The following is a 110,187-nucleotide window of genomic DNA, read 5'->3' on the forward strand; positions in this document are numbered from 1 at the left end:
GACCGCTCATAGCTTCCCGCCCGCGTGTCCTTGCGCCCTTCGCTCCGCTCGTACCGGCCCGCGCCGCACAGCCGATCAGCTTCAGCGTCCAGCATCGCGTTCAGGGCCTCCTCGACCGTGCCGCGCACCATCTCTCCAAGGTGATCGCGGATCCGGGCCTCGTCGATCTGGATCACCTGTCCCATCGGCCTTGATGTCTCGTTCTCGTCCATTCTCAGCTCCTCTCAGCCAGTCTGAAAGGCGCCGCCCGCGTGGTCAAATGTGCGAAAGACTTTGTACGTTATCGGCGGAAGAAGTTCAGCGGCATGGAGGCGAGTGACGCCAAGCGGCTGCGGGCGCTCGAGGCGGAGAATGCGAAGCTCAAGCGCATCGTCGCGGACCAGATGCTCGACATGTCGGCGATGAAGGAGCTGCTGGAAAAGCGCTGGTAAGCCCGCGGCGAAGAGGCGCGCCGTGGGCTTTCTGATGAACGAGTTTGGCCTCAGCGAACGACGAGCCTGCCGGATCGTCGGCCTGGCGCGATCGGTGCAGCAGTACCGGCCGGTGCCGAAGGACGACGCGGCCATGGTCGAGCGCATGAAGACGCTGGCCGCGGAGAACCGTCGGTACGGTTATCTCCGCCTGCACGCGCTGCTGCGCCGCGAAGGGCTCGTGGTGAACCATAAGCGCACCTACCGGCTCTACACCGAGCAGGGCCTGCAGGTGCGGACGAAGAGGCGCCGCAAGCTGCCCAGGCGCGACCGCGTCGCCCCGCAGGTGCCGGAGCGGCCGATGCAGCGCTGGTCGCTGGACTTCATGAGCGATCAGCTCGCCGACCACCGGCGGTTCCGCGTGCTGAACGTCGTCGACGACCACAGCCGGCTCTGCCCCGGCCAGATCGTCGACGTGTCGATTTCCGGCGCGAGGGTGGCCCGCCACCTCGACGACCTTGCGCTGCGCTTCGGTCTTCCCGAGGAGATCGTCCTCGACAACGGCCCCGAGGGCACAAGCAAGGCGATGTTCGACTGGTCCGAGCGCACCGGCGTCCGCCTGCGTTTCATCGAGCCCGGCAAGCCGGTGCAGAACGCCTTCGTCGAGAGTTTCAACGGCAAGCTCCGGGACGAATGCCTCAACCTGCACTGGTTCCGGTCGCTGCCCCATGCCCGCGAGGAGATCGGCCGCTGGCGCCGCCACTACAACACCGAACGCCCGCATTCGGCGCTCGGCTACCTGTCACCAACGGAGTTCCTGACCACCACCGCCGCGCCAGCGCTTGAGACTCTTGCGGTCTCCGCGCTGCCGCTCGACACTCACACCCAGCCGGGAGATTCTGGATCAACGCGGCCCTGATCCAGGGGGAAGGTCAGTTCAACCCCATATCGGCGGCCACCATTCCCCGATCCTCTTCACCGAAATCAATCCGCCGGATTAATTTGGCATCAATGGGACGAAGCTCGGTAAGCAGCCTGCTCGGGCAAGTGCATGGCCGCGCCATCTGCACCGGCGCATCGGCGACCAACTCTTGCGGTTCTCGTGCTACAGCCACGGCCAGCCGGCTGTGCCGTGTGGCCTTGCGATAATGATCGTTCATGGTGGACCGCAGGATCGCGTACAACCAGGCATTCATCCGTTCGACGTCGCGGAGCTGATCCTTGCGCGTCAGCACACGGATGGAGAAGTCTTGCAGGACAAGCCCACAGAATACCTCATACCAGAGAAATTGGTCGCGCTGGTCGAGCAAGCCAAGCCATCCTTGGGTCTATTGCGCTTGTTTCACGCCTGCTATGCCTATGTCGATCGAAATCCCCTTCTTCCGGTCGGCTTAGTGGCAATGACCGGAAAGCCAGCTTGTAGAGCACGGTGTTCTGATCTCTCAGCCATTACAGGCTCGCCCGGCGCCAAAAGTAACGCTTGGATCAATGACGTGGTCGAAGACGACCAATGGAGGGCGCTTTTCGCGACGCTTGAAATTGACCCCAACGGCGTGGAGTTATCATTCAAGTTCACACCAAAGGTCGGCACCGCCTCTCATAGGGGATCTGATAAGATCGCTTTCGCCATGATCGACAGCGAAGAGATCAGAACCATCAGCTCCGAAAATGAAGCACTATTTTACATAAGGGCCGTTATGGTGGATCAAGCCGATCAGCCGGCTTTCGACATTCCTGGGATTTACCCTGACAGCACCCCTTGGACTGAAAACCGAAAGAAGGCATGGCTTCGGGTTGCGGCTCGGGTCAGCGAGAGGACAGGTCAGCATTACGTGATCATACCCCAGCACCATGCCTTAACGCGGAAGATTGTCCGGGTGCGCGTGAAAGTCGTCACCGGCCGGTCCCGATGGTCCCCAGGCTACCTTTTCCCCCGCCTGCCGTGCCCGCCTGTGGCCGTAGTCAAGAATGGCTCATATGTTTCATTGAGGAAGGCCGACCTACGGGAAAGGGCCGGGTGGACCAGGGTGGAAGGACCTTAGGGGAATACTTCGAACCGCATAGCGACAGATGGGAATATCATGTCGAGCGGCAGGGTCGCCAAAGATTGATGATTTGGGTTTTGCCGACGTGTCGGTCGATCCGATCTCCCTGTCGGGCCCGAGTTTGCCGCCGAACAGGCGGCTGAGAAAACATGAGGGACGAAGGCGCTTGTGTTCCTCATGCCGAGTCTTCGACACGCTGGCCGCCGAACAGGTGGAGGCACGATGGGAATTCAGCACTGGCGGCGCGCACGTGGAATCTCGAGCGCTGAACGAGCTGGATTCGGGCCGAATTGGGCTTCCCTCATACCAGGGGCGTGACGCTCTGACTATGAAAGCAGCCAACTCCGGCCAAGGTTTCGCAGGACATCGGACGCTCAGGCTGCGTCCCAATGGTCGTGGAGGTGCCGGCGGGAAGCGGAGGTTTGCTGCATAGCTGACATTTGCGGGAGGCGGAGCCCAAACCAGACATTGGAGATTTCACGGGCGGTAACGCTATGGCAGCGTTGAACAAATTTTTGATTGCGTCTACTTCTGGGTGAGCGTTGCGTTATTGGCATCTTGGGGAAGTGGATGGCTTGGTTTGATGGACTAACGCCGGGGACACCGGCACACAGTATTGCTTCGACCACGAACACGCGCGTTCGCGTAGTTGCTGGGCCGGGCACTGGCAAATCGTTTGCGATGAAACGCCGGGTCGCCCGCCTACTCGAAGCCGGTGTTGCGCCCGATCTCATTCTTCCAGTCACGTTCACCCGAGTTGCAGCGCAGGACCTTCATCGCGAGTTAGTCAACATGGGCGTCCCCGGATGCAATGCACTGCACGCACACACCCTTCATAGCCTCGCCCTTCGAATGCTCACGCGGAATCATGTTCTCGCGGCCACTGGGCGTATTCCGCGCCCGCTGAACGACTTCGAGACGGAAGCATTGGTTTGCGACCTCATGGCGGCGCACGGCGGCAAGAAGGCGGTAGACGGCCTGAAACAAGCCTACGAAGCGGCGTGGGCGCGCCTCAATCATCAGACGCCGGGATACGCCCCCTCCGCAGCGGAGGCCGCGTTCCAGCACGACCTGCTCGAATGGCTGCGTTTTCACGAGGCAATGTTGATCGGCGAAGTGATCCCGGAAATCTATCGTTACCTCTCGGCCAATCCTGCCGCGCCTGAACGCGCAGAGTTCACCCATATCTTGGTCGATGAGTATCAGGACCTGAACAGGGCGGAGCAAGCGATCATACAACTGCTTTCTGGGGTGGCGGAAGTTTGCATAGTCGGCGACGACGACCAGTCGATATATGGTTTCAAGCACGCCCACCCTGACGGCATTCGCGATTGGCTGCTGACCAACGCAGGCGCCGACGACTTGAGCCTTATAGACTGCCATCGCTGCCCGACGGGTGTTGTTGACATGGCGAACGCCCTCATAGCCCACAACGTCCACCGTCCAGTGCCCCGCGCGCTGATGCCTATCGCGGCGAAGGGACCGGGTGCCGTGAGTATTCTTCAATACCCGAATTTGAACCGTGAGGTCGCGGGCATCGTGGCAACGATCCAACAGATGATCGCCTCGGGCACCCCCGCGGGCGACATTTTGGTCCTCGCCCAAAGCCGCGCCGTCGGAACGCCAATCTACGAGGCGCTTCTGGCAGGTGGCGTCCCTGCCCGATCCGAATACACAGAATCTGAGCTCGAGCGTGAGGCGGCACAGTATTCATTCGCGCTATTGAAACTGTTCGCCAACCAAGACGACCGCGTCGCTCTGCGCTGGCTGGTGGGACGCAACGGGAACAATTTCCATGCTGCGGGCTACAAGCGCGTTCGCGACCATTGTGAAGCGACCGGATTGTCGCCGTGGCAGGCCCTCAGTCAGTTGAGCGCAGGCACGTTGAGCATACCACACACAGGACGCATTGTGGCTGATTTCAATGCGCTCGTGGCCGAACGGAATGCTCTGGACGCGTTGCCCGATCTCGCTGCGGTGGTCGACGCATTGTTTCCCGCTGGTCAGGCCGACACCCGCGAACTGCGCGACATCGCCATCGGATTGATCGCGGCTGATCCGACCATAGACGCACAGACTCTGGTCGGCGAACTGATCACCGCAATCACGCAGCCGGAAATACCGACGGACATCCAAGAAGTCCGCATAATGAGCCTGCACAAGAGCAAGGGACTGAGTTCGCCTGTAACTGTCATCGCGGGGTGCGTGAATGGCCTACTCCCGAGAGCACCAAAGAATCCGCTTACCCCGCTCGAAAGACAGCACCACGACGAAGAACAGCGCCGGTTATTTTTTGTCGGCATCACGCGAGTGAAAGCAGACCCCGCGAACGGGAAACCCGGCACGCTGATACTGACGTATTCTCAAGAAATGCCGCTGGCAGACGCGATGAGAGCGGGCATAACACCGGCTTACGTCAACTACGGAACAGCCATCCTGCAAGCGAGTCCGTTCATTGCCAACATGGCACCGTCGGCCCCTGCCGCTGTCGCCGTGCCGTAGACGAGGAGGCTGGCTCGGATCTCCTGGATAGCTTTTTATGCGCGCCGTGCGCGATCGCCAATGTCTGCGATGCGCAAGCCGCGGCGCAGCGCGGGGAAGAAGCGCGAACGTCGGCAATGGGCCGGAAGTGGATGCGAGTATTCGCCAGAGCCATGCCCCAGAAGAGTTGCGTGTCGGTTGCGGCAATGTATCTTGTGTGCCCATGGAACTTACATACCCTATCAATCTTGTTGGATTCGAGGATGGTGTCGAGCGTGGTGACGTTCTGACGCGTGATGGCGAATATCTTGGCATTTGGACGTTCATCAAGGACGATAACAACGAAACTGGTGTGTTTCACTTCGTCGCCGACGGCGAACATGAGCCGAAGTTCTCCGAATGTGTCCCAGTTCTGAGTAGTGGAATGCGGACCGGGATGGCCATGAGCGAGTTATGCCGCTCAATCCGAGACTGGCACGAAGTGTAGACCGGAGCGATCACTGGCCGCGACAGCGGTGATGCGAGTGCAGCGAAGATCTGGTTCTGAAGGAGCACTACGTCGTCTGAATTATTGGTCAAGAGGCAGCTTTGGGCCGGCAGCGTGAGACTGTGGGTATCTGGCGATGGCATTCGACAGCCAACACTCGGCGATAGGTTTTTGCAGGCTCCTGTGTCGCAGGACGATCTGATACCAGTCCTACCGACGTGCAGTAATGCATGAGCATCAACATCGCGCTCACCGGCGTTTTCTCGACAGATGAGACCGACGAATTACGACTTTACAAAGGGTTAGCTCGTGGGGTCTGTGGCCAGAACGCTCCTCCGCTACCACACATCTCCTTCAGAACATGTCGAGCCTGCGACGGGACAGGCTTGCGTGGCGCAACGCCTTCGATTGGCAGGAGTGGCGCTTCATCGATGTTGGGGCGGTCACGCTCTGCGCCGCCCGGAGTCGCGCAGTCTCAGGCGCCTTTACAAAGCCGATCGGAACCTGCGGACCGTCTGTCCCGGCCTCTCGGACCGAACACCGCACCGTCCCACGATGAAACCTGTCGAAGCCGAGCGCCTCCGTCGCGAACGGCCGGTATTGCACGCGGCAGGCGCGTCCACGTACATCAAGAGATCCCGAAGCGCCCTGTCCCTCATTCCTCCAGCCAGCGGCGCAGCGCGGCGTTCGTGCGGGCGGGTTGCTCCAGCACCGGCAGATGTCCGGCACCGTCGATGATTTCCAGCCGCGATCCGGGCACCAGCCCGTGCATCAGCTCGTGCCGCTCGATCGGGCAGAGCCGGTCCTCGCGTCCGCACAGCACGAGCGTCGGCACCGTCACGCCGCGCAACACCTGCTGCCGGTCGGTGCGGTCGCGCAGGGCAAGCGACTGCCGGACGAAGACCTCCGGGCCGAGATCCATCGCCATGTCCATGCAGAGATCCAGGATCGCACCCTTGCCGGGGCCGTCGACCAGGTAGTTCGGCTTCATCTCGTCGCGCATCACCGCGCGCAGGGCGCCCTGCCTGGCCTGCTCGATCTGCGGGCCGCGACGGGCGCGCACCTCGGGCAGTTCCGCGCGCGGGTTGGTGTCGAGCAGCGCCAGCCGCTCGACCCGCCCGGGGGCCTGCGCCAGCACCTCCATCGCCACGACCCCGCCCATCGACAGCCCCGCCAGCGCGAAGCGCGGCGGCGCGTGAGCCAGCACCTCGTCGGCCAGTGATGCCATCGTGGCGTGAGCCGAGATCGGCGCCAGATGCACCGCGCGGCCCGCCCCGAACGCCGCGATCTGCGGCCCCCAGAGACGCCCGTCGCACATCATGCCGGGCAGCAGGACAAGCGGCGTCACCGGACCAGCGCCGCCCCCTCGGCCAGCGCCTTCAGCTTGGCATAGGCGATGTCCGGATCGACCGCGCCGAAGCCCGCGAAGGTGCCGAAGCCGCAGTCCGAGCCGGCAATCACCCGTTCGGCCCCGACGATATCGACGAAGCGCGCGATCCGCTGGGCGACCAGCTCGGGATGTTCGACGAAATTGGTGGTCGTGTCGACCACGCCCGGCACCAGCACCTTGTCCTCGGGGATGCCGGCCTTGCGGTCGCGGAACACGGTCCATTCATGCCCGTGGCGCGGGTTCGAGGTTTCGAACAGCAGGTACCGCGCCTTGGCGGCCATCAGCGTGTCGAACATCTTCGCCATCGGGATGTCGCACACATGCGGGCCTTCGTAGTTGCCCCAGCAGATGTGGACGCGCACCCTGTCGGCGGGAATGTCGGACAGCGCGTGGTTCAGCGCCTCGACATGCGAGTCCGCAACCCTCACGAACTCCTCGTCGCTGAGATCGGTAAACAGCATGTGCCGGGACAGCGCCAGGTCGGGGCAGTCCAGCTGCAGGTCCAGCCCCGCGGCGACGATGGTCTCATATTCCGCCTTCATCGCGTCGGCCAGCGCCGCCAGATAGGCCTCGCGGGTCTTGTAATAGCCGTTCTGCAGGAACAGCGAGATCACGCCGGGACTGGCCGCGTTCATGAAGCCGCGTTGCGCGCCATGCTGTGCCATCGCCGCCTTGAGGTTGGCGATGTCCTTCTCCAGCTCGCCCTGCCCCTTTGACTTCACCTCGCCCACGCACATCGGCCGGGCGTATTTCGGCGTGCCGCCGTCATTGGCCAGCCGTTCGAGGAATTTCGGGAACAGCTTCAGGTCTGCAGGCGCGTTCCTGGGGCTGTCCCCGTCGAAGCCGGTGTAGCGGTCCTTGACGTAGGTCGCATAGCTGATCTTCGAGGTCTCGCCGTCCGAGACGATGTCGATCCCCGCCTCCACCTGCTTTCGCACGGTGTCGGAAACGGCCCTCGTCATGCAGGCGTCAAAGGCGGCGGGGTCGAAATCCTCGCCCCGCTCGCGGGCGAAGATGAAGTCCACAACCTGCTGCGTCCGAGGCAGGCTGCCGACATGGGTGGTGAGGATCGACATGTCTTTTCTCCTTGCCGGCGTTCAGCCCTTCCAGGTCTGCCCGGCGGGATCATCCGTGCCGACAACCCGGTAGAGCGCCGCCTCGCCGCTCATCGAGGGCGTCGCGGTGTAGGCCAGGGCCTCGGGCACGCTCATCGTGTCGCCCGGCGCCAGCGTCGCCGCGCCGCCGTCCCACCCGATCCGCCAGTGGCCGCGCACCGGCATCAGCACGGCGGGGCGGTCGTGGCTTGCCGCTTCGGTCCGGGCCGAGGGGCGGGTCAGGAAATCGACATCGAAGCCCGGCTTGTCGCGGATGATCGCTGTCTCGCCGATGACCCTGGCCGGCGCCTTGTCCGAGATCGCCACCAAGTCCCAGTAGCGCCGGACATAGCCGCCGACGACCTGCATCGTGGTCGGCTCGGGGAAGGTCTTCAGCTCCGCCTCGCTCAGCACCGGCATCGGCCTTTCGCCTTCGGGCAGCGACCGGCCGGCTTTGGTGTCGTAGAGCTTGCCCTTCTCGGAAAGGACCAGCCCGTGGTCGGCCGCGTCCTCGATCACCTGCGGGGCCCAGATCACGCCGCCGCCGGCATCGTCGCCGCCCAGGATCGCCATGATCATCCCGTAGTCGTCGCCGATGTTCTCGAAGCCCCGGAAGATGCCCGTGGGAATGTCGAAGATGTCGCCCTGTTCCAGCACCACCTCGCCGGCGTCGCCCCGGCGGCCCCAGAAGAATCGCCAGCGGCCCTTGAGCACGAAGAAGACTTCCGCCGTGCGGTGGCTGTGCAGCGAGTTGCGGCATTTCGGCGGCTGCCCCGCTGCGCCGATGTTGAAGCCGTGCGGGATGGTGATGTGCACGTGCTGGTCGGCACTTTCGCTGACGCCGCCGCCGATGATGGTGAAATTCTCCTTCTGGTCCGAGCCCGGCGTGTGGGCGTCGATGAAGGCGGTGCGGCAGGGCCGCAGGTCGCCGTAGCGGACGATGCGGGCTTCCATGTCTTGCGGTGTCATTCGTTTCTCCGTTTCGTCCGGCACCCGGGCCGGACACTGCTTGCGCGGCTCACAGCGCGCCGGTGGCCAGCAGGATCTGCTTCCAGACCGCGGTCTCGTCGAGGATCGCGTATTCGCGGCGCAGGCCCCGGGGGCCGAATTCGGCATGGCTCAGACCCAGCACGTAGACCTCGGCGCCGGTCGGCGTGCCGAAGGCGCCCCAGCCGGAATGCTTGCCGTGCAGGCTCCAGCGGATCGCGGCGCGGGGCGGCATCATCGGGTCGTCGCGGCCGATGACGTGATGAATGGCAAAGGCGGCATCGGGAAAGGCCGCGCGCAGGCTGATCCAGAACCGGTCCGCCTCCTCGCGCCCGTGGCCGGTCACGCCGCCGGGGTATTCCAGCTGGCAGGCGCGGTCGTATTCCGTGCCGATCACGGTGAAATCCGCGCCCATGATCCGGGTCAGGATGTCGGCGTACTTCGCGCCCCACGCATTGTCGTTGCCGCGCCCCTTGTAGGGCCCCTCGATGTCGGTGGCGGGGGTCAGCGGCTTCGTGCAGGCCTCGGGCCCACCCTCGCGCGCGATCTGGTCGCGGGCGAATTCGACCGGGTCCCAACCCATCTGGCGCACGATCGCGCCCTGGTCACGGATCAGCCATTCGTCGTTGATCTGGTTGTCGATGGCATGGCAGTCGGCGATGATCCGGTAGGTCAGCCGCTTTCCGGTCGCCTTGCCGTACACCCCGTCGCCCGCATGGGTCGCCTGCGACAGGATCCGGTGCGAGGACAGCAATCCTTCCTCGGGCGTGCCGGACCAGATCACGTCCTCGGCCAGCAAGGTGCGGTCGGGAAACTCGGCCAGCGTCGCCATGGTCGCGCCGATCACGCCCTGGTTGCCCTCAACCACCGACGACGGCGAGCGCACCACGATATCCGGCGCGTAGTACCGGTGAAGCGTGGCGATGCCGCGATCCTCCCAGATCTCCCTGGTGATCCCGGTGATGTAGTCCGGGAAGTCCTTGAACCTGGAATCGAAACCTTTCACGGGGTCCATCCTTCGGGTTTTCGGGCCGAGCTGCGCTGGATCAGCGGGCCGGGAATGCGGATCTTGTGGGGTTCGTCGTCGTCGCCCTCGATGAACGCGGCGAGCGCATCGACGGTGGCCTCGACCATGCGGTTCACCGGCTGGCGCACGGTGGTCAGATCGTAAGCCAGCCAGCTGGCGATCGGCACGTCGTCATAGCCGACAACCGAGACGTCGCCCGGGACCGACAGCCCCAGTTCGTGCCGCAGCACGTCCATCACGGCGAAGGCCATGTGATCGTTGCCGACGAACACCGCGTCGGGCCTGCCGGGGGCGGAGAACAGGTCCCGCGCCACGGCAACGGCGGTATCGCGGTTGTACATGCCGTCAACCACGGCAGCCGGCTTCATGCCATGCGCCGCCAGCCCGGCGATGAAACCGCGGGCGCGGTCGCGCCCGGTCGAGGCGCCCTGCCAGCCGGCGACATGTGCGATGCGCGAATGCCCCCCCGCGACGAGATACTCGGCCACCTGCCGCCCGCCGCCGTAATTGTCCGAGGTCACCTCGGACAGGCGCGGATCGTCCTGACCGCGGTTGAACATCACCACCGGGATTCCGGCGGCATCGCAGCGCGCGGTCAGATCATAGGACATGGCGACCGAGGCGGTCACGATCCCCTCGACCTGGTAGTCCAGCAGCTCCTGCACCACCTGCGCGACGTTGGCGGTGTCGTTCCCGGCCATGAAGACCAGGATGTGATAACCCCTGGCCTGCAGCGCCCGGCTCAGCCTTTCGACAGCCTCGGGGTAGAACTGGTTGTCGAGATAGGCGACCACCAGCCCGATCATTCGCGTGCGCCCGGTGATCAACCCGCGCGCCAGCGCGTTCGGGCGATAGCCCAACTGCTCGGCCGCGGCGCGCACCTTCGCGACGGTCTTCTTCGACGCGCTGGCGCCGGGAGTGAACACCCGGCTGACCGCCGACTGGCTGACGCCGGCAAGCCGGGCGACGTCGTTGGATGTGACCTTCTCGCTCATCAGTCCGCCGTCCAGCCGCCGTCGACCAGCAGCGAAGTGCCCGTCACCAGCGACGAGGCGTCCGAGGCCAGGTAGACCACCGCGCCCATGATGTCCTCGACCTCGCCGACGCGGCCCAGCTTGATCTTCTCCTCGATCCAGCGCACCCGCTCGGGATTGGCGAAGGTGGCCTCGGTCAGCGGCGTGCGGACGAAGGTCGGGCAGATCGTGTTGACGCGGATGCGCTTCGGCCCCCATTCGATGGCCATCGACTTGGTGAAGCCTTCGACCGCGTGCTTGGTCGCGCAATAGACCGCCCGGTCGATGCCGCCGACATGGGCCATCTGGCTGGAAATGTTGATCAGGCTGCCGGGTTTCCCCGCCTGCGCCAGCCCGCGCGCTACCGCGCGGGTGAGGAAAAAGGCGCCCTTCAGGTTCAGGTCCGAGACCGCGTCGAAGTCCGTCTCGGTCGTCTCCAGCGCCGGGGAATGCCGCGCCAGCCCGGCCGAGTTCACCAGCACGTCGAACGGCCCTTCCGCCGACACCGACGCCTCGACCGAGGCGACGTCGGCCACGTCCAGCGGCAGGACATGCGCGGTCAGACCCTCGGCGGCGAACTCCTCGGCCAGCGCGTCAAGCTTGTCGCGGCTGCGCGCCGCCAGCCAGACCTCGGCTCCGGCCTGCCCCAGTGCGGCGGCACAGGCGCGACCGATACCGGACGACGCCCCCGCGACAAGCGCGCGGCGGCCATCCAGACGGAACGAAGGTGCGCGCGGCAGGCTCATGCTACGGCCCTTCCGGTTTCGGGGTCATACCCCAGGCGGGCCTTGTTGAACTCGCGCATCCGCGCAAGCACGTCGACGCCGATCTGCGCGTACATGTCCAGCAGGTCGACCATGACCCAGTTCTCGCGGATCCGGCCGCCTTCCAGCCGCCAGAAATCGAGGCTGCGCATGGTGATCCGCCTGTTCACCGGCGGGATGCCCAGCCAGCCATCGTCGGTGATGGTCTGGATCATGTCCGGCCAGCCGGTGACGGCGGCGTAGTTGCGGTCGCCGAAAAAATGGTACTCGATCTGATCGACATACGCGCCGCGATCCGGCATCCCCTTCAGGAAGGGGATCTGGTGCCAGTTCCGGAAGCCCCGGATGCCGCGACCGGTGCCGATGCCCGACGGGCCGTACCACGTCATCCGTTCGTGCCAGAAACGCGGCATCTCCATGACCTCGGGGCCGCCCCGGGCGGGGTGCCGTTTCATGTGTTCCAGCATGTCGATGATGTGGCGGCAGCTCGCCATGCCTTCGGCCTCGTCCCACGGCCCCGGCACCAGGCCGTCCTGCGTTGCCGGGCCGGGCACATGCCATTCGCGGCCAAGGCTGGGCTGCATCGGCCAGGCGCCGGCCTGCATCATCACCTCGGGCAGGTCCCACAGCGCCTGGAACGCCACCACGCGCCCGTCCTCGAACCGGAAGAACTCGTGAAAGCGCAGGTGAACCATGTGCCCGGTCGGCGGAATGTCCATCCACGGTGCGCGGAACGTGCCGGTATAGTAGCCACCGCAGCCGACCCAGTCCGCGCCCTCGGGTGTCGGGCCGGCCATGACGATGGTGTCCCGTCGCTCCAGATCCGGGATCGCGGCCAGCAGCGGCGCGTAGGCGCGGTCATAGAACGCCTCGGGCCCGTGCATCTCGCCGAAGGGATGCGCCAGCCGCGCCACGGCATCGGGGGCGAACACCGCCCGCATCGCGGCGCGGACGGTGCCTTCCTCGAAGTCGTACATCGCCCGGCGCAGCGGCGCGATCAGCGCCTTGTACCGGCTATGCCTGTCGGTGGTCATTCCGCCGCGGCCCCGTAGGCGATGTTCTTGCCGCCATAGCGGCGGACACGCAGGTTGCACTGTTCGGCATGTCCGACGAAGCCTTCCAGCATGCACAGACGCGAGCCGTATTCGCCGATCAGAGTCGCGGCCTCGTCCGTCGTCACCCTTTGGTAACTGTGGGTCTTCAGGAACTTGCCGACCCACAGACCGCCGGTATAGCGCCCGGCCTTTCTGGTCGGCAGCGTGTGGTTGGTGCCGATCACCTTGTCGCCGTTGGCCACGTTGGTCCGCGGCCCCAGGAACAGCGCGCCATAGCTGTGCATGTTCTGAAGGTACCAGTCGTCGCGGTCGGTCATCACCTGCACATGCTCGCTGGCGATGTCGTTCGCGACTTCCAGCATCTCGTCATGGCTGGCGCAGAGGATCACCTCGCCAAAGTCGTTCCAGCTGGTGCGCGCGGTTTCGGCGGTCGGCAGAATCTGAAGGATCCGGTCGATTTCGGACAGCGTCTCCTCGGCCAGCTTGCGCGAGTTCGTCACCAGAACCGCGGGCGAGTCGTAGCCATGCTCGGCCTGCCCCAGCAGGTCGGTGGCGCACATCTCGGCATCGACGGTCTCGTCGGCGATCACCATGGTCTCGGTCGGCCCGGCGAACAGGTCGATGCCGACGCGGCCGAAAAGCTGCCGCTTGGCCTCGGCCACGAAGGCGTTGCCGGGGCCGACCAGCATGTGCACCGGCTCGATGGTCGCGGTGCCGATGGCCATCGCGCCGACGGCCTGGATGCCGCCCAGGACATAGATCTCGTGCGCGCCGCCCAGGTGCATGGCGGCGATCACGCCCGGGTTCGGCTTGCCCCCGAAGGGCGGCGTGCAGGCGATGATGCGCGGCACGCCGGCGACCTTGGCGGTCGCGACCGACATGTGCGCGCTGGCGACCATCGGGAACTTGCCGCCGGGCACATAGCACCCCACAGACTGCACCGGGATGTTCCTGTGGCCGAGGATCACGCCCGGCAACGTCTCGACCTCGATATCCAGCATCGAACCCCGCTGCGCCTGGGCGAACTTGGTCACCTGCTCCTGCGCGAACCTGATGTCGGCCAGTTCCCGCTCGGAAAGCTGGCCGATCAGGGCGTCGATCTCGCCCCGGGTCAGGCGGAAACTGGCGGGGGTGTACTTGTCGAACGTTTCGCTCAGCTCGCGCACGGCGGCGTCGCCGCGCGCCTCGATGTCTGCCAGCGTGGTCTCGACCACGGCCCGGACCCTGGCGTCATCCTCGGCCCGGTCGGCCTCGGGTTTGCCGCGTTTCAAATGCTCGATCGTCATGTTCCGGATTCCTCTTCAGACCGCGCCGATTTCGGGACGCGGAGGTTCTTTCTCGCCGCGATCGAAGGCCTCCCAGCCCTCGCCGTTGAAGACATCGACGCCCAGCTGGGCCAGCACATGGGGGAAGTCGACCATCACCCAGTTGTCGGTGATGCGGCCATCCTCGACCTTCCAGAAATCCATGTAGCGGATCTCGACCCGCCTGCCGGTCGGCGCGACACCCATGAACTCGCCCGCGTGGGTGGCTTCCTGGCGACCGAAGGCGGCGGCCCATTCGCCCATGAACAGCCGTGCTTCGTCGATGCAGGTCTTGTCCCTGAAAGCGGCCTGGAACGGGCGCTGCCAGTTATCCTGAAACTCGCGCAGGCCATTCTTGGTGCCGCAGCCCCGGTTGCCCATCCAGCGGAAGCTTGCCGCGAAGAACTGGCCGATGTCGTCGATGCGGTGGTCGTTCAGACCGTCCACCATGCCCTCGATCACGGCGCGGGTTTCCCCGGTCTTGCTCATGTCGGTGCCACGGCTCAGCGCGGCCTGTTCGGGTCTGGAGCCCTTCATCGTCCTGTCCTTTCACCTGAATGCCGTCGGAAACGGACAGGCCGCAGGATGAAGTCGCGGGGCAGCCGGTTCAGCGCCGGGTGCCGCGACATGCCCGAGGTGCGGAAATGCCGGCTCATCCCTTCACCGCCCCCGCGGTCAGGCCGCTGACGATCTGGCGCTGGAACACCATCACCAGCAGGAACAGCGGCGCGGTGATCGAGACGGCGGCGGCGACGGCCTCGACCTGGTCGGTGGTCGTGGTTTCGCGATTGAAGTAGCCGGCGATGGCCGGGACCATGGTCATGTTCGACTGGTCCAGCAGCAGCGAGGTCACGAGAAAGTCGTTGTAGCCCAGCAGGAAGCTGAACAGCCCGGTGGTGATCACCCCCGGCCACATCACCGGCATGATCACCCAGCGGAACGCCTGGAAATGGGTGCAGCCGTCGACACGGGCGGCCTCGTCCAGCTCGGCCGGGATGTTCTGGAAGAAGCTGCGCAGCATCCAGATCGTGAACGGCTGGTTGATCGCCACCAGCACCGCGATCACCGACAGCGGCTGGCCATAGAGCGTGGGCGCATTCTCGCCCAGGATCGGGCGCAGGATCTCGGCCGAGTTGATGAACACCGGCAGGTAGCCCGCGACCAGCACCGAGTGCGGCAGCGCCCGGAAGATCAGCGCGACGACCAGGATCCAGAATGCCAGGTTCGACCCCGCCCGGGCCAGCGCATAGCCCGCCAGCGTGCCCACGGTCAGCGAAACCAGCACCACGCCCAGCGTCACCTGCAGCGAATTGACGAAGTTGCGCCAGAAGGCGTTCTCGACCCAGACCGCCTGATAATTTTCGGTGGTCACGCCCAGCAGCGGCTCCAGCCCCAGCGCGGCGTTCAGCGCGTCGGTGATCGGCGGCAGGAGCACGAAACCGACAAGCACGAACCCCAGCCCCAGCGCCGCCGCCGCGACGATCCAGCCCAGCACCGGCGGGATCACCGCGGCCATCCCGGCGACCATCGCCGGCAGCCCGCGCACCGCGGCGCGGTAGGTCAGCCACAGGAGCCCGCCAAGGGCCAGCATATCCAGCGCCGTCAGCCCCTTTCCCTGCGCCCGCGTTGCGGGTCCGAAGACCACGGCCAGCGGGTTGGCGGCAAAGGCGTCGATGGGAACCTTGAAGCTCATCACCGCGATCCAGAAGATCGGGAAGGCGGCCAGCAGGCACCAGAAGGCCAGGAACGCGGCCGACGACAGGCGCAGCGACAGCGGCTGGCGCAGGGCTTTCGGCATGTCTGACATCAGTGCGCCCCCCTATGGTCGCGCCAGGTCCGGCGCAGCAGCGGGATCAGCAGGATCACGATCCCGACCATCGTCAGCATCGCCGAGGCCGAGGCCCGGCTGACCGAGCGGTTGCCCGCGTCGTCCGGCGTCAGCAGGTCATAGGTCAGGTACTGCAGCGAGATGACGTGCGCCTCGGAGCGGAAGCCGATGATCTCTTCGAAGACGCGGTAGGCGTCCATCAGGTGGATCAGCGCGATGAACACGATCAGCGGCATCAGGTGCGGGATCACGACATAGCGCAGCCGCTCGAACCGCGAGGCGCCGTCGATGATCGCCGCCTCGACCGCGTCCCGGTTCACGCCCTGTAGCCCGGCGTAGAACACCACGAAGGCGAACGGCGCGACGTGCCAGACGCGGTAGAACAGCATCAGCAGCTCGATGCTCCAGCCCTGCGCGAAGACGGCGATGTCCTCGCCGGTCCAGCCCTCGATCATCCGCGTCAGGATGCCGTCGCCGACGAACAGCCAGCGGATCGACAGCGCGCCGATGACCGGGGTGATGATGAAGGGCAGCAACGAGATGAAGATCACCTGGCCCCGGAACGCCTTGGCGGTGTTGTTGACCGCCAGCGCGATCGCCAGACCGGCCAGGATCACCAGCGGCAGGGTGATGAAGGTGAAGGTCAGCGTGAAGCGCAGCGCCCGCCAGAAATCGATCCCCATGAGCGCGCCGTAGTCGAAGCCGGAGATGGCATCCCAGGCGCGGGCTGGCTCCAGCACGTTGCGATAGCTTTGCAGGCCGACGAATGTCGTCGTGGTCTGGACCTTGCCGTTCTCGTCCAGCACCGGCCGGGTGCGCAACGCGGTTGCGCAGGTCTGTTCCAGGAAACCGGGGGTGCAGGTCTCGACCTCGACGGTCTCGATCACCGGCTGCGTGAGGTAGAAGCTCTGCAGGAACACGCTGACCAGTGGCGCGGCAATGAACAGCAGCATCATCACGACCGAGGGCGCGACGAAAGCGGCGAAGGTCTTGAACTTCATGGGCCTGCCCTGCGGTGGACGGTGAAATCAGCGCGGGCCCGCCCCGAACGCGCCGGGGCGGGCTTGCGGCGTCACTTCAGGACGCCGGCTTCCTTGGCGGCGGTGACATACTCGGCCTCGACGGCGGCCAGCGCCTCCTCGGCCGAACGCTCGCCGGTGAAAAATCCGGGCAGCTGGTTCCCGAGCGCCGAGTGCATCAGCCCCATCTGCGTGGTCGAGGGATAGGCTGGCGGCGGCGGGTTGTGGATCGCGGTCGCGATTGCGCCCTGCGCCAGACGCGTCGGCTGATAGCCGTCCACCAGCCAGATCGCGTCGTCGTTGTGTTCGGCGACCATCTCGGTGTCCATGCCCTCCATCGCCAGGCGGAAGGCGGCTTCGGCCTCTTCGTCGGTGATGTTCCTGGCGATCACGATTCCGTCCCACCACAGGGTGGTCGCGGGCGGGTTGCCCTCGGCGGCCAGCGGAGCAGCGGCGCCCTCGACCTTTCCGACCACGGTGCTTTCGGAGGCGTCGTCCATCGCCCCGCCCCGGCTGGCCCACAGGTTCGCCATCGCGATCTTGCCCTGCTGGAACTGCTGCTGGACATAGGTGGAATCCGAGGACAGGTACTCGGGGTCCATGTAGGCCGTCAGCGCCTTCATCATCTCCAGCGTCCTGATGCCAGCCTCGTTGTTGACGGACGGATTGCCCGCATCGTCGTACCAGGTGCCGCCGTACCCGACGAACATGTTGTTGAAGTCCTGCGCCAGGTTCCAGCCGGACTGCATTGTTGCGCCCAGCGGATAGTCGACGGCGCCGGCCTCCTGGATCGCGGCGGCGACCTCGAGCAACTCGTCGTATGTGCCGGGAACTTCCAGCCCCAGCTCGTCGAAGATGTCCGCGCGGTACATCAGGTGCTGGGTGTTCACCATCATCGCCACGGCCATGATCTTTCCGTCGATGCGAATCAGCTGGTTCGGCTTCAGATGAGCGCCGTATTTCTCGACCAGATCGTCCAGCGGCCGGATGGTGCCCTCGTTGATCAGCGGCGTGATGGTGCCGTTCGAGACGCCGCCCAGATGGTACAACGACGGGCTTGCCGCGAAGGCCGCCGGCTGCTTGGTGCGAAACTCCTGGTCCAGTTCGGCCTCGAAGTTGCCGCACTCGGCCATGGCGTCGGTAACCGACTTCCACGCCTCGAAACCCGCGCTCAGCGACTTGATCGGGATCTCGTTCTGATATCCGCAGCCCGCCCAGGCGGTGCCGGATGCCAGCACCATCGCGCCGGCCAGCATCAATGCCTTGATCTTCATGTTGCAGTCTCCCTGTTGTGGGGCGGGCGTTGCCGCCGAATGCAAGGCGTCAGGCCGTTTCCAGCCGCGCCCCGGTTTGCGCATCGAACAGATGGCAGATCCCCGCCGGGATCGAGATCGCGACCTCGTCGCCGATCTCGGCCCGGAAATCCTTGGGCGCCTTGACCGACACCAGCGCGCCGCCCGCCTTGACGGTGACCATAGTGGCGTCGCCCAGCAGCTCCAGCGTGTAGACCGGGGCGGTGATCTCGGCGCCGCCGCCGACGGCGGCATCCTCGGCCCGGAAGCCCAGCGTCACCGGGCCGTCGGGGCCGGTCAGCCCCGCGATGCGGACATTCGCGCCCTCGAAGACGCCGCCGGTACCCGTGCCCTGCATCAGGTTCATCGCCGGGCTGCCGATGAAGCTGGCGACAAAGGTATTGGCGGGATGGTCGTAGATCTCGGTCGGGGTGCCGACCTGCTGCACCAGCCCCCTTTCCATCACCACCACCCGGTCGGCGAGGGTCATCGCCTCGATCTGGTCGTGGGTGACGTAGATCGTCGTCACCTTCAACTCGTGGCTCAGGTTCTTGATCTGCGCCCGGGTCGAGACCCGCAGCTTGGCGTCGAGGTTCGACAGCGGCTCGTCCATCAGGAACACGTTCGGCTCGCGGACGATGGCGCGGGCCAGGGCGACGCGCTGGCGCTGGCCGCCCGACAGCTCCGACGGCTTGCGGTGCATGAACTCGCCCAGTTCGACCATGTCGGCGGCGCGCTTTACGCGCTCGTCATGCTCGGCCCCGGGGATCTTCCGCACCTTCAGCGGAAATCGGATGTTCTCGTAGACGTTCATGTTCGGGTAGAGCGCATAGCTCTGGAACACCATCGCGATGTCGCGGTCTTTCGGGTCCAGATCGTTGACCCGCTGACCGCCGATCATGATGTCGCCGTCGGTGGCGTCCTCCAGCCCCGCGATCATCCGCATCGTCGTCGTCTTGCCGCATCCCGAAGGACCCAGCAGCACGAGGAACTCGCGATCCGCGATGGTCAGGTTCAGATCCTTGACCCCGAAGAAACTGCCCCACCGCTTGGTGATGTCGCGAAGCTGGATTTCAGCCAAGTGTGCGCTCCCTGTCATGGGTGCCGGTGGAACCGATGCGTTTTTGCATTCGTATTCAAAGCAACTTTACGCAACGTCCGATTCGTGGCAAGCATTTTTGCAGACGAATGCAAAATTCATCCGAAAGATACGTCGTGACCGATTTCCGCAGCATTGCCCACGGACTGCTCAACACGCTGATATCGGCCCCCGAGGCAGACCTTCCGACCCTGCTGGCCAGGGCCCTGACCCCGGAGTGCAGCTGGGATGTCTCGGCCCCGGTCGAGCGCCTGACCGGCCCGCAGGCAGTGCTGGAAGGGTTCCTGCTGCCCCTGCGCGCGGCGCTGTCCCACGCCCGCCGCCGGGACGAGATCTTCATCGGCAGCCCCAACCGCCGGGCCGAGGGCGGCGACTGGGTTGCCAGCGTCACGCATTACCTTGGAAACTTCACCGCACCGCTGTTCGGCGTCCGTCCCTCGGGTCACCTGGCCTTCCTGCGCGCGGGGGAGTTCTACCGCGTCGAGGGCGGCCGCATCGCGCAGGCCCGGGTCATCCTCGACCTGCCCGACCTCATGCGCCAGGCGGGCCGTTTCCCGCTGCCCTTCTCCTACGGGCTGGAAACCCTGTTCCCGGGCCCGGCGACCCACGACGGCGTGCTGCCCGCCGCCGGCGACGGCGCGGCCAGCCTTGATACCGTCGAGCGGATGCTGGGCGCGCTGCATGTGTTCGACCCCGAGACCTTCGGCTCGGACGCGCAGACCGGCCGGGGCGGCACCTGGCACGAGGACATGATGTGGTACGGGCCGGCCGGGATCGGATCGAACTACCGCTGGGAGGGGTTCGTGAAGGACCACCGCGAGTCGTTCCTGCGCGCCTTTCCGGACCGCAGGGGCGGCAACCACTACTGCCGGATCGGCGACGGCAACTATGCCGCGGTGTCGGGCTGGCCCTCGATGACGATGACCTTCCAGGACGACTACCTGGGCCAGAAGGCCGACGGCCGGGCGCTGACGCTGCGGGTGATGGACTTTTACCGCTGCGCCGAAGGCCGGATCATGGAGAACTGGGTGCTGCTCGACTATACCCAGCTGATGGCGCAGATGGGGGTGGACCTCATCGCCCGCTCGAACGCTCTGGATCCCCCTGCCGACGCCGCGCGCTGATCCGTCGGAGCGGCGGCCCCAGGCGCCAGCCCGCGCGAGACCGGGACCATTCACGGCCCGGTTTCGCCGCCCGTCATCCTGACGGCGCGCTGGTTCGCCGCCTCTCGGGCCAGGGCGGCCAGCCGGTAGAAGCCGTGCGCCATCTTGGTGAACGGCGTCAGCAGGAAGAACGCCAGCACCGCGCCGAGGTGCGCGACAAGCAGTGCCGGCATCAGCCCCGTTTGCCCGAGGACATACAGCAACAGACCGCTGAGTGCGACAAAGCCCAGCAGCAGGACGAAGCCGATCTCGCCGCCCCAGGCCGATGGCGCACCGAGGTTGCGGTCCGCCCTCAGCTTCAGCGCCACCATGCCGGCGCAGCCAAGCGTCAGCAGCACCCCGCCCGAGACCCCGAGCAGCTTGGGCAGCGACCAGAAGCCGTAGGGCGCGGGCATGTCGAGCGCGTAGTGCATCAGCGTCGCGACCGAGGTCGCGGCGAAGCACAGCAGGAAACCGTACATCACCGCCTGGTGCATGTGCCGCCGCGCATGGCTGAACCGGTCCCTGTCCTCGAAATTGCAGCCGTCGCCGTGCCCGCCGGTCAGGTTGCGCAGCTTTGCGGCCGATCCGAAGGCGGCGGCGACGTCGGAAAGCCGGATGTCGCCGCCTCCGGTGGCGCGCCAGTACCGGCGCAACCCGATCGCAAGGCTGGCGAGCGGCAACAGGAAGGCCGGCAGGAAGATCGCGATCATCGTACCGTGCGCCATCACGGCATAGAACCCGTCGCCGCCCGCCGGAAGAAAGGTGCGCGCGGCCCAGAACAGGACCGCGAACCCGATCGCCGCCGCCAGTGCGATCATCAACCCGTTGCGCTGGAACGCCCGGGCAAGCGGTGCTGGCCAGGCGAAGTCCTCCCAGCTGGCCTGCCGCACCTCGGCCAGCGCGCGCGGCAGGTTCAGATCGAACTCGTGCGGCGCGGTGTACTGGCAGGCGTAGTAGCAGCCGCGGCAGTTGTGACAGAGGTTCGCCAGCTGCGTCAGATCGCCGTCGGCGAAGGCGCGCTCGCGGTGCAGCGCCGGAAAGACGGCGCAGTACCCCTCGCAATAGCGGCAGGCGTTGCAGATCTCGGCCTGACGACGCGCTTCGTGAAGGAGCTCAGCTTGCATGGGCGGCGGCCTCCCGGCCAGCGATGCGTCCGAAGACGGTTCCGATGGTCATGCCGAACCCGGCGAGATACCCCTGCCCCAGGATCGAGCCGGCCATGGTTTCGCCCGCGGCCCAGAGGTTGCGGATCGGGCCGTCGGCGGTGGAGCATTGCGCGGTCTCGTCCACCTTCAGGCCCAGGTAGGTGAAGGTGACGCCGGTGCGCAGCGAATAGCCGTAGTAGGGCGGCGTGTCGATCGGACGCGCCCAGTTCGTCTTTGGCGGCTCCAGCCCCTTTGTCGTGACGCCATCCAGTTCGGTCGGGTGGAAACCGGATGTGTCGCCGCAGGCCGCGTTGAACTCGTCCACCGTCTCGCGCAGGGCGGCCGGTGGCAGGTCCATCTTCTGCGCCAGATCCTCAAGCGTGTCGGCCTTGATCGGCGGAAACACCGAGGGCATGAACAGCTCCAGCGACTTGGCGTCGATGATGACGTAGCCCACCTGCTGGGGCTGCGCGGCGACCAGCCGGCCCCAGATCGCATAGCGCTTGGGCCAGACGTCCTCGCCCTCGTCGTAGAAGCGCTGCGCGTCCCTGTTCACCACGATCGAGAACGGCACGCAGTCCAGCCGCGTGACGATGCCGCCGTCGTACTTCGGCGCGCGCCCGTCGATGGCGACGGCATGGCACTGGGTCGGATCGCCGACGCTCTCGACGCCCTGGTCCAGCAGGTCGGCCAGCACGACGCCGCGATTGTAGGGCGTGCCGCGGATCAGGAAGTTCTTCGCCGCCGCCCCCCACGCACGGGTCAGCCATTCGAGATCCGCCTGGAACCCGCCCGAAGCGACGACAACCGACATTGGTGAAACGCTGTGGCTCTGACCCCGGCAGGTGTAGTCCACACGGGCGATGCGGTCGCCATCCAGATTCAGATGCGTCACTGCCGCCTCGTAAAGCACCTCGACCCCCAGACCGGCCGCGGTGCGGTAATAGGCGTTCACCAGGCTCTTGCCACCGCCGAGGAAGAAGGCGTTGGTGCGGGCCAGCGACAACGTGCCCGAGAGCGAGGGCTGGAATCGCACCCCGCGCGCTTCCATCCACGGCAGGCATTCCTCGGAAGTGCGGATCGCCAGCCGTGCGAGCGTGTCGTCGGTCCTGCCATCGGTGACCTTCATCAGGTCGGCCAGATACTCGTCCTCGGAGTAGCTGTCGGTCAGCGGGCCCAGCGGGCCGCGGTGCATGCACCGGAAGTTGCGCGTGTGCCGCGAATTGCCGCCGCGGTACGGCTCCGGCGCGGTTTCGAGGATCAGCACCCGGGCGCCGGCCTCGGCCGCCGTGATCGCGGCGCAAAGCGCGGCGTTGCCGCCGCCGATCACCACCACGTCCGGCGATGCTTGCATTCCGTCCATGCCGCTCACTCCGTTTCGGCGTTGCCTGCGGTGGCGCGCAGCGACCGGATCCGCACCCGCTGCGACGCCTCGATATGCGCCCGCATCCGCTGTTCGGCCGCCTGCCCGTCGCGCGCCTTCAGCGCGTCAAGCAGAGCCTGATGCTCCTGCACCGCCGCCGCCCGTCGGTCGGTCTCGGACAGGGTGGTGGGCCCGATGATCATCAGCGCCTTCGACAGACCGACCATGGACTTGTGCAGGAACCTGTTCTTCGCGGCGTCCAGCAGCGCGGCGTGGAAAATGCGGTTCAGCCGGAACGCCTCGCCCGCGGTCGGGGCGTCGGCCAGCGCCCCGTTCAGCGACTCCAGCTCCTCGATCTCGATGTCCAGCGCCGCGTGCGCCGCCAGCCGCGCGGCGGTGCCCTCCAGCACCGCGCGCATCTCGTAAAGCTCCATCACCTCGGCGTAATCCAGCATGCGTACCGTCGCCCCCTGGCGCGGCGCGTGCGCGACCAGCCCGTCGGCCTCGAGCTGGCGGATCGCCTCGCGGATCGGTGTGCGGCTGACGCCGAGACGCGCGGCCAGTTCGGTCTCTCGCAGCCGCTCGCCGGGACGCAGGCGGCCTGTGCGGATCTCCTCGAGCAGCGCGCGGTATGCCTGGTTTCCCTGCGGCCCGTCAACGGGCGCCTCGGTTCCTTCGGTGCGGGGCATGGTTCATCCTTGCAATTTGTATCCGGATGTATACAAGAGGACACAATCCGTCAACCCGCACCTTTCCCGAGTCCCGATTGTCCAGACCCAGCCTTGCCCGCCTGATCACCCTGGCCGCCGCCGTCGCGGGCGTTGCCGCCTTCGCGGCCGCGGGGCTGCCGCTGCCGTTTCTGTTCGGGCCGATGACGGGCTGCCTGATCGCGGCGCTGGCCGGGGCGCGGCTGCAGGGGTTCGGTCAGGTCTCGGTGGCCGCGCGCACGATCCTGGGGGTCGCGGTCGGGGCGTCGATCACCCCGGCGGTGGTGGGACAGCTGCCGCAGATGGCGGCATCGGTGGCGCTGGTGCCGGTCTACATCGCGATCATCGGGCTGATCGGCGTGCCGTTCTTCCGGCGCGTGTGCGGCTTCGAGGCGGTCACCGCCTACTACTGCGCGATGCCGGGCGGCTCGCAGGACATGATCATCTTCGGCACCGAGGCGGGGGGCAACCCGCGCATCCTGTCGCTGATCCACGCGACGCGCGTGCTGATCATCGTCACCGTCGCGCCGATCCTGCTGGTGCAGGTCTACGGCCAGACGCTGGGCAACCCGATCGGCGCCCCGGCCCTCGATCTGCCGCCGGGCGAACTTGCGGTGATGGCCGCCGCCGCCCTGATCGGCTGGAAGGGCGGCGAGCGGCTGGGGCTGTTCGGCGCGTCGATCCTCGGCCCGATGATCGTCGCCACCGCCCTGTCGCTGGGCGGGCTGCTGCATGCCCGCCCCCCGGCGGAGGCGATCCTGGCCGCACAGTTCTTCATCGGCACCGGAATCGGCGTGCACTATGTCGGCATCACCTTCGCAGAACTGCGCAGGGTGATCGCCGCCGGCGCCGCCTTCGTGTTGATACTGGCGGCCATCGCCGCGGTCTTTGCATGGGTGGCGACGGGCCTGGGCCTCGCACCCGCGGTCGAGGCGTTCCTGGCCTTCGCCCCCGGCGGTCAGGCCGAGATGACCGTGCTGGCGATTGTCGCGGGGGCCGATCTGGGTTTTGTCGTGGCCCATCACCTGACGCGGATCGTGCTTGTGATCGCGGGCGCGCCGGTGATGGCGCGCCTGTTCAGGACGAAGGCATCCACGCCTCGGGGTTGATCATGTGGATCGGATGGCCGCGGGCGAAGGCGTTCACCTGGTCGAAGATGTCGGCGAACTGCAGGTCGAATTCATCCTCGGTAACGAAACCGATGTGCGGCGTTGCGATCAGCGCCGGATGCGACAGCAGCGGATCGGCCGGGTCGGTCAGCGGCTCGTTGTCGAAGACGTCGATCGCCGCGGTGCCGGGGCGTCCCGCGTTCAGTGCCGCAAGCAGCGCGCCCGGAGCGATCAGCCCGGCGCGCGCGGTATTCACCAGTAGCGAGTCGGGCCGCATCTGCAGCAGATCCTCTTGGGTCACGGTGCCCCTGGTCGCCGGCTTGAGCCGCTGATGCAGCGAGATCACATCGCAATCGGCGAAGAATTCCGCCCGGCTTCCGGCCACCTCCTCGCCGTCCGCGACGGCGCGGGCGCGCCCGTCCTCCGAGGCCCACCACAGCACCGGCATGCCGAAGGCGCGGGCATAGCCGGCCACCGCCTTTCCGATCCGGCCGTAACCGTAAAGGCCGAGCCTGCGCCCGCGCAGCGTGCGCCCCACCCCGGCCTGCCATCGCCCGGCCTTGACCGACTCCATCTGCGCCGGCAGCTGCCGCATCGCCGCAAGGATCAGGGCGAAGGTCAGCTCGGCGGCCGCGTAGGACGGCGTGCCGGCATGCATGTTCGAGCACAGCAGCACGCCGTTGTCGGTGCAGGCCGGCACATCGACATGTGGATAGACGCTGCGCTGGCTGATCAGGCGCAGCTGCGGCAGCCGCTGCAGCAGCGGCCGCGTGATTTGCGTGCGCTCGCGGAACAGCACCAGCGCCTCGGCCGCGGCCAGCCTGTCCGCCAGCACGTCCACATCCCCGGCATGGTCGGTCCAGACGGTGACGTCGTGCCCGTCCAGCCTGCCGAAACAGGGCAGCCCGCGCAGCGTGTCGAACCAGTCGTCAAGAATGTGGACCTTCATCGCTCCTCCTCCCGCGACGCGCATCGCCGCCGCGGCACGGCTCAACTGGACAACAGCTCGCGCGGCACCTGGGCAGTCACGCCGCCGGGCAATCCTTCCGGCAATGCTCCAGCAGCGCATGCGCCACGCCGTCCGAACCGTTCGCCATCGCTCAGCCCTGCGCTCCGGTCCAGACCGCACGCGGCACGTAGACATGCCCGTCGGCCAGCTTCCGCGCTGTCCGCACCAAGCCGGCGGTGCGCAGCACGAAACCGTTGTCGGCAGCGAAGTCCACCAGCACGTCGATGGCGCCCGATGCATGTTCCAGCACCACGTTCGCCGGGCTTGCGTCTGGTCGCTCGAGCAGCCCGTCCGCTACCGTCCCGGGCGTCAACGCGCAGGACGCCAGGCACTGCGCGCCGGTGACCGCCATCGACGGGTGCGTGTTCCACGGCATGAAGTACCGCGCCGCAATGCTGCCGCCGCGCGCCGCCGGCGCCAGCAGGCCGAATTTGGGGGTGACCGACTTAGCCACCTCGCCCATGCCCATCAGCACGCCCGCCTTCCGCCGCACCGCCTCCATCCTGGCGAAGAAATCCCGGTCGGCGTCCAGTTCGGCCACGCCTTCGTGCCCGCTCAGCCCGAAATCGGCCGCGCGCGCGATCACCAGAGGCATCGCGACGTCCATGCAGGTCACCTCGATCCCGTCGATGGTGTCGCGCAGGTTGCCGGTGGGCAGGAACGCGCCGGTCGACGAGCCGACGACGCCCTGGAAATTCAGCGCCACCGGCGCGGCGGTTCCGGGCACGCCGGCAATGGCGGTGTCGCCGTCGTAGCTCAGCTTGCCGCCGGGCGTCTGCACCTTGGCCAGAACCCGCGCGCCAGTATTCACAGCGTGGATGCGGACCTCGGTCTCGTCGCCGACGGGCGCGATCAGGCCCATTTCGATCGCGGCGGGACCGACGCCGGACAGGATGTTGCCGCAGGTCGGCTTGAAGTCCACCAGCCGGTCCTCCACCGAGACCTGGGCGAAGAAGTAGTCGATGTCGGCATCGGGCTCGGCCGACGGCGACAGCATCGCCACCTTGGTCGTCACCGCGGCGCCGCCGCCGATGCCGTCGATGTTCAGCGGGTGGCCGGACCCGAGCGCCGAAAGCAGCACCTGCGCCAGCGTGTCAAGGTCCGCCGGCAGATCCGCCCGCCGGAAGTACGGCCCGCGCGAGGTGCCGCCGCGCATGAAGATGAACGGTATCGCAGTCTGGGTCATTTCAGCGGCCACGGCAGATCCACCGCCTCCTGCAACAGGCCCGGCGGGAAGTCGCGATTCAGTGCCCCGGCCATCAGGCACATGAAGGCGATGCCGGCGGCGGTCAGCAGGACCGTCCGTCCCCAGCCTGCGCCGGCGCGCACCCGCAGGAACGCCACCAGGAAACCGGCCAGCGCAAGGATGAAGCCCACCACCCAGGTCGCGGCGATCAGCCCGGCGAACCATGCCAGCGTCAACCACAACCCGTGCGGCGCGTCGGCGTCCTCGCCGGCGACCTCCTTGTCGGCGAAGATCGGGTCGCCCTCGGGGCGGCGGATCATCTGCGCCAGCAGGATCAGGCAGCACAGCAGCGAGAAGCCGCCCACGACCAGCGGGATGATCTTGTCGGTCATGTTGAAATCCGGGATCGCGTTGGCGTTGATCAACGCGAACAGCAGGTAGCCGGCGATCACCAGCAGGAACACCATCGGCGCCCGCTTCGAGCCGGACCGCACCTCGCCCTCGGCCATGATCGCCTTGGACTGCCGGATGCCCAGCACCACCGAGACCACCGTGATCACCAGCAGCACGATGACGATCGGGCTGAAGATGTACTCGATGCCCTCCTCGAAACTCTTGCGGAACCGGAAGCTGGCGATCTGGAAGGCCTGGTTGGTGAACTTCTCGACCGGGTTCGACAGCACGAAGCCGATCAGGAACGCCGGCCGCGACCAGTCGAAGCGACGCAGGAAGATGCCGATCAGGCCGATCACGAACAGCGCCAGCAGGTCCTCGAAGTTCTGGCCCGACTGGAACGCGGCAAAGCTGATCAGCATGAACAGGAACGGCGCCAGATAGGTGAAGCGGATCGTGGTCAGGCGGGCGATCCCGCCCGAGGCGGCGATGCACAGCACCGTGCCCAGCACGTTGGCCAGCGCCAGCAGCCAGACGATCGAATAGGTGATGTCGAGATTGTCCTTGAGCATGTTCGGACCGACCTCGATGTCGCCCGAGCCCAGCAGCGCCACCGCGCCGATGAAGATCGCCATCGAGCCCGAGCCGGGGATGCCGAACAGCAGCGTCGGCACCAGCCCGCCGCCTTCCTTGGCGTTGTTCGAGCTTTCCGGCCCGATCACGCCGCGCACCTCGCCCTTGCCGAACCCCGACTTGTCTTTGGTGGTCTGCACGGCATGGCCATAGGCGATCCAGTCCACCACCGAGCCGCCGAGGCCCGGGATGACCCCGACGACGACGCCGATCAGCGAGCAGCGCACCGACAGCCACAGGTTGGCGAACCAGTCGCGCACCCCGTCCATCCAGCCGCCGCCAAGCTTCGCGCCCTCGGCTATCGACCGGTCCTGCCGCAGCAGCGACACGATCTCGGGCACCGCGAAGATGCCGAGGCCGACGATCACCAGCTGCAGGCCGTCGGTCAGATAGGGAATGTCATAGGTCGCCATCCGCAGGCTTCCGCCGGCGTCGGCTTCGCCGATGGTGCCGATCATCAGGCCCAGGCCGGCCGCCGCAAGACCCTTGAGCGCGATGCGCCCCGCAAGGACCGCGACCATCGACAGGCCCAGGATGGTGATCATCAGCATCTCGGGCAGCCCGAACGCCAGCACGATCGGCCGCGCGACCAGGATGAAGACGGTCAGGAAGCCGGCGCCGACCAGCCCGCCGAACAGCGACGAGGCGAAGGCCGCGGACAGCGCCCGCGCCGCCTGCCCCTTCTTGGCCATCGGAAATCCGTCCAGCACCGTCGCCTGGCTGGCCGAGCTGCCCGGAATGCCCATCAGCACGCTGGCGAAGGTGTCCGAGGTGGGCACCACGGCGACCATGCCGATCATCAGCGCAAGGCCCAGGACCGGATCCATGCCGAACATGAACGGAAGCAGCAGCGACAGCCCGGCGATGCCGCCCAGACCGGGGAACACGCCGACCGCCAGGCCCATCACGACGCCCAGCACCAGATAGCCCAGGACGACCGGCTGCAGGATCAGCGCCCATGCGTCGCCGAGCGCAGGCACGGCCGTCGCGAAAATCTCCATGATACCGCTTTCGCTGGAAGGTGGTTTTCAGGCGCCCCGCCGGTATGGGGGTAAGGCGGGGCGCTATGGCGTGGATCGTTACTTGAGAACCACGCCGTAGGAGTCCTCGAGCCACTTCAGCACAAAGGCCTTGGCACTGTCGGGGACCGTGGTTGCGGACTTGACCGCCTTTTGCGCACCTTGGCCGACGAACATCGGGTATTCGCCAACCTGTTTGGCCGCAAGTTCGTCGAAATCTTCGCGCGCGCGGACGGCCTCGAAAGCCGCAACATACGCGTCGATCACCTCCTGGGGGGTGCCTTGCGGCAGGAAGGCGATCTTCTGCGATGGGAAGCCGGCGACGAAGAACGCCTTCCACGCGTCCCATGCATCGCCCGAGGTCTCGCAGCCGTCGGTGGCTTCGCAGACCTCCTTGAAGGTCGGAATGTCGGGGAAGGTCGGATCGCGGACGATGTTGCCGTCCTCGTCCAGCGCGCCCCAGGTCATCATCGGCACCGCCGTGCCCGCCTCGACCAGCGCGGTCGAGCCGCCCAGATAGCCCGACGAGGTCTGGTAGTCGATCGTCGCCTCGCCGCGCTCGAACATCAGCCGGCCGTCGCCGCGGCCCTTGATGCCGAACACCGGCTCGACGTTCATGCCCAGCATCTCCCAGGCCAGCAGCGGGACCAGGTCCAGCCGCGTCGCGCCCTGGCTGCCGTAGATGAAGTCGATATCCTTCAGCGCGTTGGCCGAGCCGTCGAACCTGGCGCCATCCTCGGCGTTCAGGTAGGCCACGCCGCCGGTGCCGGTGGCCATCACCGGGTTCCAGTCGGAATATTCGTAGCGCACCCGCGGATCGTTCAGCAGATACGGGAACTGGGTGGACCCGGACGAGCCGAACAGCAGCGTGCCGTCGTCGTACTCCTGCTCCTGGAACCAGTTCGCGCCCTTGGTCGAGCCGGCGCCCGGCATGAACTTGACGACGACCGTGGGCTGACCCGGCAGTTCCTCGGACAGCAGCGGGGCGAAGAAGTTGGCCCACTTGGCCGAGCCGCCGGTCTCCGAGAACGGGATCACCCACTCGATCGTCTTGCCGCCAAACTCGACCTCGGCCGCGGCGGGCGCGGCGGCGGTCAGACTGGCGGCAACGCCCAGCGCGACGGCGCGGGCGGCGTTGAATTCGGTCATGGTTTCCTCCCTTATGACCAGAAGACCACGGCCGGCGCGCTGGCGCCGCCATGGTGACAATTCCCGGCGGAGATTGATTCCCCGCTCGCCGGACCGATCATGAGGGCGCAAGCTTGCGTGAAGCTTGCAAGGAGCAAGAATGCGGATTGCCGTGATCGAGGACAACGTGGCCCTGGCCAAGGCGATCGCCTATCGGCTGCGCGACCGGGGCCATGCCGCCGACGTGATCCACGACGGGCAGGAGGCCGACGCCTTCCTTGCCGGCGAAGGCGCGGACATGGTCGTGCTGGACATCAATCTGCCGGGCCTTAGCGGGCTCGACGTGCTGCGCAAGCTGCGTGCCCGGGGCAACGGTGCGCCGGTGATCCTGCTGACCGCCCGCAGCGAGACCAGCGACCGCGTCACCGGCCTGGACGCGGGCGCGGACGACTACCTGGTCAAGCCGTTCGACATGGACGAGCTCGAGGCCCGGATCCGGGCGCTCTCGCGGCGCAAGAACCTCGACTACGGCGCACGCGAACGGCTGGGCCCGCTGGAGTTCGACCGCACAAGCCGCCAGGTCACGGTGCACGGGGTGCCGCTGGACCTGCCCCGGCGCGAGCTGTCGACGTTGGAATGCCTGCTGGAACGGCGCGGTCGCATCGTGTCCAAGGCCCAGCTGACCGACCACGTCTACGGCGTCGGCGCCGACGTGGACGACACCGCGATCGAGCCGCACGTCTCGCGCCTGCGGCGCCGTCTGGCGGCGCACGGCATCGCCATCCGCACGGCGCGCGGCCTTGGCTACATGCTCGAGACGAAGGGCTGATGCCGCGCACGCCTTCCTTGCGGGTACGGCTGTTCGGTCTGATCCTCGGGCCGCTGCTGCTGATGGCGCTGGTGCTGGGCTACTGGCGCTACCAGGTCGCCCACGACACGGCCGAGGAACTGTTCGACCGCTCGCTGCTGTCCGCCGCGCTGGCAATCTCGCGCGATGTCGCGGTGTCGGGGGGCGACGCGCTGCAGCCTTCCACCCGCGAGTTGATCGGCGACGCGGCGGGAGGCGAGGTGTTCTATCATGCCACCGGGCCCGGCGGCATCTACGTCACCGGCTACGCCTACCCGCCGGTGAACGGCGGCCCGACGGTCGAGGACCGGTATGCGCCGCGCATTTTCACAAGCCTCTACCGAGGAGAGCCGGTACACGTCCTGCAAGTGACGGAGCGGGTGACGATCGACAACCTGACCGGCGACGCGACGGCGACCGTCTGGCAGCGCACTGAAGACCGGAATGCCTTTGCCAACCAGCTCGCCGTGCGTGCGGCCGGGCTGATCGGCGCGCTGCTGACGACCCTTGCGGTGGTGGTCTGGTTCGGGGTGCAGGTCGGCCTGCGCCCGTTGCTGGACCTGCAGGACGCGATCGCCACCCGCTCGCCGGACGATCTGAGCGTGATCCGACGCCCGGTCCCGGTCGAGGTGCGCGGCATCGTCCGGACGCTGAACCGGCTGTTTGGCCAGGTGCAGGGCAGCCTCGACGCGCATCAGGAGTTCATCTCGAACGCAGCGCATCAGCTGCGCAACCCCGCGGCCGCGGTCCAGTCGATGGCCGAGGCCCTGCGCGATGCCGACTCACCGGACGAACGGTCCCGCCGCCTGCGCGAACTGGTCGAGGCCGCCCGCGCCTCGGCGCGCATCGCCAATCAGTTGCTGTCGCTCGAGCGCCTGCGGCACGGATCTGCCGACGGGCACGGCGAGCCGATCGACCTGTGCGAGCTGGTGCGCGAGGCCTGCGCCGCCGCCGGCCCGGCCGTGCTCGAGGCCGGCGTGGAGTTCGAGCTGATGACGCCGCCGCAGGACTGCACGGTGCGCGGCGAACCGGTCTTTCTGGCCGAGGCGATCAAGAACCTGATCGACAACGCGCTGCGCCACGGCGGCACCGCGCTGACCCGGATCACCGTGAAGATCGGATGCACCGACGGGTCGACCACCGTCACCGTTGCCGATGACGGCGTCGGGCTGACGCCGACGGACAGTAACGCGGCGTTCAGCCGGTTCTCGCAGCTTTCGCCCGCCTCCGGCAGCGGTCTGGGTCTGGCGATTGCCCAGTCGGTGGCGCGTCATCACGGCGGGTCGTTGCGGATCGACCCCGTTGCACGGGGCGCCAGTCTGACGCTTGCGCTGCCAGCATGCGCGGACGCGCCGGCAGCCCGGGACGCATGACCGCCGGCCGCGCGCCAGCCGGACCCGGATCCAGGCTGGGGGCTTCTTCCCCGGCGCCTCAGCGCGGCAAATCGTCCGGGTGCCGGCCCGGAAGGGACTTGTACACCGGCAGCTGCCAGTCGAAGGCAAGCGCGCAGCTGCGCAGTCCGAACGCCGCGGCAAAGCCGCCGGCCGCCGAGACGGGCGGACCCACGCCCAGCGCCTCGGCGGCGACGTAGACCAGCGCGCCCGCCAGCGCCGCGGTGACATAGATCTCGCGGCGCAGCAGCACCGACTGCTCGTTCACCAGCACGTCGCGAAGGATGCCGCCCAGCGTACCGGTCAGCGTCCCCATGACCACCGCGACAATCGGGGACCCGGATACCAGCAGTCCCTTGTAGGCGCCGAACACGCCGTAGGCCGCCAGCGCCGCCGCGTCGAGCCACAGCAGCCAGCGATAGCGCGACTCGGCCAGCGGCGCGGCGAAGAACAGGCAGATCGCCGCCGCGGCGCAGACCAGGACGTAGAACGGCTGCGCCACCCAGAACACCGGCACGTCCAACACCAGATCGCGGACCGTGCCGCCGCCGGTGCCGGTCACCGCGGCGAGGAACACGAACCCGAGGATGTCGAGCTGCTTGCGCGACGCGGCAAGCGCACCGGTCGCGGCGAACAGCGCCACGCCGGAGTAGTCCAGGATCTCGACGGCAGTCATGGGCACCTCGCATCGCCGGTGGGCAGCTGTCGCCAGCCCTTAGGCGAAACGGGGCGCAAAGGCCACGGGGGGGGGGGGGCGGGATCGGCCTTTAGCGCCGGTGCGATCCGTCCGCAGGGAAGCGCATGAGGGCGCTGCCGTGATAGCGCGCGCGGATCACGGGCCGTAGAACACCCCCACCAGCCACAGCGGCACTGCCGGGACATAGGTGACCAGCAGCAGCACCAGCACCAGGACGGCGATGAACGGCAGGTTGGTCTTGGTCGTGCTCCACACGTCGGTGCGGGCGATCGAGCAGGCGGTGATCAGCACGCTGGCCACCGGCGGGGTCTGCTGGCCGAGGGCGATGTTCAGCGTGATCAGGATGCCGAACTGGATCGGGTCGATGCCGATCTCGTGCACCAGCGGCATGAAGATCGGCACCGTCAGGATGATCGCGGCGGCGCCGTGCAGCACCATGCCCACGAACAGCAGGAACACGTTGATGATCATCAGCACCAGGAACTTGTTGGTGGTGATGTCGGTGATCCCCGCGGCCAGCCGTTGCGGCAGCTCGGTCTCGGTCAGGTACAGCCCCAGCACCGCCGAGGCCGCGACCAGCAGCATGACCACCGCGGTCTGGTTCACCCCGTCGAGCAGCGCGTGATAGAGGCGGCCGAAGTTCAGTTCGCGATAGATGAACAGGCCGATGATCAGCGCGGACAGCACCGCCAGACCCGCGCCTTCGGTCGCGGTGACGATGCCGCCGAAGATGCCGCCCAGGATGATGACCGGCAGGATCAGCGCCCAGGACGCCTCCCTGGTGGCCTGCCAGAGCCGGCACAGGCTGAAACCCTCTTCGCGGGGCAGGTCATAGCGGACGGCGAAATAGTACGAAAGCGCCATCAGCAGGAAAGCCCCGATCAGCCCCGGCACGATGCCGGCGACGAACAGGCGGACGATCGAGGTGTCCGACAGCGCGCCATAAAGGATCATCGGGATCGACGGCGGGATGATGATCGCCAGCGACGCCGACGACGAGGTCAGCGCGGCGGCGAACCGGGGCGAGTACCCCTTCTTCTTCATTGCCGGGATCAGCACCGAGCCGGTGGCGGCCACGTCGGCGACGGCCGAGCCCGAGATCTCGGCGAAGAACAGCGACACGCCGACGTTGACCATCGCCAGCCCGCCGCGGACGAAGCCGATCAGCGCCGAGACGAAGCCGATCAGCCGGGTCGAGATGCCGCCGGTGTTCATCAGTGCGCCGGCCAGGATGAACAGCGGGATCGCGATCAGCGGAAAGCTGGTGGCGCCGTCATAGAGAGACAGCGCCGCGTTCAGAAAGCCGAGGTGCCCGTTCAGCAGCCAGACGCCGACCAGCGCGCTGGCCAGGATCGAGACCGCGATCGGCACGCCGATGGCGATCATCAGGAACATTCCCAGCAGGATCAGGGCCTCGGTCATCAGGAATTCCCTGCATTGGCGCGTGCAAGTTCGGATTCCGCGCGGGCGATCTCGTATTCGATCTCGGCCGCCTCGGGGTCGTGCCCGGCGCGGACCTCGACCCGGCGCTCGGGCAGGGTCAGAAGGCGGCCGAGGATCAGCAGCGCGGCGCTGACCGGCAGGATGCCCTGGACGAAGCTGCGCGGCACGAAGCGCAGCGTGGTCATGGTCTCGTTGCCGAAGATGTCCAGGATCGCCCAGCCCGCCCAGGCAGTGACGGCGAAAGTGGTCAGAAAGATCGCCTCGCCCAGCCAGAAGCAGACCATGCGCCCGGTCATCGGCAGGCCGAACAGCAGCCCGTTGAAGCCGAGGTGCGCGTTGCGCAGCCCGGCCAGGGCCGCGCCGGTGAAGGTGATCCAGGCCAGCAGCACGGCGGCGACCTCGTCGTACCAGATCAGCGAATTGCCGGAGTAGCGGAACGCGACGCCCAGAAGCACGATGCAGGCCAGCGCGACGATCATCAGGATCGTCGCGGCCTGAAGGGCGGCGTCGAGCAGGCGCGATAGGCGGGCCATCATCTTTGAGCGCAATCCCTGCAAGAGAATACGGGGCGCGGACGCGCCGCGCCCCGGTTCCGTGTCACGAGCCGTCGGCCAGCGACAGCACCTGGTCGATCATCGCCTGCCCGTTCTCGACTTCGCTGGCGAATTTCTCGTAGAGCGGCGCGGACGCCGCGACGAAGGCGGCCCGGTCGGTCTCGTTGACCGCCATTCCGCCGGCCTTCAGCTTCTCCAGCAGCTCGCCGTCCTGTGCGGCCCCCTGCTCGCGCGCCCACAGCGCCACCTCCTGCGCGGTCTCGGTCAGCACCTGCTGGATCTCGGGGTCCAGCTTCTCGAAAGCGGCGACGCCCACGGTCGGATAGGCGGGCGAGTAGATGTGCCCGGACAGCGACAGATACTCCTGCACCTCGTCCAGCTTGCCGCCGGCGATGTTGGTCAGCGGGTTCTCCTGCCCGTCGATGACGCCGGTCTGCAGCGCGACGAATACCTCCGAGAACGCCATCGGCGTGGGATTCGCGCCGTATTCCTTGAACATCGCCACCCGCCAGGACGAATTCGGCGTGCGGATCTTCAGCCCCTGCAGGTCGGCCGGCGTGGTAATCGGACGCTCGTTGTTGGTGATCTGGCGGAACCCGTTTTCCCACACTGCCAGCGGGCGGTATCCCTGCGCCTCGGCGGCCGGCACCAGCACATCCTTGAACAGGGTCTCGTCGATGCGGGCCAGATGATCGCGGTTTGCGACCAGGAAGGGCAGGTCGAAGATCGCATATTCCGAGGCAATTTCGGGCATGATCGACGAGGGCAGCGTCAGGTGCATCGTGCCCAGCTTGATCTTCTGCAGCATGTCCTTGTCCTTGCCCAGCTGCGAGCTGTCGAAGACCTTGACCACCGCGGTATCGCCCAGTTTCTCGTTCGCGCGCCGCGCGAACTCGCTGGCCGACTGCTCCTGCAGCGAGCCGGTGGCGGCGCTGATGCCGAAGATGATCTCTTCCTGCGCGGTGGCGCCTCCGCCCAACAGCGCCAGCGCCGCCGCGCCGAAGATCGCGTGTCCGAGTCTCATTGCTGTCTCCTCCCTTGGTGTATGGCGGGCACGCCGCCGGTTCTGGTTGCTGATCTCACCCGGCGACCGGCGCGAATTCGACCTTTCCGTCGAACAGGCCCGGCAGATCCGCGGCCGATACGGTCTGCGTCCGCGGCGCGCCGCGGCTGGCCAGGCGCCGGCCCAGCGCCACGGCATTGAAGGTCGCGCCGGTGTCGGCGATGCCCTGCCCCGCGATGTCGTAGGCGGTGCCGTGCGCGGGCGTGACGATCGGGAACGGGTAGCCCGCGATCAGCGTCACGCCGCGATCGAATCCCAGCAGCTTCATCGCGATCTGACCCTGGTCATGGTACATCGTCATCACCGCGTCGAATTCGCCCTTCACCGCGCGCACGAACACCGTGTCCGAGGGGATCGGCCCGGTCACGGCCATCTGCCGGGCGCGAGCGCGCTCGACCGCCGGACGCAATATATCCTCGTCCTCGTCGCCGAAGTTGCGCCCGTCGCCGGCGTGCGGATTCAGCGCCGCGACGCCGATCCGCGGCCGCTCGAAGCCGGCACCCTCCATGGTCTCGACGGTCAGGCGCAAGGCATCGAAGATGCGATCCTCGGTCAGCGCATCCGCCACGTCGCGCAGCGGGATGTGCGAGGTGACGCGAGCATTCCAGACCTCGTCCAGCACGTTGAACTCCCGCCCGGAACGGGTCGCGCCGATGGTCTGGTTGATGAACCCGATCTCGTCGACGTAGTCGGCCTTGGCCAACCGCATCCCGTGCTTGTTGAACGGTGTGAAGAACACCGTGCCAGCGACGCCGACCGCCGCCAGCCGTAGCGCCGCGGCGAAATTCTGCAATGCGGCGCGGCCGGTCGTCTCGCTGGCGGCGCCCGGGGTCACCGCGCCGGGGTCGCAATTGGCCATGTCGACGATGAAACTGCCGTTCGGCAGCCCCTCGACCAGCCCGCCGGGCGCCAGCACCGGCAGATCCAGCGTCACCCCGGCCTGACGGGCGCCCATTGCCAGCACGCGGGCGTCGCCGATCACGATCATGTCGCCACGATTCGCCTCGTCGTCGGCCAGCACGCGCGCGCTGAGCTCGGGGCTGATTCCGCCTGCGTCTCCGATGGCGAAGGCGACTCGGGGGGCATGAATCATGTATATTCTCTCCTTGTATACAAAATACATTGATCAAACTCGCCGCGCAATGCAAGAGGTTCTATACTGGCGAAAACGACGCGAGGCGGAGACAGCATGGCAGATCTGGGCATGACGGCGGGCGGGCCGGTCGCGATCCGCAAGCAGACCCTGCACGATCAGGTGGCCAACCGGATCCGCGACCTGATCATCGAGGGCTATCTGGAGCCGGGCAGCCGAATCGACGAAACCCGGCTGATCGAGCAGCTGGAAGTCTCGCGCACCCCGTTCCGCGAGGCGCTGCGCACGCTGGCGGCCGAGGGGCTGGTCATCATCCGCCCGTCCCGCGGCGCGGTGGTCCGGAAGCTGACGCCGCAGGACGTCCACTCGATGCTGGAGGTTCTGGCGCATCTGGAAAGGCTCGCCGGACAGCTGGCGTGCGAACGGGCCAGCGACGCCCAGGTCGCGGCGCTGATCGCGCTGCACGAAGAGATGATGCGGCACTACGAAAAGCGCGAGCGGATGCCCTATTACAAGCTGAACCAGGAGTTCCACTCGCGCCTGGCCGAGATGACCGGCAACGAGACCCTGCAGGAGATGCAGCGCAACATCCAGGCGCGGCTGAAGCGGATCCGCTTTCTCGGCAACCGCTCGCCGGAGTACTGGGCCGCGGCGGTCGGCGAGCACGAGAGGATGGCGGACGCGCTGTCGCGCCGCGACGGGCAGGCGCTGGGCGAAGTCATGGCGCAACACCTGTCGAATACCTGGGACCGGGTGAAAAGCATCGTCTGAGACGCTTGCCAGCGCGACTGTCGCAAAAAAATGCGGACCGGAGGGCAGGACCGGTCCGCCAGATAGGCGCGTCTCGACAGGCAACGTGACTGCGCCGAAAACGATGTTCTCAGGATGCGACTGACGGCTGACGCATCTGCTGCACGATCCGCAAGGCCGCGTCGTGGCTTGCCTGATTGACCCGAAGAAGCCGCTCGTGGCGTGTCAGAACCCAGTCGTCCTGTCTTGCGTCGGCTGGCAGCGCCGCGAACCGCGCCTGCTGCCGGGCCTGCAACGCGCAAAGGTGCTCCGCCAAGGCGCGCTGGCGGTCCGGCCGCTTCAGCGCGTACGCAACGAAATCCATGACGGTACCGCAATCCGGCACGAAGCCGTGGACGGTGGTTTCCGGCCCGCATTCACTGTTGCGATCCGCGCTCCGCGCGTTGCCGGCCGTGCGGTGGTGCGGCGTGAACAGTGCCGCGTCGGGCGAAGCCTCGTCCTGAGCATAGGTCATTTCGCGACCTCCTGGTCTGTTGTCGGTACGGGCAATCTAGGTCACGTCGCGGCCGGGCATTCGCAGCGGTTTTGTCGAACTGTGACAAGCTGTGTCACGCTCTCGGAGCAGCAACCGCGTCGCAAAATCTGCTGCGGCGAATCTTCCGTTTCTGCTATGAGATCGGATCGCGCGGCACGGCGCCGCGGGACGTGGCAGACTCATGACATCGGCAAAACACATCCTCGTCGTGGACGACGATCCGGACATCTGCGAACTCGTCGCCGGCATCCTCATGCGCGAAAACTACGCTGTCAGCCGCGCATGGAACGTCGCAGGCGCCCGGCAGCAGCTTGGCACAACCGACGTCGATCTGATCATCCTCGACCTCATGCTGCCGGATCAGGACGGGCTGAGCTTCTGCCGCGCGCTGCGCGGCGAGGCGGTCGCCACGCCGATCATCATGCTGACCGCGAAGGGCGATGATTTCGACCGGGTGCTGGGGCTGGAGATGGGCGCCGACGACTACCTGGCGAAACCGTTCCACAGCCGCGAGCTGCTGGCGCGGATCCGGGCGGTCCTGCGCCGCAGCGCCGGCGCGCTGCAGCCGGCCAACGAGCCCTCCGGGCGCTTCATCCGCTTCGAGGGATGGACCCTCGACACTGCGAAACGCGAGCTGGTCTCCGCCAGCGACGTCGTGGTGTTTCTCAGCGGCGCGGAATACGAGCTTCTGCTGGCATTCCTGACCTGGCCGCAGGTGACCCTGTCGCGCGAGAAACTGCTCGACGCGACGCGCGGGCGCTCGGCGGCGATCTCGGATCGCAGCATCGATATCCAGGTCAGCCGCCTGCGCCGCAAGCTCGGCGACGACCCGAAAACACCCCGCATCATCCGAACGATCTGGGGAGACGGCTATCTGTTCACGCCGGATATCGCCCGATGATGCGCGCACGCAGCATGCGGGGCGAGACCTCGGCGATCATCATCATCAGCTTCCTGCTGTCCCACGTGGCAGGCTACCTGTTCTACGCGCTGGACCGGCGTGACGCGATCGAGATGACCGGAGCGGTCGATCTGGCCGAGCGTGCGGCGGGCATCAGCCGGCTGCTGCGGGACCTGCCACCATCGTGGCGCCGCGACGTGATCCAGTTCTCGGACAGCCGCACGTTCCGCGTATGGTCGGGCGACGAGCCGTCGGTGCACGCGCTGGCTTCCTCCGACGAGGAATTGGAGATCGCGGCCTACCTCCGCTCGCAGCTGCCGCGGATCGCGGATCACGACATGCGGGTCCGCTTTGTCGGCAAAGCCGACAGCAGAAGCGCCCCGCCCACGTTCGAGGCCACCGCCCCCGCCGCGCCGCCGACCGCCGGCCTGGATCCTCCGGAAGACGGCGCGGCGCTGGAGATATCGATCCGGCACGCGGCAGGCGAATGGATCAACTTCCTGGGCGCGCTCAACACCCCGAAGTCGCTGCTGCCCGAACTGCTGGTGGCGAACCTGGTCTCGGCGGTCCTGGGCATCGCGCTGGTCGCGTTCTGGCTGGTGGGCCGCGTCACCCGCCCGCTGGCCAGATTCGCCGAGGCCGCCGAGGCGCTTGGCCGGGATCTGTTCCGCCCGCCGCTGGTCGTGACGGGCCCGGCCGAGGTCGCCGTCGCGGCCGCGGCCTTCAACCGGATGCAGCAGCGGCTTACCCGGCTGATCCAGTCCCGGACCGAGATGCTGGCCGCGATCTCGCACGATCTGCGGACACCGCTGACGCAGATCCGCCTGCGGCTGGAGATGATGCCGCTGACCACCGAACGGCGGAAGACCCTGGCCGCGATCGACGACATGGACGCGACGATCGGCAGCTTCCTGTCGTACGCGCGGGCGGCTCACGACAGCGAGGAGAAGTCGCGCGTCGATCTGGGCGCACTGGTCAGCAGCATCTGCGACGACCTCGGCGATTGCGGCGCGCCCGTCACCTGCGACTGCGAAAGCGGTCTGGTGATCCGGTGCAAGCGCCTTGCGGTCAAGCGGGCGATCGTCAACCTGATCGACAATGCGGTGAAATACGGAAACGAGGCGGATGTTCAGGTCCGGCGCTGCGGACGCCAGGTCGTGGTCGGCATCGCCGACACCGGACCCGGCATTCCGGAGCAGGAGATGGCCGCTGTGCTGCGGCCGTTTCACCGGGGCAACCGGACGCAGCACGGCGGCGCGCGACCCGGCACCGGACTGGGCCTGAGCATCGCGCAGGCAGTGGTGGAGGATCACGGCGGCGAACTGCGGCTCTCGAACCGGCCCGGCACGGGTCTGCTTGCCGAGATCATTTTCGCCGTCTGAGCCCGCTCGTCGCAGCCTCATGTTCCCGCCCCCTGCCCGGAGTTTCGTCGTGATCCTTGACCTCGGCACCACCGCCCCCTTTGCCGCGATCGCGCTTACGCTGTGCGTCTTCGTCGTGTTCCTGCTCGAGGTGCGGGAGGCCGAGGTCGTTGCGTTGTGCGGCGCGGCGGCGGCGCTGCTCCTCGGGCTGGTGACCGTCGAGGACGTGCTGCGGGCGATCGGCAATCCCGCCCCGGCGACCATCGGCGCGATGTTCGTCCTCAGCGCCGCGCTGGTGCGCACCGGTGTGCTGGACTTCGTGGCCCGGCACCTCAGCAGCGGTGTCGCCGCCCATCCCCGCCTGACTCTCGCCGGGTTCTTCGTCGCCGCAGCGGCGGCATCCGCCTTCATGAACAACACTCCGGTGGTGATGGTGCTGATACCGGTGATGTTCGCGATGGCGAAGGAGATCGGCGTCAGCGCCTCGCGGCTGCTGATCCCGCTGTCGTATGTCGTCATTCTCGGGGGCACCTGCTCGCTGATCGGGACATCGACCAACCTGCTGGTCGACGGCGTCGCCCGAGACATCGGCCTGGCCCCGTTCACGCTGTTCGAGATCGCGCCGCTGGGCATAGTCGTCGCCCTTGTCGGCGGTGGGTTCCTGGCACTCGCGGCCCCGAGGCTGCTGCCCGACCGGTACGCACTCGGCGATTCAGCCGGATTGCGCGACCGCAGGTTCTGGACCGTCGAGCTGTTCGTCCCGACCGGATCGCCGCTGATCGGCCGGCGCGTCGACGGCGTCGCCGAGTTCAGGCGGGGGTCCGGGCGCGTGATCGACCTGATCCGGGACGACGCGTCGCTGCGCCTACATCTCGCCACGGCAGAACTCCGCGCCGGGGACCGCGTTGTGCTGCACACCTCCGACGCCGAGGTGATGGGCTTCCGCGAGCGCGGCACCGCCGGACTGGAGATCGCCGGCGCCGAGATGGCGCAGGCCAGAGCCAGCGTCGTGGTCGAGGCTCTCATCGGTGCCAATACAGCAGCCGCGGGCCGGAAGATGCGGGACCTGGGCTGGCGCCGTACCTATGGCGTCTACCTGGTCGCGGCGCACCACCGCGGCGCCATGGTGGACCTGAACGACGCCGAGACCCGGCTGGCAGCGGGCGACACCGTGCTGCTGGACGGCCCGGCGCCGAACATCGAACGTCTCGCCCGGGAAGAGGATCTGACCCTGCTCGCGCCGATTGCCGCGCGGGCCTACCGGCGCAGGAAGGCGCCGGTCGCGGTCGCGGCCATCGTAGGCGTTGTGCTCGGCGCCGCGCTGAACCTGGCGCCGATCCTTCCGCTCGCAATCATCGGCGTCGCGGTCGTGCTGCTGACCAACTGCATCGACGCCGACGAGGGCATGGGCGCGGTGGACGGCCGGCTGCTGCTGCTGGTGGTGTCGATGCTCACCATCGGCAGCGCGCTGCAGAATACCGGGGCGATGCAACTGATCGTCGACCGGCTTGCACCGCTGCTTTCGGGGCTCAGCCCGCTGCTGGCCCTGGCAGCGGTCTACGCCATCACCTCGCTGCTGACCGAAATGGTCACCAACAACGCGGTGGCGGTGGTGATGACGCCGCTCGCTGCCGGGGTGGCGGCGCAGCTGGGACTCGATCCGCGCCCGTTCGTCGTGGCCGTCATGTTCGGGGCCAGCGCCAGCTTCGCCACCCCGATCGGCTACCAGACCAACACCATGGTCTACAACGCCGGCGGCTACCGGTTCCGGGATTTTCTGCGGATCGGCATTCCGATGAACCTCATCGCGGGCGCGGTCACCGTCCTGGTGGCGCCACTGATCTGGCCCTTCACCCCGTAGCGCGCCCGCGCTGCGGCCTGTGCGATGCCCGGCCGCTCACACCGCGGTTTCAGGGTCCAGAAGTTGCGCGCGCAGCGCCCGCTCATCCAGCGGCGCGCCCGAGAACAGTGCCCAGGCCTGCACGCCCTGGAAAAAGAACAGCTCCCACCCGGAAACCACCGAAAGCCCCGCGGCGGCGGCGTCGACCAGGAACCGGGTCTCCACCGGCGTATAGACGGCGTCGAACGCCCATTCGGCACCCCGCATCGCGTCGCTCGGCAGGGGCGTGCCGCCGTAGCCGTCCATGCCGACCGGCGTGCAGTTGATCAGACCCTGCGCCCCGCCGGCAGCGGTTTCCGGCTCGTCCCAGATGCTGACCCGCATGCCACCCGCAACCGGCCGAAGCGCCGCGGCAAGGGCCTGGGCCCGGTCCGGATCCCGGTCGGACAACCGAAGCTCGCGGGCGCCGAGCTTTGCCAGCCCGAACGCCACCGCCCGCCCGACCCCGCCGGCGCCGATCATCAGCACGATGCCGGGCGCGCGGCCGCCGCGGCCCGTGCGATAGGCGGACATGAAGCCGGTGTGATCGGTATTGTGGCCGCGCGGCCCGTCCGGCCCGAACAGAACCGTGTTCACCGCGCCGATGGCGCGCACCGCGGGATCGTCGATGCGTACATGGCGCACCGCCCTTTCCTTGTAGGGATAGGTCACGTTGATCCCGCGATATCCGCCCAAGGCGCAGGCATCGAACACCTGCTCGAAACTCTCGCGCCGCTCGGGGGGAACCAGCCGGTCATAGCAGACGTCGAGCCCGTTCTGCCGTCCCGCCAGACGGTGCAGCAGCGGCGCGTGCGATCCTGCGATATTGTCGCCGATCAGGCCCAGCCTCAGCGTCCTCCGATCGGTCATTGCCAGCACTCCTTCGCCGCCGCGACGCCGCGCGGCCTTCCTGCACCGTCCAACGGGTCTAGATCAGGCGCGGCGAAAGGAACAGACGGCATGCCGTCCGCGAGCTGTCCGGAACATGCGGCGCAGAACACCGGGGCAGAACAACGGGGCAGCATTGCCGCGGCCGGTGAGGCCGGCCCCCAAGACCGGTGCGGTTCGCGCTTGTTCCCGAGCATCCTTGCCATACCCGCCCGCAAGGGGATCAAATGACCATGATTTTGCAAACCCGGGAGCCGGCATGACAACTCCGTGCATCATCTGCGTCGCGATCACCGGTTCGGTGGCGCGAAAGTCCGACAATCCGGCGGTGCCCGTCACCGTCGACGAGCAGATCGAATCCACCCATGAGTCCTACGAGGCCGGTGCCGCCATCGCGCATTGCCACGTCCGCAACGACGACGGCAGTCCCAGCTCCGACCCGGAGAAATTCGCCCGCCTGAAAGAGGGTCTGGAGAAGCACTGCCCGGGCATGATCATCCAGTTCTCGACCGGCGGCAGGTCGGGCGCGGGCAAGGCGCGCGGCGGGATGCTGCCGCTCGGGCCCGACATGGCGTCGCTGGCGGTGGGATCGAACAACTTCCCGACCCGGGTCTACGAGAACCCGCCGGATCTGGTGGACTGGCTGGCTGCCGAGATGCTGGCGCACGACGTCAAGCCCGAGATCGAGGCCTTCGATCTGTCGCATATCTTCAAGGCCATGGAGATGGCCGACAGGGGCCAGTTCAGCGGCACGCCCTATGTGCAGTTCGTCATGGGCGTGAAGAACGCGATGCCCGCGGACCGCGAGGTATTCGACTTCTACGTCAAGACCGTACACCGGCTGTTCGGCAGCGATGCGCCGTGGTGTGCGGCCGGGGTCGGCGCCAACCAGATCGTGCTCAACGACTGGGCGATTTCGGGCGGGGGGCATGCGCGGACGGGTCTGGAGGACAATGTTCGGCTGGACCGGACCACGCTGGCGCCGTCGAACGCGGCGCTGGTGCGCCGGACGGCAAGGCTTTGCGACAGATACGAACGGCCGGTGGCCGATCCGGCGCAGGCGCGCCGGCTGCTCGGGCTGCGGCCGGCCGCGAGCTCCTGAGCGCGCCGCTATGGCCGGGCACCGAAGGTTTGCCCCGATCGCCGCGGCGATGATACACATTCGTCCGTAGGTCCAGTCACTTCCAGCACGCCAGCCACGCGAGGTCGCCTGAATGAAACCCCTGTTCGTCTCGTTCGCATTGTGCGGCGCACTGGCCGCACCCGCCTTCGCCGAAGGCGATCCGACTCGCCGCGGAACGAGGCTCGAACCGCTGGTCCTGGATGCGGCGCAGGGCTTTTCGCAGCGCCGCTTCGAGCTCGAGACCGGCGTCTACTACCGGTGGCGGATCGAGAGCGACGGGCTGGAGGAATACAAGCTGGTGGCCCCCGAGTTCTTCCGCGAGATCTGGGTCGACCAGGTGGTGGTCGAGGACAAGGAAGTGAAGCCGTACGGTCTGCACGCGGTCGAGTTCGACGACGCCGGCACCATCGACGTCTGGTTCGTCCCGATCCGCCCAGGCACCTACGAGTTCTATGTGGTCGGGCTCGAGGAACTCGGCTTCCGGGGCGAGTTCGTGGTCAGATGAGGGCCGCGCTGGCACTGCTGCTGTTGCTGTGGGCAAGCGTCGGTGCCGCACAGGACGCCAGCCGCCCCTGCCGCGCCCTCGAGGCGCGCCTGACCCAGGCGCCGGGGCCGCTCGAGGGCCGGCTGCTGAACGAGGCGTTGTTCGAGGCGGCCGGTCTGGACTGTCCGGCTCTTGCCGCCGACCTGCTGACAAAGGGCGCCTCGCCGCATGCCCGCAACCGGTTCGGGGCCACGCCGCTCAACACGGCGGCGGGCCGCGGCGCGCGCGAGGTGGCGGCGCAGCTGCTGTCGGCCGGGGCCGAGATCGAGCACCGGAACCTCGCGGGGGCGACGCCGCTGATGGTGGCGGCCCGGCACGGCCGGCGCCGGATGGTCGCCGAGCTGCTGGCCGGCGGTGCCGATGCGGACGCCGCCGACGATCAGGGCGTGACGCCGCTGATGGCGGCGGCGTTCGACGGCAACGACCGGCTTGTCGACTTGCTTCTGAAGGCGGGCGCGGCGCCGTCGGCACTGGACCGCAGCGGGAAGTCCGCCCTCGCCTACGCGGCTGGACGCGCCTTCCGCTCGACCGTCGAGCGGCTGCTCGCTGCCGGCGCCGAAGCCGATCAGCGTGGCGGACACCGGCTGACCGCGCTGATGTGGGCGGCGGGGCACAGCAACGATGCGCCGCCGCGGGACGGGATCGCGGTGGCCGAGCTGCTTCTGGGCGCCGGCGCCGCGCTGGAGGCGCGCGACGACCGCGGCCGCACGCCGCTGATGATCGCCGCGGCCCGGGGTAACGCCGCGATGACCGCATTCCTGCTCGAGCGCGGCGCGGAGCCTGCGACAACCGATCTTGCCGGGCTGACCGCAGCGGACCTGGCCGCCGACGAGGCGGTGCGGGCGGTTCTTCGCGGCCGCCGCTCAGAGTGAGGCGAGATAGCGCGCCAACGCCTCGATCGTCGCGTCGTCCAGCTGTTTCATCGTCGATATCTTGTCGGGCGCGTTCATCCTGACCTCGTTCTTGAAGTCCTTCATCGTCTGCTCCAGATAGGCCGGCTGCTGCCCGGCGGCGCGGGGGATCCGGCTGTCGCCCTCCCACTTGCCGTGGCAGGCACTGCATTGCCCGCCGGTGATACCGGCGTTGGCGAGCCTGGCGTCACCCTCTTCGGTGGCGGCCTGGATCGCGGGCCAGTCCTTGGCCGCGTAATACTCGGCAAGCTGCTTCGCCTGGTCGCGGTCGTACTCGGCGGCGATGCCGGTCATGACCTCGTGCTCCCTGCGCGCCGCGGCATAATCCCGAAGCTGGGTGTAGATGTAGAAATACTCCTGCCCCCAGATGATCGGAGTGGTCTCGTCCACCGGCATCCCGGCCTCGCCGTGGCACCCGGCGCAAATCTGCGCTTCCGCCTCGACGTCGAAGGCGGCGTCCTGCGCAAGACCCGGGCCCGCGGCCAGGCACGCGCTCAACCCGCCAAGAATCGTTCGCATTGGTCACTCCCGTTGTGCCGCACGAGAAGGGGCGGGCAATTCGTGCCCGCCCCGTCGTCGGCCGTTCAAGCCTCAATCGGCAAGCGTGAAGGCAATGATGTTGTTGCCGCGCTTGTAGTTCAACTGCGCATTGCCGCCGGCGCCGACGACGATGTACTGACGCCCCTCGACGGTATAGCTGGATGGCGGCGCGTTGACGCCGGCCCCGGCCTGGAAGCGCCACAGCTCGGCACCGTTGGAACTGTCGAACGCCTTGAACAGCCCGTTGCCCTCACCGGTGAACAGCAGCCCGCCGGCCGTCGCCAGAATGCCGCCGATCATCGGCTGCTCGGTGCGGACCTTCCAGCGGATCTTGCCGGTGTCGTAGTCCACGGCGGTGACGTTGCCCCATTGCTCCTCGTCGGGGATCACGTCGAACGAACCGCCCAGCCACAGCTTGCCCTCGGGGTACGGCGTCGAGCGCACGGTGTAGGTCATCGGCTGATGCAGGTTGATCGCATAGGTCAGGCGCTCGTTCGGGTCGATCGCCATCGGCGACCACTCGACGCCGCCGTTCGCGCCGGGCAGCATGCGCGCGCCGTCTTCCGTCGGCAGCGTCCAGCGCCCCTCCTGGCTGACCATCGGCTCCGAGAAGCGGATCAGCGAGCAGTCCTCGGCGTCGTGGACGTAGACATACCCGGTCTTGCCGCCATGCAGGATGCCCTTGATGTCGTTGCCGGCCTCGTCCTTCACCTGGGTGATGATCGGCGGCGAGACAGCGTCCAGGTCCCACACGTCGTGGGCGATGTACTGGAAGTGGCAGACATACTCGCCGCTATCCAGATCCACCGAGACCAGGCTGTCGGTATAGAGATTGTCGCCCGGCCGCAGCGACCCGTCGAGGTCGGGCGACGGGTTGCCCACGACGAAATAGATCCGCCGGGTTTCCAGGTCGACCGCCGGGTTCTGCCAGACGCCGCCGCCGAGGGTCTCGTAGGGATCGCCCATTTCCTCGTAGGCGGCCTTCTCGGCCTCGATGTCGCGCTTCATGTCGCGGCCGGTCGCGTCGTGGGTCGCCCACACCCCCTTGCTGTCTTCGGGGACCGTGTAGAAGTTCCAGATTTCCTCGCCGGTTTCGGTGTCGAACGCCTTCACGAAGCCGCGGATGCCGTACTCGCCGCCGTTGGTGCCGATCAGCACCATGTTGTCGACGACGGTGGGCGCCATGGTCTCGGAATAGCCCAGTTCGGCCTCGGCGATCTGCGTCTCCCACAACTGCTTGCCGGTCTTGGCGTCCAGCGCCACCAGCTTGGCGTCGAGCGTGCCCATGAAGACCCGGTCTCCGGACACGGCCACGCCGCGGTTGTTGGGACCGCAGCAATAGGTGGTGACCGGCCCCATCTGGTGCTTGTAGTGCCAGATCTGCCGCCCCGTCCGCGCGTCCAGCGCATACACATGGTTGAACGAGGTGGTCACATACATGATCCCGTTCACCACGATCGGCGAGGTTTCCAGGCTGTCGACCACCTCGGTCTGGAAGATCCACGCCGGCCGCAGGTTCTGCACGTTGCCGGTGTTGATCTGGCTAGCCGGGTAATAGCGGGTCTGTTCGTAGTTCCCGTTGGTGTGCAGGAAATTGTTGCCGTCCCCGGCGGCACGTTCGAGCATGTCCTGCGTGACATGCTGCAGGTCGCCGTACAGCGTGCTGGCCGACGTCTCCTCCTGCGCCGAAGCCGGACCCGACCCCAGCGCCAGACAGACGCCCCCCACGGCAGCTAGAAACTTCAAGTGCATCGAACGATCCTCCCCAGTTTTCGTCCATTGATCCCAGACGTGAAATATATGATACGATAAAGCCGCCCGGCGAGATAGTATCGTTCGCCCGCCGGCATGGGGAGGAAAGATGCGGACATTCCTGTGCGCCGCGCTGGCGGCGGCCCTGCCAGGCTTGACGATGGCGGGCGGCACCGGTTTTGCGATCGTCCCCAACGAGCGCGGGGACACGCTGAGTATACTTTCCGCCGACCATCAGGTTGTACGGACCGTCGACACCTGCGCCCGGCCGCGCGGCGTGCATTTCAACGCCGACCGCTCGGCGTTCTTCGTCGGCTGCGCGGATGACGATCTGATCGCGATCCACGACACCCGCACCTTCGAGGTGATCGGCCGCATCCGCAACGTGGCCGCGCCCGAGACGTTCGACCTGCATCCCGACGGACGCAGGCTGATCGTCTCGAACGAAGAGGACGCCGCCGCCTCGGTCTATGACGTCGAGACCGGCGAGTTCATCACCGAGTACTACACCGGCGAAGAACCCGAGGGCGTGCAGGTCACCTCGGACGGCCGGCTGGTCTTCGTCGCCTCCGAGGCTGCCAACCTGGTGCATGTGATCGACCTCGAGGCGGACGAGGTGATCGCCGACATCCTGGTCGACACCCGCCCCCGCCGCTTCGCGCTGACGCCCGACGAAACCGAACTCTGGGTCTCGGCCGAACTGGCCGGGATCGTCAACATCATCGACGTCGGCACCCTCAAGCTGGTCGCCGACATCCCGTTCCTTCCGACCGGCTTCCGCCCCGAGCAGGTCACGCCGGTCGACCTGGTCATCACCCGCGACGGCAGCCGCGCCTATGTCGCGCTGGGTCGCGCAAACCATGTGGCCGTGGTGGACGTGCCGACGCGAAAGGTCATCGACTACATCCTCGTGGGCAAGCGCGCCTGGGGCCTGGAACTGACCGCCGACGAGCGCACGCTCTATGTCGCCAACGGGCTGTCGGACGACGTGACGATCATCGACACCGACACGCTCACTCCGATCACATCGGTTCCCGTGGGCAGGGTCCCGTACGACATCCTGATCGATGATCACTAGGATCTTTCTCGTCATCATGCTTCTGGCGGCGCAGGGGACCGCGGCACAGGATGTCGCGCGCGTGGTCTACCTTGGAATTGCGGACGATCCGCACTACGAACCGCGCCCGGTCTACACCGGACTGTCGCTGCGCGACCGGACGCGCCCGCTGGACGGCGCGCGGGTCGCGATGCGCGAAAGCCGGATCCTCGGCCGCGTGCTGGGCGTGGAGTTCGCGCTGGAGGAAATGCTGGTCGCGCCGGGCGAAGCGGCCGAGGCGGCCAGGGTCGCGTTCGCCGAAGGCGCGCTCGGCATCCTGCTGGACCTGCCGGCGGACGAGCTTGCCGCGATCGTCGTCCCGCAGGCGGCCGGGCTGGCGATCAACATCCGCGACCGCGACGACCGCTGGCGCGGAGCGGACTGCAAGCCGGGCCTGCTCCACACCGTTCCCAGCACCGCGATGCTGGCGGACGCGCTGGCGCAGCACCTGCGCGCGCGCGGCTGGGAGCGGATCCTGCTGCTGAGCGGCGATCACGCCGCCGACGCCGGCGAGGCCGATGCGGTGCGCCGCGCGGCCGGCAAGTTCGGGCTGACGCTGGCCGCCGACCGGGCGTTCCAGCTGACCAACGATCCGCGTCGCCGCGATCTGTCGAACATCGCGCTGCTGACCGGCGATGCCCGCTATGACGTCATCTGGCTGGTGGACAACGACGGCGAATTCGGCCGCTATCTGCCGTTCGCCACATACCTGCCCCGCCCGGTCGTGGGCGCCGAGGGGCTGCGGCCGCTGGCCTGGCACTGGACCTTCGAGCGCTACGGCGCGCCGCAACTCAACCAGCGCTTCCGCCGGATCGCCGATCGGGACATGACCTCGGAGGACTGGGCCGCCTGGGCGGCCGTACGGGCACTGGTCGAGGGGGTGCAGCGGGTCGGCAGCGCCGATCCCGCGCGCGTCGCGGCGTTCGTCCGGTCGGACGAGATGGCGCTGGACCTTTACAAGGGCACGGCGGGATCCTTCCGGGACTGGAACGGGCAACTGCGCCAACCGCTGCTGCTGGCGACGCACAACGCGGTGATCGCGCGCGCCCCGATCGACGGGTTCGAGCACCGGATCGACACCCTCGACACGCTGGGCGTCGACGCCCCCGAGACCGCGTGCGACCAATGAGAACATGGAGGACGACGATGCTCGGATGCGGTCTGCGACGGGTCTGCCTTTTGGCTGCGGCACAGGTTCTGGCCACGGTCGCGGCATTCGCCCAAACGCCGGTGGTGCGGTTTTCGGTGCTGGAGTCCGGCACCGTCAACTGGGAGCTCGATACCATCAAGCACTACGGCCTCGACACCGCGAACGGGTTCGAGATGGAGGTTCAGGGCGTCGCCGGCGGGTCTGCTGCGCAGGTCGCCTTCCAGGGCGGCACCGCCGACGTGATCGTGTCGGACTGGATCTGGGTGGCGCGCCAGCGGGCCGCAGGGCGGGATTACGTTTTCCTGCCGTATTCCAAGGCTGTCGGCGGACTCCTGCTGCCTCCCGGCAGCGGCGCCGACTCCATCGCCGATCTGCGCGGCGGAAAGATCGGCATCGCCGGTGGTCCGCTGGACAAGAGCTGGCTGATCCTGCGTGCCTACGCCACGCAGCAACACGGGTTCGACCTTGCCGAAAGCACCGAGCAGGTGTACGGGGCGCCGCCGCTCATCTTCAAGGCCGCCCTCGACGGGGACCTGGCCGGCGCGCTCAACTACTGGCACTTCATGGCGCGGATGAAGACCGCCGGCATGCGCGAACTGATCTCGGTGAACGAGGCTGCGCAGGCGATGGGGCTCGATCCGGACATTCCGCTGCTGGGCTATGTGCTGAAGGGCGACATGGTCCGCGACCGCCCGGAGCTGGTCGCGGCGATCGCGGCGGCATCGCGCGCCGCGAAGGACCTGCTGGCCAGCGATGCAGCGGCATGGGACCGCCTGCGCCCGCTGGTCCGGCCCGGGACCGACGACGAGTTCGACGCGCTGAAAGAAGGTTTCCTGGCGGGGATTCCACCGGAACGGCCGGTGTCCGAAGACGCGGCGGGCCGCTTCTTCGAGCTGATGGCGCAGCTGGGCGGCAAGGACCTTGTCGGCGACGCCACCTCCCTGCCCGCCGGAGTGTTCGTTGATCTACAGGACTGAGGCCTGGCGCCGCCATTCCGTCACCGCCCTGTCCGCCCTGGGGCTGCTGCTGGCCTGGTCGGCGCTTGCCCTGCTGAACGGCGATCCGCTGGTGCTTCCCGGTCCGTGGCGCATCGCACCGCTGATGGCCGAGGAGATCGCCTCGGGCGAGATGCCCCGGCACCTCGCCGCCACGCTGTGGCGTGTCGCGCTGGCGTTCGCGCTGTCGATGATCGCCGGCGTCGGTCTGGGGCTGGCGCTGGGGCGCAGCCGCACCGCGGACCGCTGGCTGGACCCGTGGCTCGTCGCCGCGCTCAACCTGCCGGCGCTGGTGACGATCGTGCTGTGCTATCTGTGGATCGGACTGAACGAGACCGCGGCGGTCATCGCCGTGGCGATCAACAAGATCCCGATGGTCGCGGTGACGATGCGCGAGGGCGCCCGCGCACTGTCGCCGCAGTTCGACGACCTTGCCGCCGCCTACCGGATGCCGGCCGGATCGCGCTTCCGCCACGTGGTCCTGCCGCAGCTCGCGCCCTATGCCGCATCGGCCGCGCGCGCCGGCATCGCCCTGATCTGGAAGATCGTTCTGGTGGTGGAATTCCTCGGCCGGCCCGACGGCATCGGCTTCAAGATCCATCTCTATTTCCAGCTGTTCGACGTCGCGATGGTGCTGACCTACGCGCTGAGCTTCGTGATCGTCATGCTGGTCATCGAGACCTTTATCGTCCGCCCCTGGGAAGCGCGGGCCACGCGCTGGCGCCGCGCGTGATGGACCTGGACCTGCAGGAAAAGCGCTTCGGCGACGTTGCGGTCCTGGGACCGATCCGTTTCTCGCTCGAACGCGGCGAGACGCTGGCGATCGAGGGGCGCTCGGGCATCGGCAAGACCACGCTGCTGCGCATCATCGCCGGGTTGGACCGGACCTTTGCCGGCCGGGTGTCGCGGGCGGACCGGCCCGCCATCGTGTTTCAGGAACCGACCCTGCTGCCCTGGCGCACGGCGCTGCAGAACATCACCCTGGTTACCGGTGCCAGCCCCGCGCGCGCCGGCGCCGCGCTGGCCGAAGTCGGGCTGGCGGGACTGGAGGACCGGTTCCCCGCGCAGCTGTCGCTGGGCCAGCAGCGCAGGCTGGCGATTGCGCGCGCCTTTTCGGCAGAGCCCGATCTGCTGCTGCTCGACGAGCCCTTCGTGTCGCTCGACCCGGCGCTTGCCGAGGACATGCTTCGCCTGACCGAGCGCCTGCTGCGCGACCATCCCGTCGCCGCCATCCTGGTCACGCACTCGACCGACGAGGCGCGGCGGCTGGCCACCCGCCGCGCGGTGCTGGAAGGCAGACCGGCCCGCCTGCGACCGCTGACCGGCTGAACGTTGCGCGCCGGACGCGATTACCGCCGCCCCGGCGCGACGGTTCAGAAAAACGCCTGCAACCCGGTCTGGGCGCGCCCCAGGATCAACGCGTGCACGTCGTGCGCGCCCTCGTAGGTGTTGACCGTCTCCAGGTTCACCATGTGCCGCATCACCGGAAATTCGTCCGATATTCCGTTGCCGCCATGCATGTCGCGCGCCTGCCGGGCGATGTCGAGCGCCTTGCCGCAGTTGTTGCGCTTGATCAGGCTGATCATCTCGGGGGCGATGCGCTCCGCCTCGAACAGCCGGCCGACCCGCAGGCACGCCTGCAGGCCGAGCGCGATCTCGGTCTGCATGTCCGCCAGCTTCTTCTGGTACAGCTGCATCTGCGCCAGCGGCTTGCCGAACTGCTTGCGGTCCAGCCCGTACTGCCGCGCCGCGTGCCAGCAGGTCTCGGCCGCGCCCATCACGCCCCAGGCGATGCCGTAGCGGGCCCGGTTCAGACAGCCGAACGGCCCGGACAGCCCCTGCGCCTCGGGCAGCAGCGCGTCCTCTCCGACCTCGACCTGGTCCAGCACGATCTGCCCCGTCACCGAGGCGCGCAGCGACAGCTTGCCTTCGATCTTCGGCGCCGACAGCCCGCTGGTGCCCTTTTCCAGCACGAAGCCGCGGATCTTTCCGTCGTGGGCCTCGGATTTGGCCCAGACCACGAAGACATCCGCCAGCGGGCTGTTGCTGATCCAGGTCTTGGTGCCGTTCAGGCGGTACCCGCCCGCCGTCCGGCTGGCCCGCGTGCGCATTCCGCCAGGATCGCTGCCGGCATCCGGCTCGGTCAGCCCGAAGCAGCCGATCCATTCGCCCGATGCCAGCTTCGGAAGATAGCGCTGCCGCTGCGCCGGGCTGCCATAGGCCAGGATCGGGTACATCACCAGGCTGGCCTGCACGCTCATCATCGAGCGAAAACCGCTGTCCACGGCCTCGATCTCGCGCGCGACCAGACCGTAGGACACATACCCGGCCCCGGTTCCGCCGAATGCCTCGGGCAGGGTTACGCCGAGCAGACCGAGATCCCCCATTTCCCGGAAGATTGCCGGATCGGTGTGCTCGTCGCGGAACGCCGCGCGCACCCGCGGCGCCAGCCGGTCCTGCGCATAGGACCGCGCGGTGTCGCGAATCATGCGCTCCTCTTCGGACAGCTGGTCCTCAAGCAGGAAGGGGTCGTCCCAGAGGAAACCGTTCGTATCAGTCATTTCGCACCCGTGGAATTTGCGTCGCGTCGCTTCATGCCTACCGCATGCGGGGGATGGAGTTAAATGCCATCGGCCTTCGGCCAGCGGTGTTGGTGGCGAAGCCGTGCGGCCGCGGCCCCGGCGGCGGCCGGATCAGTCCGCGCGGCGACGGTTTTGCGTTCCGCCTGCGCATCCAGGCGACGGCAGGCTTCGATCAAGGCGATACCTGTGCGGGGTCCATCGAAGTCCCGCGCCGGCTTCGGAACGTCGACGCCGGGCGGGCAAAGGAACCCGTTCGATGTTCAGATCGTGGGGTGAAGCGGTACGCTCAATCCCGATCTTCCACCACCGAGACGGCGCCGTTGCGTTCGATATAGGCCCGCTCCACGTCGCCCGGTCCCCTGAGCCCCTGCTGATGCAGGCTCTGCTCGAGATCGCGCTTGCCCATCTGGGTCTGCCGCAGAACGTCGTCCTGAACCTCGCCATCCCTGATCACGACCATCGGCCGCCCCTTGACCAGCCGCGAGACCCACTCATTGTGCACGGCGAGCCAGGACATCGCGACCCAGAGCGCACTGAGCACCAGGCAGGCGATCAGCACCGGCCCGAGCGGCGCGTTGCCGGTAAGAACCCGGCTGAGGCTGGATCCGATGAGCACGGTCAGAAGCACGTCGGTCACCGAGGTGTTTCCGAGAGACTTCCTCGGCAGCATCCGGAACAGCGTCACGGCGAAAACGAATATGACGACCGCGCGGGCGGCAAGCTGAAGCGCGGTCATTCCGTTCGGTGACGATCCGAAGATCTGTTGCAACTCCATTGCGCCGCCCCTTCGTTTCGCGGGGTACGGGATGGCGGGCGCCGCCGGCACCGCCCGGTCCGAACCCCGAGGCGAGGTTCACTCTGTCGGCAGCCCCGCCTCCTTCCAGCCCTTGAGCCCGCCGTCTATCACTGCGCCGTCGTAGCCCAGTCGTGCCAGCGTCTCGGCCGCAAGCGCCGCACGCGCGCCGGAAGCGCAAAGCACCTGCACCTGCTTTTGCCCGCGGGCGGCGGTGAGCGCATCGAGGCTCGATCCGCTCTCGACATCGGCTTTCGATTCCAGCAGCCCGCGGGGGACATGCAGCGCGCCGGGGATGCGCCCGTCGCTTTCCAGTTCGCCCGGCTCGCGCACGTCGAGGATCACCGCCCGCTCTCCGGCGGCGTGGCTTTCGCGCGGCGAGACCACGGCGATCCGCTCGCGCGCCTCGGCCACCATCTGCTTCATCGTCGTCGTCATTTCCATCACCTCAGAACTTGTTCACGGGGATTTTCAGGTAGTGCTCGCCGTCGTCCTCTGGCCGGGGCATCGCACCGGCGCGCAGGTTGACCTGCAGCGCGGCCAGCATCCGGTCCGGCAACGGCAGGTTCGCATCGCGGGCCTCGCGCCGCGCGATCCAGTCGGCCTTGACGGTTCCGCGCTTCACATGCGGGTTCTTTTCCCGGTGCTCGGCCACGGTCGCCTCCCACGCCGGGCGCTCGCGGCTGTCGGTACCGTAGTCGTGACCGACGAACAGCCGGGTGTGTTCGGGCAGCGCCAGAATTTCTTCGATCGAGTTCCAAAGATCCGCGGCGTCGCCACCTGGAAAATCGGTCCGTGCGGTGCCGACATCGACATGCATCAGCGTGTCGTGCACGAACGCCGCGTCGCCGCAGACGAGAGTGATCGATCCCAAGGTATGCCCCGGCGACAACATGACCCGAACCTCCAGGTCGCCGACCGCGAACCGGTCGCCATCGGCGAACAGCCGGTCGAAATCCCGCCCGGGGTCGAAGGCGCCGGGCAGGTTGTAGATGCCGCGCCAGAGTTCGGCGATCTCGCAGACCTTCTCGCCGATCGCGTTCGGCGCGCCGGTGCGCCTGCGCAGGATCGACGACGCCATCAGGTGGTCGGCATGCGGATGCGTGTCCAGCACCCAGGCGACCTCCAGCCCCTCGCCCGCCACGATCGCGAGCACCTGCTCGAGGCTGTCTTCCGAGGTGCGCGCATTGGCCGGGTGGAAGTTCCACACCACGTCGATCAACGCCGCCTTGCGCGTCACCGGATCGGCGCAGACGTATTGGACCGACCCGGTGTCGGGCTCATAGATCCCCCAGACCTCGGGGCTTCCCGGTCCGGCCGAGGGGGATCGTCGGACGACCCGGTCATCGCTTGTGTAGTCGCGCGGCATGCGTCAGAACCTTGCACCTTTCAAATCGGGGCGGAATGCCCCCCCTTTTGCCGAGCCACTTCCGTTTCCGGCCGGGCGAGCGGCAAGGCTGTTCATCCCGGATCCGGGCAGCACCCGCCGGTCCGCCAGCCGGTGCCGAAAGGCGCAGCCGGCCAGCAATCTGCGTCCATCGGGGCAATCGTGTCGGGTTCCATCGTCACCCCTCGGTCGCGCCAGGCGCGGGCCCGGCTCGGATCGGCGCGCGCTGGCTGCGGCTTCGTTGCTCGTGTTGCTGGCTATCCAATGCCGCCAGGCAATCGATGGTTCCAAGGAACTCGGTGCGAAGGAACTCGGTGCGGACGGCGGCGGCGCCACGCGCGGCGCGCGGGCAGATCCAGAGCCGCGCCCTGATCGCGCCGCGCGGCAGTTCTGCTGTCCAAGAATCCAGGCGGACGCCGGTCGGCACCGATCCGACCGCCGGGCGAGGCGCCGCCGAACGGCGGGCCCGGAATTACCGGTAATCGGCAATGTCTCGCAGTGCCGTCGGGAACGCACCGGCCGCGCCGCCAGAAACAAAATGCCGCGCGGCGGGTTACCAAGGCAGTCAAGCGAAAGGACGAGATCATGGTCCAGGACCCGAAACCGCAAGATCCGAAGATCCCGGAAGCGGACGAGCGCGATCCGCGTGCGAGGCACGAGTCGGGCAACCCCGACCGGCTGCGCGACCGTATCGACCACGGCGAGACCGCCGACAAGGTCGAGGTCAGCGACCCGGCCGCGGCGCCGCTGGGCACCGATGCCGAGGCCGGTGGCGTGCCGCCGACCCGCGAACAGGTGCGCCGTGCCGAAGCGCAGGAGACGCAGCGCGCCCAGGGTACCTACAAGATGCCCGCGCCCGGTGGAGCCGATCCCTCGCCGGCGCGCGCCATGTGGGTCTGGGGCGTGGCGACCGCGGTGGTCCTCGTGATCCTCGCGCTTCTGTTCTTCTGATCCATCCGGCCCGGCGGTCGCGCGGTCATATCCCTTCGAGGCGGCTCGTGCCGCGTTTTTCGGCAATGTCCTCGTCACGGCCGAAGGGGTGGTCGCCGAAGCCGTGACGCATCAGCGCGACCGCCCGGTAGGCCGACGCGTCGTCCGTGCGCGAGCGGAAAAGTTCGATCACCGCCTGCGTGATCACCGGGATCGGCACCTCGCGCCCGATCGCCTCCTGCACCAGCCAGTTCACTTCGCCGGTGTCCTCGACATAGTCCGGAACCGCGTCGGTCTGCGCCCCCTGGTCACGCAGCTGCTGGTGCATCAATTCGACCAGCCAGCCGCGGATCACCGATCCGTTCGACCAGTTCCCGAAGATCTCCGCGGGATCGAGATCGAACGCGCTGTCCTTCAGCAGCGCGTAGCCCTCGCCGATCGCCTGCAGCATGCCGAACTCGATCCCGTTGTGAACCAGTTTGACGAAATGCCCGCTGCCGGACGGGCCGGTGTGGATCACCGCCGCGTCGCATACCGCCAGCGCCCTCAGTACCGGCGCGGCCAGGGCAAAACCCTCGGCGTCGCCGCCGACCATGAAACAGGCGCCACGGCGGGCGCCAGGAACGCCGCCGGAGGTGCCGACGTCCATGTAGATCACGCCCGCGCGGCGCAGATCCTCGGCCCGTCGCATGGAATCCCGGTACCAGGAATTGCCGCCGTCCATCACGACGTCGCCCGCCCCCAGATGCGGTGCAAGTTCTTCCAACACCGCGTCTATGGCCGCGCCGGCGGGAACCGACAGGTAGATCAGCCTCGGCTGCGGCAGCCGCTCGGCCAGGGCGCGGGCCTCGGTCACCACATCAACGCCCGCCGCCGCCATGTCCGGGCGCGGCCGGGTGTGCTTGCCGACGACATCGATGCCCTTCTCGGTCGCCTGAAGCGCCAGTCCGCCGCCTATGCGGCCAAGGCCGACGACGCCGAGCCGTCTGCCACGCTCATCTTGCGGATCGTCAGCCATCCCGTCCTCCCGAATGAAATGCTACCGCCGCCCGCGCACCTCTGGGCGGTGCCTGGCCGCAAGGATAGGGCGATCGGCGGCGTCTGACAGGCCGCGGCAGGGTGCCGAATCCCGCTTTGCCAATGCGGGAACATCTGGCAGCCGCGCCGGTTCAGCACTGCGAAGGAGGAGCACCGATGACCCATCGTGGATATCGCTACAGACCAACGGGCCCCGGCGTGCGGAACCGCGGCTTCCACCTGCCCCAGGTTCCTGACGGCGCCGCCCGCGCCGCCGCCCTGACCGTCGGCGCCGGCGTTCTGCTGGTCGGCGCGGCGACGCTGCTGCGCGCGACGACGCAGGACCACGGCGTGCGCGACAGCGCGCCCGGGCGCACCAGCCGGCAAAGCTTCCACGGCGCCTACGCGGTCACCGGGCGGTCGGTGACCGTCAACCGGCCGCGGGCCGAGATCTTCGCATTCTGGCGCGACTTCGCGAACCTGGCGCGGTTCATGGAAAACGTCGAGCGCGTCGAGACCCGCGGCGAGCAGTCCGTCTGGACGATCTCGGCGCCCGCCGGCGCGACGGTGACGGTCCGGACGCGGGTCGTCTCCGAGCGGCCGGACGAGGAGATCGCCTGGCAATCGACCGAGGACTCGGACATCGACACCCGCGGCAAGGTGCTGTTCCGCGATGCCCCGGGCGGCCGCGGCACCATTGTCGAGGCGATCGTCGCCTACCGGCCGCCGGGCGGTCAGGTCGGGCGGCTGACGGCCAAACTGTTCCAGAAGGAACCGGCGATCCAGAGCCGGCGCGATCTGAAGCGGCTCAAGATGTTCCTGGAAACCGGCGAGGTCGCGACCTCGCAGAACCGCAAAGCCGCCTGAGGAGGCCCCGTATGCGCGCCCTGACCTTTCAAGGAAAACAAGACGTCCGCGTGGACACCGTTCCCGATCCCCAGATCGTCAACCCCCGCGACGCGATCATCGAAGTCACCGCCACCGCGATCTGCGGCTCTGACCTGCATCTTTATGACGGGGTGATCCCCGGCGTGATGTCCGGCGACATCCTCGGCCACGAGTTCATGGGCCGGGTGGTCGAGACCGGCGCCGACAGCACCCTGCAGAAGGATCAGCGGGTGGTGGTGCCGTTCACCATCTCCTGCGGAAAGTGCTTCCACTGCGTGAAGAGCCAGTATTCCGCCTGCGACAACTCGAACCCGGCCGAGAAGCAGGACCTGACCGAGCCGCTCTACGGCCACGCGCTGAGCGGTCTGTTCGGCTATTCGCACCTGACCGGCGGCTACCCCGGCGGCCAGGCGCAGTACGTCCGCGTGCCGTTCTCGGACATCGGGCCGGTCGTGATCCCGGACGGGCCGGAAGACGAGGAGGTGCTGTTCCTGTCGGACATCCTGCCGACCGGCTGGATGGCCGCCGAGAACTGCGACATCGAGCCCGGCGACACCGTCGCCGTCTGGGGCTGCGGTCCGGTCGGGCTGTTCGCGATCCAGAGCGCGCTGCTGATGGGTGCGCATCAGGTGATCGCCATCGACCACTACCCGAACCGGCTGGCGCTGGCGCGCCGACTGGGCGCGAAGGTGATCGACTACCGCGGCACCCGCGTTCTCGAGGCGCTCAAGGAAATGACCGGCGGCATCGGCCCGGATGCGGTGATCGACGCGGTCGGCACCGAAAGCCACGGTCTGGCGCCGGACAACGTGCTGGACAGCATGAAGCAGAAGATCGGCTTCGGCGCCGACCGCGGCCATGTGCTGCGCGAGGCGATCATGGCCTGCCGCAAGGGGGGCCGGGTATCGGTGCCTGGGGTCTACGGCGGCTTTGTCGACAAGTTCCCGCTGGGGGCCTTCATGGAGAAGGGCCTGCAGATGCGCACCGGACAGACCCATGTGCAGAAATACGCGCCCGACCTGCTGCGCCGCATCCAGGAGGGCGAGATCGACACCACCTTCCTGATCTCGCACCGCCTGCCGCTTGAAGACGCGCCGCGCGGCTATGCCAATTTCCATGCCAACCAGGACGAGTGGACCAAGGTCGTCCTGAAGCCGTGACGAAGCGGAAGGGAGAAACTTCATGACCGATCGCAAACGCCTGGCCGTGGTCACCGGTGCATCGACCGGCATCGGGCTGGAACTGGCGCGGATCTGCGCCACCGAAGGACACGACCTGGTGATCTGCGCCGAAGAGGCGGCAATCCATGACGCTGCCGCCGAACTCGGCGCGTTGAACGTCGCCGTGGAGGCGGTGCAGGCCGATCTGGGCACGCCGGAGGGCATCGACGCCCTGTGGCGGCGGGTCGAGGGCCGCGATGTCGACTATCTGCTCGCCAACGCGGGCATCGGGCTGAGCGGCCCGTTTCTCGACCTCGACCGCACCGACATCGCCAAGGTGATCGCGCTGAACGTCAGCGGCACGACCGAACTGCTGCACCGCTTCGCACGCCGGATGCGCGACCGCGGCACCGGCCGCGTTCTGGTCACCGGCTCGATCGCCGGCTTCTTTCCCGGCAGCTTCCACGCCGTCTACAACGCCTCGAAGGCATATCTCGACAGCCTCAGCTATGCGCTGCAGAACGAGTTGAAGGAGTCACCGGTCACGGTGACCTGCCTGATGCCCGGGCTGACCGAGACGGAATTCTTCGAGCGCGCCGGCATGACGGACACGCCGGCCGGGCGCGACGACGGCAAGGACGACCCGGCGGTGGTCGCCCGCAAGGGGTACGAGGCGATGATGAACGGCCGCAGCGGTGTTGTCACCGGCCTGATGAACAAGGTCCAGACAGCCTTCGCGGGGCTGATCCCCGACCAGGTTCTGGCGCAGATGCACCGCCGCCTCGCCGAACCCGACGACCTGCGATAGCCCGCACGGTCGAACCCCCGGCCGAACCGGCAGCTTGGCGGGACCGAGCCATCGGATCCGCTCGGGACGTTCGGAGCACGAGGGCTGGTACACGCGCCGCGGTGGAGGGGGCCACGCGCGTGGCCCTCCGCCCGGTCAGATCTTCGCCTTCTCGCCGCTGCCCTTGAGCGAGATGAAGGTCTCGGTCACGCCGGGGATGCTCTGCTCGACCCATTCGGCCATCCGCCGTTCTTCTTCGAGGCTCTGTTCGAGCAGCGGAACGGCGGCGTTCTCGCCACAGATCCGCGCAGCGGAAATCAGCGATGCATAGGCCGCTATCTCATAGTTTTCGAACGCCAGGTTGGCGAACGAGTTCTTCAGCACCTCATCGCCGGCGGTGATATGCCCCAGCGCCGCCATCGACCCGAAGCTCGAAAGAAACAGGTCCTTCATCGCCGAGCTGCTTTCGCCGACCGAGGTCAGCACCTGGTCGAGCCTGTCGATCTGCGTCTCGGTCTCCGCGATGTGGGCTTCCAGCCGCCGGGACAGCTCCGGATAATGCGTCAGGCGGTTCACCTGGGGCTGCATGATGGACAGCGCCTGCTTTTCCATCGCGTGCGCGTTCTTCAGCCCGGCCATGAAGACGGTCCGGGCGTGATCGGTACTTGCCATCTGGTTTCTCCTCGTGGTCTGCCGCTCCGGAAACAGGTGTGGCGCCCGGATGTTCCCGGCGGCATCGGCGGTGGCGATACGCGCCAGTGCCCCTGCCCGCAGGCGCCACGCGAAGATGTCGGAAGGTGTGGCAGAGGGCCCTGTCGCCCGGAAGACAGGAGTTTCGTGCCAGGACCGACGGCGGCGAGCGGCCTTCACGTCCGCGTCCAGGCCGTGCAGCGGGACCGAGCCGGCGCGAAGGGTGCAGTGCCGCCGGCCAGACATACCCGATCATCAACTCATCCGCCTGACCGGTCGCTGTTCGCGCGGCAGGCACACCGAAAATTTTCTCCGGGCGGCAGAAGAAGCAGGAACCCGAACGAGCATGTCCGGCGTTGAGTCGGCATCGCCCCCCGCGGGAGACCCGGACGTGGCCAAGGGCCTGCAGATCGACGAAGACCGACAGTTCCAGGAACGGTTCTGGAAGGCAGAGCGGATCGCCTGGATCTGCTTCGCGGCGATCCTGCTGGCGGCGCTGGCCGGGATGACCGGCGGCGGCGGGCCGCTGGCCCACGGCAGCGCCGAACAGGCCGACACGCAGGTGATCTATCCCCGCATCTCGCGGTGGCGTGCCGACGAGACGCTCACGCTGGTCCTCGGCCCCGGCGACGGTCTGCGGCAGATCCTGATGCCGAAGAAGTTTCTGGACGTGTTCGAGCTGGAATCGATCCAGCCCGAGCCGCTTGGCGCAGTTGCGGAACCGGAGGGGCTCAGGTTGAGTTTCGCTGCGACCGGGGCGGGCGCAATGGTGCGGCTTGGCATCCGGGCCCGCAAAGCGGGCTTCGTCCGCTATGCCATCACCATCGACGACGAAAGCCCGGTGCGTCTTGCCACCTTCGTCTTTCCATAAGGAGAACGCGCGATGGAATCGGTCATCCGGGGAGCAGCCATCTACCTCGTGCTCCTGATCATCTTCCGCCTGTCGGGGCGCAGAACCCTGTCCGAGGCGACGCCGTTCGACTTCGTCCTGCTGCTGATCGTGGCCGAGACGACACAGCAAGCGCTGCTGGGTGACGACAATTCGCTGACCAACGCCGCCCTGGTGGCGATCACCATCTTCTCGCTCGATATCGCCATGTCCTATATCAAGGGCGGGTCGCGTCTGTTTCGACTGATGCTGGACGGCACCCCGACGGTGCTGATCGATCGCGGCGAGCCCGACCTGCGCGCACTGGCGCGCGCGCGGGTGGCGTTGTCGGATGTGCTGGAGTCGGCCCGGATGAAACACGGCATCGAGCGGCCGGAGCAGATCCGCTATGCCGTGCTCGAAGCGAACGGACAGCTTTCGATCGTTCCCGACGGTAAAAGCGAATAGAACGGCACCGCATCCGGCACCGATGGCCGATGATGCTGCGCCGCGTTCCCGTTCGGCTCAATAGCGTTCGCCGTCGCCCTCCAGCGCAACCAGCGCCGCTTCGTCCTGCGGCGACTGCTCGACGTCGAAGGTCACAAGCGCGGCATAGGTGACCACCGCCAGCAGCGCCGACAGCGATGCGCCGATCAGAAAGCCCCCCATCCGTCACCTACCTCCCCTTGTCCAGCTCGTGCATCCACAGCTCGTGGTGCTCCTCGGCCCAGTTGCGGTCCACATCGCCGGTCCACATGGCCCAGAACGCTCCCTGCATCCCGACCGTGCCGATGTAGATGTGACCGATGAAGATCGCGATCAGGAACACCGCGATCAGCGCGTGCGTCAGCATGATCCAGCTCATGGTCTGCAGATCGGCGAACCAGAACGGGAACATCAGGAAGATGCCGGTGGCGATCATCAGCAGCCCGCCGATCACCGCCGACCAGTAGACCAGCTTCTGCCCGGCGTTGAACTTCCGCGCCGGCGGGTTGTCCGGGTCGTCCGAGAAGAACCCGCCGGCGCGGCGCAGCCATTCGATGTCGAGCCGCGACGGCAGGTTCCGCACCGTCCAGAGCAGGATCATCGCCGTCAGCCCCAGCGCGAACGGCGGGAAGAACATCGCATGGCCCCAGGTCGCCAACCACCCGAGCGAGCCCAGAAGCTCCTCGCCGAACGGCAGGATCAGCGTCCTGCCATAGGCGATGGTGATCCCCGTGAGGGCAAGCATGATGAACGATACCGCGGTCAGCCAGTGGTTGGCCCGCTCCAGCAACCCGAACCGTTTCACGGTTCGGTCGGTGCGCCCCTTGGCGATGGGCACCCGGCCCCGCACCGCCAGCACCAGCGCCAGCAGGAACGAGAAGCCGAGGATCGCGAACGCTCCGACGTGGGTGACGACATCCGCCAGGCCCAGCCGCCAGTCGCGCGCGAAAGGACGCTCGAACAGCGCCGCGTTCGCGTAGGGCAGCGACGAGATGCCGATGATGCGCTCGGACCCGCGCAGCAGCGATCCGCTCTCGTCATCGGGCAGGCGCCAGATCTCGGTCAGCATCGCATCTTCGTCGTCGATCGCCCGGTTGCCCAGCAGGATCGCGTCGCCGACCTTGAACGTCTCGGCGGTGCCGTCGGGCGACGGCCCGGAGCGGAAGCGCTGCGATTGCAGACGCGTCCGATCCCGCAGGATCTCATCGGTCAGGATCGATTCTCCTCCTGCATCGCCGGCGGCGCTCCAGGCGACTTCCGGAACGGTCCGCGCATCGCCGTCGAACAACTCCCAGCCCTGCACGACCAACGCGAGGAACAGCAGCGCGGCAGCGATCGCGCCGCCGATCCGGTAGCCGGTGAAATCGCGGCCGCGCACGCGGACCTCGGACCCATCGCCACTCATGCCTCGTCCTCCGGATAGTAGGCCGTCTTCCAGCCCCAGGCGCCGGCGCCGTAGCCGCGGTGCAGGACGCGCTCGCGGAAGATCTCTCCGATCTCGTCGCCGTCGCCGGCCAGCAGCGCGCGGGTCGAGCAGACTTCGGCGCACAGCGGCAGCTTGCCCTCGGCGATGCGGTTGCGGCCGTACTTGCTGTATTCCGCCTCGGAGCCGTTCTCCTCCGGGCCGCCCGCGCAATAGGTGCACTTGTCCATCTTGCCGCGCGAGCCGAACAGCGTCGTCTTGGGGAACTGCGGCGCGCCGAACGGACAGGCGTAGAAGCAGTACCCGCAGCCGATGCAGGTGTCCTTGTCGTGCAGAACGATGCCGACGTCGGTCTGATACAGCGTCGAGACCGGGCATACCGCGACGCACGGCGCGTCGGTGCAGTGCATGCACGAGATGGCGATAGACTTTTCGCCCGGCTCGCCATCGTTGATCGTCACCACCCGCCGGCGCACCATGCCCCACGGCACCTCGTGCTCGTTCTTGCACGAGGTCGCGCAGGCATTGCACTCGATACAGCGGTCGGTGTCGCAGAGGAATTTCATGCGTGCCATCAATCAGGCCCTTTCGATCCTGCAAAGCGTGGCCTTGGTCTCCTGCATCTGCGTGACCACGTCATAGCCATAGGTCTGAACGGTGTTCGTCGCCTCGCCGATCACGTAAGGCCGCGCGCCTTCGGGGTAGCGGTCCGAGATGTCCTCGCCCATCCAGATGCCGGCGAAGTGGAACGGCATGAACACCGTGCCGGGGCCGACACGCCGGGTGACCAGCGCCTGCACCCGGACGCGGCCTTCCGGAGTCGCCACCCAGCAGAAGGCGCCGTCCTCGATGCCGGACCGGGCGGCATCCGCCGGGTTGATCTCGGCGAACATCTGCTGCTGGAATTCTGCCAGCCACTTGTTCGACCGGGTTTCGTCGCCGCCGCCCTCGTATTCGACCAGCCGGCCCGAGGTCAGCGCCAGCGGGAAGTCCGCGGCGTGATCGACATCCTGAATCGAGCGATAGAGCGCCGGCAGCCGCCACACCGTGCGATCTTCGAAGGTCTGGTACTTCGGAAGCAGGTCGCGTCGCGCCGTGTAGAGCGGCTCGCGGTGCAGCGGTACCTGGTCGGGGAAGTTCCAGACCAGCGCCCGCGCCTTTCCGTTCCCGAACGGCGCCAGACCGTGCGCGATCGCGACGCGCTGGAGCCCCCCGGACAGATCTGTCTTCCAGTTCACCCGGGCGATCTTCTGCACCAGCGGCAGATCGGCGTCGGCCTTGTCCTGCGGATTGGCGGCCAGATAGGCCTCGATCACCTCCAGGGCCTCGTCCGAATAGCCGGGGAAGTTTGACGGAAGGGCGCTGCCGTCCTGCCCGTCCGGCGAGGAGTTCAGCCATGCGTCGTCGATGGTGTTTCCGTCGTCAGACGGGCCGGCTTCGCGCTCTGCGTCGGCTGTACGGATCGCGTTCTCAAGCGCGGCCATTGCCGGCGCGGCGTCTTCTTCCGTCAGGTCGAACATCTGGTGGCTGAAGCGGTCGGCGGCGACGGCGACGATGATCAGCTTCTCGCGGTCCGTCAACTCGTCCGCCCAGCCCAGCGCCTCGAGCATGTTGACGGTGATCTCGGGATAGCCGTCCTCGATCTCGGAGCCGGCCGGATAGCTGTCCTCGGCAAGCAGGTTTCCGCCCTCGTGCTCGACGCCCCAGCGGGCGCGGAAGGGAAGTCCGCCCTCGGCGACCGGCTTCGACAGATCGTAGAGCAGCGGCGTTCCCGGGTGATCCATTTCGGGCCGGCCCCAGGACGGCCAGGGCAGGCAGTAATAGTCGCCCTCGACCTCGCCGGATGTGCCGATCAGCGAGATGCCGTCGAACAGCTCCTGCTGCTTCATGTGGCGCTTCAGCCGCTCGGGGCTTTGACCGGTATAGCCGATGGTCCAGGTGCCGCGGTTGATCTCGTGCAGGATATCCTCGGCCACCGGCACGCCGTTCTCGATGCCGATATGCTTGAACAGCCGGTCGGCGAAGCCGAGCTTTTCGGCCAGAAGGCGCACGATCTCGTAGTCGGTCCGCGCCTCGAACAACGGCTCGACCACCTTCTCGCGCCACTGCACCGAGCGGTTCGAGTTCGTCACCGACCCTGCCATCTCCATCGTCGAGCCGGACGGCAGCAGGTAGAGATTGTCGGTCATCTCGTTCTCGATGGCGGTCTGCGTCGGGTAGGGATCGACGATCACGCACAGGTCGACCGCGTTCAGCGCGGCCACCCGCTCCGGTCCGCGGGTCTGGCTGTTCGAGGCATGGCCCCAGAAAAAGATCCCCTTCAGCGGAGCGGGCTGATCGACGCCTTCATCGTCCAGCACACCGTCGGCCCAGCGGCTGACGGGAATGCCGGGGGCCTCCATGAGGTCTTTCGAGGCGAACCGGTCACGCAGCCACGAATACTCGACGTCCCAGACCCGGCCCCAATGGCGCCACGCGCTTTCGGTCAGCCCGTAATAGGCCGGCAGGGTGTCGCATGAGACCCCCAGGTCGGTCGCTCCCTGTACGTTGTCGTGACCGCGGAAGATGTTCGCGCCACCGCCGGACTTGCCGATGTTGCCGAGGATCAGCTGCAGGATCGACGCGGCGCGGGTCTTGTTGTTGCCGATCGTCGATTGCGTCAGCCCCATGCACCAGATCAGCGTTCCAGGGCGGTTGTCGGCCAGGGTGCGCGCGACCCTTTCCAGCTGATCGGGCGGGATGCCGGTGACCTTCTCGACCTCGTCCGGGGTCCAGTTCATGATCTCCTTGCGCACCTCGTCGAAGCCGAAGACGCGCTGTGAAAGATATTCCCGGTCCTCCCAGCCGTTTTCGAGGATGATCCGCGCCAGCCCCCAGAGGAAGGCGACATCGGCGCCGGGGCGGATGCGGACATACTCGTCGGCATGGGCGGCGGTGCGGGTAAAACGCGGATCGACGACGATCAGCGGCGCGCCGTTCTCCTTGCCGCCCAGCACATGCAGCATCGACACCGGGTGCGCCTCGGCCGGGTTGCCGCCGATGATGATGATCGACTTCGAGTTGCGGATGTCGTTGTAGCTGTTGGTCATCGCGCCGTAGCCATAGATGTTGGCCACGCCCGCAACGGTGGTCGAATGGCAGATCCGCGCCTGGTGGTCGACGTTGTTGGTGCCCCAGAACGCAGCGAACTTGCGGAACAGGTAGGCCTGCTCGTTCGAGAACTTCGCCGAGCCCAGCCATTCCACGCTGTCCGGTCCGTGTTCCTCGCGGATCGCCAGAAGCTTCTCGCCGATCTCTTCGATCGCCTGCTCCCAGGACAGGCGGATCCATGCGCCGTCCACCTTCTTCATCGGGTACTTCGTCCGCCGCTCGCCCAGCGCGATCTCGCGGGTCGCCGCGCCCTTGGCGCAGTGGGTTCCCTGGTTGATCGGGCTTTCGAACGCCGGCTCCTGACCGACCCAGACGCCGTTCTCGACCTCGGCCCAGATCGAGCAGCCGACCGAACAGAACGGGCACACCGTCTTGCGATACTGCCGCATGTCGGCGGTCGCCTCCGCCTGCTGCGCGCGAACCGTGCCGGCCGGTCCGCCGAACGCCATGATGCCGGCCGCGCCCAGGCCCGAGTTCCTCAGGAATGATCGACGGTCAAGCCCGCTGCCAGCGGCAATGTTCGGAACGGCCCGGGACAGGTTCGGTCTGCTCTGCTTTTTGCGAAGCATGGCGGCTTCCTTCCACTAGCGGCGGGCAAGTGCGTAGTAGGTCCGGATGTGGTCGGTCTCGGTCACGACGACACTGCGGTTGTCGCCGCTGTCCGCTTCCGGCGTCGGTTCCGAATTCGCCTGCGAGGCCACTGCGAGCGTTCCGGACAGGACGAAGAACCCCCGGCGCGAGACTTTGTGCTGATGCTGCATCTGAGATCCGCTGGTCATTTGACACCAATGTCTGATCTGAAGGGACAACCGCAGGAATGCCGATATGTTCCCGGCTTTTTTGCTCAGATTCCGAACCTTCGGCACGCCGGGTGCAGCAGCGCAAGGACGATTGCCTGCGGCGCGGCCGAACGGCAGCCGCGACATCCCGAAGCCACCCGGAAGCGCGATCCGGAATCGCGATCCGGAATCACTTGACCGGGAAATCATCGGCACTGCAGGATATAACCAACAAGTTAGTTAACAACGGGGAGCAAGATAATGCACATGACATCCGTCGCCGCCTCGGCGGGCCTGATCGGCCTGCTGGCCGTTCCGGCCGCCGGCCAGGACTGGTCGCCGTCCGAGCCGGTCTCGATCGTCGTGCCGTGGTCCGCGGGCGGATCGACCGACAGCGTGACGCGGGTCGTGGCGCAGGAACTCAGCGACGCCTTCGGCCAGACCTTCGTGGTGCTGAACCAGCCCGGCGCCTCCGGGTCGGTGGGAACGAAATCCGTCTGGGACGCCCCGCACGACGGGATGACGATGGCCGCCGGCGCCGCCGCCGGCCTCGGGGCCTATCCGGTGCTGGGCATGCTCGACGCGACGCTTTCGGACTGGCGCCTGTACCTGCACGTCGCCAACCCGTCGCTGGTGTCGGTGAACGCCGACACTCCCTACCAGGATTTCGGCGCGCTTCTCGAGGCGCTGAAGACCAGCGAGGATCCGATCACCGTCGCTTCCGCCGGGCTGACGTCGGCCGGCGCGATCGCATTGGACGCGATCGCCGGGACGGCAGAGATCAACACCCGCTCCATCACCTACGAAGGCGGCGCGCCGGCCGTGACCTCGACGGTCGCGGGCGAGACGCAGATGACCGCGCAGACTGCGGTGGAACAGGTGGACATGATCCGCGCCGGGCGGCTGCGCCCGCTGGCGGTCGTCGCCGACACGCCGCTGGAGCTCGATGGCTACGGCACGGTCCCGCCGATCACCGACTGGCTGCCCGACATCGCCGTCGCGCCGAACTACTTCGGCCTGTTCATCCCCGCCGACGCCCCGGCCGAGGTGCTGGCCGCCATGGACAAGGTCTGGGAGGAGCGGATCGCCACCAGCGAGAAGATGAAGACCTACGCCGCCGAGCGCGCGTCGCTGTTCAACCCATCTTACGGCGATTCCGCCCAGGACGCGGCCATGCCCTTCCTCAGCATCAATGCCTGGCAACAATACGAGGGCGGCACCGCCCCCAACGACCCGTCCGAGTTCGGCATCCCGAAACCCGAGTGACCCCGATCCGGGGCCGGGGCAGCTGCGCTCCGGCCCCGCCTCGCCGCCGCCCGGACCAGGGTCGCCCCGGCAACCGGCCCTTCCCACCGACACGCGTTTACGGGTCCGCCGCTCGCCATGGAAAACCTGAACCACATGCTGGCCGCCGTCGCGGAGATCGGCCTGTCCTGGCAGATCCTCACGGTGTTCTGGGCCAGCCTTCTGGGGATCGTGATCGGCATGATACCGGGGCTGACGGCGACGCTGGGCGTGGCGCTGATGACCACGCTGACCCTGAGCATGGACCCGGACCGGGCAATCCTGGTGCTGGTGTGCATGTATGTCGGCGCCATCTACGGCGGCAGCCGCTCGGCGATCCTGCTGAACATCCCGGGCACGCCGGCGAACGCGGCGACCTCGCTCGAAGGCTTTCCGCTGGCACGCTCGGGCCAGGCCGGGCGTGCCATGGCCGTGGCGACCACCGGATCGTTCCTCGGCACGGTGGTGGGCATGTCGGCGCTGGCGATCGTCGCGCCGTGGCTGGCGGAATTCGCGCTGGACTTCGGCTCGTTCGAGTTTTTCTGGCTCGCCGTGTTCGGCGTCGTGCTCTGCGGTCAGCTCACGGCGATGGACGATGGGCTGAAGGGCTGGATCTCGGGCTTCTTCGGTCTGCTGGTGGCGATGGTCGGGCAGGAAAGCATCCACGCCTACGCGCGCTTTTCCTGGGGGATATCGGATCTGAGCGGCGGGCTGGGGCTGCTGCCCATCCTGGTGGGCGCGTTCGGCTGCGCCGAGGTGTTCTCGGTCATGCGCGGCGAGGCCGGTCAGGCGGTCGCCAGCAACGCGTCGGGGGTTCTGCGCGCCAGCCTGCAGGCGTTCCGCCACAGTTTCACCTGGATCCGCTCGGGGGTGATCGGGACCTTCATGGGCGTCGTGCCGGGCGTGGGCGAGGACATGGGCGCCTGGGTGTCCTATGCCACCGCGCGCAAACTGTCCCGAGACCCGGACGGATACGGCAAGGGCTCGGTCGAGGGGCTTCTGGCCGCCGAAACCGGCAATTCCGCCGCCGTGCCCGGCGCGCTGATCCCGGTGCTCACGCTGGCGATCCCCGGCTCCGCCCCGGCCGCGGTGCTGCTGGCCGCCATGATCATCCACGGCATCCGGCCGGGGCCGCTGATCATGTACCAGCAACCGGAGTTCTTCTTCTCGATCGTCGCCATGGTGTTCTGGGCCAGTGTCGGCATCCTGGTGCTGGGCCTGCTGCTGACGCGGCCCCTGCTGCTGATCCTCAAGGTGCGTCGCGAATGGCTGCTGGGGATCATCTTCACGCTCTGCACCGTCGGCGCCTTCGCCATCTCCGGGCGCCTGTTCGAGGTGCATCTGATGATCGCTTTCGGCCTGATCGGCTTCCTGATGCGCGAGGCCGGCTTTCCGGTCGCGCCGATGGTGCTGGGCGTCGTGCTGGGCCCGATCCTCGACAGCAACCTGCGCCGCTCGCTTGCGCTGACCGAGGGCGACCTTGCGCCGTTCTTCACCCGTCCGATCAGCGCGGTGCTGGCGCTGCTGGTGCTGGGCATCCTGCTCGCCGGCCTGCTGCCGCTGGGCCGCCTGATCCGCAAGGCGCGCGAACGCAAGCGCGCGGCAGCGCCATGACCCGCAGCGTGCTCGTCTGCGGCTACGGCAGCTTCGGCGCGCTGCACGCCGAGGCCTGGGCCACGCTGCCCGGCATCCGCATGCTGGTCGCCGACCCCGACCCCGGCGCCCGCGCCCGCGCCGAAGGCGCCGGCCTGCCCGGCGACCGGATGTTCGCCGATCCGCGCACGGCGATGGCGCACGCCGATCTGGTCGATATCGCCACCTCGCCCGCGACGCACCTGCCGCTTGCGCTCGAGGCGCTGGCGCGGCGCCTGCCGGTCCTGATCGAAAAGCCGGCGACGCCCGACGTCGCCGGTGCTGAAACGCTGCTTGATGCGGCGCACGGGCTGCCGCTGCAGATCGGCCTGATCCTGCGCGCCCATCCGCTGAGCCTGCGCGCCCGCGCGCTGATCGAGTCCGGCGCGATCGGCCGGATCGTCGGGATCTGGGGGGATTTCTCGGGTTGGAAGCGGATGCGGGCCGACAGCTCGCTGCTGCTGAACGACGGCGTGCATTTCCTCGACCTGATGCGCCACCTGACCGGCTGTCCGATCGTCGGCGTCGAGGCGGTCGCGTGGGCGCGCCTGTCCGGGGCGGTGGCCGACGACATCCGGATCGACACCGTTCACGAGAACGGTCTGGCGGGCGAGCTGCGCCTCGGCCTGCCCCGCGGAGGCGAGACGGCCGACAGCGTGGTGCCGGGGGCGGTGACGCGCAAGACGCTGACCGTCGGCGGCAGCGAGGGCGTGCTGACTCTGGACTTCAACCGCAACCGCCTGTTCCACGGCCGCGCCGGCTACACCCCCTGCCCCGCCGGCTGGAGCGTCGATCCGTCCGCGCTGCACTGGGAGGCGACGCCGGACGTCAGCACGATATCCCTGTTGCGCGACAGCTTCGCCCGGTTCCTGAATGCGCTCGACGACGGCGCCCCGGTCCTTTGCGACGCGCGGCAAGGCGCGCTGGAACTGGCCCGGGTCTGCGCTGCGGTCGAGACGGCGTTGGCGGCGCCGAAACGTCCGTTCACCCTGACGACCCGCGAACCGGAGGACGCCGCATGAGACCCACGACCCAAGACAGGGGCGCGGTCCGCGCCGATCTGTTCAGCGGCGCGGTGGTGACGCTGATCGGCCTCGGCGGATTGCTGGAATCGCTCCGGATGCCCCGCTTCGCCGAGCGCAATGCCGATCCCTATACCGTGCCCGGCGTGACCCCCGGCCTGATCTCGGCGATGCTGCTGATCTTCGGCGTGGCGCTTCTGGTACGGGCCCTGCGCGGGCGGGCATCCGGTGCCGGCGTCAGCATCCACCGCTGGTCCCGGGCCTCGGGTTTCCGCACCGTGCTGACCCTGGCGCTGACGCTGGTCTACGGGCTGCTGCTGTTCGGCAACATCCCGTTCCTGCCCGCCACCGTCGCCTTCGTCTTCGCCTTCACCCTGGTGCTGGACTGGGCGAACCCGGAGCGCAGGCTGCCCCTTGCCTACCTTCTGCCCGGGGCCGCCGTGCTGGCGGTCGCCGCCGGGTTCGGGATCGAGTTCGTGTTCAAGGAGGTGTTCCTGGTGAGGCTTCCCGGATGATCCGCCTGGCGCTCTGCAACGAGGTCCTGCGCGCGCATCCGCTGCCCGAGCAGTGCCGCATCGCCCGCGCGCTCGGCTACGACGCGCTGGAAATTGCACCGTTCACCCTGTCCGACGATCCCGCGCGGCTGCCGCGGGCCGCGCGCCGCGACATCCGCACCACGATCGAGGATGCCGGACTTGCGGTCGCCGGGCTGCACTGGCTGATGACCGCGCCCGCCGGCCTGTCGATCACCGACCCGGTCCGCGCCGACCGTGCCGCCGCGCACATGGCGGCGATGGCCGAACTGTGCGCCGACCTGGGTGGCGCGATCCTGGTGCACGGCTCGCCCGAGCAGCGCGATCTGGCCCACGCCCCCAATCCGGAGATCGCCCGCGAGACCGCCGCGCGCTGCTTCGCCCGCGCCGGGGCGGCGGCCGAGGCGGCAGGCGTGACCTACTGCCTCGAGCCGCTCGCGCCGGTGCTGACCGGGTATCTGAACACCGTCGCGGAATGCGCGGCGCTGCTGGACCAGATCGCCAGCCCCGGCCTGTCGGCCATGCTCGACACCTCGGCGGCGGCCGGCGGCGAGACCGAGCCGCCCGACGCGGTGCTGGCGCGCTGGCTGCCCACCGGCCGGATCTCGCATGTGCATCTGAACGATCCGAACCGCCGCGCGCCGGGACAGGGCCGAATGCAGTTCGGCCCGGTGATGCAGAGGCTTCTGTCCGGCGGCTACGACGGCTTCGTCAGCGTCGAGCCCTTCGTCTATCAGCCATCAGGCGAGGCGACGGCGGCGGTCGCCGCCGGGTATCTGCGCGGCATCCTCGAATCCATCGGAGACGCACAATGACGCAATGCGCGGGGCCTGTTGCGACACCGAACAGACGCGTCCTCGCCAGGGCGCCCGTGCCAGATCGCGCGCCGGGCGAACGCCGGTCCGCGGGCCCCGTGCCCGCCGGACCGAAACAACAGACAAAGGAGTGCTGAATGTCGGCAGATTTCCCCCGCAGCATAGCCGATGAGACGGTTCTGGAAGACGTGCTGTCGACCCCGTCCGCGGCGCTGGTCGAGACGCTCGCCGCGCTGCCCGGCGACATCACCTTCCTCGGCGTCGGCGGCAAGATCGGGCCGACGCTGGCACGGATGGCGAAGCGCGCCGCCCCGGACAAGCGGATCATCGGCGTCGCGCGCTTTTCGGAACCGGGGCTGAAACGGAAACTGGCCGGCTGGGGCATCGAGACGGTGACCTGCGATCTTCTGGACCGCGCGGCGGTTGATGCGCTGGAAAAGACCGAGAACGCCGTGTTCCTTGCCGGGCGCAAGTTCGGCTCCGAGGGCAATCTGGGGCTGACCTGGGCGATGAACGTCCTCTGCCCGGCCATCGTCGCCGAAGCCTTCGCGGCCTCCCGGCTGGTGGTGTATTCCACCGCCTGCGTCTATCCGTTCGTCGACGTCACCAGCGGCGGCGCGCCCGAAACCTTGCGCGTCGCCCCGCCGGGCGAGTACGCGAACTCCTGCATCGGGCGCGAGCGCGTTTTCGAGCACTTCGCCAACACGCACGGGACCCGCTCGGTCATCCTGCGCCTGTCCTACGCGCTCGACCTGCGCTACGGCGTGCTGCACGACATCGCGCGGGCGGTGAAGGCGGGCGCGCCGGTGCCGCTCGACATGGGGCACTGCAACGTGATCTGGCAGGGCAGCGCGAACGACGTGGCGCTGCGGGCGCTGGCGCTGGCGGAGGCGCCGCCGGCGGTTCTGAACCTGTCCGGCCCGGAAACCGCCTCGATCCGGCGCCTGGCCGAGCGGTTCGGCAACGCATTCGGCACCGAACCGGTGTTCACCGGCACCGAGCAGAACCGCGCCTGGCTGGTCGACACCACGCTGCAGCAGCGGCATTTCGGCTATCCGGAGGTGCCGCTCGCGCAGGTCGTCGACTGGACCGCGGACTGGGTGGCGCACGACCGCGGCTCGCTGGGCAAGCCCACCCATTTCGAGGTCCGCGATGGCGCGTACTGACACAGCCCTGGCCAGCCGCAGGAAGGGCACGCGCGATGCCGAGGCGACGCGGGGCGCGATCCTCGACGCCGGCCGCGCCGAGTTCGCCGAGCGCGGCCTGGGCGGCGGCCGGATCGACGCCATCGCCGAGCGCGCAGGCTGCAACAAGGCGATGATCTATCATTATTTCGGCTCCAAGGCGGCGCTGTTCTCGGCAGTGCTGGAGCACAATTACGCGCTGATCCGCTCGGCCGAGGCTGCATTGGACCTGTCGCACAGGGATCCGGTCGAGGCGGTGCGCACGCTGGTCGAGTTCTCGTTCGACTATGTCGCCGCCAACCCCGAGTTCATCAAGCTGATCAACGAAGAGAACCTGCACGCCGGGGTCCACATCGATGCCGCCATGGCGCGCAAGCTCAACAGTCCCGTGGTGGGAACGCTGCGCGAGGTGCTCGCGCGCGGCGCGGCGCAAGGCGTGTTCCGCGGCGATGCCGACCCGCAGCAACTGTACATCTCGATCGCGTCGATCTGCTATTTCTCGATCGCCAACCGCTACACGCTGTCGGCGATCTTCGACCTTCCGCCGGGCGATGCCTTGCTCGGCTACCGCCGCGCCCACGTGATCGAGGTGATCCTCGGATATCTTCGCCCCTGACAAAGGATCGACCGCTTGCTTATCTCCGACATTGCCCCCATTCCGCTCGCCAAGCTGCGCAAGGGCGGGGTCGTTCCGGCGCATCCGCTCGCGCTTACCGCCGGGCGCGAACTGGACGAACGGCGGCAGCGGGCGCTGTCGCGCTACTACCTCGATGCCGGCGCGGCGGGGCTGGCGGTCGGCGTGCACACGACGCAGTTCGCGATCCGCGAAGCCGGTCTGTTTCGCCCCGTACTCGAGCTTGCCGCCGGCGAAGCCGCCCGCCATGGCTCCGAGCCGTTCCTGATCGCCGGGGCGATGGGGCCGACCGCGCAGGCCGTGGACGAGACCGAGACGGCACGCGCGCTCGGCTATCACGCGGTGCTGCTGTCCCTCGCCGGTCGGGACGCGATGGACGAGGACGCGCTGATCGCCCATTGCCGCGCCGTCGCCGGGGTGATGCCGGTGGTCGGCTTCTACCTGCAGCGCGCCGTCGGCGGGCAGCACCTGCCCGCCGGCTTCTGGCGGCGCTTCGCCGGCATCGAGAACGTTCTGGCGATCAAGATGGCGCCGTTCAACCGCTACCAGACGCTGGACGTGATCGAGGCCGTCGTCGCCGCCCGGGCCGAGGACCGCGTCACGCTCTATACCGGCAATGACGATCACATCGTCGCCGACCTGCTGACCGAGGTCCGCATCAAGCGCGACGGCGTCGAGGTGCCGGTGCGTATCCGCGGCGGTCTGTTGGGTCACTGGGCAGTCTGGACCCGGCGGGCGGTCGAACTGCTCGACGAGATCCACGACCGCCCCGGCGGTCGCAGCGTCACCGACTGGCTGGCGCTCGACGCGCTGACCACCCGGGCCAACGCTGTGCTGTTCGACGCCGCCAACGATTTCGCCGGCTGCATCGCCGCGCTGCACGAGGTGCTGCGCCGCCAGGGCCTGCTGGAAGGCACCTGGTGCCTCGATCCGGACGAGAGCATGGGGCCGGGACAGATGGAGCGCCTGGACCGTCTGCTCGCCGAGCATCCGGAACTGACGGACGACGCTTTCGTCGCGACGCATCGCGACCGGTGGCTGACTGGCTGAAGGACCCGGCGCTGCCCGGGCCGACCGGACGGCCGGCTCGAAGCCCCGCAGGCCCAAGCCGGTCCGGCCGACTGGCGGTCAGGCCACCGACACGGTCATCGATCCCAGGCCATCGGCCTCGATCACCATCTCGTCGCCTTTCCGTACCGGGCCGACGCCGGACGGGGTGCCCGACAGGATCACGTCGCCCGCCGCCAGTTCGAAATACTCCGACAGATAGGCGATCATCTCGGGGACCTTCCAGATCATCTGGTTGAGGTCGCCCTCCTGCCGCACCTCGCCATTCACGCTCAACGCTATCCGGCCGGCGCTGGGGTGACCCACCGCGGCGACCGGATGGATCGGCCCGACCGGCGCCGAGCGCTCGAACGCCTTGCCAATCTCCCAGGGCCGGCCAAGCTTCTTCTGCTCGCCCTGCAGGTCGCGCCGGGTCATGTCCAGCGCCAGCGCATAGCCGAACACATGCTCCAGCGCATCGTCGACGGCGATGTTGGTGCCGCCGGTTTTCAGCATTACCGCGATCTCGGCCTCGTGATGCACGTCCGAGGTATTCGGCGGATACGGAAACGTGCCCGAAGGATCGAGATTGTCGGCGTTCTTCTGGAAGAAGAACGGCGGCTCGCGGTCCGGATCGTGCCCCATCTCGATCGCGTGGGCCGCATAGTTGCGACCGATGCAGTACACCCGGCGGACGGGAAACCGCCGGTCAGACCCGGCGACCGGCAGCGCGACCACCGCCGGGGCATCGATGACGTAATCAGACATGAGTGGGACCTCCCGTTGCTGGCCGGATTCGACCAAATCATAACCATTCCGGACCAATTTCGAGACTGAAGGGATCTTTCGTCCGAAATGCTTGCGATCTGGCCCGCGATGACGCAATCTATCTCCGATATGAACGAATTGATCAACCAATATTCCGCCTCCGAGCCGCCCGCACCTGCTGCCGGCGGCCACGGCCGGGATGTGGTCGATGCGCTGCGGGACCTGATCGCCGGCGGCGGCTACCAACCCGGCGACCGGCTGCCGCCCGAGCGCGAGCTGACGGAACGGTTCGGGATCAAGCGCGCCGCCCTGCGCAAGGCGCTGGAGACGCTGGAGCGCGACGGGCTGATCTGGCGCCACGTCGGCAAGGGCACCTTCGTGTCCAGCGCGCGCGGCGGCACCCCCGTCGCCAGCCTGGCCGAGCTGAGCCGCCAGGTCGGCCCGCTGCAGATGATGCGCGCGCGGCTGTCGATGGAACCGGCGATCGCGCGCGAAGCGGCGGTGAACGCCACCGCCGAGGCTGTCGCCCGGATCGAGAACGCGCGCGAAGGCGCCTTTGCCGCCGCCAGCTGGGACGACTACGAAGCCTGCGACGACGTGTTCCACCGCGCCATCGCCGAGGCGACCGGCAACGCGCTTCTGCTGGCGCTGTTCGACCAGCTGAACCACGTCCGCCGCGCCATCGCCTGGGACACGGTGGTGCGCACGTCGGAACGCCCGCCGCGCGACCATACCAGTTTCACCGAGCACGACCGCATCGTCGCGGCGATCCAGACCCGCAATCCGGTCGAGGCGCACGCCGCCATGCGCACGCACCTCGGCTCGGTGTCGGCGCGCCTGTTCGGGGAGGTCTGAACCGGCAGCCGCACGATTCCGGACCACGGAACAAGACCAAGAAGCCAAAACAAGGGAGGAAAGAATGTCGATACTGAAGATCCTGGGACGCGTCGCCATCGCGCCGGCGGCCCTGGCCCTGTCGATGGCCGCGGCCAGCGCCGACACCATCCGCATCGCGCTGGCCGAGACACCGTCGGACGAGCTTGCCGCCTTCTTCGTCGCCCTCGACCGCGCCAGGGCGAACGGGCTGGACTACGAGTGGACGGCGTTCTCCGACGAGGAACTCGCGATCCAGGCGGTGATCAGCGGCCAGATGGACATCGGCTTCGGCACGCCCTACGCGGCGATGCAGCGGTCGAAGGCGCCGCTGCGGATCATCTTCCAGCTGTCGAAGCTGAAGTTCTTCCCGGTCACCACCACCAAGTACAGCGCGCTGGAGGATCTGGACGGCGAGCCGATCCTGCTGCACTCGCGCGGCGGCGGCACCGACTCGATCGCCAACGTGATCGAGGAGCGGGTGGGCATCACCTTCGGCGAGCGGTCGTACGTTCCGGGCTCGTCGAACCGGGTGGCCGCATTGCTGGGCGGGCGCGCCGACGCCACGATCATCGATCTGTCGAACAAGAACAAGCTGATGCGCAGCGAGGCGGCGGGCGATTTCAACGTGCTCGAGATGTTCGACGTCGAGGCCAGCGACGAGGCGCTGTTCGCCAACCTGAACTGGATCCAGGAAAACGAGGAGGACGTGCAGATCTTCGTCGATGCGCTGCTCGGCACCTGGCAGGACATGGCCGAGGATCCGACGATCATCCGGCAGGAGACCGACCCCGACGGCCCGATCGGCCAGCTTCCGCAGGAAATCCTTGCCGAGCTCGACGGGTTCTACAAGGACGCGGTCGAGGGCGGGCTCTACGATGCCAACGGCGGCGGGCGAAAGGCGGCGCAGGCCGATCTGGAGTGGTACTCGTCGGCCGGCCAGCTCGAGGGTGACCCGAGCGAGCTGAACATCGAGGACTTCTGGTATCTCGCGCCGCTCGACGCGGCGATGAAGTAGACCTCGTCTGCCGCCGCACCCGGTCCCCGGGCGCGGCGGCTTCGACCCTCGGTCATCGGAAAGAGACGCTTCATGCCCAGACGAGCCTTGCTGCTCAAGCTGCTGTCGGCCGCGATCCTGTTCGGCGCATGGGAGGTCGCGGGCCGGATCCCGGTCAGCTACGCCTTCCCCACCTTCATCGACTCGATGCGGGCGCTGCTGGAGATGTTCGCCGACGGCACGATGATCGCCGCCTATGCCGAGACGCTGAAGCCGCTGGCCGTCGGCATCGCCATTTCCGCCGTGCTGGGGATCGCCATCGGCCTGTGGGTCGGCCTGAGCAGCGTGTTCGACTGGCTGTTCTCGCCGATCTTCGTGGTGATGCAGGCGGCGCCGCTGGCGGCGCTGATCCCGCTGCTGGTGCTGGCCTACGGCATCGGGCTGACCTCGAAGGTGCTGGTGGTGTGCATCATGGCGATGCCGGTGATCGTGCTGAACACCAGCGGCGCGGTGCGCAACACCCCCGAATCGCTGAAGGAGATGGGGCGCTCGTTCCTTGCTTCCGAGCTGTCGATCATCCTGCGCATCATCATCCCCGCCGCCTCGCCGGTGATCTTCGCCGGCTTGCGGCTGGGCATCTCGGCAGGGTTCATCGGCGCGATCCTGGCCGAGCTGAAGATCACCCCCACCGGGGTCGGCGACATCATCACCTTCAGCCGCTCGATCGCCGACTATCCCAGCATGTATGCGGCCATCTTCTCGATCATCCTGCTGGCGGTTCTGTTCCTGAACCTGCTGGAAAAGGTGGAAACCGTCCTGTTCGAAGGAAACCAGCGTGGCTATGTCTCAGATTGAAAAATTGATCATGCAGCCCGACCCCGCCGCGCTCGAAAGCGCCGTCTCGGTCCGCCACATCAGCAAGAACTACGGCCCGGTCGAGGCGCTGCGCGACCTGTCGCTGGAGTTTCCGCGCGGCCAGCTGACCTCGCTGCTGGGACCGTCCGGCTGCGGCAAGACCACGCTGCTGAAGATCATCGCCGGCCTGCTGGAGCCGACCTCGGGCGAGATCGAGGTGAACGGCAGGAAGGTCACCGGCCCCGGCCCGGACCGCGCCTTCGTGTTCCAGGACTTCGCGCTGATGCCCTGGGCCAACGTGATCCGCAACGTCGGCTTCGGGCTGGAGATGCGCGGCGTGCCGACCTCCGAACGCGAGGCCATCGCCGAGCGTTACATCCGGCAGGTCGGGCTGGCGGGGTTCGAGAAAAGCTACCCGCACGAGCTGTCCGGCGGCATGCGGCAGCGCGTCGGCCTGGCCCGGGCACTGGCGGTCGACGCCGAGGTGCTGCTGATGGACGAGCCGTTCTCGGCGGTGGACGAACAGACCCGCCGCAAGTTCCAGGAGGATCTGCTCGGCCTGGTCCAGAACGAGAACAAGACCTTCATCTTCGTCACCCACTCGATCGAGGAGGCGGTCTATGTCTCGGACCAGATCGCGATCCTGCTGCCCCGCCCCAGCCGCGTGCACGAGATCATCCGCCCGTCCAGCTTCCGCAACAAGGGCGTCGACAACATCCGCCGCGATCCCGAATACCTGGACATCGTCGACCAGATCTGGGCCTCGCTCAGAAGCTATGTGGAATAGGGGGGCGGCATGATCGTTTACGGATACCGCCTGCCGGGCATGTCGTCGCTTCTGCTGTGGGGCCTGCTGTGGGAGATCGTCGGCCGTGCCGGGCTGACCTTCTTCGTTCCGCCGCTGAGCGAGGTGGTGGTCACGCTGTTCCAGGTCCTCGGCACCGCCGCGTTCCAGAAGGCGCTGTTCGAAACCGCATACGCCTTCGTGGCGGGGGTCGCGGCGGCGATCCTGATCGGTATCCCGGTGGGCATCCTGATGGGCAAGAGCCGGCTGCTGGACGAGCTTCTGCTGCCCTGGGTGAACGTGTTCCTCAGCGCGCCGCTGACGGCGCTGGTGCCGGTGCTGATGGTGCTTTTCGGGTTCGGCATGAAGGCGATCATCGTCACCACCACCCTGTTCGCGATCTGGATCATCATCCTGAACGCGCGCGCGGGCGTGCGGCAGATCAACAAATCGCTGGTCGAGATGGCCCGCAGCTTCGGTGCCTCGCCGCTCAACGCGTTCTTCAAGATCTACTTCTGGGCGGCGCTGCCCGAGATCCTGGGCGGGGTGCGGATCGGCATCATCCGCGCGGTGAAGGGGGTGATCATCGGCCAGCTGCTGATCTCGATCGTCGGCTTCGGCGCGCTGTTCGAACTTTACTCGGCCAACTTCCTGATGGCGCATTTCTGGGCGGTGCTGATCGTGCTCTTCGCGCTCGCCTTCACGATCTCGGAATTTCTCGCCTATCTCGAGCGCCGGGTGTCGTACTACGCCGCCAAGCGCTGACACTGGCAGGGCCGAGCGGCCGGACGGGCCGCGCCGGACCTGCAGCGCCGTTGACTGCGCCGCAGGCGATGGACGTTGATCAGGCGGCGGCGGTGCCACTAGGCTGCTGGCATGACGCCCGCCGCCAAAGCCCGCACCGTCGTTCTGTCCGTCGCGCTCGCCGCGCTTGCGGCGGCGCCGGTCTCGGCCGATGGCGGGCTGACGGTGGCCACCTGGGGCGGTGCCTATCAGGTCAGCCAGGAGATCGCCTACGGCGGCGGGTTCACCGCCGAGACCGGCATTGCGGTCGACTGGGCCGAGTACCGCGGCGGACTGGAGGAAATCCGGGCGCAGGTCGCGAGCGGCCGGATCGCCTGGGACGTCGTTGACGTGCTGGGCCACGACGCCCGTGCGGGCTGCGACGAGGGCCTGTTCCTGAAACTGCCGGACGATCTGTTTCCGCAGGCGCTGGACCGCGACCTGGTGATCCCGCGCCCCAACGCCTGCGTCGGCCCGAACATCACCTGGTCCTGGGTCACGGCCTACGATGCCCGCGCCTTTGCCGATGCTGCCCCGGCCACGCTGGCGGATTTCTTCGACATCGAAGGGTTCCCGGGGCCCCGGGCCATCGCCGCCTTCCCGCAGGCCAACCTCGAGATGGCGCTGCTGGCGGACGGCGTGCCGCCGGCGCAGGTCTATCCGCTTCTGGCCGGCGAAGCGGGCGTCGAGCGGGCGCTGGCGATGCTCACACGGATCGCGCCCGAGCTGCGGTTCTGGTCCTCGGGCGAGGAGCCGGTGGCGCTGTTGCGCTCCGGCGAGGTGGCGATGAGCACCGCCTACAACGGTCGCGTCGCCGCCGCCCACCTGTCCGGCGCCACCGAGATCCGCACGGTCTACGACGGCCAGATCCTGGACGAGGAATGGTTCGCGATCGTCGCGGGAACGCCGAACGCGCCGGCCGCGCTGGCGTTCCTGCGCCATGCCGCCGAGCCGGAACAGCAGGCCGCGCAGGCCCGCTGGATCCCGTACGGCCCGATGCGCCGCTCGGCGCTCGGCATCATCGCCGCCGGCGAGCCTTGGTTCCACACCGGTCAGCCGGTGCTGCCGCACATCCCCTCGCGGCAGGACCGCGTGGAAGGCGCGCTGATCCTCGACGCGGATTTCTGGACCGAGCATGGCGCCAGGCTCGCGGACCGATTCGCGGAATGGAGGCGCGGCCTGGGGCATTGAGGGCGCTGCGCCCGTCAGTCCGGGTGGTGGTCGCGCGACGCGCAGCTGGAAACCAGCAACACCCAACCCCATTGGAAGTCGCCGGTCTGACCGTGCGCGTCGAGATAGCTTTCCTGTATTCGGTAGGCGTCCCATTCCATCGCCTGCGGGCAGTACCAATGCCGCGCCGCGGCCTGCCGGTGGTGCACCAGTTCATGCAGCAGGACGCTGCGGTCCCACGCCGTGTCGCCCGACCACGGCCGGACAAGATAGATGGTGGCGGTCGCCTCGTCATAAAGCCCGCGCACGGTGTCCTCGAGCCGGGTCAACCGGCCTTCGTAGGACACCTCGTCCCCGGCCGCGATCAGGGCGACCCGCACCAGCGGGATCGCGGAGCGCGGCAATTCGGTGTTGGCGTCAAGCCAGTCTTCGAGTTCCTCGATCAGCGCTTGGCGTGTCGGCGATCCGAGCACGCGCAAAGACGAACCGGTCTCCGGTGCTGCGACTGCCGGCCCGGCGAGGGCCAGAAGAATTGCGGCGGCTCTGAACACGGTCATCGGCCGGCTCCCTTGCTTCGAGGTGTCACTGCAACGGCTGTGCCGGCCGCCCCTCAGATTCGCCGCAAGCGGGTCTCAACCGGGTCTCAAAACGTCGGATTCGCGGCGGATTTGTCTGGCGCGGCGGAGCGTCGCCGACCTGCCCGCTTGACCTCGCGGCGGCAGCGGGCGGACACTTTCCGGCATGGCCGAGCTGCACATGACACTGCTCGGGCGCTTTCGCGTGACCACCGCCGAGGGCGCCGAGATTCGGATCGGGACCCGGAAGGCCCGTGCCGCACTGGCCTGCCTGCTGATGGCGCGCGGCCGCCCGGTGCCGCGGGACCGGCTTGCCGGCCTGCTGTGGAGCCGCGGCGAAACCCGGCAGTCCCTCGCCTCGCTCAGCCAGGCGCTCTACAGCCTGCGGCGCGCGCTGGACCGGCACGCGCCCGGGCTGATCGCGGCGGACGTGGCGGCGGTATCGGTCGATGCGTCCCGCGTGACGGTCGATGCCCTTGCGCTCGAGAAGGCGGCACGCGAACCGGCGCCCCGTTCCTGCGCGCGCTGCCTTTCGCTTTACGCCGGGCCGTTCCTGGACGACCTCGCGATCGACACCGAGGAGGCATACACGGAATGGCGGGGCGCCGAGCGGGTGCGGCTCGAAGGCCTTGCGGAAACGGCAGGCACGAGCCTGATGAACGCGTGGGAGACCGCGCCTGAAACGGCCGACGCCGACGCGATCGAGAGCCTGCTTCGCATCGATCCCTATTCCGAACCGGCGATGCGGGTAAAGCTGCGGCTGCTGGCGCGGGACGGTCGCCCGGCGGCCGCGCTGGGCGCCGCCGAACGGTTCGCGCAGCGCCTTGCCGGCGACCTCGGGATCGCGCCTTCGGCCGGGTTCGCCGAACTGGCCGACGCGATCCGCGCGGGCAGGCTCGCCACCGCCGCGCCGGCGCCGCGGATACCGGCGCGCGCTCCGGTGGCGCCGCGGAGGCGGCCCCGCCATGCAGTCCTTGCGGCAATGCTCGTGGCCGCGCTTGCCGGCGCGGTGTTCCTTGCGCTGCCGGATCCCGGACCCGATCCCGAAGCGATGCGGCTGCTGGTCCGCCCGTTCGACGCCGGCGACGGAGTCGCCGACGGTATGGCGGCCGGGTTCGGCGACGATCTGTCGACCGAACTGGTGCGCCGGACCGGCCTCGAAATCATGTCGCGCGAAAGCGGGCGGCTGATCCCCGAGGACGCGGCCGCGCGAAGTGGCGCCAGCCATGTCCTGCGCGGACGGCTGCGGGCCGAGGACGACCAGCTGATCCTCAACCTCTGGATCACCGATCTCGGGAGCGGACGCGAGGTCTGGGCCGGCAGGTTCTCCGCGCCCGCCGCCGATCCGCGCCGCTTCCGCGACCAGGTGCTTGCCGGCGTGGCGGCGCAGATCGACCTGACGCTTGCCCCCGCGCCGCCGTCGCCGGCGCCGCCGCTGCCGCACGACGTGCTGCCCGGCTACCTGCGCAGCCTCGGCCTGTTGCACGCGGGCACGGCGGCCGCGAACGCCGAGGCGATCGCCCTGCTCACGCCGATCGCCGCGCGCTTTCCGGACTCGGTGGCGCCGGCGGCGGCCCTTGCCGTGGCCCACGAGCGGATCGCCTTCGGACCCGACGCCTATGCAAGGGCCGCGGGCCAGCATTGGCTGGAAGGGTATCTTGCGCTAAAGGCAATCCTGGCGCGGCACGCGGCAGACCACCCGGACCTGCTTGCCGCGCGCGCGCGGCTGGCGCTGCGACGGCGCGATCTCGCCGCGGCCGAGGCGCTGGCGCGCACGGCCCTGCGGCTGGAGCCGGCCCATGTGGCAACGCTCGAAGTGCTGGCCGAGACCTATGCGCTTACGGGCCGGCTGGAACCGGCCGAACAGCTGGCCGCCCGCGCGATCGCGCTTTCGCCCGGCGCGCCGCAGGACGGCTACACCGTGCTTGCGCTGGCGCGGCTTGCGCGCGGGGACATCGGCGGCGCGCGGACGGCGGCCGCCTCGGCACGAGAGTTCGCGCGCCCGCCGCCGGTCCGGCTGCTGGCGCTGATCGCCGCACTGGAGAGCCTGGCCGGAAATCCGGACGCCGCCGCGCGGGCCCACGCGGATTTCGTCGCGGCGGTGGAAAGCCGGCCCTACGCTGCGTGGAAGATCGGAACCGTCACCTACGCCAATCCGCGCGCCGCGACCTGGCGACGCCCGGATCCGGCCGAGACGCTCGACCTCTTCGGCTTCGCGGATGCCGCGGTCCGAGACCGGCTGCTGGCTGGCCTGACCGGGGCCGATCCGGCCGCGCGCGGGCACGCGCCGCCGATCCGGCCGCTCGCGCCTCTGGCGGGCGACGACATCCGGCGGACCCTGTTCGGCCACAAGATCGCCGGCGCGTCGTCCTGGCTGGTGCAACAGCCGTGGCGGCAGGTCCGGACCGACAGCGGCGCGCTGTTCCAGTCCGGGCCGTTCGGGCCGCTGCCCGCCGCGGAGGAAGGCACCAGCGGGATCTCGGGCGATCGCCTGTGCGACCGCTGGATCTGGCAGGAGGTGACGCTGGAGGCCTGCCAGCTGGTCTTCCGGTCCGGCGATGACGGAAACTTTGCACTGGTCGGCGAACTCGGCCGCTTCGCGTTCCGCCTGGCCGACTGACGCCGTGGCCGCGCGGTCCCGCCGGGATCGGGCGGGTGCGAGAGTTCGCCACCGACGTGGGCGAACAGGCTCCTGGTCCTGTTGCCGGGCGGATGGCGGAAATGAGCTGGCGCTACTTTTCCTGCTCGGCTCGTTCGCGGCGCTGGTGCTGATCGACGCGCCGATCGCGGTGCCGCCGGGGCTGTCCTGCATCCTCTACCTGCTGGTCGCCGACACCGCGCCGATGATCGTCGTGGCACAACGGGCGTTGGCCGGGATCGACAGCTTCGCCCGGCTGGCGACCCCCGCTGTTCCTGCTGGCCGGGCTGCTGATGGCGCATGGCGGGCTGGCGCCGCGGAACATTGCGCCGTGTTCGGCGCTGGCCGGGCGGCGGACCGGCGGCATGGCCATCGTCATGATCATCGCCTGCAGGCTGCTATGTCGGCAGGTACAACCTCGACTGGATGCACGACCTGATCGGCAATGACGTGGAAGGACCGCCGAACTGGCGGACAATGTGGCGCACGGTTAGACATGCCTTGCAGCAGATCGCAAAAAGGAACTTGCCATGACCATCTCGCGTATCGGCACCGGGCCGCGCATGAGCCAGGCCGTCATTCACGGCGACACCGTATATCTTGCCGGTCAGGTCGGCTCGCCAGGGGCGGACGTCGCCACGCAGACGCAGGAGTGTCTGGACAAGGTGGACGGTCTGCTGGCGCAGGCCGGAAGCGGCCGCGACCGGCTGTTGCAGGTGACCGTCTGGCTTACCGACATGGCCGACTTCGACGCGATGAACGCCGTCTACGATGCCTGGGTCGTGGCCGGCGCGACGCCCACGCGGGCCTGCGGCGAATCGCGGCTGGCCAGCCCCGAGTACCGCGTCGAGGTCATCGCCGTCGCGGCGCGCTGATCGACGCCTGCACCGGGCCGCCGGGCCACGGCCGGCCCGGCGCGGTTGCGCGCCAGCCCCGCGCGGCCGCCCGCCGGCTCAGGAATCCAGCCGCAACTGCTGCATCTCCTTGCCGATGGCTTCGCACATCAGCCGCTTCGCCGGGTCGATGGTCGCCGCGGCCGAGACCATCACGCCGATCCGGCTGTTGTTCAGCATTTCCTGCACCAGCGGGATGAACAGAAGCTCGCCGCGCTCGACCTCGTCGTAGAAGCCGATCTTGGTGTAGAGGCCGATGCCCTGGCCCGAGAGGATCATCTCCTTCGCCAGGAACAGCGTGTTGGTGAAGATGTGCGTCGACAGCGTGGCCGCCAGCGTCGTCATCGCGTGATCGATGATCGAATTGCGGCCGCGCGCGTCGATGGTCCGCACCAGCTGATAGCCGGCGATGTCCTCGATCCGCACGCCGGTACGGCCGGCCAGCGGATGGTCGGGCGGCAGGATCACCCCGAACGGCGCCGATTTCTCGGACAGGATCCGCACGTCCGGATGGTGCACGAAGGTGAACGCGACGCCGATGTCGGCCTCGCCCGCCGCCACCGCCTCGACCACGTCTTCGGGCTGGGCGGTGGTTACCGACAGCGAGATGTCGGGAAAGGTCGCGCTGAACTGGTTCATCGCACGCGGCAGCCGGCCCACCGCGATCGAATCGATGGTGTAGATGTTGATGTGCCCGGTGCGCAGGTCGCGGATGTCGTCGATCAGCACCATCGTGCGCTCGTAGTCGTGCAGCGTCTTGCGGCAATGCTCCAGCAGGATGCCGCCGACGGCGGTCAGCTCCACCCCCTCGGGGGTGCGGTCGAACAGCGCCACGCCCAGCTTGTCCTCGATGCTCAGCAACTTGCGGTTGACCGAGGTGGACGACACGTTCAGCACCAGCGCCGCCTTGCGGATCGACTTCTGCCGGGCGACCTCGTTGAAATACTTCAGGAAGATCGAGTGGATCATCGTCGCGGCCCCGGGGCGGTGCAAAAAATGCCTCACCGTTGGCAGAACTTTGCTCTACCTGCATCGCCGGACGCAAGCGTAGAGTCGGTTGATAAGCTTGCAAAGCAGGCAGCGACAACACAGCCGCCCAACAGGAGAGACTGAAATGACCAAAGCGACCGATACCGGTTCGTCCCGCCGCGACGTTCTGAAGGTACTGGGCGCCGCCACCGGCGCGGCCTTCGCCGGCAACCTGATCAGCATCGACCGGGCCCTTGCGGCCGGCGACGGCAAGGTCACGATGCAACTTGGCTGGCTGGCGAGCAACGGCATCCTGGGCGAGGTCGCCGCCGACGCGCAGGGATTCTTCGCCGAAGAGGGCCTGACGCTGGAGATCGTGCCCGGCGGGCCCAATGTCGACGGCGTCGCCTCGGTCGCATCGGGCCGCGCCAACCTTGGCTCGATCTCGTCCAGCCCGTCGCTGATGCTGGCGCGCTCGCAGGGGCTGCCGGTGAAGTGCATCGCCGCCGGCTACCAGCAGCACCCGTTCACCTATTTCTCGCTGGAGCGGAACCCGGTGCGCGAGCCGAAGGACATGATCGGCAAGAAGATCGCGACCAACGGCACCGCGCGGATCCTGCTGCAGGCCCTGCTGGCCAAGAATGGCATCTCGGAAGACGACGTCGAGGTGATCGTGATGGGCTCGGACATGGCGCCGCTGATGACCGGTCAGGTCGACGTGGTCACCGGCTGGAAGACCAACACCAGCGCGCTGGAGATCCTCGGCGACGAGCGCGTGGACATGACCCTGTGGGACGCCGGCATCCGCCTCTACGCCAACCCCTACTACGTCACCGACTCCACCCTGCAGGACAACCCCGACATGGTCGCCGCGATGCTGCGGGCGGTGGCGCGCGGCTGGGCCTGGGTGCATGACAACCGCGAGCAGGCGGTCGACCTGCTGGTCGAACGCTATCCGAACATGGACCGCGAGAACGAGTTGAAGACCGTCGACATGGTGGTGGACTACTCGTTCAACGAAGCCACCGCCGAAAACGGCTGGGGCACGATGACCCGCGAGAACTGGCAGGAGCAGATCGACGCCTATGACTCGCTCGGCCAGTTCGAGAAGGACGCGCCCGCCGTCGACGAGGTGATGACCCTGTCCGTGCTCGAGCAGACCGCCGACGCACGGGCCAAGCTGGGGTGAGCGACATGCTGGACGGGACCAACATGGATACCGCCGCGTCGCTGAAGCGGGCTTCGGTCCGCTTCGGCAGCCTCACCGCGCTGCAGGATGTCAGCCTCGACATCGAAAGCGGCGCCTTCTACACCATCCTCGGCCCGTCCGGCTGCGGCAAGTCCACCCTGCTGCGCCTGGTCTCGGACCTGATCCCGGCCTCCTCCGGCGAGGTTTCGGTGCTGGGCAAGACGACGGAACAGGCGCGGCTGGCGCGCGAATTCGCCTTCGTCTTCCAGGACGCGACCCTGCTGCCCTGGCGCAGCGCGCTGAAGAACGTCGAGTTGCCGCTGGAGATCGGCCGCAGCCGCGGGATCCAGTTGCCGGTCGGCACCCGCACCCCGCGCGAGCTGCTGGAGCTGGTCGGGCTGAAAGGCCGCGAGAACGCCTTGCCGCACGAGCTGTCGGGCGGGATGCGCCAGCGCGTCGCCATCGCCCGCGCACTGGTCTGCCAGCCCAAGCTGTTGCTGATGGACGAGCCCTTCGGCGCGCTGGACGAGATGACCCGCGACCGGCTGAACCTGCAGCTGCTGGACATCTGGCGCGAGACCGGCACGACGATCCTGTTCGTCACCCATTCCATCTCCGAGGCGGTGTTCCTGGGCCAGAAGGTGGTGATGCTGCAGGCCCATCCGGGCCGCCTGCGCGACGTGGTTGAGATCAAGCTGCCCGATCCGCGCACGATCAAGATGCGCGACACGCCCGAGTTCAACCAGTACTGCGGCTACCTGCGCGACCTGTTGGAGACCTGCTGATGGCCGTCATCGAGAACATCGAAATGCAAGACGTCGAGGCGCAGGAACTGGCCGAGGCCCGCAAGCGCAAGATGATGGCCGTTGCCGTGCCGCTGGGCACTGCGCTGGGGCTGATCGCGCTCTGGCAGATCGGGGTGAAGGCGTTCGGCGTGCCCACCTATATCGCGCCCGCGCCCTCGGACGTGGCGGTGACCTTCGTCGAGAAGTTCCCGATCCTGCTCGAGAACTTCTGGCCGACCCTGTTCGAAAGCGTCGCCGGGTTCTTCGTCGGCAACCTCGCCGCGATCCTGATCGCGGTCGCCTTCGTCCACTCCCGCCATGTCGAGCGTGCCTTCTTCCCGATCGCGGTGTTCGTGAACACGATCCCGATCCTGGCCATCGCACCGATCCTGGTGCTGATCTTCGGCCCGGGCATCACCGCCAAGGTGGTGATCGCGGCGCTGATCTGCTTCTTCCCGACGCTGGTGAACATGGTGCGCGGCCTGCAAGCGGTCAGCCCGCAGGCGCTGGAACTGGCGCGGATCCTGTCGGCCTCGAAGTCCGAGGTGTTCTGGAAGATGCGTCTGCCGTCGTCGCTTCCGTTCCTGTTCTCGGCGCTGAAGATCGCCGCGACGACCTCGGTCATCGGCGCGATCGTCGGGGAATGGGTCGGGGCCGACCTGGGCCTGGGGGCGCTGATCATCGATGCGACCTTCAACTTCAACTCGCCGCTGCTCTACGCGACCGTGTTCATGTCGTCCGGGCTGTCGGTGATCATGTTCGCAACCGTCGCCACCGTCGAGCGCGCGGTGATCCGCTGGTAGCCTGAGTCGCTGTCCCGCCGAAACAATTTGCGCCCCGCCCCGAACAGGGACCGCGGCGCCACAAAGGGAGTTTGCCCGAAATGACCGACCGCATCACCGAACACGTCACCTGCCGCGCCGAACAGGTCCCGGTCGTCGCCGACACCGATGTCGTCGTCGTCGGCGCCGGCCCGGCGGGGGTCTCCGCCGCCGTCTCGGCCGCCCGCAACGGCGCCTCTGTCACGTTGCTGGAACGCTATCACCACCTCGGCGGCATGGCCTCGGGGGGCATGGTTCTGGTGCTCGACGACATGGTGAACGAGGGCAACGAGATCGTCACCACCGGCATCGTCAACGAATTCGTCGACCGGATGGAGCGCCAGGGCGGCGCCGTCTACCCGCCCAGCGAGGATTGCCTGACCAACTGGGACATGTGGAAGAAATGGTCCCGCTGGGGCTGCATCGATTTCCACAAGACCGGCATGCCGCAGCCGATCATCCATGCCGTCGCCTTCGATCCCGATGCCTGGAAGCGCACCAGCCTGGACCTGGTGCGCGAGGCCGGCGTGAACCTGCGCACGCATTCCTGGTTCTCGGAAGCGATGGTCGAGGATGGCCGCGTGACCGGCATCATCTGCCAGACCAAGCTGGGCCGCCAGGCGATCCGCGCGAAGATGGTGATCGACGCGACCGGCGATCTTGACGTCGGCCAGTCGGCGGGCGCTTCGTACATCGACGGCCAGTTCATCGTGACCACGGTGTTCCGCCTGTGTGACGTGGACACCGACAAGGCCGAGGCGTTCGAATACTCCAACCCCGAGGAATACAAGAAACTGGACCGCCAGGCCCGGCGCATCATCGGCGGCGCCTGGGGCATGTGGTGGCTGAAGACGCCCCTGCCCGGCGTGGTCTGGTGCAACTGCCCGCACATGCCCGGCTATGACGGCCTGTCGCCCGAGCACATGGTTCAGGCCGAGTACGAGGGCCGCGAGCGGATGATGGGCCTGCTGACCTTCGCCCGCGAGAACCTGCCCGGTTTCGAGAACGCCAGGATGCTGGGCGCGGCCGAGCAGATGGGCATCCGCCAGACCCGCCTGCTTCAGGGCGAATATGTGGTGACCCGCGACGACGTGCGCTCGCGCCGGCATTTCGCCGACAGCGTCTGCCGGGGCCGCGACTATTATACGCCCTATCGCGCGCTGCTGCCCAAGGGCCTGGACAACCTGATCGTCGCGGGCCGGCACTACTCGGTCGAAAGCGAGGCGCAGAAGCAATCGCGCGAGATCCCGCCGTGCATGTCCCAGGGCGAAGCCGCGGGCGTCGCCGTCACCCAGGCGCTGAGCGCGAACTGCGCGCTGCGCGACGTGGACGCGAAACTGATCCAGAAGCAGATGCGCGCCCAGGGCGCCGATCCGGGCGACGTGCCCTCGGCCAACGCGCTGATCGAAGAACCCGTGGACGCCTGAGGTAATGACGATGACGACACCGACCCTTCCGCTCGACGGCGTCCGCGTCCTGGACTTCACCCAGGTGATGATGGGCCCCTGCGCCACGCAGATGCTGGCCGATTTCGGCGCCGACGTGATCAAGATCGAACGCCCCGGCGCGGGCGATCTGTCGCGCAACTTCTTCGGCGAAACCTCGGTCGAGGCGATGAACAACGCCGTGTTCTCGTCGCTGAACCGCAACAAGCGCTCGGTCGAGATCGACACCAAGTCGCCCGAGGGGCGGCAGATGGTGCTGGACCTTGTCGCCCATTGCGACGTGGTGGTGGACAACTTCCGCGCCGGGGTGATGAAACGGCTGGGGTTCGACTATGACAGCCTGCGCAAGATCAACCCGCGCATCATCTGCGCCTCGGGCACCGGCTTCGGCGAGGTCGGCCCCTATGCCCACAAGGGCGGCCAGGACGTGCTGGCACAGGCGATGACCGGGGTGATGGAAAAGACCCAGGACCCGGCGATCCCGAAGTCGATCTATCCCACGACGCTGTGCGACTACACCGCCGGGATGCACCTGGTGCAGGGCATCCTGGCGGCGCTGCTGGGGCGCGAGAAGACCGGCCGCGGCCAGAAGGTCGGCGTCTCGCTGTACGATTCGATGATCGCCATGCAGATGCAGGAAGCCGCGCAATGGTCCAGGCATCGCGAGGTGCTGAACTGGGCCGCCATGCCGCTGACCGGGGTGTTCGACACCACCGACGGCGCGCTGGTCGTGGTCGGCGCGTTCAAGACCAACCCGCTGCGCGACATCTGCATCGCGCTGGGGATCGAGGATCTGTCGCCCGAGTACCCCAACCTGCCCGCACAGCGGGCGAACAAGGCCTTCCTGCAGGGCGTGTTCCGCGAGACCTTCGCGACGAACACCACCGCGCACTGGATCGAGCGGCTGGAAGCGCAGGATCTGCTCTGCGCCCCGGTCCGCTCGCTGGGCGAGGCGCTGGACGATCCGCAGACCGCGGCAAACGACATGCTGCTGGACCTCGAGCACCCGATCCTGGGCGATCTGACGCTGGTCGCCTCGCCGGTGCACCTGTCCGACGCGCCGGTGATCGTGCGCCACACTCCGCCCAGGCTGGGCGAGCACACCGACGAGGTGATCCGCGAATTCGGCCTGCGCGCCACCGCCAGGCAGGAGGCGGTATGACCGTCCGCTTCGACGTCTCGGATCGCATCGCGCGGGTCACCATCGACCGGCCCGAGCGGATGAACGCCGTCGATGCCGCCACCGAGACCGCGCTGGACAGCATCTGGTCCGAGATCGAGGCGCGCGACGACATCCGCTGCGTGGTGCTGACCGGTGCCGGGGATCGCGCCTTCAGCGCCGGCGCCGACCTGAAGTCGGACAGCGGCAAGACCGGCCTGGAGTACTGGGCCGCGGCCAATCCCAACGGCTTCGGCGGCATTTCGCTGCGCACAAGCCTCACGGTTCCGGTGATCGCCCGCGTCAACGGCCTGGCGCTGGGCGGCGGCTTCGAGATGGTGCTGGGCGCCGACATCGTCATCGCCGCCGACACCGCCAGCTTCGGCCTGCCCGAGGCACGCGTCGGCCGGCTGCCGCTGGACGGCGGCATGGTCGCGCTGCAACGCCTGATCCCGCGCAACGTCGCCGCCGGGCTGATGATGACCGGCCGCACCCTGTCGGCGCGGCAGGCGGCGGCGTTCGGTCTGGTCAACGCCGTGGTTCCCGCCGAGGGGCTGGACGCCGAGGTCGATGCCTGGGCGGCCGACGTGCTGCGCTGCGCGCCGCTGTCGCTGGCCGCGATCAAGCACACCATCCGTCAGACCGCGCATCTCACCCCGCAGGAGGCGCGCGGCCTGCAGACCCCCGCGCTGATGGCGGCGCTGACGTCCGAGGACTCCGAGGAGGGCGTCCGCGCCTTCCGCGAGAAGCGTACGCCCGTCTGGCGCGGCAGGTAGCGGAGGTTCCATGACCCTCGTCATCAAGAGTCAGTGTATCGACATCAAGGATGGCATCTGCACCACGTCCTGCCCGGTCGACTGCATCTACGAGGGCGAGCGGATGTTCTACATCCACCCGACCGAGTGCATCGAATGCGGCATGTGCGAAAGCATCTGCCCGGTCGATGCGATCCGCTATGACGACGAACTGGACCCCGAGGACTCGATCTTCGCCCGGATCAACGCCGAGGTGTTCCACGACGCCTCGGGCGAGATCGCCGAGCCCGGCGGCTGGCGCAAGGGCGACCCGCAGATCCGGGACCATCCGCTGCTGGCCGGCATGGCGCGGCGGGAGCCGGAAACGCAGACCTGAAGGAGATCCGATGAAGGGCATCATTGCCGCAGTGCCGACGCCGGTGGACGCCACCGGACAGCCGATCGAGGCGCCGTTCCTGGAGCACTGCCGCTGGGCGCTGGCCAATGGCTGCGACGGGCTGAACATCCTCGGCTCGACCGGCGAGGCCAACTCGTTCGACGGCGCGGCCCGGCGCCGGGTCATGGGCTGGGCAATCGATGCGCTGGGGCCGGAGCGGCTGATGGTCGGCACCGGCACGCCGTCGCTGTCCGAGACCATCGCGCTGACCGCTGCCGCCGACGATCTGGGCTACGGCACGGCGCTGGTGCTGCCGCCCTACTACTACGCGCCGGTCTCGAACGCCGGACTTGTACGCTGGTACACCGCCCTGCACGAGGCGCTGGCGGGCCGCGGCATCGCGATCTACTTCTACAACTTCCCGCAGATGACCGGCATCACGATCCCGGTCGAGGTCATCGCCGAGTTGAACCGGCTTGCGCCCGGGCGGTTCCGGGGCATCAAGGACTCGTCCGGCGATCTGGACTATTGCCGGCGGATCGTCGCGCAGGTCCCGGGTTTCGCCGTCTTTCCCAGCTCGGAAACCAGCCTGGGCGTCGCCGCCGAGGCGGGCTTCGCCGGCTGCATCTCGGCAACCGTGAACCACACCGCGCCGCTGTGCGCGCGGATCTGGGCCGGCGACGCGTCAACCGCGCTGGCCGACCGGGTTGCGGCATTGCGCGCCGCGATCGGCGCGCAGCCGCTGATTCCGTCGGTCAAGTACCTGGTGGCTCGGCGCACCGGCAACGCGGCGTGGCAGGCCACGCTGCCGCCCTTCACCGCGCTGACGCCGGAACAGCGCGCGGCGCTCGACGCGCTCGCCCCGACCGAAGCGGCGGCCTGAGCCGTGGCGGCGACCGAGGACAGATGGACCGCCCGGTTCCTGGGCCTGGCCGACCACATGGCCGCCTGGTCCGAGGACCGCGACTTCCATGTCGGCGCGGTGATCGTCGGAGAGGCGCACGAGGTCCGCGCCAGCGGCTACAACGGCCTGCCGCGCGGCGTCTCGGACGCGGATGAGGCCCGCTTCGACCGCGCCAGCGGCGAGAAGTTCCACTGGATCGAACACGCCGAGCGCAACGCGATCTACAACGCGGCCCGGGCCGGGACCGCGATCGCCGGCTGCACGATATACGTCAACCGGTTCCCCTGCGCCGACTGCGCCCGCGCGATCATCCAGAGCGGGATCGTCCGGGTCGTCTGCCCGGCGCGTCCGGAGTTCGATGGCGCGCTGGACCACAGCTTCGAAGTCTCGGAGCGGATGCTGCTCGAGGCGGGGGTGGCGCTGACCACCGTGGCCTGAGCCGCCGCCGCGCGTGTCGGCGCCGGGCCCGCCCGCCCGGCGCCCCCCGCGACCGGCGCTCGGTTCGCGGCGCCGTCGTTGATCCAGTCCTCGATCACGGCAACCTCGTCCGGGCTCAGCCCGGCCGATCCCGGCGGCATGCAGGGCGTGCTGCCGCCGCAGTTCGCGCCGTCGACCGACAGGAGCAGCCGGCTTTCCTCGGCCCTGGAAGCGCCCGCAGCCGGCGCATCGATCGACACCCGCTTCTGCGGCGGCGCGAAGGTCGAGGTCACGTCGACCAGATCGTCGTAGCCCGAATGCCCTGCCGGCACGTTGGTCAGGTTCATGTTGACCGCATAGACGTCCGCCTGGTCACGGCACACCATGCACAGCTTCGGGATCGGCCGCACCGCAACGCCGTCGAGGTTGGCGTTAAGCACCAGATCGCCGTCGTTCGGGCCTCCGGAACCGACGATGGCGGCGGCATCGTCCCCCGCCATCGGCGTTCCCGTCGCCCGCGTAGGTGAAGAACTTCATGATTTTCGGCCCCACCGCAGGAATGCCGCCACCGGCGCAGGCGTTCACGCCCGGCTGCGGGACCGGGCACTGGGCGACGTCGTCGACCGCGCTGTACTCCATCGCGACCGTGGCGAAGGCCGGATCGTCGTCGATGATCGACTGGTAATCGGCTTCGTCGTCGAACCGGTTGCCGTCGGCCACACCCGCCGCCGGGTAGTTGGTGACGTAGCAGACGACGTCGGCGGTCTCGCCCAGGGGCCTGCTCGATCCTTGAGGCGCTCGAGCGGGTCGCCTGACCCGAAAGATCTGTCGATGCTTGTTGACTCCGTACCTTGGTACTGCTGCTAGAATACCCTGGAATCAGTGATCCAAGGAGGTGCGCCATGACCAGAGGACGTCGCGGAAACTGCATCGGTGCCGCCGCCATCGTGGCCATCGGCCTCGCGGCAGCACCTGTCGGGGCGCAGACCGGCACCATGGCCACGGGCTCGGAAACGGACTCGATGATGGACATGTCGGACGGCATGGACATGTCGGGCGGCATGGACATGTCGGCGATCCCGCGCATACCGCCGGTCTTCGGCTATGCCGCCGGCGAGGACATCCACTTCATCCACACGGAGGCATCCGATACTAAGATCGCTGATTTGCTGACCGACATGATGGGGTCGCCCGTTCCGGTCGTCCCCTCGTTGGCCGATATCCCGGCTGGCCTTCTGGCCCACGTCTATGTCTTCGAGAATGGCGTGCAGCCGGACGGGCCGCGCGGGCCGCTGGGATTCCAGCCGGACGTATTCGACCGACCGGCGGGCGCGGAAGACTACACCCCGCTGCGCCAGATCATGCTGGCCAACTGGGAAGACGGTTCCAAGCCGCGCGTCTTGCGCTCGGCCGACGAGGTCGAGACCGCCGAAGCCGATGGCGAGCTTCGCATCACCGGCAGCGGAATCGTCGTGAACATGCCGTTCCTCACCTGGCCGGGCGGCCAGCGGTAAAGCCTGCGATATCGCGCCGGTTGCCGTTTGTCCGAAGCCGGCCGGCGCATACCCGCCGGACTGACTGGCGAACAAGTTGCGACCAACCTCAGCGAGGAGAATACCAATGACAGCCCAGATGCAAGACTGCATTCGCGCCTGCCTCGACTGCACTGCCGCCTGCGAAACCTGCGTGGACTGCTGCATTGGTGGCGATGGACGGCGATGGGCGACGGCGCGCGGATCGAAGACGGAGCCGACAGCTATGTGGTGCGGGACGGGCGTATCGCGGTGCAGACGATTCATTACACCGTCGTGAAGGACCAGGAAAGCTGACCCGCCGCTTGACAAATGACGATATGACAGTTGCTTCCTCGCTCACGGAGCGAAGCAGTCCCGACGACGCCCCGCCGCCAAGGGGCTCAAAGCGCCGTGTGCTCGCGCGATGGATGCCACCGGTTCTTGGCGGCATTGCCGCGCTGGCGCTCGTCTTCTGGCTCTACCGCGATCTCGACTTCGGGCGTTTCGTGGAGGGCCTGCGGCGGGCGCATCCCGGCTGGATCGCGATGCTGGCGCTGACGATCCTTCTCGAGCAGTTCGTCAACGGGTGGAAATGGCGGCAGATCCTGCACGACGTGAAGCCGGTGCGCACGCTGCGGCTGACCGGCGCGCTGCTCGCAGGCTACGGCGCCAATGTGCTGGTCCCGCTCGGGATCAGCCCGCTGGTGCGCTCCTGGCTGATCGCCCGCATGGAAGACCTGAAGATGGGCACGGTGCTGACCACCACCGTCATCGCGCGGTTCATCGACGGAGTGGTGTTCGCGCTCTTCGCCGGGCTCGTGGCGATGGCGGGCCAGGTGCCGCAGATCGGGGGTAACCTGGAGCTTGGCCTCGCCGTTGCCGGGGCGCTGAACTTCGCGCTGTTTGGCGCGCTTCTGTGGGCGATGTTCCGGTTCCGCACGCTCTTCGCGCGTGAGGGCCCGCTGATCTGCCGGCTCTTCGACCGGGTGACGCGGTGGTTCCGGGCCAACGGCGCCGCCCTGCGCGGTTCGCTCTGCGAAGGCGTCGTCTGGCCGCGCAACCGGTGGCGTCGGCTGGGCGTGCTCGTCGGCGCGGTGGCGGCCAAGCTCGTCTCGTCCACGCACTATCTCTGGGCGGGCCTGGCGGTCGGCGTGGTGCTGGCGCCCTTCGACTATCTGTTCCTGATGGTCTTCGCCGGCTTCTCGCTGGTGCTGTCGCGCTTCGTGCGGGTGCCGGGCGGCTTCGTCATCGGCTCGGCGCTGGCCTTCGAGCTTCTCGGCGTGCCCGAGGAGCAGGCGCTCCTGATGATTCTGTTCAACTGGATGCTGTCGATCATCCTTGTCGTTGGCTTCGGGCTTGTCGTCCTCTGGCAGTCCGGCATCGACATCCGCCGCGCGCGGGCCGAGGCGGAGGCGGCGGATGTCCGCGTCTGACACGGTCGTCCTGCGCAGCGCGCGCGGCCGCTTCTGGCGGATTGCAGGCGCCGGTGCGGCGTTCCAGGCCGGCGCCGCGGCGATCGACTCGGCCACTGTGGTGGCGAGCCTCGTTTTCCAGCTCACCGGCAGCGCCTTCGCCGTTGGTTTCGCCAGCGCCGTCCTGCGGCTCGGCTGGCTGCTGCCTCAGCTCGTCATCGGCTTCCTTGCCGAACGGGCCGAGCGGCGCATGCCGTTATACGTCTTCGGTGCCTATGGCCGCGCCCTTATGGCAGGGCTGATCGCGCTTCTTCTGTGGTTCGGCGGCGGGCTGCCGCCGGCGCTTCTCGGGATGGCGTTCCTGAGCCTCTGGACGCTCTATGCCTTCATCAGCGGCGTTGTCGCGGTGCCCTACAACGACATCGTCGGCCGCTCGATCCGGCCCGGGGCGCGCAGCCGGATGCTGGCGTGGCGCTTCTTCGGCGGCGGCCTGTTCGCGCTCGGCGTCGCGGGTTTCGTGAGCCTGACCCTGGGCATCCTTCCCAACCTGCAGGCCTATGCGCTGATCTTCGGCCTCGCCGCCCTTCTGATGGTCGTGTCGTCGTCGCTTTTCGTCTCGGCCGGAGAGCCGCCGATGCCGCCGCGCGAGGCCGAGCGGCAGGCGCCGCAGGACGTGCGGTCATTCCTTGCGGGCGGCTGGCAGGTGCTGACGAGCGACGGCCGGTTCCGCCTGTTTCTCTATTCGCAATGGCTGGGCGGCGCGACGCTGATGGCGCTGCCCTTCTATGTCGTCGCCGCAGATGCGAGCGGCATCACACCGGCGGATGTGGGGCTGCTGCTCGGCGCCCAGACAGCCGGCGCGCTCGCCTCTAACCCGGTGTGGGGGAAACTTGGCGACAGCGCCGGCAAGCTCACGATGCTGCAGACGGTCGCAGTGGTGAGGATGCTGCCGCCCGTCTTCGTCCTTGCCCTGTTGGGTCTGGACGCAGGCCTCGCCGGGTACATGGCGCTTTTCGTGGTGATCGGCGCGATGATGAACGGCGTGACCATCGGCTATCTCGGCTATCTGATGGAGATCTCGCCGGACGACCGCCGCCCCGCCTATTCGGCCTATTTCAATGCGATGGCCTCCCCTGCCGCGCTGCTGCCGCTGCTCGGTGCGGGCCTCCTTTCGCTGATCTCGATCCACGCCATCTTCGTCGCGGCCATCCTCGCCGCGCTGCTGCAACTCCGACTGCTGCTGCGCATCTCGCGCCTCGCGCTTGGAGAGTTTCCATGATTGCGCTGCGCCGCTTCCCGAAACGCCTCTGGCTTCCGGTCATCCTACGCGTCTGGCCGCCGGCCCGGCTCTGGTACCGGAGCTGGGGGCTGCGGCTCGAAGGTCGCCCCGCCGACGAGGTCTGGTACTTCGCCTTCGGCGCCAACATGAACGACAGCGTCTTTCTCGGGCGGCGGAAGATGAAGCCTCTCGAATGGCGCGTGGGACGCGCGCCGGGCTACAGGCTGCGCTTCAATCTTCACGGCCGGCCAAAGGGCCTGTCCGCCCCCGCCAACATCGCGCCCGCCCCGGGAGAGGAGGTCCGGGGCGTCCTTTACCGCATGACCTGCAGGGACGTGGTCTGGCTGCACTCGACCGAGGGCGTGCCGGGCTGGCGCTACTATCCCGTCTGGCTCGACGTGGAGGACCGCGATGGCGACCGGCTCCGCGCCTACAGTCTCATCGCCGACGGGCTCCCCGAGGACGGCAATCCGTCGCTGCGCCATATCACCCTGATCCGCGAGGGAGCCATCCAGCGCGACCTGCCTGGCCTGTGGGATCGATAAACCCAACGCCGTGCGGCACGCCGAGATCGTCCATCAGTCCGGGCGGGCGCGGACCTGATCCCGCAGTACGGCGAAGTCGCTCAGCATCTCGGCGGTGGCGGACCCGTCCGGCAGCAGCCCGAGTTCCTCGGCCGACTGCGCCTGGATCTCGGGGGCTGATCGAAGAGATGCGGTCCCGGGTGCGCGTCGTGGCAAGCGCATTGTCGGATTCGGTATCCCGCTGACCGAAATTCGCTCTCGGTACTCATGGAATTGACGGACGACGCCTCTGGTCGACTAAGAAACCAGAGCGGCAGAAAGGGCGGAAAGTGGTCACACTCGCTGCGGGATGCACCAACGGCGGATCTGCGGACCTTCCTGCCGTTCGCTGCCGACGCTGGATCCACGCTGCGCCTGCGATGTCGTCTGAACGACAGGTGGAAGCCGGCCCTTCGGCAACCGCGAACGTGCCAGTCGGCGTCAACAAGAGCAGACATTGATGATCCAATCCCCGACTCTACTCGGTCGTGATCGTTTTCGAGCGCATGTTGGTGATCCGGGCATTCTCGGTCTCAGAGCAGGAGCGCGATGATGATCGGAACGAGAATGCTCGTCAGGATGGCGTTGAGTGCCATGCCGATTCCGGCGAAGGCCCCGGCGATCTCGCTGACCTGGAAGGCGCGTGCCGTGCCGATGCCGTGCGCGGCAATTCCCACCGCGAAGCCCCGCGCGCGCCAGTCCCGGACCTTGAGGGCGTTCATCAGGGGCGTGACCGCGACGGCTCCGATGATGCCGGTCAGGATCACCAGGACCGCGGTCAGGGATGGCAGCCCGCCCAGTGCTTCGGAGATGCCGATCGCCACCGGTGCGGTTGTCGATTTCGGGCTCATCGAAACGATCACCTCGTCCGGCAATCCAAGCACTTGTGACAGCAGCACCGCCGACCCGGCTGCGGTGAGCGAGCCGGCCAGCAGTGCGGCCAGCATCGGCACCGCGAGTTTGCGGATCGCGGGTAGGTTGGAATAAAGCGGAACAGCCAGCGCGACAGTCGCGGGGCCGAGCAGGAAATGGATGAACTTGGCGCCGTCGAAATAGGTCGCATAGGGTGCGCCCACGAGTTGAATGACCAGCGCGATCATGCAGACGGCGATCAGCACCGGGTTGGCCAGCGGATGGCGCCGCAACCGGGCCGAAACCCAGTCCGCCGCGAGATAGGCCAGCAAGGTGCAGGTCAGCCACCACAGCGGCTCGGTGGAGAGATAGCTCCAGAGGTCGGTACCGTCACCCATGTGCGTCCCCGGTCAGGCGCAGAACCATGAGAAAGGTGCCGACGCTCACAAGAAGGGCGAGCAAGGTGCTGACGACAAGGACGGCTCCGACCGCCAGCCAGTTCTCTGACAGCAGGTCGAGATTGGCGACGACGCCGACACCGGCCGGGACAAACAGCAGCGACAGGTGGGCGAGTATGGTCCGCGAGACCGGCGCCACACAGGCAAACACGCCGGGGCGGATTGCGAACAGCAATGCCAGGAGCCCGAGCCCGAGCACCGGCCCCGGCACCGGCAAGGCAAGGGATCGGGCGATCACCTCTCCGCAGAGCTGACAGGACAACAACAGCGCGATGGCGCCGAGCATGGGGAAGCCCTCCGCAAATGAATGAGGCCGGTCGCGGGATTGGGACCGTGCGACCAGCCTCCGCTCCCTCAATCTAAGGGGATTTCGCCGAGGATGGGTCGCTTGTAGGTCTCCATTGCAACGCGGAGCGCACGGTGCGTGTCTGCGTAGCGATCGACCGGAATACCGTCGCGCGCGGCATCCGCGGCTTGCCGCAGGGCCGTGACGCCGGCTCCGGGACCGTCGGGGTGACCCTGGATGCCGCCACCGGCACAATAGATGAAATCATCGTTGCCCAGCACCGCCTGCGCCGGGGCGATCTGCCAGATGGTCTGGGCCGAGGAATAGACCGGCATGGCCACATACTCCGGCCCGCCGTCGGTGAACACCGGCGCCTGTACCGACCGCGCCGAGGAGGCGACGATCCGGTCTTCCTCGGTGAACTTGCTGGCGAGCCCGTTGACGTGCAGGTGGTCGGCCCCCGCCAGACGCCAGAGCTTCTGCCAGACCTGAAAGCTGATGCCGATATCGGGCGAGCGCGAGTAGAGCCCCCAGCCGGCGCGGTGGCCGTGGATCATGAAGGGCGAGCGTTCGCGCACCGCGCGCAGCCCGCTGAGGCCCACCGCGTTGACGCAGACCATCGGGCAGAAGGCGCCATGCTCGGCCAGAAGATCGAGGTTGCGCCACATCTGGTCGATCTCGTCGGTGATGTTGTAGGCATAGATGACGCGTCTGCCGGTCTTGTCCTCATGGTCGTTCAGCACGCGCTGCACCGCCGCCACGCGGGCGGCCAGCGGGTTGTGCGGGCCATTGGCCTGCAATTCGTCGTCCTTGATGAAGTCGATCCCGGCCTCGGCCATTTCCCTGACCAGCTCGGCTGTGGCCTCTGGCGTCAGGCCGACGCAGGGCTTGATGATCGTGCCGATCAGCGGGCCGTCGTGGCCGCCGATGGCCTGTTTCGTCCCCCTGGCGCCAAACTGGGGCCCGGGGTTGGTGGCGGCAAAGACCTTGGGCAGATCCAGGTCGGTCAGCCGCACCGCCGAGAGGTCGGCCAGCTCGAACAGGTTGCCCGCGACGGTGGCCAGCAGGGTTGGAAGCTGGGTGCCGAAATTCTCGATCGGCCAGCTGATCCTTGCGACGCCGCGTTCGTAGCTGTCGCCGGTCGTGCGGCAGGGCAGCGCGGGGCGGTCGGAAGTTCCGGTGACGGTCAGCTCCTCGATCCGGGCGCCGTGGCGGGCGCGAAGCGCGTCGGTTTCCAGCGGCACGTTGCCGAAAGTGCCGGTGGATTGCTCTCCGGCGATGGCCTCGGCGCCGCGGGCGATGCCTGCGGGGGATTCGATCTCGTAGGTTGCCGTGACTCTTGTCATTTTTGTCCTCCTCCGTCGCGGACCCAGCCGAAGTAGTCGGGGCTGCCCATCTGTCCGCCTTTCAGTGCAAGTTCCAGCCCGTCCATCGGCCCGTCGGCATGTGCCTTGAAGATCGACGCCCCGGGGATCGTCGGTGCGAGGACCGAGAGCGCGTAGACCCCCAGTTGCCGCGTCGCGTGGCCGGATGTGTCGCCGCCCGAGATCACCGCGCGGGTCGTGCCGGACGCATTCAGCACGTCGAAGAGAATGCGACCCAGCGCCTCGCCGGTCGACCGGTTGACCACGCCGATGTCCGCGCCGGCCTCGGTCACGGCGGTACGGAACCGTGTCACCGCCGGATCGTCCGGGCCTTCGGCGGTGTGGACCAGCGGGTTCTTGCCTTCTGCCAAGGCGGCAAGCGCCGCGTCTATCGCGCGGGCCTCCTCCTGCGCCAGGTCCCGCCCGCCCCGGCAGATGGCCGAGGCGTCGAAGGGAATGCAGGCGAACCCGTTGGCCTTGGACCAGGCGATCTGGTCGGCGGTGGTGGGCGAGACCGAGCCGGAGACCGAGACCATGCGGTCCGCGCGGCCAATCCCTCCGGGCTCGGAGACGGGCGGCAGCGCGCCGCTGTCGCGCCAGTGTCGGACAAGGGCAAATTCGACCCCCTGCGAGCCAACGACGAAAGGGGAGCTTCCGCGGTTCTGCCAGAGCAGGCGTCCGGCGGTGGTTTCCGAAACGCTGTCCCAGCAATCGAGCGTGGCCACATGGATGCGACCCTCCGGCGCAGCCTTCGGGGTGGGGGCGCCCGACATGTCCTCCAGTGTCACCGCGGTGGCGTCGATCCGGTCGGATTGCCGCGCGATGTGCAGCGCCACGTCCGCCTCGTCCATTGGCGTGACCGGGTGGCGTGACATGACCGGGTGCCGGTCCAGCCGGAAGACCTGGTCGCCATGCCCGGCAAAGAGCTGGCCGAAGACCTGGTAACGGCGCATCTGCGGCGCGGCGACGAGGACCGGAACCGCCCGTGCCCCGATCAGGTCGGCGCCGATCTCGATGGCGCAGCCGATCGAGCCGACCTCTGGCGAGGAGTCCAGCGTCGAGCAGACCTTGTAGTGCAGAAGCCCAGGCTCAAGCGCGGCCAGCCGCGCGAAGATGTCCGGCAGATGCGCCCGCATCCAGTCCGGCCCTTCGGCGCGGGCGGTCGAGGCGACGCCGATGCCGCGCATATCTGGGAAGCGGGCGAACTGATCCTCGGACGGCGGCTCAAGGAACAGCATCGAGGGCAGACCGGCAAAGGCCAGCACCTCCATCGTGGCGGCGGCACCGGTGAAATCGTCGCCGTACCAGGCGACCAGGAGCCCGCTGGACAACCGGCCGTCCGGCGAGGCGTGAAGCGGGGGATGTGGCGCTTGGGTTGACATGGTGACATGATTAGTATCTTATCATACCAGTTGTCAAGTCGATTCGCTTGCCGCGGTCGAAAACCCCAGGAGGAGGAAATCCATGAAACTGGCTCTGTTCGGTGCGGGTGGAAAGATGGGGATGCGGCTCTCCGCAAACCTGAAGAACGCCCCTGAATTCGAAACCCTGCACGTGGAGGTCTCGGATGAGGGCCGCGCGCGTCTGAAAGAGGCATTCGGCGTCGAGGCGGTGGCGCCCGATACGGCCCTGCGAGACGCGGACATCATCGTGCTGGCGGTGCCCGACACGCTGATCGGCAAGATCTCTCGCGAGATCATCGATAAGGTGAAACCGGGCGCGATGCTTTTCGTGCTCGATGGCGCGGCGCCGTTTGCCGGCCACCTGCCCGAGCGCCACGACGTCACCTATTTCGTCTCGCACCCCTGCCACCCGCCGATCTGGAACGACGAGACCGACCCCGAGGCCAAGAAGGACTATTTCGGAGGCATCGCGGCGAAACAGGGCATCGTCAACGTGCTCGTCCAGGGCCCGGAAGATGATTACGCGCTCGGCGAACGGGTTGGCCGCGCGATCTATGCGCCGGTCGTCCGCTCGCACCGGGTGACGTTGAAGCAGTTCGCCCTGCTGGAGCCGGGCCTGTCGGAAACCGTCAACGGCTCGCTCATGCTGGTGCTGCGCCAGGCGATGGACGAGGTCGTCAAGAAGGGCGTCAGCTATGACTGCGCCAGGGACTTCCTGCTGGGGCACATGAACATCATGGGCGCGGTGATGTTCGACGAGCACAAGGGCGTGTTCTCGGACGCGGCCAACAAGGCCATCGAATACGGTGTGCCAGTGTTGATGAAGGACGACTGGAAGCGCTGCTTCGACGACGACGAGATTGCGGCCAGCGTCGACCGGATCACCTGATCTGACACTTTCCACAATTCACCACGGGGGGCGGATGCCCCCATCATCCTGACGCAAACGGGAGGATCATCCATGCGTTTCTCGAACTCCCTGGCAGGGCTCGCCCTCGCCAGCACCCTTCTTGCGGCCTCTGCCGAGGCACGCGAGATGAACCTGGCCTTCACGCCGCCGCTGAACTCGCACTACGGCGATGCGGGCAAGGCCTTCGCCGCAAGGATGGAGGAGCTTTCCGGCGGCGACATCACCATCAACCTCAAGCCCGCTGGCGCCCTTGGTGGCGAACGCGACGTGCTGGAGGGCTTGCAGATCGGTTCCATCGAGCTGACCATCACCTCGACCGGCCCGGTGGGCAACTTCGTGCCCTCGGTCTATGCGCTCGACTTCCCGTTCCTCTTCGAGGACTACGAACACGCCCGCAGCGTGCTGGACGGCGAGATCGGGCAGGAGTTGCTCGCCCAGTTCGAAAGCCACGACATGGTGGGCCTGGCCTGGGCCGAGAACGGCTTTCGCCACATCACCAATTCGGTGCATCCGATCGAGACGCCCGAGGACCTGTCGGGCCTGAAGCTGCGCACGATGGAGAACCAGGTCCATATCGCGGCCTTCCAGGCGGCGGGCGCCTCGCCCACGCCGATGAGCTGGACCGAGGTGCTGACCTCGCTGCAGCAGGGCACCATCGACGGCCAGGAAAACCCGATCCCGGTGCTGACCGCCAACAACATCTGGGAAATCCAGAAGTACCTGACGCTGTCGGGCCACGTCTATTCGCCCGCCGTGGTGGTGATGTCGAAGATCCACTGGGACGGTCTGAGCGAAGAAGAGCAAGGCTGGATGCGCGAGGCCGCCAAGGCCGCCGCCGAGGCCGCCCGCGCCACCGTCAGCGCCAACGAGGAGGCCGGCGTCGAGCTTCTGCGCGAGAACGGCATGGAAGTGGTGACGGATGTCGACAAGGCCGCTTTCGCGGCCGCGGTCCAGCCTGCCTACGAACAGTTCGCCGAGCAGTACGGCGCCGAGCTGATCGAGCGCATCCGCGACGCCAAATGATCGCGCCACGCTGACAAGGGCGCCGCCCGGAGCCTTCGGGCGGCGCACATGCAATGGGAGGAGGAACCCCGATGTCACCCTTGATGCGCCTGTCCGGCAGCTTTACCGGACTCATTCACAACATCAGCGCGGCGCTTCTCGCGCTCGCCTCGGTGCTGGTCTTCTACCAGGTCATCACCCGCTTCGTGATCGGCCATTCCGCGACATGGACCGAAGTCCTTGCCCGCGCGGTGATCATCTGGATGGTGTTTCTGGCCTGCGGCCCGGCGATCCGGCTGGGGCGCATGATCCCCATCGACGTGATCCGCGAGGCGCTGCCCGCGAAACTTCAGGTCTGGGTGATCCGCGTGGTCACGACCCTGACCGCGATCTTCCTGCTGGTGCTGATCTGGTACGGCTACCGGATGACCCTGCGCGTGGTCGACCAGACCGTGCCGATGATCAGTGTCTCGACCGCCTGGTTCTATGCGGCCCTGCCCGTGGGTGCGCTGCTGGCCCTTCCCGGATTGTTCCTGTCGCATCTTGAGGCCGAGCAAGGCCATCTTCGCCAGCTTGACCGGGATATCGACAAGGAGACGCTGGAATGAACGCGGCACTCGCCCTTTCCCTCATCTTCCTGCTTACCATTTCGGTACCGGTGGCGATCGCCATCGCGCTGGCCTCGATCTTCGGCATCACCTTCTTCTCGAACCTGCCGCTTCTGGTGGTGCCGCAGAAGATGTTCACCGGGCTGGACAGCTTTCCGCTGATGGCCGTGCCCTTCTTCATCCTCGCCGGCAACCTGATGACCAAGGGCGGCATCTCGCACCGGCTGGTGGATTTCGCGAAGTCGCTGGTGGGGGCATGCAGGGCGGGCTGGGCTCGACCGCGGTGCTGGCCTGCATGATCTTCGCCGCCATCTCCGGGTCGTCCGTGGCCACCACCTTCGCCATCGGCTCGATCCTGATCCCGGCGATGGTGAGGCACGGCTACCCGGTCAACATGGCCGCCTCGATCCAGGCCTCATCGGCCGAGCTGGGCGTGATCATCCCGCCCTCGGTGCCGCTGATCCTGTTCGCGGTTTCCACCGAGACGTCCATCACCCAGCTGTTCATCGCCGGTCTCGGGCCGGGACTTCTGGTGTCGGCGGCGCTGGTCATAATGGTCCAGATCTGGTGCCGCACCCAGGGCTACGGCAAGAATGACGGCGACGATCGCAAGCCGATGGTGAGCTCCTTCCTGCACGCCTTCTGGGCACTGCTGATGCCGGTCATCATCATCGGTGGCATCTATGGCGGCATCTTCACGCCGACCGAGGCCGCCGCGGTCTCTGTCTTCTACGCGCTGGTGCTGGGGCTTTTCGTCTACAAGGAAATGAAGCCCAGCGACCTGCCCGACCTGTTCCGCGGCGCGGCGGTGACATCGGGCGCGGTGATGCTGATCATCTCGGCGGCGGCATTGTTCAGCGTCCTGATCTCGCTGTCCGGCATGCCCACCGCCATCGGCGCCTGGGCGCAGGAGACCTTCACCTCGGCCTGGACCTTCCTGCTGGCGATCAACGTGCTGTTGTTCTGCATCGGCATGTTCATCGAGACCGCCGCCGCGATCCTCGTGCTCGCGCCGATCCTGACCCCGGTGGCGATCGCCTTCGGCATCGACCCGGTGCACTTCGGGGTCATCGTCGTGGTCAACCTCGCGCTCGGCATGTTCACACCGCCCCTGGGCGTGAACCTCTTCGCCGCCGCACAGGTGGCCGAAATCCCCGTCCAGCGGATGTTCAAGACGCTGATCATCCCGGTTACCACCATGATCACGGCGCTGCTGGTCATCACCTATGTGCCGCAGGTCTCGCTGTTCCTGCGCGACGTCATCAATTGATGCCGCAGCGATAAAACCCTACATGATGAGGCAAGTTATTGCCTCATCATACCAGTTTGAGGCATGATCCGGAATTCAATCAGGACTTCGTCATGCCAACCGAACAGCCCCACCTGTCAATCAATCGTCCGATCCAGAAACAGAAGCTTGCGGACCAGGTGTTCGATCGGTTGTGGCAACTGATCGAGGACCGAGAGCTGGCCCCGGGCGACACCCTGCCTTCGGAGCGGGTCCTGATGGAGCAGTTCGGAGTCGGCCGGCCGGCGGTGCGCGAGGCGCTGCACATGCTGGCCAACAAGGGAGTGATCTCGATCTCTCACGGCGAACGCAGCCGGGTGAAGGAACTGACTGCCAGCACGGCAGTGTCCCAGATCGAGGACATCGCCAAGTTGATGCTGTCCTCTCAGCCCGCAAACCTCGAACACCTCAAGCAGTTGCGTGTCATCCTCGAAGTCGGGACGGTCAGGATTGCCGCCGAAAAATGCACCGACGCCGACGTCGAAACGCTGAACGACCTGGTGCAGGCGCAGCGCGCAGTGCTCGGCCAGGACAAACCCTTTGTCAAAGCCGACATCGCGTTTCACGTCGGCCTTGCACGGGTGACGGGCAATCCATTGCTGGAAACCGTGACCCAGGCCATGCTGTCGTGGCTCTTCGCCTACTACAAACCGCTCCTGCATTGGGAAGGACGCGAGCAGACGACGCTCAAGGAACACGCCACGCTCGTCGCATTGTTGGCAAAGCGCGACGCCGATGGCGCCGTCCGGCTTATCGAAGACCATCTGGGCAGGTCGGATCCGCTGTACACCGTGAAGACGGAGAGATCCTGACGCTTCCCCACGCGCGTTCGCCATGGGTGCCACGGCCATGGCGCGCGGTTAATCAAGGTCAGCATCGGCGCGCTGTGCTGCAGCATTCCGCAAAGTGTTCAAAGACGAATTTCGGCTGCCCTTTCTCTGGTGATTTCAATTGGACCGGAAACAGACGCCAATCAGGTTACCTGCGAGCACCAGGAACCGAACATTATGCCACAGAGGCCTGCAATGACTTCTTTTTCAGAGCGTGAACTTGCACTTCAACTCCGTTCGACAACGGTGGTTGCGAGCCCCAGTAACCAAATTCTACCGCGTCATTAAACGCCTGAGCGCCGCCCTCCGGGGCGGCGTTCGTGTTTCCGCCGCCCGCGGAAGCATTGTGGAAGCAAGATGGGACAAAGCCTTTCATATCGCTTCGAAAATCGCGCTGCGTGATGGTCGGGTGCTTCCTGCGCGATTTCATGTGCCAAGCATTCCATTTGACCCGCTCCCCTGAAACCTCCTCGATGCGGGGTCAGCTTCGACGACTGGCGGCGCGAGTACGGCGGCGTGGAGGTCG

Annotated in this window: 115 protein-coding genes and 2 pseudogenes (1 of these 117 only partly in view); 64 read left to right on the forward strand and 53 right to left on the reverse strand. The window is 67.6% G+C overall.

What is annotated here, in order from left to right; translation table 11 throughout:
* The coding region (locus GE300_RS11470; protein ID WP_456064537.1) for a transposase at positions 1–185 on the reverse strand (185 nt) is incomplete at its 3' end.
* A 120-nt stretch (positions 186–305) separates the two neighbouring features.
* On the opposite strand from GE300_RS11470, the gene GE300_RS23555 reads away from it, so the two are divergent.
* On the forward strand, positions 306–431 hold the full coding sequence (locus tag GE300_RS23555; RefSeq protein ID WP_267905439.1) for a hypothetical protein: 126 nt from the start codon (positions 306–308) through the stop codon (positions 429–431).
* Between the two features lie 22 nt (positions 432–453).
* Complete coding sequence (locus GE300_RS11475; RefSeq protein WP_154446716.1) at positions 454–1,329, forward strand: IS3 family transposase; 876 nt, start codon at positions 454–456, stop codon at positions 1,327–1,329.
* A 13-nt stretch (positions 1,330–1,342) separates the two neighbouring features.
* Here GE300_RS11475 and GE300_RS11480 read toward each other — a convergent pair whose 3' ends face one another.
* A complete protein-coding gene (locus tag GE300_RS11480; RefSeq protein ID WP_233416954.1) occupies positions 1,343–1,720 on the reverse strand; it encodes a hypothetical protein in 378 nt (125 codons plus the stop codon).
* A 183-nt stretch (positions 1,721–1,903) separates the two neighbouring features.
* Here GE300_RS11480 and GE300_RS11485 point away from each other — a divergent pair, with 183 nt between their 5' ends.
* Both GE300_RS11485 and GE300_RS11490 read left to right on the forward strand, forming a co-directional pair.
* Positions 1,904–2,452: a hypothetical protein gene (locus tag GE300_RS11485; protein ID WP_154446717.1), complete on the forward strand. Its 549-nt coding sequence runs from the start codon at positions 1,904–1,906 to the stop codon at positions 2,450–2,452.
* 573 nt (positions 2,453–3,025) lie between these two features.
* Positions 3,026–4,957, forward strand: coding sequence for an ATP-dependent helicase (locus GE300_RS11490; RefSeq protein WP_154446718.1), 1,932 nt, complete (start codon positions 3,026–3,028; stop codon positions 4,955–4,957).
* Here GE300_RS11490 and GE300_RS11495 read toward each other — a convergent pair.
* The 14 genes from GE300_RS11495 to GE300_RS11560 form a co-directional block, all read right to left on the reverse strand.
* The gene (locus GE300_RS11495) at positions 4,908–5,318 is read right to left on the reverse strand and encodes a hypothetical protein (RefSeq protein ID WP_154446719.1); all 411 of its coding nucleotides are present in this window, start codon (positions 5,316–5,318) and stop codon (positions 4,908–4,910) included. The two genes, GE300_RS11490 and GE300_RS11495, sit on opposite strands and share 50 nt — an antisense overlap.
* A gap of 760 nt (positions 5,319–6,078) precedes the next feature.
* On the reverse strand, positions 6,079–6,771 hold the full coding sequence (locus GE300_RS11500) for an alpha/beta fold hydrolase (protein WP_325063206.1): 693 nt from the start codon (positions 6,769–6,771) through the stop codon (positions 6,079–6,081).
* A complete protein-coding gene (locus GE300_RS11505) occupies positions 6,768–7,889 on the reverse strand; it encodes a cobalamin-independent methionine synthase II family protein (RefSeq protein WP_154446720.1) in 1,122 nt (373 codons plus the stop codon). The genes GE300_RS11500 and GE300_RS11505 overlap by 4 nt, the downstream gene beginning before the upstream one ends.
* 21 nt (positions 7,890–7,910) lie before the next feature.
* A complete protein-coding gene (locus tag GE300_RS11510; protein ID WP_154446721.1) occupies positions 7,911–8,876 on the reverse strand; it encodes a cupin domain-containing protein in 966 nt (321 codons plus the stop codon).
* Positions 8,877–8,925: 49 nt separating this feature from the next.
* Positions 8,926–9,900, reverse strand: coding sequence for a nuclear transport factor 2 family protein (locus tag GE300_RS11515; RefSeq protein WP_325063207.1), 975 nt, complete (start codon positions 9,898–9,900; stop codon positions 8,926–8,928).
* Positions 9,897–10,919, reverse strand: coding sequence for a LacI family DNA-binding transcriptional regulator (locus GE300_RS11520; RefSeq protein ID WP_154446860.1), 1,023 nt, complete (start codon positions 10,917–10,919; stop codon positions 9,897–9,899). Before GE300_RS11520 ends, GE300_RS11515 begins: the two co-directional genes overlap by 4 nt.
* Complete coding sequence (locus tag GE300_RS11525) at positions 10,916–11,680, reverse strand: SDR family NAD(P)-dependent oxidoreductase (protein ID WP_154446723.1); 765 nt, start codon at positions 11,678–11,680, stop codon at positions 10,916–10,918. The genes GE300_RS11520 and GE300_RS11525 overlap by 4 nt, the downstream gene beginning before the upstream one ends.
* Positions 11,677–12,732: a nuclear transport factor 2 family protein gene (locus GE300_RS11530; protein ID WP_233416955.1), complete on the reverse strand. Its 1,056-nt coding sequence runs from the start codon at positions 12,730–12,732 to the stop codon at positions 11,677–11,679. Before GE300_RS11530 ends, GE300_RS11525 begins: the two co-directional genes overlap by 4 nt.
* Complete coding sequence (gene hisD / locus GE300_RS11535) at positions 12,729–14,039, reverse strand: histidinol dehydrogenase (RefSeq protein ID WP_154446724.1); 1,311 nt, start codon at positions 14,037–14,039, stop codon at positions 12,729–12,731. Before hisD ends, GE300_RS11530 begins: the two co-directional genes overlap by 4 nt.
* 15 nt (positions 14,040–14,054) lie before the next feature.
* Complete coding sequence (locus GE300_RS11540) at positions 14,055–14,594, reverse strand: ester cyclase (RefSeq protein WP_154446725.1); 540 nt, start codon at positions 14,592–14,594, stop codon at positions 14,055–14,057.
* A gap of 115 nt (positions 14,595–14,709) precedes the next feature.
* Positions 14,710–15,864 carry a carbohydrate ABC transporter permease gene (locus tag GE300_RS11545; RefSeq protein WP_154446726.1) on the reverse strand — a complete coding sequence of 385 codons (1,155 nt, stop codon included), beginning with the start codon at positions 15,862–15,864 and terminating at the stop codon, positions 14,710–14,712.
* Positions 15,864–16,886, reverse strand: a complete 1,023-nt coding sequence (locus GE300_RS11550) for a carbohydrate ABC transporter permease (RefSeq protein WP_154446727.1) — start codon at positions 16,884–16,886, stop codon at positions 15,864–15,866. The genes GE300_RS11545 and GE300_RS11550 overlap by 1 nt, the downstream gene beginning before the upstream one ends.
* Positions 16,887–16,957: 71 nt before the next feature.
* The gene (locus GE300_RS11555) at positions 16,958–18,178 is read right to left on the reverse strand and encodes an ABC transporter substrate-binding protein (RefSeq protein WP_154446728.1); all 1,221 of its coding nucleotides are present in this window, start codon (positions 18,176–18,178) and stop codon (positions 16,958–16,960) included.
* A gap of 49 nt (positions 18,179–18,227) precedes the next feature.
* On the reverse strand, positions 18,228–19,277 hold the full coding sequence (locus tag GE300_RS11560) for an ABC transporter ATP-binding protein (protein WP_154446729.1): 1,050 nt from the start codon (positions 19,275–19,277) through the stop codon (positions 18,228–18,230).
* Between the two features lie 134 nt (positions 19,278–19,411).
* Between GE300_RS11560 and GE300_RS11565 the strand changes: the two genes are divergently transcribed.
* Positions 19,412–20,419: an ester cyclase gene (locus tag GE300_RS11565; protein WP_325063208.1), complete on the forward strand. Its 1,008-nt coding sequence runs from the start codon at positions 19,412–19,414 to the stop codon at positions 20,417–20,419.
* Between the two features lie 50 nt (positions 20,420–20,469).
* Here GE300_RS11565 and tcuB read toward each other — a convergent pair whose 3' ends face one another.
* The 3 genes from tcuB to GE300_RS11580 are packed head-to-tail and all read right to left on the reverse strand — an operon-like array spanning position 20,470 to position 23,637.
* Positions 20,470–21,564 carry a tricarballylate utilization 4Fe-4S protein TcuB gene (tcuB, locus tag GE300_RS11570; RefSeq protein WP_154446731.1) on the reverse strand — a complete coding sequence of 365 codons (1,095 nt, stop codon included), beginning with the start codon at positions 21,562–21,564 and terminating at the stop codon, positions 20,470–20,472.
* Complete coding sequence (tcuA, locus tag GE300_RS11575; RefSeq protein ID WP_325063209.1) at positions 21,554–22,948, reverse strand: FAD-dependent tricarballylate dehydrogenase TcuA; 1,395 nt, start codon at positions 22,946–22,948, stop codon at positions 21,554–21,556. The genes tcuB and tcuA overlap by 11 nt, the downstream gene beginning before the upstream one ends.
* A 5-nt stretch (positions 22,949–22,953) precedes the next feature.
* Positions 22,954–23,637, reverse strand: coding sequence for a GntR family transcriptional regulator (locus GE300_RS11580; protein WP_154446732.1), 684 nt, complete (start codon positions 23,635–23,637; stop codon positions 22,954–22,956).
* 77 nt (positions 23,638–23,714) lie between these two features.
* Between GE300_RS11580 and GE300_RS11585 the strand changes: the two genes are divergently transcribed.
* Positions 23,715–24,764, forward strand: coding sequence for an AbrB family transcriptional regulator (locus GE300_RS11585; protein ID WP_407647720.1), 1,050 nt, complete (start codon positions 23,715–23,717; stop codon positions 24,762–24,764).
* On the opposite strand, the gene GE300_RS11590 is transcribed toward GE300_RS11585, so the two are convergent.
* The 4 genes from GE300_RS11590 to GE300_RS11605 all read right to left on the reverse strand — a co-directional run bounded on the left by GE300_RS11590 (position 24,733) and on the right by GE300_RS11605 (position 30,153).
* Positions 24,733–25,713, reverse strand: coding sequence for a D-2-hydroxyacid dehydrogenase family protein (locus tag GE300_RS11590; protein ID WP_154446734.1), 981 nt, complete (start codon positions 25,711–25,713; stop codon positions 24,733–24,735). The genes GE300_RS11585 and GE300_RS11590 overlap by 32 nt on opposite strands.
* Positions 25,714–25,864: 151 nt before the next feature.
* Positions 25,865–26,959: a 4-oxalomesaconate tautomerase gene (locus GE300_RS11595; RefSeq protein ID WP_154446735.1), complete on the reverse strand. Its 1,095-nt coding sequence runs from the start codon at positions 26,957–26,959 to the stop codon at positions 25,865–25,867.
* Positions 26,956–28,986, reverse strand: coding sequence for a tripartite tricarboxylate transporter permease (locus GE300_RS11600; protein WP_154446736.1), 2,031 nt, complete (start codon positions 28,984–28,986; stop codon positions 26,956–26,958). Before GE300_RS11600 ends, GE300_RS11595 begins: the two co-directional genes overlap by 4 nt.
* 78 nt (positions 28,987–29,064) lie before the next feature.
* Positions 29,065–30,153: a type 2 periplasmic-binding domain-containing protein gene (locus GE300_RS11605; RefSeq protein ID WP_154446737.1), complete on the reverse strand. Its 1,089-nt coding sequence runs from the start codon at positions 30,151–30,153 to the stop codon at positions 29,065–29,067.
* Positions 30,154–30,292: 139 nt separating this feature from the next.
* Here GE300_RS11605 and GE300_RS11610 point away from each other — a divergent pair, with 139 nt between their 5' ends.
* Positions 30,293–30,961 (forward strand): response regulator transcription factor, encoded by a 669-nt coding sequence (locus GE300_RS11610; protein ID WP_154446738.1) that lies wholly within the window; start codon positions 30,293–30,295, stop codon positions 30,959–30,961.
* Positions 30,961–32,352: a sensor histidine kinase gene (locus tag GE300_RS11615; RefSeq protein ID WP_154446739.1), complete on the forward strand. Its 1,392-nt coding sequence runs from the start codon at positions 30,961–30,963 to the stop codon at positions 32,350–32,352. The genes GE300_RS11610 and GE300_RS11615 overlap by 1 nt, the downstream gene beginning before the upstream one ends.
* A 58-nt stretch (positions 32,353–32,410) precedes the next feature.
* On the opposite strand, the gene GE300_RS11620 is transcribed toward GE300_RS11615, so the two are convergent.
* The 5 genes from GE300_RS11620 to GE300_RS11640 all read right to left on the reverse strand — a co-directional run bounded on the left by GE300_RS11620 (position 32,411) and on the right by GE300_RS11640 (position 37,220).
* On the reverse strand, positions 32,411–33,046 hold the full coding sequence (locus GE300_RS11620; protein WP_154446740.1) for a trimeric intracellular cation channel family protein: 636 nt from the start codon (positions 33,044–33,046) through the stop codon (positions 32,411–32,413).
* A 156-nt stretch (positions 33,047–33,202) separates the two neighbouring features.
* Entirely contained in the window at positions 33,203–34,489 is a 1,287-nt protein-coding gene (locus GE300_RS11625) for a TRAP transporter large permease (RefSeq protein WP_154446741.1), read from the reverse strand.
* On the reverse strand, positions 34,489–35,046 hold the full coding sequence (locus GE300_RS11630; protein ID WP_233416956.1) for a TRAP transporter small permease: 558 nt from the start codon (positions 35,044–35,046) through the stop codon (positions 34,489–34,491). The genes GE300_RS11625 and GE300_RS11630 overlap by 1 nt, the downstream gene beginning before the upstream one ends.
* 61 nt (positions 35,047–35,107) lie before the next feature.
* Positions 35,108–36,088 (reverse strand): TRAP transporter substrate-binding protein, encoded by a 981-nt coding sequence (locus tag GE300_RS11635; RefSeq protein ID WP_154446743.1) that lies wholly within the window; start codon positions 36,086–36,088, stop codon positions 35,108–35,110.
* A gap of 55 nt (positions 36,089–36,143) precedes the next feature.
* A complete protein-coding gene (locus tag GE300_RS11640) occupies positions 36,144–37,220 on the reverse strand; it encodes a 4-hydroxythreonine-4-phosphate dehydrogenase PdxA (RefSeq protein ID WP_154446744.1) in 1,077 nt (358 codons plus the stop codon).
* Positions 37,221–37,316: 96 nt separating this feature from the next.
* On the opposite strand from GE300_RS11640, the gene GE300_RS11645 reads away from it, so the two are divergent.
* Positions 37,317–37,991 carry a GntR family transcriptional regulator gene (locus tag GE300_RS11645; protein WP_154446745.1) on the forward strand — a complete coding sequence of 225 codons (675 nt, stop codon included), beginning with the start codon at positions 37,317–37,319 and terminating at the stop codon, positions 37,989–37,991.
* Positions 37,992–38,100: 109 nt separating this feature from the next.
* On the opposite strand, the gene GE300_RS11650 is transcribed toward GE300_RS11645, so the two are convergent.
* Entirely contained in the window at positions 38,101–38,484 is a 384-nt protein-coding gene (locus tag GE300_RS11650) for a hypothetical protein (RefSeq protein ID WP_154446746.1), read from the reverse strand.
* Between the two features lie 202 nt (positions 38,485–38,686).
* Between GE300_RS11650 and GE300_RS11655 the strand changes: the two genes are divergently transcribed.
* Genes GE300_RS11655 through GE300_RS11665 form a run of 3 tightly spaced genes read left to right on the forward strand, consistent with a single transcriptional unit; the run spans position 38,687 to position 42,628 of the window.
* Entirely contained in the window at positions 38,687–39,406 is a 720-nt protein-coding gene (locus GE300_RS11655; RefSeq protein ID WP_154446747.1) for a response regulator, read from the forward strand.
* A complete protein-coding gene (locus GE300_RS11660) occupies positions 39,403–40,788 on the forward strand; it encodes an ATP-binding protein (protein ID WP_154446748.1) in 1,386 nt (461 codons plus the stop codon). Before GE300_RS11655 ends, GE300_RS11660 begins: the two co-directional genes overlap by 4 nt.
* A gap of 49 nt (positions 40,789–40,837) precedes the next feature.
* On the forward strand, positions 40,838–42,628 hold the full coding sequence (locus GE300_RS11665; RefSeq protein ID WP_325063210.1) for an SLC13 family permease: 1,791 nt from the start codon (positions 40,838–40,840) through the stop codon (positions 42,626–42,628).
* A 36-nt stretch (positions 42,629–42,664) separates the two neighbouring features.
* On the opposite strand, the gene GE300_RS11670 is transcribed toward GE300_RS11665, so the two are convergent.
* Complete coding sequence (locus tag GE300_RS11670; protein ID WP_154446750.1) at positions 42,665–43,516, reverse strand: shikimate dehydrogenase family protein; 852 nt, start codon at positions 43,514–43,516, stop codon at positions 42,665–42,667.
* A 277-nt stretch (positions 43,517–43,793) separates the two neighbouring features.
* On the opposite strand from GE300_RS11670, the gene GE300_RS11675 reads away from it, so the two are divergent.
* From GE300_RS11675 to GE300_RS11685, 3 genes are all read left to right on the forward strand, one after another.
* Positions 43,794–44,636 (forward strand): BKACE family enzyme, encoded by an 843-nt coding sequence (locus GE300_RS11675; protein ID WP_154446751.1) that lies wholly within the window; start codon positions 43,794–43,796, stop codon positions 44,634–44,636.
* A gap of 112 nt (positions 44,637–44,748) precedes the next feature.
* Positions 44,749–45,162, forward strand: a complete 414-nt coding sequence (locus GE300_RS11680; protein ID WP_154446752.1) for a cupredoxin domain-containing protein — start codon at positions 44,749–44,751, stop codon at positions 45,160–45,162.
* The gene (locus GE300_RS11685) at positions 45,159–46,073 is read left to right on the forward strand and encodes an ankyrin repeat domain-containing protein (protein ID WP_154446753.1); all 915 of its coding nucleotides are present in this window, start codon (positions 45,159–45,161) and stop codon (positions 46,071–46,073) included. Before GE300_RS11680 ends, GE300_RS11685 begins: the two co-directional genes overlap by 4 nt.
* Here GE300_RS11685 and GE300_RS11690 read toward each other — a convergent pair.
* Both GE300_RS11690 and GE300_RS11695 read right to left on the reverse strand, forming a co-directional pair.
* A complete protein-coding gene (locus tag GE300_RS11690; RefSeq protein WP_154446754.1) occupies positions 46,065–46,631 on the reverse strand; it encodes a c-type cytochrome in 567 nt (188 codons plus the stop codon). The two genes, GE300_RS11685 and GE300_RS11690, sit on opposite strands and share 9 nt — an antisense overlap.
* Before the next feature lie 72 nt (positions 46,632–46,703).
* On the reverse strand, positions 46,704–48,404 hold the full coding sequence (locus GE300_RS11695; RefSeq protein ID WP_154446755.1) for a pyrroloquinoline quinone-dependent dehydrogenase: 1,701 nt from the start codon (positions 48,402–48,404) through the stop codon (positions 46,704–46,706).
* A 109-nt stretch (positions 48,405–48,513) separates the two neighbouring features.
* Between GE300_RS11695 and GE300_RS11700 the strand changes: the two genes are divergently transcribed.
* From GE300_RS11700 to GE300_RS11720, 5 genes are read left to right on the forward strand one after another with little or no spacing between them, the layout of a single operon-like run.
* Positions 48,514–49,482, forward strand: a complete 969-nt coding sequence (locus GE300_RS11700) for a PQQ-dependent catabolism-associated beta-propeller protein (protein ID WP_154446756.1) — start codon at positions 48,514–48,516, stop codon at positions 49,480–49,482.
* Positions 49,472–50,629, forward strand: coding sequence for an ABC transporter substrate-binding protein (locus tag GE300_RS11705; protein ID WP_154446757.1), 1,158 nt, complete (start codon positions 49,472–49,474; stop codon positions 50,627–50,629). Before GE300_RS11700 ends, GE300_RS11705 begins: the two co-directional genes overlap by 11 nt.
* 50 nt (positions 50,630–50,679) lie before the next feature.
* Complete coding sequence (locus GE300_RS11710) at positions 50,680–51,627, forward strand: ABC transporter substrate-binding protein (protein ID WP_233416957.1); 948 nt, start codon at positions 50,680–50,682, stop codon at positions 51,625–51,627.
* On the forward strand, positions 51,611–52,378 hold the full coding sequence (locus GE300_RS11715; RefSeq protein ID WP_154446759.1) for an ABC transporter permease: 768 nt from the start codon (positions 51,611–51,613) through the stop codon (positions 52,376–52,378). The genes GE300_RS11710 and GE300_RS11715 overlap by 17 nt, the downstream gene beginning before the upstream one ends.
* Complete coding sequence (locus tag GE300_RS11720) at positions 52,378–52,974, forward strand: ABC transporter ATP-binding protein (protein WP_154446863.1); 597 nt, start codon at positions 52,378–52,380, stop codon at positions 52,972–52,974. Before GE300_RS11715 ends, GE300_RS11720 begins: the two co-directional genes overlap by 1 nt.
* 44 nt (positions 52,975–53,018) lie before the next feature.
* Here GE300_RS11720 and GE300_RS11725 read toward each other — a convergent pair whose 3' ends face one another.
* The 4 genes from GE300_RS11725 to GE300_RS11740 all read right to left on the reverse strand — a co-directional run bounded on the left by GE300_RS11725 (position 53,019) and on the right by GE300_RS11740 (position 56,389).
* A complete protein-coding gene (locus GE300_RS11725; RefSeq protein ID WP_154446760.1) occupies positions 53,019–54,206 on the reverse strand; it encodes an acyl-CoA dehydrogenase in 1,188 nt (395 codons plus the stop codon).
* A 307-nt stretch (positions 54,207–54,513) separates the two neighbouring features.
* A complete protein-coding gene (locus tag GE300_RS11730; RefSeq protein ID WP_154446761.1) occupies positions 54,514–55,002 on the reverse strand; it encodes a DUF421 domain-containing protein in 489 nt (162 codons plus the stop codon).
* A 78-nt stretch (positions 55,003–55,080) separates the two neighbouring features.
* Positions 55,081–55,458, reverse strand: a complete 378-nt coding sequence (locus GE300_RS11735; RefSeq protein ID WP_233416958.1) for a rhodanese-like domain-containing protein — start codon at positions 55,456–55,458, stop codon at positions 55,081–55,083.
* Between the two features lie 10 nt (positions 55,459–55,468).
* Positions 55,469–56,389 carry an MBL fold metallo-hydrolase gene (locus GE300_RS11740; protein ID WP_154446762.1) on the reverse strand — a complete coding sequence of 307 codons (921 nt, stop codon included), beginning with the start codon at positions 56,387–56,389 and terminating at the stop codon, positions 55,469–55,471.
* Between the two features lie 603 nt (positions 56,390–56,992).
* Here GE300_RS11740 and GE300_RS11745 point away from each other — a divergent pair.
* Entirely contained in the window at positions 56,993–57,358 is a 366-nt protein-coding gene (locus GE300_RS11745; protein ID WP_154446763.1) for a hypothetical protein, read from the forward strand.
* Between the two features lie 25 nt (positions 57,359–57,383).
* On the opposite strand, the gene gnd is transcribed toward GE300_RS11745, so the two are convergent.
* The gene (gene gnd, locus GE300_RS11750; protein WP_154446764.1) at positions 57,384–58,355 is read right to left on the reverse strand and encodes a phosphogluconate dehydrogenase (NAD(+)-dependent, decarboxylating); all 972 of its coding nucleotides are present in this window, start codon (positions 58,353–58,355) and stop codon (positions 57,384–57,386) included.
* Between the two features lie 176 nt (positions 58,356–58,531).
* Between gnd and GE300_RS11755 the strand changes: the two genes are divergently transcribed.
* From GE300_RS11755 to GE300_RS11765, 3 genes are read left to right on the forward strand one after another with little or no spacing between them, the layout of a single operon-like run.
* Positions 58,532–59,221, forward strand: coding sequence for an SRPBCC family protein (locus GE300_RS11755; protein WP_154446765.1), 690 nt, complete (start codon positions 58,532–58,534; stop codon positions 59,219–59,221).
* An 11-nt stretch (positions 59,222–59,232) separates the two neighbouring features.
* Positions 59,233–60,402, forward strand: coding sequence for a zinc-dependent alcohol dehydrogenase (locus GE300_RS11760; protein ID WP_154446766.1), 1,170 nt, complete (start codon positions 59,233–59,235; stop codon positions 60,400–60,402).
* A 22-nt stretch (positions 60,403–60,424) separates the two neighbouring features.
* Positions 60,425–61,210, forward strand: a complete 786-nt coding sequence (locus GE300_RS11765; RefSeq protein ID WP_154446767.1) for an SDR family NAD(P)-dependent oxidoreductase — start codon at positions 60,425–60,427, stop codon at positions 61,208–61,210.
* 135 nt (positions 61,211–61,345) lie between these two features.
* On the opposite strand, the gene GE300_RS11770 is transcribed toward GE300_RS11765, so the two are convergent.
* A complete protein-coding gene (locus tag GE300_RS11770) occupies positions 61,346–61,861 on the reverse strand; it encodes a ferritin-like domain-containing protein (protein ID WP_154446768.1) in 516 nt (171 codons plus the stop codon).
* Positions 61,862–62,270: 409 nt separating this feature from the next.
* Between GE300_RS11770 and GE300_RS11775 the strand changes: the two genes are divergently transcribed.
* Both GE300_RS11775 and GE300_RS11780 read left to right on the forward strand, forming a co-directional pair.
* The gene (locus GE300_RS11775) at positions 62,271–62,750 is read left to right on the forward strand and encodes a hypothetical protein (protein ID WP_154446769.1); all 480 of its coding nucleotides are present in this window, start codon (positions 62,271–62,273) and stop codon (positions 62,748–62,750) included.
* 12 nt (positions 62,751–62,762) lie between these two features.
* The gene (locus GE300_RS11780) at positions 62,763–63,215 is read left to right on the forward strand and encodes a DUF421 domain-containing protein (protein WP_154446770.1); all 453 of its coding nucleotides are present in this window, start codon (positions 62,763–62,765) and stop codon (positions 63,213–63,215) included.
* Positions 63,216–63,272: 57 nt separating this feature from the next.
* Here GE300_RS11780 and GE300_RS11785 read toward each other — a convergent pair whose 3' ends face one another.
* Genes GE300_RS11785 through GE300_RS11805 form a run of 5 tightly spaced genes read right to left on the reverse strand, consistent with a single transcriptional unit; the run spans position 63,273 to position 68,567 of the window.
* Positions 63,273–63,416, reverse strand: coding sequence for a hypothetical protein (locus GE300_RS11785; RefSeq protein WP_154446771.1), 144 nt, complete (start codon positions 63,414–63,416; stop codon positions 63,273–63,275).
* Between the two features lie 7 nt (positions 63,417–63,423).
* Positions 63,424–64,638 (reverse strand): formate dehydrogenase subunit gamma, encoded by a 1,215-nt coding sequence (locus GE300_RS11790; protein ID WP_154446772.1) that lies wholly within the window; start codon positions 64,636–64,638, stop codon positions 63,424–63,426.
* Positions 64,635–65,231 (reverse strand): formate dehydrogenase FDH3 subunit beta, encoded by a 597-nt coding sequence (gene fdh3B, locus GE300_RS11795; RefSeq protein WP_154446773.1) that lies wholly within the window; start codon positions 65,229–65,231, stop codon positions 64,635–64,637. The genes GE300_RS11790 and fdh3B overlap by 4 nt, the downstream gene beginning before the upstream one ends.
* A gap of 3 nt (positions 65,232–65,234) precedes the next feature.
* The gene (locus tag GE300_RS11800) at positions 65,235–68,375 is read right to left on the reverse strand and encodes a formate dehydrogenase subunit alpha (RefSeq protein WP_154446774.1); all 3,141 of its coding nucleotides are present in this window, start codon (positions 68,373–68,375) and stop codon (positions 65,235–65,237) included.
* Positions 68,376–68,390: 15 nt separating this feature from the next.
* Complete coding sequence (locus tag GE300_RS11805; RefSeq protein ID WP_154446775.1) at positions 68,391–68,567, reverse strand: hypothetical protein; 177 nt, start codon at positions 68,565–68,567, stop codon at positions 68,391–68,393.
* Between the two features lie 279 nt (positions 68,568–68,846).
* On the opposite strand from GE300_RS11805, the gene GE300_RS11810 reads away from it, so the two are divergent.
* From GE300_RS11810 to GE300_RS11845, 8 genes are all read left to right on the forward strand, one after another.
* Positions 68,847–69,851 carry a Bug family tripartite tricarboxylate transporter substrate binding protein gene (locus GE300_RS11810; RefSeq protein ID WP_154446776.1) on the forward strand — a complete coding sequence of 335 codons (1,005 nt, stop codon included), beginning with the start codon at positions 68,847–68,849 and terminating at the stop codon, positions 69,849–69,851.
* Positions 69,852–69,968: 117 nt separating this feature from the next.
* Positions 69,969–71,483 carry a tripartite tricarboxylate transporter permease gene (locus GE300_RS11815; protein WP_233416959.1) on the forward strand — a complete coding sequence of 505 codons (1,515 nt, stop codon included), beginning with the start codon at positions 69,969–69,971 and terminating at the stop codon, positions 71,481–71,483.
* On the forward strand, positions 71,480–72,523 hold the full coding sequence (locus tag GE300_RS11820) for a Gfo/Idh/MocA family protein (protein ID WP_154446777.1): 1,044 nt from the start codon (positions 71,480–71,482) through the stop codon (positions 72,521–72,523). Before GE300_RS11815 ends, GE300_RS11820 begins: the two co-directional genes overlap by 4 nt.
* The gene (locus GE300_RS11825; protein ID WP_154446778.1) at positions 72,520–73,038 is read left to right on the forward strand and encodes a tripartite tricarboxylate transporter TctB family protein; all 519 of its coding nucleotides are present in this window, start codon (positions 72,520–72,522) and stop codon (positions 73,036–73,038) included. Before GE300_RS11820 ends, GE300_RS11825 begins: the two co-directional genes overlap by 4 nt.
* A complete protein-coding gene (locus tag GE300_RS11830) occupies positions 73,035–73,871 on the forward strand; it encodes a sugar phosphate isomerase/epimerase family protein (RefSeq protein WP_154446779.1) in 837 nt (278 codons plus the stop codon). The genes GE300_RS11825 and GE300_RS11830 overlap by 4 nt, the downstream gene beginning before the upstream one ends.
* A 137-nt stretch (positions 73,872–74,008) precedes the next feature.
* Positions 74,009–75,037, forward strand: a complete 1,029-nt coding sequence (locus tag GE300_RS11835; RefSeq protein WP_154446780.1) for an NAD-dependent epimerase/dehydratase family protein — start codon at positions 74,009–74,011, stop codon at positions 75,035–75,037.
* Positions 75,024–75,671 (forward strand): TetR/AcrR family transcriptional regulator, encoded by a 648-nt coding sequence (locus tag GE300_RS11840; protein WP_154446781.1) that lies wholly within the window; start codon positions 75,024–75,026, stop codon positions 75,669–75,671. Before GE300_RS11835 ends, GE300_RS11840 begins: the two co-directional genes overlap by 14 nt.
* 15 nt (positions 75,672–75,686) lie before the next feature.
* Positions 75,687–76,739 carry a dihydrodipicolinate synthase family protein gene (locus tag GE300_RS11845; RefSeq protein ID WP_154446782.1) on the forward strand — a complete coding sequence of 351 codons (1,053 nt, stop codon included), beginning with the start codon at positions 75,687–75,689 and terminating at the stop codon, positions 76,737–76,739.
* 78 nt (positions 76,740–76,817) lie between these two features.
* On the opposite strand, the gene GE300_RS11850 is transcribed toward GE300_RS11845, so the two are convergent.
* Positions 76,818–77,504, reverse strand: a complete 687-nt coding sequence (locus GE300_RS11850; RefSeq protein ID WP_154446783.1) for a fumarylacetoacetate hydrolase family protein — start codon at positions 77,502–77,504, stop codon at positions 76,818–76,820.
* A gap of 129 nt (positions 77,505–77,633) precedes the next feature.
* On the opposite strand from GE300_RS11850, the gene GE300_RS11855 reads away from it, so the two are divergent.
* The 6 genes from GE300_RS11855 to GE300_RS11880 all read left to right on the forward strand — a co-directional run bounded on the left by GE300_RS11855 (position 77,634) and on the right by GE300_RS11880 (position 82,987).
* Positions 77,634–78,359, forward strand: a complete 726-nt coding sequence (locus tag GE300_RS11855) for a FadR/GntR family transcriptional regulator (protein WP_154446784.1) — start codon at positions 77,634–77,636, stop codon at positions 78,357–78,359.
* Between the two features lie 64 nt (positions 78,360–78,423).
* A complete protein-coding gene (locus GE300_RS11860; RefSeq protein WP_154446785.1) occupies positions 78,424–79,395 on the forward strand; it encodes an ABC transporter substrate-binding protein in 972 nt (323 codons plus the stop codon).
* Between the two features lie 72 nt (positions 79,396–79,467).
* Complete coding sequence (locus tag GE300_RS11865; protein ID WP_154446786.1) at positions 79,468–80,229, forward strand: ABC transporter permease; 762 nt, start codon at positions 79,468–79,470, stop codon at positions 80,227–80,229.
* A complete protein-coding gene (locus tag GE300_RS11870) occupies positions 80,216–81,016 on the forward strand; it encodes an ABC transporter ATP-binding protein (protein WP_154446787.1) in 801 nt (266 codons plus the stop codon). Before GE300_RS11865 ends, GE300_RS11870 begins: the two co-directional genes overlap by 14 nt.
* A gap of 9 nt (positions 81,017–81,025) precedes the next feature.
* On the forward strand, positions 81,026–81,778 hold the full coding sequence (locus GE300_RS11875) for an ABC transporter permease (protein ID WP_154446788.1): 753 nt from the start codon (positions 81,026–81,028) through the stop codon (positions 81,776–81,778).
* Between the two features lie 111 nt (positions 81,779–81,889).
* Positions 81,890–82,987, forward strand: a complete 1,098-nt coding sequence (locus tag GE300_RS11880; RefSeq protein WP_154446789.1) for an extracellular solute-binding protein — start codon at positions 81,890–81,892, stop codon at positions 82,985–82,987.
* A gap of 14 nt (positions 82,988–83,001) precedes the next feature.
* Here GE300_RS11880 and GE300_RS11885 read toward each other — a convergent pair whose 3' ends face one another.
* On the reverse strand, positions 83,002–83,523 hold the full coding sequence (locus GE300_RS11885; protein ID WP_154446790.1) for a DUF6647 family protein: 522 nt from the start codon (positions 83,521–83,523) through the stop codon (positions 83,002–83,004).
* Positions 83,524–83,707: 184 nt separating this feature from the next.
* On the opposite strand from GE300_RS11885, the gene GE300_RS11890 reads away from it, so the two are divergent.
* The 3 genes from GE300_RS11890 (at position 83,708) to GE300_RS11900 (ending at position 87,054) form a co-directional block, all read left to right on the forward strand.
* Entirely contained in the window at positions 83,708–86,161 is a 2,454-nt protein-coding gene (locus GE300_RS11890) for a BTAD domain-containing putative transcriptional regulator (protein WP_154446791.1), read from the forward strand.
* A gap of 311 nt (positions 86,162–86,472) precedes the next feature.
* A complete protein-coding gene (locus tag GE300_RS22965; RefSeq protein ID WP_233416960.1) occupies positions 86,473–86,628 on the forward strand; it encodes a hypothetical protein in 156 nt (51 codons plus the stop codon).
* Between the two features lie 81 nt (positions 86,629–86,709).
* Positions 86,710–87,054 (forward strand): RidA family protein, encoded by a 345-nt coding sequence (locus GE300_RS11900; RefSeq protein ID WP_154446792.1) that lies wholly within the window; start codon positions 86,710–86,712, stop codon positions 87,052–87,054.
* 78 nt (positions 87,055–87,132) lie between these two features.
* On the opposite strand, the gene GE300_RS11905 is transcribed toward GE300_RS11900, so the two are convergent.
* Complete coding sequence (locus GE300_RS11905) at positions 87,133–88,041, reverse strand: LysR family transcriptional regulator (protein WP_154446793.1); 909 nt, start codon at positions 88,039–88,041, stop codon at positions 87,133–87,135.
* Between the two features lie 145 nt (positions 88,042–88,186).
* Between GE300_RS11905 and GE300_RS11910 the strand changes: the two genes are divergently transcribed.
* The 10 genes from GE300_RS11910 to GE300_RS11955 all read left to right on the forward strand — a co-directional run bounded on the left by GE300_RS11910 (position 88,187) and on the right by GE300_RS11955 (position 96,204).
* Positions 88,187–89,230: an ABC transporter substrate-binding protein gene (locus GE300_RS11910; protein ID WP_154446794.1), complete on the forward strand. Its 1,044-nt coding sequence runs from the start codon at positions 88,187–88,189 to the stop codon at positions 89,228–89,230.
* A 5-nt stretch (positions 89,231–89,235) separates the two neighbouring features.
* The gene (locus GE300_RS11915; protein WP_154446795.1) at positions 89,236–90,015 is read left to right on the forward strand and encodes an ABC transporter ATP-binding protein; all 780 of its coding nucleotides are present in this window, start codon (positions 89,236–89,238) and stop codon (positions 90,013–90,015) included.
* Positions 90,015–90,818 (forward strand): ABC transporter permease, encoded by an 804-nt coding sequence (locus GE300_RS11920; protein ID WP_154446796.1) that lies wholly within the window; start codon positions 90,015–90,017, stop codon positions 90,816–90,818. The genes GE300_RS11915 and GE300_RS11920 overlap by 1 nt, the downstream gene beginning before the upstream one ends.
* A gap of 80 nt (positions 90,819–90,898) precedes the next feature.
* Positions 90,899–92,263, forward strand: coding sequence for an FAD-dependent oxidoreductase (locus GE300_RS11925; RefSeq protein WP_154446797.1), 1,365 nt, complete (start codon positions 90,899–90,901; stop codon positions 92,261–92,263).
* 10 nt (positions 92,264–92,273) lie between these two features.
* Positions 92,274–93,443, forward strand: coding sequence for a CaiB/BaiF CoA transferase family protein (locus GE300_RS11930; RefSeq protein WP_154446798.1), 1,170 nt, complete (start codon positions 92,274–92,276; stop codon positions 93,441–93,443).
* Positions 93,440–94,216 (forward strand): enoyl-CoA hydratase-related protein, encoded by a 777-nt coding sequence (locus GE300_RS11935; RefSeq protein ID WP_154446799.1) that lies wholly within the window; start codon positions 93,440–93,442, stop codon positions 94,214–94,216. Before GE300_RS11930 ends, GE300_RS11935 begins: the two co-directional genes overlap by 4 nt.
* A 10-nt stretch (positions 94,217–94,226) precedes the next feature.
* Complete coding sequence (locus tag GE300_RS11940) at positions 94,227–94,571, forward strand: 4Fe-4S dicluster domain-containing protein (RefSeq protein WP_154446800.1); 345 nt, start codon at positions 94,227–94,229, stop codon at positions 94,569–94,571.
* 10 nt (positions 94,572–94,581) lie between these two features.
* Complete coding sequence (locus GE300_RS11945) at positions 94,582–95,454, forward strand: dihydrodipicolinate synthase family protein (protein WP_154446801.1); 873 nt, start codon at positions 94,582–94,584, stop codon at positions 95,452–95,454.
* A 3-nt stretch (positions 95,455–95,457) separates the two neighbouring features.
* Positions 95,458–95,913 (forward strand): deoxycytidylate deaminase, encoded by a 456-nt coding sequence (locus GE300_RS11950; RefSeq protein ID WP_325063211.1) that lies wholly within the window; start codon positions 95,458–95,460, stop codon positions 95,911–95,913.
* A 78-nt stretch (positions 95,914–95,991) separates the two neighbouring features.
* Complete coding sequence (locus tag GE300_RS11955; protein WP_154446802.1) at positions 95,992–96,204, forward strand: hypothetical protein; 213 nt, start codon at positions 95,992–95,994, stop codon at positions 96,202–96,204.
* A gap of 120 nt (positions 96,205–96,324) precedes the next feature.
* Here the strand turns inward: GE300_RS11955 and GE300_RS11960 are convergent, their stop codons facing one another.
* Positions 96,325–96,612, reverse strand: coding sequence for a hypothetical protein (locus tag GE300_RS11960; RefSeq protein WP_154446803.1), 288 nt, complete (start codon positions 96,610–96,612; stop codon positions 96,325–96,327).
* 182 nt (positions 96,613–96,794) lie between these two features.
* Between GE300_RS11960 and GE300_RS11965 the strand changes: the two genes are divergently transcribed.
* From GE300_RS11965 to GE300_RS11980, 5 genes are read left to right on the forward strand one after another with little or no spacing between them, the layout of a single operon-like run.
* Positions 96,795–97,406 carry a DUF7482 domain-containing protein gene (locus GE300_RS11965; protein WP_154446804.1) on the forward strand — a complete coding sequence of 204 codons (612 nt, stop codon included), beginning with the start codon at positions 96,795–96,797 and terminating at the stop codon, positions 97,404–97,406.
* A 27-nt stretch (positions 97,407–97,433) separates the two neighbouring features.
* Positions 97,434–97,721, forward strand: a complete 288-nt coding sequence (locus GE300_RS22970; RefSeq protein WP_233416961.1) for a hypothetical protein — start codon at positions 97,434–97,436, stop codon at positions 97,719–97,721.
* Between the two features lie 23 nt (positions 97,722–97,744).
* Complete coding sequence (locus GE300_RS11970) at positions 97,745–98,839, forward strand: lysylphosphatidylglycerol synthase transmembrane domain-containing protein (protein WP_233416962.1); 1,095 nt, start codon at positions 97,745–97,747, stop codon at positions 98,837–98,839.
* A complete protein-coding gene (locus GE300_RS11975; RefSeq protein ID WP_154446806.1) occupies positions 98,826–100,097 on the forward strand; it encodes an MFS transporter in 1,272 nt (423 codons plus the stop codon). Before GE300_RS11970 ends, GE300_RS11975 begins: the two co-directional genes overlap by 14 nt.
* Positions 100,094–100,642, forward strand: coding sequence for a gamma-glutamylcyclotransferase family protein (locus tag GE300_RS11980; protein WP_233416963.1), 549 nt, complete (start codon positions 100,094–100,096; stop codon positions 100,640–100,642). Before GE300_RS11975 ends, GE300_RS11980 begins: the two co-directional genes overlap by 4 nt.
* Positions 100,643–100,675: 33 nt before the next feature.
* On the opposite strand, the gene GE300_RS22975 is transcribed toward GE300_RS11980, so the two are convergent.
* The 5 genes from GE300_RS22975 to GE300_RS12000 form a co-directional block, all read right to left on the reverse strand.
* Positions 100,676–100,843 carry a hypothetical protein gene (locus GE300_RS22975; protein ID WP_233416964.1) on the reverse strand — a complete coding sequence of 56 codons (168 nt, stop codon included), beginning with the start codon at positions 100,841–100,843 and terminating at the stop codon, positions 100,676–100,678.
* A 350-nt stretch (positions 100,844–101,193) separates the two neighbouring features.
* Entirely contained in the window at positions 101,194–101,910 is a 717-nt protein-coding gene (locus GE300_RS11985) for an LrgB family protein (protein WP_154446807.1), read from the reverse strand.
* Positions 101,903–102,256 (reverse strand): CidA/LrgA family protein, encoded by a 354-nt coding sequence (locus GE300_RS11990; protein ID WP_154446808.1) that lies wholly within the window; start codon positions 102,254–102,256, stop codon positions 101,903–101,905. The genes GE300_RS11985 and GE300_RS11990 overlap by 8 nt, the downstream gene beginning before the upstream one ends.
* Before the next feature lie 68 nt (positions 102,257–102,324).
* The gene (locus GE300_RS11995; protein WP_154446809.1) at positions 102,325–103,602 is read right to left on the reverse strand and encodes a ribulose-bisphosphate carboxylase large subunit family protein; all 1,278 of its coding nucleotides are present in this window, start codon (positions 103,600–103,602) and stop codon (positions 102,325–102,327) included.
* Positions 103,599–104,951, reverse strand: coding sequence for a four-carbon acid sugar kinase family protein (locus tag GE300_RS12000; RefSeq protein WP_233416965.1), 1,353 nt, complete (start codon positions 104,949–104,951; stop codon positions 103,599–103,601). The genes GE300_RS11995 and GE300_RS12000 overlap by 4 nt, the downstream gene beginning before the upstream one ends.
* A 133-nt stretch (positions 104,952–105,084) precedes the next feature.
* Between GE300_RS12000 and GE300_RS12005 the strand changes: the two genes are divergently transcribed.
* From GE300_RS12005 to nanR, 5 genes and pseudogenes are all read left to right on the forward strand, one after another.
* Positions 105,085–105,912: a phosphogluconate dehydrogenase C-terminal domain-containing protein gene (locus GE300_RS12005; protein ID WP_233416966.1), complete on the forward strand. Its 828-nt coding sequence runs from the start codon at positions 105,085–105,087 to the stop codon at positions 105,910–105,912.
* Positions 105,913–105,984: 72 nt separating this feature from the next.
* Positions 105,985–106,956, forward strand: a complete 972-nt coding sequence (locus tag GE300_RS12010; protein WP_154446811.1) for a TRAP transporter substrate-binding protein — start codon at positions 105,985–105,987, stop codon at positions 106,954–106,956.
* Positions 106,957–107,027: 71 nt separating this feature from the next.
* Positions 107,028–107,543 (forward strand): TRAP transporter small permease, encoded by a 516-nt coding sequence (locus GE300_RS12015; protein ID WP_154446812.1) that lies wholly within the window; start codon positions 107,028–107,030, stop codon positions 107,541–107,543.
* A pseudogene (locus tag GE300_RS12020) lies at positions 107,540–108,813 on the forward strand (TRAP transporter large permease). Before GE300_RS12015 ends, GE300_RS12020 begins: the two are co-directional and overlap by 4 nt.
* A gap of 92 nt (positions 108,814–108,905) precedes the next feature.
* Positions 108,906–109,643, forward strand: coding sequence for a transcriptional regulator NanR (gene nanR / locus GE300_RS12025; protein ID WP_154446813.1), 738 nt, complete (start codon positions 108,906–108,908; stop codon positions 109,641–109,643).
* 193 nt (positions 109,644–109,836) lie between these two features.
* Here nanR and GE300_RS12030 read toward each other — a convergent pair whose 3' ends face one another.
* Positions 109,837–110,091, reverse strand: a complete 255-nt coding sequence (locus GE300_RS12030; protein WP_154446814.1) for a hypothetical protein — start codon at positions 110,089–110,091, stop codon at positions 109,837–109,839.
* Between the two features lie 53 nt (positions 110,092–110,144).
* On the opposite strand from GE300_RS12030, the pseudogene GE300_RS22980 reads away from it, so the two are divergent.
* Positions 110,145–110,187, forward strand: a pseudogene (locus GE300_RS22980) (IS3 family transposase); its annotated part runs 303 nt beyond the window's last position; the annotation flags it as partial.

Origin of the sequence: Halovulum marinum (genome assembly GCF_009697225.1) — a bacterium.
Classification (GTDB): Bacteria; Pseudomonadota; Alphaproteobacteria; order Rhodobacterales; family Rhodobacteraceae; genus Halovulum; species Halovulum marinum.

What these genes read in the sequence shown, in the direction of transcription:
- GE300_RS11840 (WP_154446781.1), top strand. Translation starts at nt 75,024, where the DNA reads ATGGCGCGTACTGACACAGCCCTGGCCAGCCGCAGGAAGGGCACGCGC.
- GE300_RS11700 (WP_154446756.1), top strand. Translation starts at nt 48,514, where the DNA reads ATGCGGACATTCCTGTGCGCCGCGCTGGCGGCGGCCCTGCCAGGCTTG.
- GE300_RS11720 (WP_154446863.1), top strand. Translation starts at nt 52,378, where the DNA reads ATGGACCTGGACCTGCAGGAAAAGCGCTTCGGCGACGTTGCGGTCCTG.
- GE300_RS11935 (WP_154446799.1), top strand. Translation starts at nt 93,440, where the DNA reads ATGACCGTCCGCTTCGACGTCTCGGATCGCATCGCGCGGGTCACCATC.
- GE300_RS11545 (WP_154446726.1), bottom strand. Translation starts at nt 15,864, where the DNA reads ATGTCAGACATGCCGAAAGCCCTGCGCCAGCCGCTGTCGCTGCGCCTG.
- GE300_RS11550 (WP_154446727.1), bottom strand. Translation starts at nt 16,886, where the DNA reads ATGAAGTTCAAGACCTTCGCCGCTTTCGTCGCGCCCTCGGTCGTGATG.
- GE300_RS11625 (WP_154446741.1), bottom strand. Translation starts at nt 34,489, where the DNA reads ATGACCGAGGCCCTGATCCTGCTGGGAATGTTCCTGATGATCGCCATC.
- GE300_RS11930 (WP_154446798.1), top strand. Translation starts at nt 92,274, where the DNA reads ATGACGACACCGACCCTTCCGCTCGACGGCGTCCGCGTCCTGGACTTC.
- GE300_RS11745 (WP_154446763.1), top strand. Translation starts at nt 56,993, where the DNA reads ATGGTCCAGGACCCGAAACCGCAAGATCCGAAGATCCCGGAAGCGGAC.
- GE300_RS11540 (WP_154446725.1), bottom strand. Translation starts at nt 14,594, where the DNA reads ATGAAGGGCTCCAGACCCGAACAGGCCGCGCTGAGCCGTGGCACCGAC.
- GE300_RS11495 (WP_154446719.1), bottom strand. Translation starts at nt 5,318, where the DNA reads ATGTTCGCCGTCGGCGACGAAGTGAAACACACCAGTTTCGTTGTTATC.
- GE300_RS11770 (WP_154446768.1), bottom strand. Translation starts at nt 61,861, where the DNA reads ATGGCAAGTACCGATCACGCCCGGACCGTCTTCATGGCCGGGCTGAAG.
- nanR (WP_154446813.1), top strand. Translation starts at nt 108,906, where the DNA reads ATGCCAACCGAACAGCCCCACCTGTCAATCAATCGTCCGATCCAGAAA.
- GE300_RS11910 (WP_154446794.1), top strand. Translation starts at nt 88,187, where the DNA reads ATGACCAAAGCGACCGATACCGGTTCGTCCCGCCGCGACGTTCTGAAG.
- GE300_RS11610 (WP_154446738.1), top strand. Translation starts at nt 30,293, where the DNA reads ATGCGGATTGCCGTGATCGAGGACAACGTGGCCCTGGCCAAGGCGATC.
- GE300_RS11915 (WP_154446795.1), top strand. Translation starts at nt 89,236, where the DNA reads ATGCTGGACGGGACCAACATGGATACCGCCGCGTCGCTGAAGCGGGCT.
- GE300_RS11490 (WP_154446718.1), top strand. Translation starts at nt 3,026, where the DNA reads ATGGCTTGGTTTGATGGACTAACGCCGGGGACACCGGCACACAGTATT.
- GE300_RS11830 (WP_154446779.1), top strand. Translation starts at nt 73,035, where the DNA reads ATGATCCGCCTGGCGCTCTGCAACGAGGTCCTGCGCGCGCATCCGCTG.
- GE300_RS11880 (WP_154446789.1), top strand. Translation starts at nt 81,890, where the DNA reads ATGACGCCCGCCGCCAAAGCCCGCACCGTCGTTCTGTCCGTCGCGCTC.
- gnd (WP_154446764.1), bottom strand. Translation starts at nt 58,355, where the DNA reads ATGGCTGACGATCCGCAAGATGAGCGTGGCAGACGGCTCGGCGTCGTC.
- fdh3B (WP_154446773.1), bottom strand. Translation starts at nt 65,231, where the DNA reads ATGGCACGCATGAAATTCCTCTGCGACACCGACCGCTGTATCGAGTGC.
- GE300_RS11740 (WP_154446762.1), bottom strand. Translation starts at nt 56,389, where the DNA reads ATGCCGCGCGACTACACAAGCGATGACCGGGTCGTCCGACGATCCCCC.
- GE300_RS11850 (WP_154446783.1), bottom strand. Translation starts at nt 77,504, where the DNA reads ATGTCTGATTACGTCATCGATGCCCCGGCGGTGGTCGCGCTGCCGGTC.
- GE300_RS11790 (WP_154446772.1), bottom strand. Translation starts at nt 64,638, where the DNA reads ATGAGTGGCGATGGGTCCGAGGTCCGCGTGCGCGGCCGCGATTTCACC.
- tcuB (WP_154446731.1), bottom strand. Translation starts at nt 21,564, where the DNA reads ATGCAAGCTGAGCTCCTTCACGAAGCGCGTCGTCAGGCCGAGATCTGC.
- GE300_RS12010 (WP_154446811.1), top strand. Translation starts at nt 105,985, where the DNA reads ATGCGTTTCTCGAACTCCCTGGCAGGGCTCGCCCTCGCCAGCACCCTT.
- GE300_RS11680 (WP_154446752.1), top strand. Translation starts at nt 44,749, where the DNA reads ATGAAACCCCTGTTCGTCTCGTTCGCATTGTGCGGCGCACTGGCCGCA.
- GE300_RS11860 (WP_154446785.1), top strand. Translation starts at nt 78,424, where the DNA reads ATGTCGATACTGAAGATCCTGGGACGCGTCGCCATCGCGCCGGCGGCC.
- GE300_RS11825 (WP_154446778.1), top strand. Translation starts at nt 72,520, where the DNA reads ATGAGACCCACGACCCAAGACAGGGGCGCGGTCCGCGCCGATCTGTTC.
- GE300_RS11655 (WP_154446747.1), top strand. Translation starts at nt 38,687, where the DNA reads ATGACATCGGCAAAACACATCCTCGTCGTGGACGACGATCCGGACATC.
- GE300_RS11810 (WP_154446776.1), top strand. Translation starts at nt 68,847, where the DNA reads ATGCACATGACATCCGTCGCCGCCTCGGCGGGCCTGATCGGCCTGCTG.
- GE300_RS12030 (WP_154446814.1), bottom strand. Translation starts at nt 110,091, where the DNA reads ATGAAATCGCGCAGGAAGCACCCGACCATCACGCAGCGCGATTTTCGA.
- GE300_RS23555 (WP_267905439.1), top strand. Translation starts at nt 306, where the DNA reads ATGGAGGCGAGTGACGCCAAGCGGCTGCGGGCGCTCGAGGCGGAGAAT.
- GE300_RS11670 (WP_154446750.1), bottom strand. Translation starts at nt 43,516, where the DNA reads ATGACCGATCGGAGGACGCTGAGGCTGGGCCTGATCGGCGACAATATC.
- GE300_RS11780 (WP_154446770.1), top strand. Translation starts at nt 62,763, where the DNA reads ATGGAATCGGTCATCCGGGGAGCAGCCATCTACCTCGTGCTCCTGATC.
- hisD (WP_154446724.1), bottom strand. Translation starts at nt 14,039, where the DNA reads ATGACGATCGAGCATTTGAAACGCGGCAAACCCGAGGCCGACCGGGCC.
- GE300_RS11785 (WP_154446771.1), bottom strand. Translation starts at nt 63,416, where the DNA reads ATGGGGGGCTTTCTGATCGGCGCATCGCTGTCGGCGCTGCTGGCGGTG.
- GE300_RS11640 (WP_154446744.1), bottom strand. Translation starts at nt 37,220, where the DNA reads ATGATTCATGCCCCCCGAGTCGCCTTCGCCATCGGAGACGCAGGCGGA.
- GE300_RS11815 (WP_233416959.1), top strand. Translation starts at nt 69,969, where the DNA reads ATGGAAAACCTGAACCACATGCTGGCCGCCGTCGCGGAGATCGGCCTG.
- tcuA (WP_325063209.1), bottom strand. Translation starts at nt 22,948, where the DNA reads ATGGACGGAATGCAAGCATCGCCGGACGTGGTGGTGATCGGCGGCGGC.
- GE300_RS11940 (WP_154446800.1), top strand. Translation starts at nt 94,227, where the DNA reads ATGACCCTCGTCATCAAGAGTCAGTGTATCGACATCAAGGATGGCATC.
- GE300_RS11835 (WP_154446780.1), top strand. Translation starts at nt 74,009, where the DNA reads ATGTCGGCAGATTTCCCCCGCAGCATAGCCGATGAGACGGTTCTGGAA.
- GE300_RS11975 (WP_154446806.1), top strand. Translation starts at nt 98,826, where the DNA reads ATGTCCGCGTCTGACACGGTCGTCCTGCGCAGCGCGCGCGGCCGCTTC.
- GE300_RS11925 (WP_154446797.1), top strand. Translation starts at nt 90,899, where the DNA reads ATGACCGACCGCATCACCGAACACGTCACCTGCCGCGCCGAACAGGTC.
- GE300_RS11510 (WP_154446721.1), bottom strand. Translation starts at nt 8,876, where the DNA reads ATGACACCGCAAGACATGGAAGCCCGCATCGTCCGCTACGGCGACCTG.
- GE300_RS11885 (WP_154446790.1), bottom strand. Translation starts at nt 83,523, where the DNA reads ATGACCGTGTTCAGAGCCGCCGCAATTCTTCTGGCCCTCGCCGGGCCG.
- GE300_RS11755 (WP_154446765.1), top strand. Translation starts at nt 58,532, where the DNA reads ATGACCCATCGTGGATATCGCTACAGACCAACGGGCCCCGGCGTGCGG.
- GE300_RS11615 (WP_154446739.1), top strand. Translation starts at nt 30,961, where the DNA reads ATGCCGCGCACGCCTTCCTTGCGGGTACGGCTGTTCGGTCTGATCCTC.
- GE300_RS11650 (WP_154446746.1), bottom strand. Translation starts at nt 38,484, where the DNA reads ATGACCTATGCTCAGGACGAGGCTTCGCCCGACGCGGCACTGTTCACG.
- GE300_RS11685 (WP_154446753.1), top strand. Translation starts at nt 45,159, where the DNA reads ATGAGGGCCGCGCTGGCACTGCTGCTGTTGCTGTGGGCAAGCGTCGGT.
- GE300_RS11805 (WP_154446775.1), bottom strand. Translation starts at nt 68,567, where the DNA reads ATGCAGCATCAGCACAAAGTCTCGCGCCGGGGGTTCTTCGTCCTGTCC.
- GE300_RS11620 (WP_154446740.1), bottom strand. Translation starts at nt 33,046, where the DNA reads ATGACTGCCGTCGAGATCCTGGACTACTCCGGCGTGGCGCTGTTCGCC.
- GE300_RS11875 (WP_154446788.1), top strand. Translation starts at nt 81,026, where the DNA reads ATGATCGTTTACGGATACCGCCTGCCGGGCATGTCGTCGCTTCTGCTG.
- GE300_RS11660 (WP_154446748.1), top strand. Translation starts at nt 39,403, where the DNA reads ATGATGCGCGCACGCAGCATGCGGGGCGAGACCTCGGCGATCATCATC.
- GE300_RS11600 (WP_154446736.1), bottom strand. Translation starts at nt 28,986, where the DNA reads ATGGAGATTTTCGCGACGGCCGTGCCTGCGCTCGGCGACGCATGGGCG.
- GE300_RS11945 (WP_154446801.1), top strand. Translation starts at nt 94,582, where the DNA reads ATGAAGGGCATCATTGCCGCAGTGCCGACGCCGGTGGACGCCACCGGA.
- GE300_RS11735 (WP_233416958.1), bottom strand. Translation starts at nt 55,458, where the DNA reads ATGACGACGACGATGAAGCAGATGGTGGCCGAGGCGCGCGAGCGGATC.
- GE300_RS11870 (WP_154446787.1), top strand. Translation starts at nt 80,216, where the DNA reads ATGTCTCAGATTGAAAAATTGATCATGCAGCCCGACCCCGCCGCGCTC.
- GE300_RS11730 (WP_154446761.1), bottom strand. Translation starts at nt 55,002, where the DNA reads ATGGAGTTGCAACAGATCTTCGGATCGTCACCGAACGGAATGACCGCG.
- GE300_RS11580 (WP_154446732.1), bottom strand. Translation starts at nt 23,637, where the DNA reads ATGCCCCGCACCGAAGGAACCGAGGCGCCCGTTGACGGGCCGCAGGGA.
- GE300_RS11630 (WP_233416956.1), bottom strand. Translation starts at nt 35,046, where the DNA reads ATGATGGCCCGCCTATCGCGCCTGCTCGACGCCGCCCTTCAGGCCGCG.
- GE300_RS11990 (WP_154446808.1), bottom strand. Translation starts at nt 102,256, where the DNA reads ATGCTCGGCGCCATCGCGCTGTTGTTGTCCTGTCAGCTCTGCGGAGAG.
- GE300_RS12015 (WP_154446812.1), top strand. Translation starts at nt 107,028, where the DNA reads ATGTCACCCTTGATGCGCCTGTCCGGCAGCTTTACCGGACTCATTCAC.
- GE300_RS11690 (WP_154446754.1), bottom strand. Translation starts at nt 46,631, where the DNA reads ATGCGAACGATTCTTGGCGGGTTGAGCGCGTGCCTGGCCGCGGGCCCG.
- GE300_RS11635 (WP_154446743.1), bottom strand. Translation starts at nt 36,088, where the DNA reads ATGAGACTCGGACACGCGATCTTCGGCGCGGCGGCGCTGGCGCTGTTG.
- GE300_RS22965 (WP_233416960.1), top strand. Translation starts at nt 86,473, where the DNA reads ATGGCGCATGGCGGGCTGGCGCCGCGGAACATTGCGCCGTGTTCGGCG.
- GE300_RS11645 (WP_154446745.1), top strand. Translation starts at nt 37,317, where the DNA reads ATGGCAGATCTGGGCATGACGGCGGGCGGGCCGGTCGCGATCCGCAAG.
- GE300_RS11920 (WP_154446796.1), top strand. Translation starts at nt 90,015, where the DNA reads ATGGCCGTCATCGAGAACATCGAAATGCAAGACGTCGAGGCGCAGGAA.
- GE300_RS11890 (WP_154446791.1), top strand. Translation starts at nt 83,708, where the DNA reads ATGGCCGAGCTGCACATGACACTGCTCGGGCGCTTTCGCGTGACCACC.
- GE300_RS11590 (WP_154446734.1), bottom strand. Translation starts at nt 25,713, where the DNA reads ATGAAGGTCCACATTCTTGACGACTGGTTCGACACGCTGCGCGGGCTG.
- GE300_RS11695 (WP_154446755.1), bottom strand. Translation starts at nt 48,404, where the DNA reads ATGCACTTGAAGTTTCTAGCTGCCGTGGGGGGCGTCTGTCTGGCGCTG.
- GE300_RS11900 (WP_154446792.1), top strand. Translation starts at nt 86,710, where the DNA reads ATGACCATCTCGCGTATCGGCACCGGGCCGCGCATGAGCCAGGCCGTC.
- GE300_RS22975 (WP_233416964.1), bottom strand. Translation starts at nt 100,843, where the DNA reads ATGCGCTTGCCACGACGCGCACCCGGGACCGCATCTCTTCGATCAGCC.
- GE300_RS11725 (WP_154446760.1), bottom strand. Translation starts at nt 54,206, where the DNA reads ATGACTGATACGAACGGTTTCCTCTGGGACGACCCCTTCCTGCTTGAG.
- GE300_RS12005 (WP_233416966.1), top strand. Translation starts at nt 105,085, where the DNA reads ATGAAACTGGCTCTGTTCGGTGCGGGTGGAAAGATGGGGATGCGGCTC.
- GE300_RS11605 (WP_154446737.1), bottom strand. Translation starts at nt 30,153, where the DNA reads ATGACCGAATTCAACGCCGCCCGCGCCGTCGCGCTGGGCGTTGCCGCC.
- GE300_RS11525 (WP_154446723.1), bottom strand. Translation starts at nt 11,680, where the DNA reads ATGAGCCTGCCGCGCGCACCTTCGTTCCGTCTGGATGGCCGCCGCGCG.
- GE300_RS11985 (WP_154446807.1), bottom strand. Translation starts at nt 101,910, where the DNA reads ATGGGTGACGGTACCGACCTCTGGAGCTATCTCTCCACCGAGCCGCTG.
- GE300_RS11820 (WP_154446777.1), top strand. Translation starts at nt 71,480, where the DNA reads ATGACCCGCAGCGTGCTCGTCTGCGGCTACGGCAGCTTCGGCGCGCTG.
- GE300_RS11980 (WP_233416963.1), top strand. Translation starts at nt 100,094, where the DNA reads ATGATTGCGCTGCGCCGCTTCCCGAAACGCCTCTGGCTTCCGGTCATC.
- GE300_RS11555 (WP_154446728.1), bottom strand. Translation starts at nt 18,178, where the DNA reads ATGAAGATCAAGGCATTGATGCTGGCCGGCGCGATGGTGCTGGCATCC.
- GE300_RS11760 (WP_154446766.1), top strand. Translation starts at nt 59,233, where the DNA reads ATGCGCGCCCTGACCTTTCAAGGAAAACAAGACGTCCGCGTGGACACC.
- GE300_RS11800 (WP_154446774.1), bottom strand. Translation starts at nt 68,375, where the DNA reads ATGCTTCGCAAAAAGCAGAGCAGACCGAACCTGTCCCGGGCCGTTCCG.
- GE300_RS11505 (WP_154446720.1), bottom strand. Translation starts at nt 7,889, where the DNA reads ATGTCGATCCTCACCACCCATGTCGGCAGCCTGCCTCGGACGCAGCAG.
- GE300_RS11855 (WP_154446784.1), top strand. Translation starts at nt 77,634, where the DNA reads ATGAACGAATTGATCAACCAATATTCCGCCTCCGAGCCGCCCGCACCT.
- GE300_RS11965 (WP_154446804.1), top strand. Translation starts at nt 96,795, where the DNA reads ATGACCAGAGGACGTCGCGGAAACTGCATCGGTGCCGCCGCCATCGTG.
- GE300_RS11765 (WP_154446767.1), top strand. Translation starts at nt 60,425, where the DNA reads ATGACCGATCGCAAACGCCTGGCCGTGGTCACCGGTGCATCGACCGGC.
- GE300_RS11905 (WP_154446793.1), bottom strand. Translation starts at nt 88,041, where the DNA reads ATGATCCACTCGATCTTCCTGAAGTATTTCAACGAGGTCGCCCGGCAG.
- GE300_RS11675 (WP_154446751.1), top strand. Translation starts at nt 43,794, where the DNA reads ATGACAACTCCGTGCATCATCTGCGTCGCGATCACCGGTTCGGTGGCG.
- GE300_RS11995 (WP_154446809.1), bottom strand. Translation starts at nt 103,602, where the DNA reads ATGACAAGAGTCACGGCAACCTACGAGATCGAATCCCCCGCAGGCATC.
- GE300_RS11530 (WP_233416955.1), bottom strand. Translation starts at nt 12,732, where the DNA reads ATGACCACCGACAGGCATAGCCGGTACAAGGCGCTGATCGCGCCGCTG.
- GE300_RS11865 (WP_154446786.1), top strand. Translation starts at nt 79,468, where the DNA reads ATGCCCAGACGAGCCTTGCTGCTCAAGCTGCTGTCGGCCGCGATCCTG.
- GE300_RS11595 (WP_154446735.1), bottom strand. Translation starts at nt 26,959, where the DNA reads ATGACCCAGACTGCGATACCGTTCATCTTCATGCGCGGCGGCACCTCG.
- GE300_RS11970 (WP_233416962.1), top strand. Translation starts at nt 97,745, where the DNA reads ATGACAGTTGCTTCCTCGCTCACGGAGCGAAGCAGTCCCGACGACGCC.
- GE300_RS11705 (WP_154446757.1), top strand. Translation starts at nt 49,472, where the DNA reads ATGATCACTAGGATCTTTCTCGTCATCATGCTTCTGGCGGCGCAGGGG.